The sequence below is a fragment of the Thermoanaerobacter sp. RKWS2 genome (assembly GCF_026240795.1).
GTDB lineage: Bacteria > Bacillota > Thermoanaerobacteria > Thermoanaerobacterales > Thermoanaerobacteraceae > Thermoanaerobacter > Thermoanaerobacter ethanolicus.
The window spans coordinates 1,539,291-1,627,500 of record NZ_CP110888.1; the positions used below are offsets into that span (position 1 = coordinate 1,539,291).

Genomic DNA, 88,210 nt, shown 5'->3' on the forward strand with positions numbered 1-88,210 from the left:
AAAAATAAAATTTTGTTTTTCTACCTGCAACAAAAAATTGCTTTAATTTGAATTTAAATTTTGAATTTGGATAGGAGTATATTTATTTATTGTTGTTCCATCACCTAATTGACCGTAATAATTCCATCCCCAAGCCCAGATGGTTCCATCATTTTTTAAAGCCAACAAATGATTAGCACCTGATGCTATTGCTGTTATGTTTGCTAATTCTGTAACTTGTAGAGGAATATATTTGTTTTTTGTTGTTCCATCACCTAATTGACCATAATTATTAAGTCCCCACGTCCACACTGTACCATCACCTTTTAAGGCTGCTGAATGCCCGTATCCCCCCGTTATTGCCACTACGTTAGTTAATCCATTTACTTGAATAGGAGTATATCTATTTATTGTTGTCCCATCTCCTAATTGACCATTGCCATTTAATCCCCAGGCCCAGACGGTTCTGTCATTTTTTAGCGCCAATGAATGAGCGTCTCCTGCTGCTATTGCTACTACATTAGTGAGTCCTTTAACTTGAACAGGAGTATATCTGCTTGTTGTTGTTCCATCACCTAATTGACCAAAATCATTTCGTCCCCAAGCCCAGATGGTTCCGTCACTTCTTAATGCTAATGAATATTCGTCTCCCGTAGCTATTGCTACTATACCAGTAAGTCCTTTAACTTGCACAGGAATATATCTAGTTGTTGTTGTCCCATCGCCTAATTGACCATAACTATTATATCCCCAGGCCCAAACGGTTCCATCACTTCTTAAGGCTAATGAATGATAATATCCTGCTGATATTGCTATTATATTAGTAAGCCCTTTAACTTGAACAGGTGTTGTTCTATTTATTACCGTGCCATCTCCCAATTGGCCATAACCGTTCCACCCCCAAGCCCAGACAGTCCCGTCATTTTTTAGCGCCAATGAATGACCTTGTCCACCTGCTATTGCTATTACATCGGTTAATCCTTCAATGTGAATAGGAATGTTTTTATTTGTCGTTGTACCATCACCTAGTTGACCATAACCGTTCCATCCCCAAGTCCAGACGGTTCCATCATTTTTTATCGCTAATGAATGATTTCTCCCTACAGCTATTTTTTGTACCATAATTTGCATCTTTTCTTCCCCTGCAGAAGGGACTGCTATATCCATAGAGATATCTGCTGGATTACCATTTGCTACATTTTGCGAATCAGTCGCTACTATGTCATCTTTTGTCCCAAACTGCCCATCTTCTCCTGCACTAGCTAAAATAAATCCTGTTGTTGTTTCTCCATTTACACGTGGTATTGCTTGTATCAGTCCTGCAGTGATAAATACTGCTATTAAGATATATATTATTGCCCTTTTCAAGCTATTTTTCACTTTTATCCCTCCCTAATAGTAAAAGCAGGACAGATTTATTGCTCCATCCTGCCTTTATCAAAAATTACTGAGCTGATACTGCTGCTGTTGCTTGATCAACTGTAACAGCGGGTTGCCCTACTGTAGGCTGTACGCTGTCAGTTGTGTATACGTCATCTGCTGTTCCTAACTGCCCGTCTTTACCAGGTGATGCAATGACATATCCTGTTACATTGCCGTTGCTGTCCTTTATAAGATTGTAGTAGTATGCATAGCCCCATGGATCCTTTATACCTGTGTTGTCCCCTGTCCAGTTAATTCCACCATTCTTTAATATTGTTCCTACATAGTTTGCTGCAGTTGAATCTGGTACCGGATATACTCCATTACCTTGATCTGCTGTGTATGTCTCTATTACTGTTTTCATTGTGCCCAAGTCGCTCATAGCTCTTGCCTGTCTTGCCCTGTCAGTATAGCCTAAAAGCCTTGGCACTAACGCTGCTGCAAGTATTGCTATAATCGCTACTACCACAAGCAGCTCCACTAACGTGAAACCTTTCCTGTTGTGAATACCGTATGCCAATCTGCCAAACAAAGTCTTCTCCGCCGGTTGCACCTCCTCTCTATCCGGTTTTTCTGCCCTCTTGAACAGATTTAACATAGAACCACTCCTTTAATTTATTTTTTTTAGTACGTGCTCTCGCACGCCCATTAAAAAAGGCACGACCTCTAAGGCCGTGCCTCCGCAAGACTATTGTGCTATACTACTTGTTTCTACAACATTTAAGGCTTTTGGTTTCTGTTTTTTGTTTTTCCATTTGCTTTTATCCTCTTTTGGTTTCTGCTGATTCGAACTATCTTGCTGATAATTTCTAGCAATGTTCTTTTCATTTAAAAAATTAACTGAGACCAGTGTACCTTCAGAAAAGTTTGCAGTTAGTGTGCGTACTACTACTTTTTCGTTATTTCCACATGTTGCTGTAGAGGTTATTGAGACAACTGCATAGTTAGATCCAACTTCCAGATACTTTAAGATAACACTTTTAACATAACTATTATTTTCTGCGCTTCCTTCCGCTTCTTTTATTTCAACTATATCACCCGGAGCATGATTGAGTGTTATATATTTGTTCCAGTAAGGTTTTGTCCGCTCTATTCCTGTCAGTGCTGTATAATAAGCTTGTGTTATTTTTTCGATATTTAACATATGAAGTTGTCCGCGTATTATGTTTGAAATAAAAATCATGCTTAAAATTATCATGATAGAAAGTCCTATTACTGTTAACATCAATATATTTCCTTTTTTACTTTGCATAAACCGTCGTCCTCATTTCTATTCCGTTTTTATTTACTGTTACACTTATTAAGGTTCCTGTTCCAGCAGGAGTTTGTGTAAATTTTAATGTGTTTATTCCTGTTATTAAAATTTTGGAATTTCTGCTTATTGTTCCGTTGGTGTAAACATATGTAATTTGTTCACTGTTTGAAGTTATGTCTATTCTGTTATCAGTAACATTTATCGTATCAGCATTATGAACATCTTTTGTGAAAGTCAGCATAAAAACACTTATTTCTTGAGTTGTAGAAAAAATATTACTTTGTTTAGTAAATGAAACAGATGACAATGTAAGTAACTCCAACACTGCAATTATTACAATAATTCCTAATGCGGCAGAGAGCATTACTTCAAGAAGTGTAAATCCTTTTTTACTATTGTGCAAACTGTACATTTTAATTCTCTCCCAATTTATTGTTCGTATGGCGAAAAATATCTTTCAGTTGACAGTGAGGTTTTACCACCCGGAAAAGTTACAGTAACAGTTACTATTTTGCCAGTGTCTGTAACATTTATAACATCTACCTGTCTATAGAACCCTGCAAATCCGGAAACTTCTGCTGCTGACTGCGGCAGTATTGAATTATACGGCTGTGTTTGAATTTGTTCCATTGCTTCCTGGGCTAAATAAAGAGCCCTTATTCTGTCCCTTATATAGGCATTATTTTGAACTGCATGAGGAGCGAAAACAGCTAAAATATATACGATTATGGCTATCAAAACCATACTTATAAGCACAGATAAAAAGGTGGCTCCTTTTTTGTTGTACATCATATATACAAGATCTGCATTAGATTCTACATTTTCTATTCTTGTTGTTAACACTCTTTGAGCAAGGATACTTTTTATTTCTCCAAGTGTTATATTTTTTTCTGATGAAATCATGCTCAAGAGTTCAGCTAGATTTTCTCTTGCTTCTTCTGAAATCCCTAGAATATACTGCTGTACTAAGCTGTTTGCAGTTTTCTGAGAAATTGCGTTATAATATAAAAGTTCTACTAAAAATAATATCTTAACTTCGCTGTTAATTTTGGGGTTTTTAATTATTTTAAGCATTATGTTTTTTTGATATAAGCTTAATTTCATCTTTTATCCCCTCTTTATTCTGCAGTAATTAACTATTCCAGCTTTTCTATCTGCTCAATTCCAAAATCTATTGTTATATTCCTGCCAAATATCTGCAGTTCTACTTTTACCTTTTGTTTTTCCGGGTCAACACCCTTTACTATTCCAATGAATTTTTCGAAAGGCCCTTGAGTTACGATTACAGTTTCGTTTTCATTGAATAAAGGAAAAATATCTTTAATACCCAGCCGTCTTATTTCGGAGCTGCTAATAGGAACAGGTATTCCATCTGTTCCAACAAAATTTTTTACTCCGTGTATTTTTCGAATAGCCTGTTGAATTTCCGGGGTCATAACCATTTTTATAAAAACATAGCCTGGAATCAGCTTCTGTGTTTTTACTTTTTTGCTGCCATTTTTTATGATTGTTTTTTCTTCAGCCGGAACTTCTATTTGGAAGATTACACCTTGATAATTGTTATTATTTTTGACCAACATTTCTATTTTTTCTCTTACTTTTTCTTCATAGTTTTGCAGCGTTTGTATCGCATACCAGAGCGGTTTCTGCATGTGTGTTTTCTCCTTTCGGTTCTATATCTTTTAAAAATAATACAAAAAAATACAGCAGAATTGTTTCTGCTGTGATGTACAATGCCATTTCTGTTTGTCATATCTACTGCATAATTTTTATAAAAGACAAAAAAATTGTACTGCTTATTGAGGTTCTATATTAAAAGTCTTTTTAATTGTTCCCTTAGGGACCACAATATACTGTTCTATTGCCTTCTCTACTATTTCTCCATTAACTCGATCCCGACTTCTTTCTATTTAATGTACATGTTGACAATTCTTTTCTCTAAACTATGCGCACTGGCATCAGTTTAGAGTGCTGGGTTATTTATAGTCCGCCTTTCTAGAGAGTGCCTATTCCCAGCAGGCGGTATTTAAGCACTCCCATAGCCCCTGTCCAGAATGATATTTTTGCTATTTCAAATCACTGTTAAACGTCTTTTTAATTGTTCCTTTGGGAACCACAATGTACTGTTCTACTGGTTTTTCTACTACACCACCGGCAAACAGATCATAGTGTTTTTCTACTTTTCGATATAAATAAGGTTTATCAAGATTGTCTTTTTCAATCAGGTCCCATTCCGAAGCATTAAGTTTATAAACAACAGTCGTAAGTGGGTTTTCAGATTTAACTACTCTAACAAAATAATACAGATTTTGGTCTATATTACCTATCCCTAAGACAAATGGTGAATTTGAAAATGCAAGATTATCTTCTAGGGAAACTATATATCTTTTTTCTGTATAATATCTATTTTTCCCAAACATTTCTTTATCTGTCTGTGCACTAGTCAGCGCGACCATAATAACTATTATCATAAAAGTTGTCATCAGTGCCAGACCCTCTCCGGTTCCTCTTTCATCTTTTATAAGCCTTTTGAAAAAACACATTTTGCTCTCTCCTTTTTTGTTTTTTATAAACCTCTTTATCTAACAAAAAGTGGAAACCAAGATGGAATAAACATGGGAAAGAAAGCCGTGGTATTGCTATATATAATTCTTTCTTCTATTACTCCATAATCCTTTATTTTTTCATTAGAAACATGGAAAATATAATGATATTCTTCAATGTCTTGAGTCTTAATTTGTCCATCAACTTTTGATTTGTACTTTATTGTAATATTCTGTTTTATAACCTCTACAGTATTTTTATTATCATATACCAATTTTGAATTTACAATAGGAGCAATTTCGTATCCCTGTTCTGATGTTTCTTCTTTAACTCGAAAGATATAATAAAGAGTGCCTTCTATAAATCCTTGTCCTATCCAGTATTCGTTACTAAGAGGCAGCAAAGTGAAAGTTTTTGTTTCAGTATTGTTAATATGTTTTGAAATAATTTCGGGGTTTGTATAATCTTCTACTACTGCTAGAGATTTATATGCCGCATCCTTCATTGTGTTAACTATATAGTTAGATATAAACCTCACAGAAAAATAAACAACAATAAGTGAAATAACTATGCCTATAAGGAAAAAATAAACTGAATCGTTAAATATTAATAAATTCCGTTTTTGAATTTTCATCGCAAATGAGCGCAGGGACTCCATCTTCTATAAGATGGAGAGGAATGCGTTCTTCCCTCCTTTTAAACATCAATGTTTTTGCTCTTTAATTAGGTTTAAGTCTTGTTATTTTGCTACTTATAGCGAAAGAGTTGTCTTGTTCTTTTGTGATGATATAATCTTATCAACAATGTCATAATGTATTTGAGGTGCTTCATCTAAAACCTTAAAATTAACGTATCCACCTTTTACAACAGGTCTTAAAACAACTTTTACATCTTGTCCGACTGTATAATCCCTTTCTCCAAAGAAGCTAATTTCATTATCCAGTTTTATCAACTGCCACTTTTCTGTTCTCATTACTTCTACAACTTTTCCTTCTACCAAAAACGCCGGTTCCGGGTTTTTATATCCGAAGGGCTCGTAATTATCGAAATGTTCTATTTCCTGAACAGTAGGTTTGTGTGTTAATATGCCGTCCAGTATTACCGGTTCAAATTCAACCGGATTCTTTATCGTATACATATTGAGCGCCTTTTGGAGTCTTTCATAATCTTTTAGATAAAAATGCACTCCACATGCGCTTTTGTGTCCACCATATGATATATCTATATATTTTGACACAAAATCAAAAGCATCCATCAGATCAAATTTACCGGGAGCTCTGCATGAAGCGACAACAGTATTGTTTTCTTCAACGGTTCCAACAAGGGCAGGTTTGCCGTATTTTTCTGCTGCACGTCCGGCTATCAAGCCTATGACTCCTTTGGGACAGTCCGGGAAAATGTATGTCAAAAATAAGTCCGTTTTATCTGACACTTTCTCCATAAATTGGTCTACAATTTCAAGGCGTTCTCTGTTGATTTGATTAACTGCTTCCACCCCTTCTCCATTCAGCAAAAGATTATAAGCAAGAAGGGGGCTGTCCATTCTTCCGGGTGCATTAAGGCGTGGAATTATGATCCAGCTTAATTCAAAGCCTCCAATTCTCTTCTGATTGATAGATGCTGTTTCTATAATTTTTTGTATTCCGGTAATTGGTCTTTCTCTTATGTATTCTAAGCCTTTGCGTGCTATATACCAGTTGTTTCCGTCCAAAGGGACAATATCGGCAACTGTTGCAAGTCCGGCAAGCTGCAGAAGGTCATCAGTAACAGAGAGATTTTTTGCTCTTAACAGTTCTCTGGCTACCAGAAAAGCTACCCCTGCACCGGAATAGTCCTGATATGAATTGTAAAGCTTGGGATCAAATATTATATCTGCAGGTGGGACTATTTTTTTGGTTCATGGTGGTCTGTTATTATTACTTTCATGCCGAGTTTTTTTGCTTCTTCAACTGCTTCGAAAGCTGTTATGCCGTTGTCTACCGTGATGACTGTATTAAATCCTTTTGCCTTAAGTTCATGAATATGAAAAGGCTTAATGCCGTAACCTTCTTTTCTTTCAGGAAGGCGCACGTAATTTTTTATGCCAATTTTGTCCAGAGCTTTTTTCATTATCACTGCAGATGATATACCGTCTACATCATAGTCGCCAAAAACAGCAACTTTTTCTGCATTTAAAATCTCGTGAACAATTTGTTTAAGAACAGGGAAATTATTTTGTTTTATAGGATATTCTCTTTTCAACTCAAGAGAAGTATTTGGATTGTGAATCCATAACATCTTTCAACCTACTTTCTTTAAAAATTTTTTGAAAAATTTTGGAGTCTTTCTTTAAGTAAAGTATATCTGACAGAAGTATCTATGTTTTTTACTGCAATCCATACAGCTTTTCTTTCACCCAGAATTATAACTTTTTCTTTTGCTCTTGTAACTGCTGTATAAAGAAGATTTCGCTTGAGCATTATGAAGTGTTTCGAGGTCGCTACTAAAATTACTGTGTCATATTCACTGCCCTGGGATTTGTGAATAGTCAGTGCATAAGCAAGCTCTATGTTTTGTATTTCCTCTTCAGCTATGTCAACTATGTTTCCGTCAAAATTTATAACAAGATGTCTGTTATATTCTTTGTCCGTATATGCGTCTTCGATTATTCCATCTTCCCCATTGAATACCATCTTTTCATAGTTATTCTCTGTTTGAATGACTTTATCTCCTACGCGGTATACTGTGTCACCATACTTTATCTCTTTTTTCTCTTTTGCCGGCGGATTTACTGCCTGCTGAATTAAGGAATTCAGGTTCTTTACTCCGAAATCTCCCTTCCTAATTGGTGTAAGAACCTGTACATTTTGTGGTGTTTTGCTGTATGATAGCTCTTCCATGTAAATTTCAACAATGTGTTCAGGGATTAGTGCTTCGTCGTATATAAAGTCTCTTAGATTGAACATAGGCATTGAACCCATGTTTATTTTTTCAGAGTTGTAGATTATTGACGATACAGAACTCTGTCTGTGAATTTCTGTAAGTTTTGCTACAGGGATTGCTCCCGATTCAATTATGTCTCTCAAAACATTTCCTGCTTCAACAGAAGGCAGCTGATCAGCGTCTCCCACAAGTATAAGTTTTGTTTCATTTTTTAGTCCTTTTAACAAAAAATACATCATATCATTGCCTACCATAGATACTTCATCGACAATAACTGCATCAGCATCAAGAGGATTCAGCTCATTAACAGCAAAATAGGTTCTTCCTGTTTTTTCGTTATACTTTGCGTCTAAAAGCCTGTGTATTGTTTTTGCTTCATATCCCGTTGCTTCTGTAAGCCTTTTTGCTGCTTTGCCTGTGGGAGCAGCAAGTTCTACCTTCCAGCCGTTTTGTTTTAAAACCTCCAGCACTGCTTTTATAATTGTCGTTTTTCCTACACCAGGGCCTCCGGTTATTACCAGCACTTTGTTTAAAAGAGCTTCTTTTACCGCATTGAGCTGCTGCTTTGTGTATGAAATATTCGCTTCTGCAGAAACGGTTTTAAGAATTTCCTTTACATTTTTTAGGTTTCTTGCTGGTGGTTCCGCAGTAAGCATTCTTTTCAGCTTTTCTGCTATGAATTTCTCTTTTTGATACGAATCCTGCGTATATATAAAGCCTTTTTCCTCAATAAAGTCTCCTCTGCTGATTAAAGTTGATATGTTCTCATTCAGCATGTTACTGTTAAGACCAAGCAGTTCTGCTGTTTGTTTTATAAGAATTTGTCTCGGAAGACATACATGTCCGTCTCTTTCACTGCTTTTTAGAACATATTTTAAAGCAGCTTGAATCCTTTCAGGTGCTTCTGCATCTATGCCAAGTTTCTGCGCAATTTTATCTGCTTTTATAAAGCCAAAACCATAAATATCATCTGCAATTCTATATGGATTTTCTTTTAAAATTTTTACTGCATTTCTGCCGTACTTTTCATAAATTTTTTTTACTGTTTTAGTGGTAACTCCTGCGGGAAGAAGAAGCAGTTTTAATTCAGTCATATCTCTTTCTTTCATGAACTGGGAGTAGGCTGTTTTTACTGCAGATTCCGGTATTCCTATATCAACAAGTTTGTAAGGATTAATTGTTAGAACATCGAGCGTACTGGTTCCAAATACTGATGTAATCAGTTTTGCTCTTTTTTCGCCAATTCCTTTTAAGTTTTTTAAAAATGCCTCAATATCTGCTGCAGTATAATCTTCTGTGTTTATTAAGTGTGCATCTTTGTTTTCAAGAGACTGGATAACGAATTGTTTTCCATACTTGGGATGTACTTCCCATGTTCCTTTTACATTAACTATTTCTCCTTTTTTGAGTGGGAAAATTCCGACAGCAGTAAAAGTGGTGCCGTTATGTTTTAAATGTGCAACAGTATAATTATCTGCTTCGAATATTATCCTGTCTACTATGCAGCCTTCTTTGTACTCCACAGGAGTCACCACCTTTTGGTAATATTAAACAATCAGCATCTCTCTATAGTAGTTTATTGCTCTCTTAATGTTTTCTGCTTTTTCTCCTTTTGATAAGTTGTACTCATAGAAAGGCGCGGCCTGGAGACCCACTCCCTTCAGGGGGCGGGAGGAAAGGCCGCTAAAGCACCCCTTTTCGGAAATGTACTGCGAACGCCAGGAGACGCACGTGAGCGCCCGGCAGTCTTCCGGCTTCGCGTTTTGCGTGAGCCTCTTGCCGGTACTGAGGTCGTGCAGGCTCAGCCGGCCGCCCCGGTGGCCGCCGACGCAGCACAGACCCCACTCCGGGTGCCTCACCAGAGTGCCGCGCTTGAAGCCCAGGCTGCGCGTGCCGCCGTAAGGCCTCCTCACCCCACCTCTGTCCGGCTCCAGCCGGTGCAACTGTCGCCGGTGGAACCTCAGCGGAACTAGGTAGTAAAGCCCCGCGTGGTCGGGTCTTTCGGCGCCCGAGACAGAAGCGGCCAACACCCAGGCGTCCACGCAGTGGCTGAAGAAGCTCCTCTCCTTCTTGTTGTGGCTTTTCCTCAGTCCGAACTGCTCCCGCAGGGCCTTTGTCTCGTGTCCCTGCCTCAAGACCGGTTCGAAGCCGAGTTCCCTCAGGCGGCGGTAGAAGTACTCTTTGCCTGCTTGGACCGGGGAGAAGTTCTCGTTCCAACGACGCTTCCCCTTCTTCATTTCGGCCTTGACGTCTTCAATAACAATGCAGGAAATCGGCAGTATCTTCAGCAGCTGTTTGATTATCCTCAGCTTGGCCTCCCACCGCGCCTGGTGGAAGGCGGAAGGAACTCGTCTCCCTTTCGGCGGTTGTCGAACCTCTCAGGGCGGCGCCTGGTCTTCCGGTAGCGCCTCGCGCGGCGCATCCGACGCCTCTGTTTCAGAGCTTTTTTAACGTGAGTCACTGCTTCCGACATGATGTTGAGGACGGTGTGTTTTGACCCCACGACGGAAGTGCCCTCAAACCTGCTCCCGGGGTCTTGGCCGAGCACAAGGATTTGGTTGCTGGGTTCTACCTCGTATGTGAGCTGGAGGTAGAAAATGCCCAGCTTGTTCCTTTTAGGCAACGCCTTGCCGCATTTCAGGAGTAGCCGCGCCTCGCAGGATGGCACGGCATCAGGGGCTTTCCTGCCGCGCCTATCACCGGAACACGCATATAACTCCCTTCTTTCCCGCTTCTGCAGGGAACTATTAGTTCAACTCCAGGTCGGAGCCTGGGTGAGATTCCCCTTCGGCAATGCCGGGCAGGCGTAGCACGATTACCGACCGTGCGCGGCATTGAGCGGTTCTGCCGGAGAGGCCGGAGCTAGGGGAGCACCCCGGCGTCCTTGGTAGCCCACCCGGCGTAGGACGGCGAAGACGCCGCCCTTAGCCTAGTCACGGAGTTCCCCTCGGACCCGCCAACCCAAGCCCTACGCCTTCAGGCGTAGGGTCCGTGACACATTTCCTGATACATTTTTAGCATTTCTGCAGGGCTGTCTACATATCCATAACAGCGGCGTCCATTTCTCCATTGAAAATATGGATTATTAAAAGCTGTGCATACATTTCCGTCTTTTTTCAGGCATTTGCTGCATTCTTTAGGAAGCATTTTCATTCCCCTTTCGTCTAATATTTTAAACAAAATTATTGCAAAAGTCAATTGTTTTAAATATTTTCATTTAAAATTTTGTGTACTCCGGATGTTTTTTCATTGTTTGTTCTACCAGATATTCCCATGTTTCTATTTCACTTTTGTTATTTTTCTCAATTGCCTGTGCAAGCCTAAAGACGCTGTTAAAGAAATACCATTTCTGGTCGTCGGTTTGTGCATCACGAATTTTCTTCCACTGCCTGGATGGGCGGGAAGAAGCATATTTGATGGCATCGCTCATTCTGCATCTCCTTCCTGGTCAAAAAATAGATTCAAGATCAGCTTCTATTTGTATCCAGTCCTGGTCTTGAACTATGGGTTCTGTTTTGTCTTCATGCTTTTTAAGCCAGTTTTCCCAGTTCTGCTTTTTCAGCTCTTCAATGTCAAAAACTTCGTCTACGGAAGGTATTCTGTACTGCCCTTTATTTACCTCTTTCTGCATTGCTCTACCTTCATACATCCATTCATATCCCTTTTCGCAAACACAGTGTAAGGGATATTCTGCAAAATAACCAAACGGGGTTTTCTTTTTATAGAAAATAATACCCTGGTCCATGCAGATAAAACATCTGGGCATTTTTGCTTTTACATTCCTGGACAGCTCTTGTACTTTCTTTTCCAGAACTTCTCCAAGTTCTGCAGTATTTTTACTCAAAAGCATCTCCCCTTTTTATAATGCCTCTCAGAAGGCTTAATTTGACCCTGGAATGCTTTTAATTCGAGCAGGAATACTTTTTATCCTGTTAGCACCTTTTGAACGGTTTAAAGGCTTATTATTCCCGTCTGCTAGTCCTGACACTGTGCTGATTAAGGTGTTTATGTTTAAAAGCTTCTCTTCAAGTTTTCTTTCTCTGTACACTTCAAAAAGCTTAATAAAGTGTGCACGCACAACATTAATGTCTTCTGCAAGACATATCTCTCTCCAGCCTATTGCTTCTACAACTTCCTTGGTAATATCACTGAGACTGCTTAAAGCCTCTTCGGGTCTGTATACTCCGTAAAGTTTTACTGCTCTCATTACTTCTCCCCAGGCCTCTACGGCATCCGGGTCGCTGTTTCCTGTAAGTTCAAGAAGTTCCTTTCGAAAATCATAGATGGTTGGCGGGTACTGGCTTTTAGGAATTAAATGCTGAAGCACTGCTAAAGCTGTTTCAAAGGGAATATCTCTTAAAAAAGCACCCCAGACTACTGCCATGTTTTCTAAATTCCGCTGTATTTGTCTGGTATACTGAGGATATGAAGAAGCAATTATTGCTAAAATTCTCATAACTTCATTTGAGGTCATTTTAAAACACTCCTTTTGTTATTGATTTCCTGTAAGTTGAAAAACAAAATTTTGGACATTCAGGTTGACTTTCTGCCCTATTTTTTGGGCATCTCTGCTGGTTATGCTTTTTTTGTTGAACTGTACAAAGTCTTTGTACTGCACCAGATAAATTGCGTTGTGCTTCCAAAAAGCAAAAATCAAAAAAGCTTTTCCTCCTGCTTTTTCAAAATCCTGGAGAAAAGCCTTCTCTTTCTCCGAAAAGTGAGATTCTGTAAGCTGTATTCTATCTGAAGCTGTCTCCTTGCATTCCAGTGCAATGGGAACTCCTTTTACAACACCAAGGAAATCAACCGGAGCACCTTTTTTAGGGAAAACTCTGCCATTGTAGTTGACCCACAAAACGTTTTGTTTTAAGAGAATTCCCTGTCCGGACAATCTCAGCTGCACTGCAAGGTTTTCTATTAACTCTTCTAATGCGCCACCCTTTTGCATTTGGGCTCGCTCCCGTTTCAGTAAACATCATCTTCTTCGTCTCTGCCCCAGAGCTGGAAAATATCCGGAATGTCCGGATTATCTGTACTGCTGTACAAATCATCGTCTTCTTCGTCATCCTCAGGGAACTTCAAAAATCCGTCCTCGTCATATAAGCCGCTGTAGTCAAACAACGGCGATTTAAAATCAACTTCGTCTATGCTTTTACCTTCTAGGTTTGCAAGCGCTTTCCTTGCTGCATATTCCATTGTGTCTTCATAACGTTCTGGCACTAAATAGCGCCAGTCACCTGTTTCTGCAAACTTCTGCATTTTTTCTACAGGGGACATTTCTTTGAGATAGTTTTTCATAACTGTACGCCTGTCCATAAACTGTTCCAGCCCCTTTGTTATGAAATTCTTAAACGAATACACATATGTCCACCAGAACCGTTCAGGATGCTTAAGGACATACGCATAATTATCAATTGCCTGTTTGATCTGCTCTTCACTGTAAACTTCCAGTACTTTCACGGCTTCATTAAGGGCTTGCCGTGTAAGGCTCTCGTGTGGTATAATACCTTTGGAGAGCCAGTACTGGAATATGTTTTGTGCTTTGACTTTTAGTTCGTCTTTGTGCTGTGACTTAGTGCTGCGTCTTGTGGAGGCTTTGCGGCCTCCCTCTTTTTTTGCGTCTTTTGCTGCAGTTCCAGTACGGCTCTCCTCCTCCGATGAAGAAGTATTAGCTTGAGTATTATTTTGACTTTTGAGTAAATTATTTACATCGCCGGGGCTGGACGTCTCTTTTTCTTGGTTTTCCTCGTCAGTAACTAGGAAGATGCGGATCCTGGGTTTGTCCACATCATCTTTCTTGCAGTGATATAGTTCAAACTGTTTGTTTTCATTAGCAGTTTTTGCTCCGTAGGAATTATTACTAGTGGTGGTGCTGTTTGTGTTAGTTTTTTCAAAAGCTGTGTGCGCATTTATGCGCACAGTACCATCTGCGGAATCGTAAGATTCTGCAGATGGTACCATCACGGTGTTTTTCCCCTCCTTTTTCCCCCTATAACCCCCTTTTTTCTCCCCTATACTATCTCTAATACTATAAACACTATCTATAGGAGTAGCTTTATTATTTAAATTAACTAGAGGGTAGGTATTTGTAGTAGTCTCTGTAGTAGTCTCTGTAGTAGTCTCTGTAGTAGTCTCTGTAGTAGTCTCTGTAGTAGTCTCTGTATTTGTCATACGTTCTATCGTATGACCTCCTACGTTAGAACGTAGGACCTCATGCGTTTTATCGTATGACCTCATACGTTCTATCGTATGAGGTATTACGTTATAATGTATGAGGTCATACGTTATATCGTATGAGGAGGTATCTTCTGTTGCAAGAGTTTCGTCTTCGGTCTGTACGTAATCAGATGCTGTATCATAATCATAAGTTATTTTTTCTATTTCTTCTGGTATCGGTTCTAAAAAGAGCACATTGCCTATTTTGGTGCCGTCTGGATTTTCTATTGTCCTGAGTTCAGTTCTTATTAGTTTTTTGTCTCTTAAAAACTTTAAAGCATCTTGAACTTGTCTTTTTGTCAATCCAAACTGGTCAGCAAAGCTCTGCAGGCTTCGCTGCAGCATATCGCCTTTAAATTTCTTTCTTATTCCAATTACTTTGCCAGTAGCTTCGTCCCTTATCTCAATTGGTCTATACCAGTAAACAATCTCGCTTAAGATAATTACGGCGTTTAAGTTAACTTTATTATTGGGATAACGGAGATGTTTATACCATGTTGCAGGAATTATGTTTCCTTGGAAGTTAATTTTACCTATTTTTTCTACTACTGGAGTTATATCCCTCATCTTTTATCTCTCCTTTTTTTAATTTTATTTTTTAAAAGGCATCTTCGTTATCTTCTTCTGAAACAAGCTCTGATATATCGTATTTGTATCCATCCAGCGTATATCCGATTTCATGTAGCTTCTTTGCTATGTAAACTAAATTAACTCTGTACTGCAGGGTTTTATCCCATTTGTATATCGGATTCTGTCTTTCTTGCAAGAAACCTTTCTCAACAAGGTTTTGTACTTTTCGACGAATTGTTTTTTCGGAATCAGTTAGCATAGTTTCATTTTTTAATTCACTTATTTTTTTGCTAATCCATCCGTTTGTTAAAGAAGAATTTTGATTTATTTCATTTAACTTTGTACGTTCTTTTTCTTCCACAATAAATCTGTCAAAATCTTCAACTTTTTCCGACCAACGCAAGAATTGATCTAGAATAATTGCTTCAATTAAATCACCTGTAAGGGCTACAAGTTCTTCTTTTACAATTACACGTTTTAATTCCTGCATATCTTTGACCCCCATAAAAGATTTTTCATTATTTAAAAGTAAGAATTCCCTTAAAAAATAAAAAAAGGCAGCCAGCCGGCTGCAAAAATAAAAATAGGAGGGGAAAATCTTAAAAGGGGGAATGCCTTGTCCGCAGAAGGACGAATACACAGGCCCAAGGGGGAACGAACAGCCCGTGCAGTGCGCCCTCCCTCAATAAAAAAGGGTGTTCACTAGGCGAACACCCTAAGGTAATGTTCTGAAATGATGAGGAAATATTTTAAAAAGTATGTGCATCCCTGCAAGACTTTGATAAAGCATAACAAAAAACAAAAGGCCTGCTGCAAGCTCTATGGTTCTGTCTATTATCGAGCCTGTATTTATTAAATGAAGTCCGAAACGCTTTCGGGCGGGATACAGCAGCTCAATACCTGTATTTGTCATCAAGTCTGCTGCAAGGTGTAGACCATAACCAATTACAGCAGGTATAAGCAGTATTTTGGCTGACAATGCAAGTATTAGTGTAAATGTTATGAAGCCCAGCAGTGAATGAGTGAAGCTTCTGTGTTCGGCAAAGTATCCAAAACTTATGTAAATCGCAAATAAAACTGCTGTAAGCAGCGAAAAGTATTTGTAATGCCACAAAAAATAATCTGCTGCAAAGAGCAGTAGAAAGCCTAACGGTAAGCATGGAACAATGTCTATTCTGTGCCTTATTATACTGTGCTCTTCATCTATATCCGGAATTAATGAGCTTACTCCTGCTACAACGAGGCTTGCAGGCAGTGTTTGTGGATTTGTTATTATTGCTGTTGTTGCTGCAAGGCCAATGGCAAGATGTGTGCGCCCCAACATTTTGGTCGGCTCCTATCATTTATTCTTATTTTACTTTTTGTTTTATCTTTTTGCGCATATGTTCATTTGCAAAGTCTTTACCCTGCAGCCATTCTTCGATTGCTGAAGCAGGTACCAAGATTTTCCCGTTTTTCGCTGTTCTATTATGAGGCATTTTATTTCTTTTAATCCACTCATATACGGTATATCTATTAATTTGGAGAATTTCAGCTATTTCCTTTACGCTATAAGCAATTTTATCCATTTTTTTACTTTCCTCCTTTTGTTGTATATTTGTAGAGAAGTACCGCTTTATTGTAAAAATTTGATCTCTGATAAATTCGCTTTTAAGTCATTTTTGCAGATTGACACGCGATAATCTTTTAGTTGAAAAAGATAAAAGTGTTCATATTCTTTAATCAGTACCGCTTCTCCGCTGTATAATTTAATGCCATCAAAAGTTTTTATGTAAGCTCTTTTTCTCACTCTTATTTCCCTTCCTTCTTTTTTGAAGTTATTTTTCTCTGATTATTTCCTTTTCAACTTCGCTTGTTTGTTTTTCTTCTTCGATTTTATTTTTTAATTCATCTAATAGCGTAAAATATGTATGCGCTTTGTAGTATTTTTTTAAATCTGCTGGTTTTCTCCCGAATTTTTCTGTAAACACAAAGCAATCTTTTTGTTTGTCATATTCATATGCGCTTTTACAGCTTTCAAATATAATTCTTTCGGAGATTTTTCGCCTTTTGACTGTTAAATTAACTTCTATTTGATGCAGTCTATTCATTTGTGCTTCTTCTGACATTTCTCGTATTTTTTCTATTTCTTTGTAACGTTCATCTTTTGAAAGAATATCATAGACTTGATGTAATGGGATGTTGAAGTGAAGTGCTGTTTTTTCTTCTGTGTATGCGCATAAACTGTCTAAGCCACAAATATTAGCAAAAAAATAATCAATAACCTGAAGTTTAAAATCTTTTTCTTCTTTTCTTTTTTCTTTCATCCAGTTCTTTTTGTATTCTTCATGTTCCTTTATGTATTGTTCTTTTTTTGTACTTTTCTTCTCTCTTTTTCAGCAGCACATTCAGGGAATTTTTTTAGTGTTTTATAAACAGCCCTTTCTGTTATTCCAAGTATTTCTGCAATTTCCGGAACTTCTTTTCCTTCAAGTATGTACATTTTATAGATTTCTTCTGCTGTTTTCACTGCAGGCTGCGCAAACTCCATCTTTTTAGAGATGGAAAGTTGCGCTGTTTCCCCCTTTTTTAAAATGGTCTTTAAGGGCAGGTCTTAAGGATTGTTAAAAAAATAACGAAAGTTCATTTTTTAGTCAACAAAAAATTGCCCCTTTCAGGGCATACTTCACCTATTTAGGAGATTTTGCGGTATTCTTCCTGTTGGTTTAAACTTTCTATTAATTTGTCTATGCTAACTTCAGGAAAAGCGTTTTTTATGCCTATTATGAATTTTTTGCTAATTTTCCCTTTTTTCTTAATCCTATATAACTGGCTCCTGCTTATACCTATTTTTTGAGCCAGTTGTTGCTCGTTTAGATTGTATCTATATTTCAATTCGTTCAATATTGAAATCATTTCTCTCACCTAGGCATAAAGTTTACTTGATATTTCATACTTAATTTTACATTATAAAAATATACTTGTCAAGTACATTTATCTACTGTTAAGTTAATTTGCAAACTCTATATTACATTAATCATCCATGCTCAGCAAAGCAACAACCATAGATAAAAAAATAGATTTAAAAATCTATTTTTGCGCTAAAAAGCAAAATTTACTTGTCAAATGTGTTGCATAAATGCAACAAAATTGTTATAATTGGAAATGGAGTTGTTTAACACATTAGAGGTGATGGCTATGGAAAAGAAAAAGCATGTAGGTCAAATAATAAAAAAATTGCGCGAACAAAAAAAGATGTCTCAACGCGAGTTAAGTGCTGCAACAGGATTAAGTAACACAGCGATATCCTATATTGAAAAAGGTATTTATGATATAAAAATGTCTAATTTAGCCAAGATAGCAAGAGCTCTAGGTATAACAGTTGAAGACATTATGAAACAAGTAGAATTAGAAAATGCAGAAGAAGAAAAAGAGCAGAAATTAGAAAAGGGAGACATACAAAATGAATCAACTACAGCTGAACCTTCTGTTGAAGAGATAGAGGACTTTCTTGCAGGTCGAAAAATGCTTATGTTTAAAGGCAAGCCTTTATCTGAAGAATCTTTAAAAAGTGTTTATGCTTTCTTGCAATTTTTAGAAGAAAAATATGGTGACAAAAATAGAGATTAAACTTTTTCTATCTTGTTGCAATTCCTTATAAACAGAAAAGATAAAAAAAGGGGGGCACTAGTGTGAACATAAAAACAATCGCAGAAGAAATCTACAACATGTATCATACCAGGGAACCACGTGAGATAGTAAATTATATGGGTGGTGTTGTAGTTTATACTAACCACCTCGATAATAATATTCTTGGTTTATCAACAGTAACTAATAACAACCTGTGGATAATTGGTGTTAATTCTAAAATACACAACTCTCAGCTTGTTAGATTTGTAATTGCACATGAAATAGGTCATAAAGTGTTACATGGTCTTAGCAGTGATATATTTTTGAAGCGCAATACTCTTTTCAATTTGGGAAAACTAGAAAATCAGGCTGATGAATTTGCTTTAAATTTACTATATTCGGATGAAGATTTAAAGGATATTCTTGAATACGTTGGAAGTGAACTTTTTTGTACAGCCTTTAAGATAAATCATAGTGTTTTTGAAAAGGTTGTTAGGGAACGCTTGCTAAAAAGCGAGATATGATATATTTTAAAACAGGTGTTTACTGTTCAAGGATTAGATTTTTTAATTAATTCTATGAATTTTGGGCTAAGTATAAATTCTCTTTCCTTTTTATTATTAGGTTCATATTCAAACAGTATTTGAAGTGCAGTAACCATTTGTTTTATATCAGGTTCATACTGTGGCATATAAATTAGTTTTTTGTTTTGTTTCATATAACTCCCCTACCCCATTTGTTCTTTGATTTATTATAATCATATTTGGAGTAATGACAAGTTTTTATTAAATGCTAAAAAAAAATAATAAGGAGGGGTTTAAGAATGCGAGCAGCTGTTTATGCACGTGTAAGTAGTGAAGAGCAGGCAGAAAGGGGGACAATAGAAAATCAAGTAGAATTTGCTGTTAAGTATTGTGATCTGCATCAAATAAATATTGTAGAATGGTATAAAGACGATGGAGTTACAGGTATTCTTCCACTGGAAGAACGTCCAGAGGGTAAGAGATTATTAGAAGACGCACGAAACAAAAAATTTGATGTGGTGCTTGTTTACCGACTGGATAGACTTGGCCGTTCTGCAAGGATAATTTTAAATGCTGTACACGAACTAGAACAAAATGGAATAAAAGTCAAAAGTATGACTGAACCATTTGATACAAGTGATCCTAATGGGCGCTTTTTACTGACTGTCTTAGCCGGGGTTGCAGATTTGGAAAGGGAGACAATACTGGAAAGAATGCAGTATGGAGCTAATAGGGCTGCCCGTGCAGGGAAATGGCTTGGTGGAATCGTTCCATACGGATACCGTGTTAACGAAGAAGGATACTTAGAAATAAGTGATAATTTACTACCCGAACTAAACATGAGTGAAGCAGACGTAATTAGGCTTATTTATTATCTTATTGCAGAACAAGGTTATTCCACAATTAAAGTAGCAGATTATTTAAATGCTCTCGGTGTGCCAACAGCTTATGTTAAAGATGGCCGCCAGGTAACTCGTGGAAAAAGAAAAGTCAACACTTCAGGAGTTTGGACCCCAGGAAGAATAAGAAACATGGTTGTAAATACAACCTACAAAGGAATACATTATTACGGGAAACGTACCAAGAAGAATCGCGAACTCATTCCGAGAGAAGTACCTGCCATAGTTTCAGAAGAAATTTGGGAAAAAGCACAGCAGAAATTAAAAGAGAATCAAATAGAGGCACTAAAAAATGCAAAAAGACCGTATCTTTTACGAGGATTAATTAAATGTGGCTTATGTGGACTTACGTATCAAGGACAGTCCTATAAAGGCTCTAAAAATAAATTAAGGGCTTATTATGTCTGTGGAGGGAAGGTCGCATATAGGGGACCTTTACAGGGTAAATGTCCTTCCAAAAACGTACCGGCTGAATGGATTGAAGATATTGTATGGGGAGAATGCGTAAACTTCATAAAAAATCCAGGCGAAGCAATTAAAGAATTGTCCAGAACAATAGAAACAAAAAAAGAGCAAAAAGAAGAACTAAAGTCTGAAAAGCAAATCCTACTTAAGACACTAAAAGAAAAGCAACTTGAAAGGGAAAGCATTTTAGATCTTTACCGCAGGAAAGTTATTACTGCAGATGATGTTGAAAGGCAGTTCCAAAAAATAGAAAATGAAATGAAGGCTTTAGAAAATAGACTAAAAGAAGTAGAAGATCAAATTGCTGCAGAAGAGAATCTATTTAACAGCTTTAATACAGTTGAAGAATTGCTGGAAAATTTGAGATCTAAATTAGAAAGCAATCCTTTTTTTGAAATACGCAGGGAAATTGTTCGGACCCTTGTAAAAGAGATTGTTGTTGATACAAGGTTTGATGAAAAGAATCGTCCATTTGCGGTAATTAAAGTGAAATATAATTTCAGTGATGTTACACGCACGGTCAAGGATTCATAGCTAAAATTAAAATAAATTTACTTGGATAACTAAAGCTACCATTTACACGAGTAATTGTAACCACTTCATCTTCTAACGGCTGCCTTAAAACTTCTATTGCATCTTTTTTAAATTCAGGAATCTCATCTAAAAATAACACTCCATAGTGGGCAAGGGATACTTCCCCAGGCTTAGGATATTTTCCTCCCCCAACTAAAGCAACTGTAGAGATAGTATGATGAGGAGCTCTAAAAGGTCGAGTAGTGATAAGAGGTGTACCTTTTGGAAGCAATCCTGCTATACTGTATATCTTGGTAACTTCTAAAGCCTCTTCAAAACTTAACTGAGGAAGAATAGTAGGAAAACGCCTTGCCAACATAGTTTTACCCGCTCCAGGAGGGCCAATCATTAGCACATTGTGGCCTCCGGCAGCGGCAATCTCAAGTACCCTTTTTGCATTTTCTTGTCCTTTTACTTCAGCAAAATCTACGTCGTATTCTACATTATCAAAAAAACTATTAATATCTAAAGTAAAAGATTCTATTTCCCTATCTCCATTTAAAAATTCAACCACTTCTTTTAAATTTTTCATAGGATATACTTTTATCCCCTCAACAACTGCCGCTTCATAAGCATTTTCATAAGGAACAACAATAGAGGATATACCTTTTTCCTTTGCCCCGATTACCATTGGCAGTATACCATTTACGCCTCTTAGGCTTCCGTCCAAAGAAAGTTCACCTACAAAGGCTATATCTTCCTTTTCCTCTTTTATCTCCTCTGTGCATTTTAAAATTCCTATTGCCAAAGGCAAATCAAAAGCAGTACCTTCTTTTTTAGTATCCGCTGGTGCTAAATTTACAGTAATTTTTTTGAGGGGAAATTCAAAGCCACTGTTTTTGATAGCAGACCTTACTCTGTCTCTTGCTTCCTTAACTTCTGTATCGCCCAAGCCCACAATATCAAAAGAAGGAATTCCTGTAGATAAATCTACCTCCACCTCTACCACATAGGCATTTATCCCTAAGACTGCCATACTTTTTACTTTAGAAAGCATAAAAATCCCCCTTATGGTCTTTCCAGAGAAATCTTCCCCAGTTTTCCCTTGCGAAAATCCTCCAGCAAAATATGAGAAGTTTTTAATGTATCTACTTCTCCACCTGCAATTAAACAACCTCTTTTTCTACCTATTTCTTTTAAAAGTTCAAAATCTTCATCTACTATTTTATCAATTTTATAGCGGGACATCAAATAATTAGGATAATACTTTTTTAAGATTGCTACTAAGTTTAATGCTATTTCTTCTATGTCTAATATTTCATCTTTTATAGCTCCAGTAATTGCTAACATAATTCCTACTTTTTTATCGTCAAATTTTGGCCAGAGTATGCCAGGAGTGTCCAAAAGGTCGAAATAAGGAGTTTTTATCCAATGCAAAGCCCTTGTAACCCCCGGCTTATCGCCAGTCTTTGCCCTTTTACTGCCAATTAATTTATTAATAAAAGTAGATTTACCGACATTTGGAACACCTACAATCATTCCTCTCAGCCTTGGAATCATTCCTTTTTGCTTTTTTTTATCCAAAATATCTTGACAAACTCTCTGAGTTGCTTCATTTATCTCTTTAAGGCCAAATCCTGTAATTGAATTAACTTTTACCGCTTCTATTCCCTTTTCTTTAAAATATTCTATCCATAAATCCGTAATTACATCATCAGCCAAATCAGCTTTATTGAGAAGAATGATCCTTTTTTTATTTTTTACAATATCATCAATATCTGGGTTTCTACTGCTTTTAGGTATTCTCGCATCTACTATTTCGTATACTACATCTACTAACTTAAGGTTAGAAACTATCTCCTTTTTAGATTTTGCCATATGTCCAGGATACCACTGTATCATGTCTAATTCCTCCACATATTTAAAAAAGGGGTTTTAACCCCTTTTTACATTAATTCCTTTATCTTTGTAGCAGCTTTTCCTACTCTCTTTCTCAAATAATACAATTTTGCTCTTCTGACTTTACCTCTCCTTATAACCTCTATCTTTTCAATTCTTGGAGAGTGAAGTGGAAAAGTCCTTTCAACTCCAACGCCATAAGATACACGTCTTACAGTGAAAGTCTCTCTTAAACCTGATCCACTCTTTTTAATTACTATCCCTTCAAAAGGCTGAATTCTTTCCCTATCTCCTTCAATAACCTTATAATGTACCCTTATAGTATCTCCTACATTAAAAGGAGTTAAGTCTTTTCTCATCTGCTGACTTTCAACTGCTTTTATTAAGTCCATTATTTTTCCCTCCTTCCACCTTCTAAATGTCAAATCCTTTTTCTCTTAAAAACTTTTTATCTTCTTCAGTCAAAACAGCCTTTTTAAGCAAATCAGGCCGTTTTAAAAGAGTTATCTCTAAAGACTTTTGCCTTCGCCATTTAGCTATTTCGGCATGATTACCACTTAGTAAAATTTCTGGCACCTTCATACCTCTAAAAACTTCTGGCCTTGTATACTGTGGATATTCCAATAAATTATTAGCAAAGGATTCTTCTATAGCGCTTTGAGGGTGTGAAAGTACTCCTTCAATAAGTCTTGTTACAGCGTCAATGATAGCCATGGCGGCTATCTCTCCGCCTGTCAATATAAAATCTCCTAAAGAAATTTCTTCATCAATAACAGAATAGACTCTTTCATCTATTCCTTCATAGTGTCCACACAAAAGGGCTATTCTTTCTAATTTAGACATCTTAACCGCCATTTCCTGATTAAAAATTTTACCTTTAGGACCAAGGTAATATACAGGGATATTTCCTTGACTTTTTACAAATTCAATTGCATCAAAGAGAGGCTGAGGCATCATCACCATTCCTGGCCCGCCTCCATAAGGATAATCATCTACTCTTTTGTGTTTATCCTTTGAAAAATCTCTTATATTTATCAAATTAACTTTTATTTTTCCTTTTTCAATAGCCCTTTTCAATATACTATAGGATAAAACACTATCAAACATTTCAGGAAATAGGGTTAAAACGTCAAAAATCATCATAGCCCCTCCAGAAGGTGGACCACCATTACTTTATTGTCAACATCAACTTTTTTGACCACTTCTTTTATAGCAGGAATTAGTATTTCCCTCTCCTCAGTTTTTATTACATACACATCATTTGCACCTGTCTTAAGTACCTCTACCAATGTACCCAGAAAACTTCCTTCTTCTGTATACACCTTCATCCCCACTAAATCTTTGATGAAATATTCATTTTCTTCTAACTCCAAAGCATTTTGAGAGTCAACTTTTAAAAAGGCCCCTTTTAATTTTTCTGCATCTCCTCTAGTATCAATTCCTTTTAATTTTACACAAACTCCTTTAGATATAATCTTGACATATTCAATGTCATATTTGTGGGGCCTTTGTTGGTCATCAAAAATCCATACATACTCAAGGTCATAAAACCTTTCGGGAACATTGGTAAGAGGATATACTTTAACTTCGCCCTTAATGCCATGGGCAGAAGTAACTTTTCCTACATTATAATAATCAGCCATACCACCACCTAGATTATCTCAACAATCACACGTTTCTTTTCTTTTAAGGCAGCAGCTTTAACCAATGTGCGAATTGCTTGAGCAATCCTTCCCTGTTTCCCAATTACCTTTCCCATATCTTCGGGAGCAACTTTAAGCTCTATGATAACAGATTGCTGTCCCTCTATTTCATTGACTTCTACAGCATCAGGATTGTCAACTAACGCTTTGGCTATAGTTTTAACCAATTCTCCCATTATTACACCTCCTCACAAGAGAGGATTATTGAGATGCACTATTGCCAATTATACCTTCTTTTTTAAACAGTGACTTTACAGTATCTGAAGGTTGGGCACCAACACTAAGCCACTTTTTAGCCTTTTCAACATCTATTTTTATTTCAGCAGGCTGGGCTATAGGATTGTAATATCCTATCTCATCAATAAACCTTCCATCTCTTGGTGACCTTGAATCTGCTACTACTATCCTGTAAAAAGGTCTTTTCTTAGCCCCAAACCTTTTTAATCTTATTCTGACTGCCACTTTCTCACCTCCTTCAAAAGTTGCCCACCTTCCGATATCATCTAAAGAAAGGCAGCCTCATTTTACCTTTCTTTAGGTCTTTGTCAATATCAGCAAATTTCTTCATCATCTTTTTAGTTTCTTCAAACTGTTTTAAGAGGCTATTTACCTGTTGGATGGTGGTACCGCTGCCTTTGGCTATTCTTTTCTTTCTACTGCCATTTATAATAGAAGGGTTTTGCCTTTCTTCTTTAGTCATAGATTGAATAATGGCTTCTATCCTCTTTAAGTCTTTTTCAGAAATGTCTACATTTTTAAGCATGTTTTTGTTCATTCCAGGGATCATACTGAGAAGTTGGTCTAAAGGCCCCATATTTTTAAGACTCTGCAATTGTTCCAAGAAATCTTCCAATGTAAACTGTTTTGTTAAAAGCTTTTGACCTAACTCTTGTGCCTTTTTCTCATCAATTGCTGCTTGGGCCTTTTCAATTAAAGTCAAAACATCTCCCATTCCCAAAATACGAGAGGCCATTCTATCAGGATAAAAAGGCTCTAAATCTGTCAACTTTTCGCCTGTACCCACATATTTTATGGGTTTTTGTGTAACAGCCTTAATAGAAAGAGCTGCTCCACCCCTCGTATCTCCATCCAATTTTGTCAATATAACTCCTGTTATATCTAACCTTTCATTAAAGGAAGACGCTACATTCACTGCGTCTTGACCTGTCATCGCATCTACTACTAACAAAATTTCATCTGGTTGTACTGCTTTTTTTATATTTACAAGTTCCTCCATTAATTCTTCATCTATGTGAAGCCTACCCGCAGTATCTATGATAATTACGTCAGAGTTATGAGACCTTGCATAATCAATAGAAGCTTTTGCAATATCAACAGGGTTTACTTTGTCCCCCATTGTAAAAACTGGTACATTTACATTAGCTCCCACAACCTGTAACTGCTTTATGGCAGCCGGTCTGACGACGTCACAGGCTACTAGTAGGGGATTTTTTCCCTGCTTCTTTAACAAGTTTGCCAATTTCCCACAAGCAGTAGTCTTTCCAGAACCTTGAAGTCCAACCATCATTATAACTGCAGGAACTTTATTCCCTATATTTAACCGGCTTTGAGTAGACCCCATAAGGGCTATAAGCTCATCATTGACTATCTTTATCACCTGTTGCCCCGGGGTCAGGCTTTCCATCACTTCTTGCCCTAAAGCTTTTTCTGTAACAGAGTTTATAAAGTCTTTTACTACCTTAAAGTTGACATCCGCTTCTAAGAGGGCAACTTTTACTTCCCTCATAGCTTCTTTTATATCTTTTTCTGTGAGTTTTCCTTTTCCTCTTAACTTTTTAAAGATTTCCTGCAGCCTTTCAGATAGGCTTTCAAAAGCCATTAAAATTTACCTCCTACGGATTTAGCTCCTCTATTTCACGAGCTATCTCCTCAATAATTTTTAAAATTTCTGGGTCTCTTTCTCTTTCCCGTATTATTTCAATGCCCTTTTTTATCTTATCCAGTTTATTCATTATTTCTTGATGTCTTTTTACCAATCCTAATTTTTCCTCAAAAAACTCTAACGAGCTTTCTGCTCTTTTTAAGGTATCATAAACCCCTTGCCGCGAGATATCCAAAAGTTCGGAAATTTCTCCAAGAGAATAATCATTTAAATAATACATCTCAAAAATTTCTCTTTGCTTATCTGTAAGCAAAGCACCATAAAAATCATACAAAAGAGTCATAAATAAAAAATCATCATCCACAAAAATCCCACCCGTTAAGGTCCTAACCTTTACATTAAGATTTTATATGAAGGGCTGCTTTTTGTCAAGCTGTGTTTTTTCATTTTTTTACGATTTAATTTACTGAAAAATAGCAGAAACGAAAGATTTTGCATCAAAAGCTTGCAAATCCTCTATTCCTTCCCCAATTCCTATATATCTTATAGGTACATTTAATTCTGATTTTATAGCTACCACAATTCCACCTTTTGCCGTTCCATCTAATTTGGTAAGTACAATACCGGTTATATCAGAAACTTCTTTAAATATTTTCGCCTGTTGAAGAGCATTTTGACCAGTTGTAGCATCTAAAACTAAAAAGGTTTCTACTCTCGCTTCAGGATATTCCCTATCTATAACTTTGCGTATTTTCCTCAATTCCTCCATCAGATTCTTTTTATTATGCAGTCTACCTGCAGTATCACAAATAAGTATATCTATTCCCCTTGCTTTTGAGGCTTGAATGCCATCAAAAATAACAGAAGCTGGATCTGAGCCTTCTTGGTGCTTGATAATTGGACAGTTAACTCTCTCTGCCCATATTTCTAACTGGTCAATAGCTGCAGCTCTAAAAGTATCACCTGCTGCTAGCATAACTTTTTTGCCTTCTTTTTTGTACAAATAAGCTAATTTTCCAATTGTAGTAGTCTTTCCTACTCCATTTACCCCAACGTTCAATATCACCATAGGAGAAGTCAAGGTAAAAGGTTCTACATCCTTTTGCAAAATTTCATAAACTTCTTCAGCTAAAAGTTCTTTTATTTGAGACGCATCATAAATCTTTCTTTCTTTTGCCTTTTGACGTATTCCTTCTATAATCTTAGAAGTAGTACTAATACCTATATCAGCTAAAATTAAAATCTCTTCTAATTCTTCCAAAAGTTCTTCGTCAATTTTTCTACCTATTGTAACAATACTATCTATTTTAGAAGTCAAATTTTCTCTTGTTTTTAAAAGTCCTTCTTTAATCTTTTGAAAAAAACCTTTTTTCAGCAGTTTCGGATTCTTTTTTAGATTTGTCAAAAAAATTAAGCATGTTTTACCAAGCCTCCTATTTTGTCGTCAGTATTTAGTTTAAGGGATAACAATTTGGAAACTCCTTTTTCTTGCATTGTTACACCGTATATCGCATCTGCCACCATCATTGTCCCTTTTCTGTGGCTTACAACTATAAACTGAGTATCTCTTGACAATTCTTTCAGAAACTCAGCAAATCTCTCCACATTTGCATCATCTAATGCTGCATCTATCTCATCCAATATACAAAAAGGAGTAGGTTTTATAATTAGCATTGCAAATAAAAGGGAAATAGCAACTAATGCCTTTTCTCCTCCTGAAAGAAGAGAAAGGGTTTGCAATTTCTTTCCTGGGGGCTGTGCTTTAATTTCTATACCTGTTTCTAAAAGATTGTCTTCATCAGTAAGTATTAACTCTGCATTACCCCCTCCAAAAAGTCGCCTAAACGTCTCCTTAAATTGAATCTGTAGGATTTCAAAACCATCTTTAAATTTTGTTTTGATAATTTTATTTGCTTCTTCGATTACAGAAATCAAAGATTCCTTTGCCTTTATAATATCTTCCATCTGAGATTTTAAAAAATCATACCTTTCCTTTACCTCTTTATATTCTTCAATAGCATCTATATTCACATTACCTAATCCTTTTATAGCCTTTGCCAAATGATCTGCTCTTTGTCTTAATTTTGAAATCTCGCCTTCTTCAGCTTCTTCAAAAGCTCTGTCTAAGGTCAATTCATATTCTTCCCAAAGCCTATTTTTGATATTGTCAATCTCTATCTGGAATCTTTGCATTTCCATTTCTACCTTATGAAATTCTTCATTAATATTAGTAAATTCTTGTTGTAAAATCGAAAATTTTTCTTTACGCTTTTGTAAATCCTCTTCTTCTTGGAAAATATTATCTTCTAAAGAAGAAATATCTTTTTGAATTTTTTTACTTCTTGTTGTAATTTATATATTTCTCCTTGCAACTTTTCCCTATCTAAACTCAAATTGACCTTTAAGCTTTCTATTTCTTTAATATTCTTTTCCTTCTCTACTATATTGTTTTTTTCTCTATCAAATTCTTGCCGTTTATCTTTTAAGTTATGAAGTTCATTCTGGAGCTTTTGTTCGATTTTAGCGATTTCAATCTTCAAAGCAGTGATTTCTTTATCTAAAATTGCTAAATTTTCCTCTCCTTTATTGTTTTTTTCTTTAAAGCCATTGATCAAAGCATCCAATCGTTCTTTTTCTTTTTCTAAGCTTTCTAACTCTTTTAAAAACCGGTCAATTTCTTGTTGATAATTTCTAACATTTTCCTTTAATTCATCAATTTCTAAAGTATAATTTTCTAGTTGATTTAATAAATTTCCTATTTCTTTTTCTAATGAAATCCTCCTTTGCTCATTAGAAGTTATATTGTAGCTAATATCAAAAATTTCTTTGTTCAATAATTCTATTTGCTCCTCTTCATGAATTTTATCATTTATTTTTTGCCCAATTTCTTCCCCCAATATTTCTTGTTGATTTTTTAAACTATCAATATCTTTTTTCAGTTTAGTTATCTCTTCTTTTCTTTTAAAGATGCTTTGAAGTTTAGGTTTTAAACTGCCACCGGTTATTGCACCCCCTGGATTTATAACTTCTCCTTCTAATGTTACAATTTTATAAGCTTGATTATATTTTTTAGATAACCTCACTGCATTTTCAATGGTATCTACTATAATAACACGGCCTAACAAAAAATTAAAAATTTCTTCTAAATTATCGTTATACTTTATTAGCTTAGAAGCAACTCCAATTACGCCTTTCTCAGTCAAAATATTGCTTTCCTGTTGAGAAAGACCCCTCCCACGGATTAAATCAAGAGGCAAAAAAGTAGCTCTTCCTAAATCTTTTTGTTTTAACCTTTCAATTATTTCCGCTACTCCCTCAGAAGATTTTATAACTATATTCTGTATACTTGAGCCTAATGCTACCTCAATTGCTGTGCTATAAGTATTTTCAACCTCTAAAAGTTCCCCCACTACTCCTATTATATTTTCCTTAAAAGAAGGAATATTTTCAGAGAGTTTTAACAAGTTCCGCACAGTTCCACTATAGCCTTCGTAATTTTTATCCATCTCCTCTAAAATAGAAAGTCGTGACCTTTTTCTTTCAATTTCTTCTTTAATAACTTTTAAAGTATCTTCTCTCAAAATCAGCTCATTATCAATTTTTTGTAAAGCTTGCTGTTTAGTAATCCTTTGCTGATTCTTTTTATCCAGTTCTTTTTGTAAAATTTGTAATTCTTCAACAATTTTATTTTTTTCTTTATCCAAAATTTCTATTCGATTTTGAATTTCCTCTATATGCTTTTTTAAATTTTGCTGCCTACTTATTGCCTCTTCCTTTAGAGAATTGTTCAAAGACAATTTTCCTTTCACGTCTGCTATGCTATTTAAAATTTCAATTATATCTTCCTTAGCTTTTTCAACTTCTTCTATCTCATTCTTTTGTTTCTTTTGCAAACTTACATATTCTTCTTGAAATTGTCTTAACTTTTCTTCCAATTCTTCCTTGTTTGCATGTAAAAGGGCTACATTAGACTCTATCCTTTTAAGTTCTTCCTTTAAAACTCTTTCCCGTTTTGCAGCTTTTTCTAACTCCTCTCTGTAAAGCTCTGTGGTTTCTTCCAAATTTCTAAGCTTCTCTATTATTAATTCCCTTTTTCCTGAGACTATCTCTATCTCTCTTAAATTATTGTGATATTCCTCTTTTTTACTGCCCAATTGCTGTTTTAAGTCATGAATTTCTTTTTCTTTATATAACAAATTCTCCTCTTGATTGATTTTATGTATTTTTTACATCTAATTGATTTTTTAAGTTCTCATATTTTCCTTTTAAAGCATCGTACTGATTCATAGACCTCTTTGCTAATTGAATATATAAACTTATATCTGCTTTCCTTTTTTCCTTGTGGAGTTTTAAAAACTCTTCTGCCTTGCTTTTTTGCGTTTCCAAAGTAGTAAGCTGCTTCTCTAATTCTACAACTATATCGTTTAAACGAAGTAGATTATCATTAGCTGCTGTGAGTTTCCTTTCTGCTTCTTCTTTTTTATATCTGTACTTTGAAATACCTATTGCTTCCTCAAAAATTTGTCTTCTATCTTCTGGTCTTGCAGATAGGATCTCGTCTATTCTCCCTTGTCCTATTATTGAATAGCCTTCTTTTCCTACTCCTGTATCTAAAAAAGCTCGTATATGTCCTTAAGACGGCAAGGAGTTTTATTTATAAAAAACTCACTTTCGCCAGATCTAAAAATTTTTCTGGTAATAACTACTTCTGTATAATCAAAAGGAAGATAACCATCGGAATTATCAAGGGTGAGATTTATTTCACAAAAACCTAAAGGTTTTCTATTCTCGCTACCTGCAAAAATTACATCCTCTAACTTAGAACCTCTTAAACTTTTGATACTTTGTTCTCCCAGAACTAATCTAATAGCGTCAGAAATATTACTTTTGCCACTTCCATTTGGACCTACAATTGCTGTTACACCTTTTTCAAAATTAAGAGTTACTTTGTCTGCAAAAGACTTAAAGCCTTGAAGTTCAAGTTTCTTAAGGTACATACCACCACTCCTTATGCACCTTCCATTTTACCACATCTACATTTAAATTTCATCCTTTATTTTTCAGTATTTTTTCAGTATTATACGTGTCAAGGATAGATTGGCAATTTATTTAGCTGACATTTTGCACAGCTCGCTCCGGTAACAGAGCAGGCTAAACTAACGCTCGACTTCGGACTCCGGCGGGGTTCCTGGCCCATTCGGCCTCCTTGCCTCAGGGGCCAGCCTCCGGCGTCCTTGCCTCCGGCCCCGCCTTCGTCTCTCAGTCTCGCTAAGTTTAGCTTCTGCTCTGTCAAGTCACTTCTCTTGTGCAAAATGTCAGCTTTATTAGTCTCACCTACTACAGTTCTCCACGTACTCTTCGTATTTCTTCTACAATCTCCTCTATTTCTTCCTTATAAGAAGAAGGTGCTAATATCTCCCCCATCCTGTTACCGTTTGAAACAATCCATCATAAGCCGTATCATGATAACTTCTTATAAAATGTGGTATCCCCTTTTCTTTTAAAATGCCTTCTAACAGTTTAGCTTCTATTTCATTTTCTAACACTAAAATTTTAACGAAGCCTTCCATCAAAATCACCTCTATATAAAAATAAAACCTGCAAAAAAGCAGGTTTAGATTATCTTGGTTCTACAATAAATTTTATCGCTGTCCTCATTTCGCCGTCTATCTCAATCTCTGAAAAGGCAGGAATCGCAATTAAGTCTATGCCATTTGGCGCCACAAACCCCCTTGCTATTGCAATAGCCTTAACCGCTTGATTTACTGCACCTGCCCCAACCGCCTGAATTTCTGCTGAAGATTTTTCTCTTAAGACGGCTGCTAATGCACCTGCTACAGACTTAGGTTTAGATTTAGCTGATACTTTTAGAACCTCCACTGTAAAATAACCTCCTTCATACATTATTGTGAAAATGAATACATTTGATATATATTATATATTCGATAAAAAACCAATATTTCCTTCTTTTTTATAAAATTTTTTTAAAAATTATTTTTTATAAAATCGGTTATAGAAATACGCATGATCTTTTTATCAGTACAAACAACTATTTTGTCATTAGTCAGACTATTCAATATTTTAAATTCCGTCTTTACGTTGTATTTTTTTCTAAAAACAACTTGTTGAATTTTTTTGCCCTATAATTGTGGAAATCCGCTTTTCATTAGAAAAAATTGTAACCTTTGTGTTCCTTATATTTTTATCCTCAAATACCCTTATGAGAATGTCAAGAATAACACTTGACTCAACTAATTGTCCCATCGCAGGATGAAAAGGACCTGCTACTACATCTTTATTGTAATTAATATTTTCTGTCGTTTGAAGTCCAATCCGAATGACATCAATATTATTCTTAATAAAAATTATATACATTTTCTTTGAAATTTCAACAGCCTCTTGCAAGGTTAGAGGAAAGAATCTTCCTTCTTTATACATTCTTTCAAGATAAGTATTTTTAATCACCAAAGTAGGATAAATCCTCACAAAATCAGGTTTCAACTCCACAATCTTATAAGCGGTATTTAAAGATTTCTCTAAGTTATCTCCAGGTAGTCCTATCATTATTTGCAATCCTAATTTAAAGTCATATTGCCGAATTAGATTCACAGCTTTTACGACATCCTCACTTGTATGACCTCTTCTACTTTTTAAAAGCACTTCTTCATCCATTGACTGTACTCCAAGTTCTATTATTGAAACTTTGTATCTCTTAAGATTTTGTAAAATCTCGGTGTCTATATAATCAGGACGAGTAGACAAACGAATAGCATCTATTTTGCCATTGTCCAAATATTCTTTCGCAATTCCCAAGTAGAGATTTTGCATATCCTGTGGTATTCCCGTAAAACTGCCACCAAAAAAAGATACCTCTATTTCTGCATCCCTTGGAAGAGTTTTTAAATGGGTTTCTATAGTTTGTCTTACATATTCTTCTGTTATCTCCTGCTGTTGGCCTGTTATTGAATTTTGATTGCAAAAAACACACTTAAAAGGACAACCTAAATGGGGTATAAAAAGTGGTATTATATACATCTTTTTTTCATTTTAATATCCCCAATTTAATCAATGCTTCCATAGCCGCAGCTTGCTCAGCTTCTTTTTTACTTTTACCATAACCCTTTCCTAATATTACATCACCAATCCGCACTTGAGTTACAAAAGTTTTATTATGGTCAGGACCCATTTCCTCTATTAGCTCATAGATAATTTTCCCTATTTCCATGCTTTGAACAACTTCTTGCAGTTTTGTTTTATAGTCGCGATAAATAAGCCCTTCCAAAACTTCTTCAATGATATTTTTGAACAATTCTAAAATTACATTGCGAACGACTTCTAATCCTCCATCCAGATATACAGCAGCCAGTATCGCTTCCATAGCATCTGCAAGAATAGAATCTCTTTCTCTTCCTCCAGTCAGTTCTTCTCCTTTGCCAATGCGCAAAAAGTTGCCTAATTCTATTTCTCTTGCACACCTGGCAAGGGAGGGCTCACAAACTATTTCAGCTCTATATTTAGAAAGAGAACCTTCTTCTAAATCTTTTCTATTCTTGTACAAATACTCGCTTATTACAAGGCTTAGGACAGAATCTCCTAAAAACTCCAATCTTTCATTGCTAATCTTGCTATTTTTACCTTCGTGAGCCCATGAACTGTGAGTTAAAGCCTCTATAAGCAAATTTTTATCTTTAAAACTATAGTTTATTCTCTTTTCTAATTCAGACAAATTTTCTCTTTTCACTTCCATACCTCTTTTAAAATTTTTTAAAAAGTAATGTCCCATTATGTCCTCCAAAGCCTAAGGAATTAGAAATCGCATAATTTACTTCTTTTTCTATAGCCTCGTTAGGCACATAATTCAAATCGCACTCTGGATCAGGAGTTTCGTAATTAATAGTAGGAGGTATAATGCCATTTTTTATAGTCAAAACAGTAGCAACAGCTTCAACAGCCCCTGCTGCTCCTAACAAATGGCCTAGCATAGACTTGATAGAGCTTACATAGAGTTTATACGCATGGTCTTTAAAGACTTTCTTTATAGCCATTGTTTCAAATTTGTCGTTATATTCAGTGGAAGTTCCATGAGCATTGATATAATCTATCATGTCAAAACTTACTTTTCCGTCCTTTAAAGCTGCTTCCATTGCACGAGCAGCTCCTTCTCCTTCTGGCGCAGGAGCAGTTATGTGGTAAGCATCATCTGTAGCACCATAACCTATTATCTCTGCATAAATTTTAGCTCCTCTTTTTTGCGCATGTTCTAAAGATTCTAAAATTAAGCTTGCAGACCCTTCTCCCATTACAAAACCATCTCTATTCAAATCAAAAGGACGGGAGGCTTTTTTAGGGTCCTCATTTGTGGACATAGCTTTCATTGCACAAAAGCCTGCAAAAGACATGGGAGTTATAGCTGCTTCAGTACCACCTGTGACTATAAGTTCTGCATCTCCCCTTTGAATAGCTTTAAAAGCTTCTCCTATAGCATTAGTACTGGAAGCACAGGCATTTACTATAGTCTCGTTTATCCCTTTTAGCCCAAAAGTTATTGCAATTTGACCTGCTGCCATATTTGCTATCATCATAGGTATGAAGAAGGGACTTACTTTTCCGGGACCTTTTTCATACATAATTTTCATCTGATTTTCAAAAGTTTCAATTCCTCCTATGCCTGTACCGTAAATAACACCAAACCTGTTTAAATCAACTTTAGAAAGGTCAATTTGTGAATCCTCTAACGCCAACTTCGCGCTGGCAACAGCAAACTGGATGAACCTATCCATTCTTCTTGCTTCTTTTTTATCTATGTATAAAGTGGGTTCAAAATCTTTTACTTCTGCTGCTACCTTAGTAGGAAACTCCGACACGTCAAATTTGGTAACAGTGTCTATTCCAGACTCACCATTTATTAAAGAATTCCAAAATTTTTCTACAGTATTACCTAAAGGTGTAATGACTCCTACTCCTGTTACAACTACTCTGTTCATGAGTTAAAACCTCCAAAATAGAGTAAAATTTTATATTGCATAAAGTCCCGCAACGCGGACCTCAATTATTCAAGATTGCTTAAGTATTCTACTACATCACCTACTGTTTTAATCTTTTCAGCATCTTCATCAGGAATTTCAATATCAAACTCTTCTTCCAGAGCCATTATGAGCTCTACTATGTCCAAAGAGTCTGCTCCTAAATCATCTATAAAAGATGACTCCATCGTTATTTCCTCTGGATCAATGCCGAGTTGTTCGGCTATTATGTCCCTTACTTTTTCAAAAATCATACCTTCTTCACCTCCTCTCAAAAATTATACATTATGATAATATTACATAACCATTCCTCCGTCAACATTTATTACTTGCCCGGTAATGTAATCTGAAGCGGGACTCGCCAAAAAAGCAACTAATTCAGCTACATCCTCCGGTTTTCCAGCTCTTTTCAAAGGAATACTCTTTAACATATTTTCTTTTATTTCATCTTTTAACACACTTGTCATATCCGTTTCAATGAAGCCGGGAGCTACAGCATTTACTGTTATTCCCCGATTTGCTAACTCTTTTGCAACAGATTTAGTAAGTCCTATCACTCCTGCTTTAGAAGCAGCATAGTTAGCTTGACCTGCATTTCCCATTATTCCCACAACTGATGTAATATTTATTATTTTCCCTTTTCTCTTTTTTATCATATACTTTGATGCAAATTTTATTACATTAAATGTACCTTTTAAATTTACATCTATTACTTGGTCCCACTCGCTTTCATCCATCTTCAAAATTAAATTGTCCTTTGTAATTCCCGCATTATTTACTACAACATCTATACTACCAAATTCTTCTACAATTTTATCTATCGCTTTTTCAACCTCATCGTATTTAGAGACGTCACATTTGACAGCCATTGCCTCTACTCCATACTCTTTTGCTTCTTTTACAACCTCTTCAGCACTTTTATCACTTTTCGAATAGTTGACGACAATATTAAATCCATCCTTTGCCAAGCGTAAAGCAATAGCACGTCCTATTCCTCTTGACCCACCTGTTATAAAAGCAGTTTTTCTTTCAGTTTCCATACTTATACCCCCAAAGCAGAGAGAGTCTTTAAAAGGGACTCCTCATCTTCAAAATTATAAGCATTTTTGGTTTTGTCAATCTTTTTAACAAAACCTGTAAGAGTTTTTCCTGGTCCTATCTCAACAAAAGTATCTACACCATCTTCAATCATTCTTTTTACAGATTGTTCCCATAGCACAGGATGACTCACCTGTTTTATGAGCAGGTCCTTCACTTGGTCTTTAGACGCATAATCAGCTGTTACATTTGATACTACTGGAATTTTTAAATCTTTTATTTCTATTTTTTCTAAGTCCCTCTCTAGGAGTTCTCCTGCTTTTTTTAACATGCTGCAGTGGAAAGGTGCGCTGACTGCTAATACTACTGCTCTTTTTGCACCTTTTTCTTTGGCTAGCTCGACAGCTTTTTCCACAGCTTTTACTTCTCCAGATATAACTAATTGTCCAGGACAGTTGTAATTAGCAGGTTCTACTATTCCAACTTGTGATACAGTACGGCAAATCTCTTCTACTACTTCATTTTCAAGTCCCAGTATTGCTGCCATAGTACCCACTCCTTGGGGTACTACTTCCTGCATATACTTTCCTCTGTTTTTCACTAAACGAACCGCATCTTCAAAATCTAAAGCTTCAGCCAATACTAAAGAGGAATACTCTCCTAAGCTCAATCCTGCAGTAACCTCAGCCTTTATTCCTCTCTTTTGCAAAACCTTTGTTAAAGCAACAGAAACCGTTAAAATGGCCGGCTGGGTATTTTCTGTTTTCATAAGTTCTTCTTCTGGTCCCTCAAAACAAAGTTCAGATATGCTAAACCCTAAAGCTTCATCTGCTCTTTCAAAAATTTCTCTTGCCTCTTGGTATTTTTGGTATATTTCTTTGCCCATTCCAGCATATTGGGCACCTTGCCCGGGGTAAATAAAAGCTACTTTCATTTTTTCACCTCATTTTATTCAAATTGTCAATTACTTCCTCCGCTTGTTTCATTATGTCCTCTATTATCTCTTTTACAGGTTTAATATCATTTATAAGTCCTGCAATTTGACCTGCCATCACAGAACCATATTCTACATCACCGTCTACTACCGCTGCTCTTAATTTTCCTTCCCCTAATTTTTCTAATTGTTCCTTAGGAGCACCCATTTGCTCTAACTTTTCAAATTCTCTTGTCAGTTTGTTTTTTAATGACCTGACTGGATGACCTGTGCTTCTTCCTGTAACAACGGCATCTCTGTCTTTTGCCTTTAAAATATATTCTTTGTAACGAGGATGAGCAGTACATTCAGTAGAGCATACAAACCGAGTTCCCATTTGAATACCTGAAGCTCCTAAGCAAAATGCAGCTGCAAAACCACGTCCATCAGCAATTCCTCCTGCAGCGATGACTGGAATTTTAACAGCATCTACTACTTGAGGTACTAATGCCAAAGTCGTTAGTTCTCCAATATGACCTCCCGATTCTGTTCCTTCAGCAATAACAGCATCCACACCAATGTCCTCCATTCTTTTTGCTAATGCTACTGAAGGCACAACAGGAATAACTTTAATACCCCGTTCTTTAAGTCTTTGTATGTACTTACCTGGATTCCCTGCTCCAGTGGTTATGACATCTACTTTTTCTTCTAAAATAACCTCCATAACTTCATCAACAAAAGGAGACAAAAGCATTACATTGACGCCAAAAGGTTTATCAGTAAGTTCTCTTGCCTTCCGTATCTGTTCCCTTACAAAACTAGCTGGTGCATTACCTGCTCCTATTATTCCTAAACCTCCTGCATTTGACACGGCAGCAGCTAGTTCTGCAGTTGCGACCCATGCCATTCCACCCTGAAATATTGGATATTTTATATTGAGCATTTCTACTATTTTAGTTTTAAACATATTTTTCACCCCTTACTTGCTCCATCTTATAACACTTGATGCCCAAGTCAAACCTGCACCAAAAGCGACAGTTAGTATGACATCGCCTTTTTTTATCAGTCCTTTTCTATAGGCTTCATCTAAGGCTATAGCAACAGAGGCAGCAGAGGTATTACCGTATTTATCAAGATTTATATAAACTTTATCATTGCTAAGTTTTAACCTCTTCCTCGCCGCTTCAATTATTCTTGTGTTTGCTTGGTGAGGTATAAGCATATCTATGTCTTCTGGTTTTAAACCACATCTGTTTAAAGCCTCAATAGTAGCACTATCCATTACTTTTACTGCAAACTTAAATACTTCTTGCCCTTCCATAAAAATAGTATGTAAATTCTTTTTTACAGTCTCTTCGCTGGCCGGCATTCTAGAACCACCTGCTGGCATGTACAAGTGTTTCCCGCCAGTGCCATCAGCTCCTAAATAAGAACTCAATATTCCATATCCGCTTTCAACTCTTCCCACAACTACTGCCCCTGCTCCATCTCCAAAGAGAACACAAGTGTTTCTATCCTTCCAGTTTATTATTTTAGACAAAGTTTCTGCTCCAATAACCAATATTTTGTTATACATACCAGTCTCTACAAATTGCTGAGCGATAGCAAGTCCATATATAAAGCCTGAACATCCGACGGAGATATCAAAAGCAGCAGCGTTGGCTGCACCTAAATTAGCTTGAACTATGCAAGCAGTAGATGGGAAATTCATATCAGGTGTAACAGTTGCAACAATGATCATGTCAATTTCTGAAGGGTCAACTTTAGCATCTTCCAAAGCCTTCTTTGCGGCTTTAGTAGCCAAGTCAGAAGTAGCTTGTGAAGAATCTGCAATGCGCCTTTCTTTAATTCCAGTCCTTGTAGTAATCCATTCATCAGAAGTATCCACCATTTTTTCTAAATCAAAATTAGTAAGAACTTTTTCGGGAACATAACTTCCTGTACCTAAAATTCCTGCAGCAATCTTTTCACACACTTAACTCATCTCCCATTGACTCAATTTCTTCTTTTATGTGATTTAAGACATCATTATCTACAAAATTTTTAGCTTGTTTTATCGCATTAAAAATAGCTTTTGCTTTTGAGTTGCCATGGGCTTTTATGACTGGCTTTTTAATTCCTAAAAGAGGGGCTCCTCCGTATTCAGTGTAATCCATTTTTTAGTTATTCTTTTTAATCCACCCATTATCAAAAGAGCACCCAGTTTAGTAAAAATATTTCGGGTCAACTCTTCCTTTAAAAGTTGAGAAATCACAGAAGCAATTCCTTCCATAGACTTTAGTATCGCATTTCCCACAAATCCATCGCAGACTACAACTTCACAGACGCCGTAAGGGATATCTCTTCCTTCCACATTCCCAATAAAATTTAGTTTTGATTTTTTAAGTTCTTCAAAAGCCTTTTTTACTACTTCATTTCCTTTTTCCTCTTCTGCTCCTATATTAAAAAGCCCTACTCTTGGTCTTTCTATCTCAAACATTTTTTGAGCATAGACATGTCCCATGACAGCAAATTGCACCAAATTTTGAGCATCACAATTAGTATTAGAACCTGCATCTAATAACACGGTAGCCCCATTTAAAGTAGGAAGTATTGGAGCCAAAGCTGGTCTGTCAATTCCCTTAATGCGCCCTAAAGTAAGCAATGCTCCTGCCATGAGAGCTCCTGTATTGCCAGCTGACAAAAAAGCATCCACTTCTTCCTTTTTAAGAAGTTCTAAACCTACTATCATTGAAGAATCTTTTTTCTTTCTAACAGCCGTAACAGGTGCTTCATCATTTTCAATAACTTCTGAAGCATAAACAAGCTTAAGCCTTTTCTCCTTTCCTTGGAGGCCGCGTAAAACTTCTTCTTTCCCAATAAGGACAATTTCTATATCTTGAAAATGCTTTAGTGCCTCTAAGCTGCCTTTAATTATCTCCTCTGGAGCATGGTCACCACCCATAGCATCAATTGCTAACCTCAACGGTGTCACTCCTTTTTTTAGAAAATCCTCATCAATGGCCACTAAAATGAACTTTCCTCTGAATACTTCCTTATCCTTAACTTTTATCTTAACCCAAACAAAATATTTGTTTCCTCTTTGACGTATCACTTCGGCTTTCGCGACAAGTCTATCTCCTACTTTAACAGGAAACTTGTACTTTATGTTTGCAACTCCAATTAAAGCAGCAGAGGCATCAATAACAGACATAGCTAAAGACTCAGCCTGAGAATAAATGTATTGCCCTTTCACAATTTTTGTCTTGACAAAAACCATATCCTCTGTAGGCTCAAAAATCGAAATACCCCTTTTACCTAATTCTAAGTCTATTAATTCTCCAACTACTTCAGTGCCTGTAATAGTTCTCACTTTTTGATAATTTTCTTCTGCAACACTTTTTATACGCTCTCTAACTTCAGGGATTCCCAATTCCATCCTGTCAAGTCTTATAGTTTGTACACTTACTCCAAACATTTCTGCTAACTCGTCATCAGTGTAAAAGGGGTTAGTATTTATTTTTTCTTTTAAAAGTCTTTGCCTTTCTACTTTACTCATTCGCACAGCCATATTACCAGCTCCAGATATTAGTTGTTTTTATGACCTACCCAAAATTATAAATTATTTTTTTTGTAAAATCAACTAAAAAAAGTAGTAATAGGTCTTTTCCTATTACTACTTTTTTTAGTCTTATATTAGTCTTACTCTTCTACTTTTATTACCTCTCTATCTTTGTAATAGCCGCAGTTTGGACATACTCTATGAGGTAGTTTAGGCTCATGACATCTTGGACACAAAACGTAAGCCGGTGCAGCTATTTTATAACTATTATTCCTTCTAGTATCTCTTCTCGCCTTTGATGTCCTCCTCTTTGGAACTGGCATCTTAACACCTCCTACATCTATTGCAGTAGTTTAGAAAGGACGGTAAGCCGCGGATCAATATCTTCCCGCTTGCAGCTACAGGTTTGGTGGTTTAAATTAGTACCGCAAACAGGACACAAGCCTTTGCAATCTTCTTTGCACAAAAATTTCATTGGCAACGACAATATCACAAAATGAACTACAAAAGTAGTTAAATCAAAATTTTCATAAAAGCTATCATCTACTTCTTCGTCTACTGACTCCTCTACATATTCCCGTAATTTAAGGTCTAAATTATAAATAAACTCATCCAAACATCTGTCGCAGACGGCATTTATACTACCTGTAATATCAAGTTCTGCCAAAAGCCCTTCTTTTTGCGCGGTAATAGTACCTTTTACATGTAGAGGAGTTACAATTTTGTATTCTTCCCCTTTAAATTCAATGCTCTCTATATCCTCCACATAGTCTATATTTATGCTGCGGCCAAGCTGTCCTTTGATTTTTAATAGATCGACTTTCATTTTTCTTCACACACCTTAAAATAATTGACATCACCTATTATACTAACCCCACAACCCGTTGTCAAGATTATCTACTTTAAACCCCTTACCAATTTTTCAGTATCTTTAGCTATCATATATTCTTCATTTGTAGGAATAACCATAACTTTAACTTTTGAATCTTCTGTAGATATAATTTCCTCTTTTCCTCTCACATTATTTTTCTCTTTGTCCAGTTTAAAGCCTAAAAACTCTAGATCCTTTAAAATAAACTCTCTCATTTCTGGTCCATTCTCTCCAACTCCAGCAGTAAATACAATTACATCAACCCCACCCATAGCAGCTACATAAGAACCTATTGTCTTTTTCACCCTATAAGCGAAAACTTTTAATGCCAACATAGCCCTTTTATGCCCTTCTTTAAAAGCTGCATTTTCTATATCTCTAAAGTCATTACTTATTCCTGAAATTCCGTATACACCTGATTTCTTATTGAGTATATCTATAACCTGTTCTGCAGTCAATCCTTCTTTTTCCATTAAGAAAGTTATAATTGAAGGATCAACATTTCCGGACCTTGTACCCATAGCCAGCCCTTCTAATGGTGTAAATCCCATACTTGTATCTATCGACTTACCGCCTTTAACCGCAGCAATACTAGAACCATTTCCTAAATGGCAAGTAATGATTCTCAACTCTTCAATAGGCCTATTTAATATTTCAGCAGCTCTTAAAGATACATATCTATGAGAAGTCCCATGGAATCCATATCTTCTTATTCTATATTTTTCGTAGTATTCATATGGAATGGGATAAATATACGCATAATCTGGCATTGTTTGATGGAAAGCCGTATCAAAAACTGCTGCCATCGGCACCCCTGGCATTATCTGCTGACAAGCTTTTATCCCCTCAATATTAGCAGGATTGTGCAAAGGCGCAAGGTCAATACATGCTTCTAATTTTTTGATTACCTCATCGTCAATCAATACGGAATCAGTAAAAAACTCTCCCCCGTGCACAACTCTATGTCCTACTGCATCTATTTCTTTCATATCTTTTAATATTCCGATTTCTTTATCTACTAAAGCCTCTAAAACAATTTGTATAGCTTCTTTATGATTTTTCATATCTTTTTGTATTTTTATTTTATCTTTGCCCTCTACTTGATGAGTTAAAAGAGAATCATTGATACCTATCCTTTCCGCCAATCCTTTCGCTAGCACTTTCCCATTATCCATATCTAACAATTGATACTTTAATGACGAGCTTCCACAGTTCATGACTAAAATTTTCATAATCGCTGCCTCCTCAAAGTTATTTTTGCACCCCTTGAGCTTGTACACAAGTTATTGCTATAACATTAACAATATCTTCTACACTACAACCTCTTGACAAGTCATTGATAGGTTTTGCAAGACCTTGAGAAATTGGTCCGATAGCATTAGCTTTAGCAAGTCTTTGCACTAGCTTATATCCAATGTTTCCCGCTTGCAAATCTGGGAAAATAAGCACATTTGCATTTCCTGCTACAGGACTTCCTGGAGCCTTTAACTCTCCTACTTCTTTGACAATCGCAGCATCTAATTGAAGCTCACCATCAATTAGCAAATCAGGTGCCAATTCTTTTGCGATTTTTGTTGCATTTTTCACCTTATCTACTAATTCATGGTTTGCACTTCCTTTAGTAGAAAATGACAGCATGGCGATTCTAGGCTCAATTCCAGCAAGGACTTTTGCAGTATGGGCAGAAGCAATAGCAATTGCTGCTAATTCCTCTTCATTAGGATTAGGATTTATTGCACAATCAGCAAAAATAAATACTCCATCGCTTCCATAAGTACAATTAGGTACTTCCATTATAAAGGCACTGGATACTACTTTGACACCTGCAGCAGTTTTTACAATTTGAAAAGCTGGTCTGAAAACATCAGCAGTAGCGTGAATCGCCCCAGATACCATACCATCAACATCGTCTAATTTGACCATCATGCACCCATAGTACATAGGGTCTTTCATAATTTGATATGCCTGCTCTTCTGTAGCTCCTTTGTTTTTTCTCAAATTATAATATTCTTCAGCATATTTTTGTAAAAGAGGCGACTTTTCAGGGTCTATAATTTCTGCTTTCGAGATATCCAATCCCTTTGCTTTTTCTTTTATCTCTTCTTCCTTCCCTAATAAAACCACATCAGCGATACCTTCTTTAATAACCCTTTCGGCAGCTTTTAAAGTCCGCGCTTCACTTCCCTCAGGAAGCACAATCCTTTTTTTATTAGCTTTAGCCTTTTGTATGATACTATCCATTACTGCCATTTAAAATCTCCCTTCCTTTTTTAATTTTATCACTATAATATTGTATACACGATCTCCCTTTTACATTTTATCATATTTTATGTAAAATAATAAGTATATCTTAAAAATTTTTGGTTAGTTGTATAATTAAATGCAACAGATAAAAAAATAGAAACCATAGTGAAAATCGTGTATGATATAGGTGTCAACTCAACATCATACAAGGAGGATTTTCACTATGGTTCATAATAATGATACCACAAAAAATCGTTCTTTTAAACACTTAAGTAGCTATGAACGAGGAGAGATCTATGCATTACTCAAAGAAGGAAGAAGTATTCGGTATATTGCTAAAAAACTTAATCGATCTCCAAGCACTATAAGCCGTGAAATTAAACGTGGAACTACTACACAACTTAGAAGTGATTTATCTTCTTATACAAGCTATTTTCCTGAAACCGGTCAAGCTATCTACGAAAAAAATCGTTCAAATTGCGGAGCTAAATTTAAAGTAGCTAAAGCAGAAGATTTCTTGAAATATGCTGAAAATAAAATATTAAATGAAAAATGGTCACCAGATGCAGTTGTAGGCTATTGTAAAAAAGACCCAAGCTGGAATAATAAAACCATTGTTTGTACTAAAACACTGTACAACTATATAGATAGAGGATTATTAAAAGTTAAAAACATTGATTTACCTTTAAAACTACGTTTAAAACCAAGGAAGAAACAAAACCGTAAAAATAAACGTATTATGGGTAAAAGTATTGATTTTAGGCCTAAAGAAGTTGAAAGCCGTGAAGTTTTTGGGCATTGGGAAATAGATACGTTAATTGGCAAGAAGTCTAATGACAAGGTGCTTTTAACATTAATAGAGCGTAAGACTCGCCATGAAATAATATTACTATTGGATACAAAAGACAGTAAATCTGTTAAAGATGCACTATCAAAATTAAAAGATATGTTTGGTGACAATTTAAGCAAGGTCTTTAAAACAATAACATCTGATAATGGTACAGAGTTTAGTGATTTAGAAAGTGCTCTTTTAGAATATGGCGTAGAAGTATATTATACACATCCATATTCATCTTGGGAAAGAGGTACAAATGAACGACATAACGGTCTTATACGACGTTTCATCCCTAAAGGTAAAAGTATTAAACATTTATCTATAGATACGATAAAGAGAGTAGAAAACTGGCTTAATAACCTTCCTCGAAAATTGTTAAATTATAAAACACCTAAAGAATGCTTTTATGAAGAGCTGGCAAAAATCTGTTAAGCCCATCCCTTATAAAGTATAGAGCTCGCTCGTGATTTGTCAAGGGGCAGGCTTCGCCTGACTTAAACCCTTGACAAATCACGACCTCCGCTCAATTTGTTAACTAAGATGGGCTTAAGGTTATATATGATTTGTTCCAAATCCTATATCTACATGATTTTCATTAGGTGTTGCATTTAATATTGCAATTTATATCTTAAAAATTTTTTTGAAAGGGCAAGAAGTTATATGGGAATTTTAGGAATTATTGTCGAATATAATCCTTTTCACAATGGCCACCTTTATCATCTGCAAATTTCAAAAAAATTAACTAATTGCGATTATACTATAGCAGTAATGAGTGGAAATTTTGTACAAAGAGGAGAGCCAGCTATTGTAGACAAATGGAAACGAACTCAAATGGCATTAAAAGCCGGTATAGATTTGGTAATCGAGTTACCAGTAGTTTATGCTACCTCTACAGCTGAAAATTTCGCTTATGGAGCGGTGAAACTATTAGATTCTTTAAAAATAGTAGATTGTATTTCCTTTGGGAGTGAAAAAGGCGATTTAAGCGAACTCACAAAAATTGCTGAAATACTTTTAGAAGAGCCAATTTATTATAGAAAAGCATTAAAAGAATATTTAAAAAGCGGCATAACCTTTGCAAAAGCACGGGAATTAGCATTACAAAAAGTTATAAATAATAATGAAATAGAAAAGATTTTACAAACATCCAATAACATATTGGCAATAGAATACCTTAAATCTTTAAAGAAAATAGGTAGTTCTATTACACCTTTTACTATAAAGCGAAAAGGCTCTTTGTATACTTCGTTAGAACTAAAAGGAGAATTTGCCAGTGCCTCTTCTATAAGAAAGCATATTTTTGAAAAGGGACTAGAAGGCTTAGAAAAATATATACCGGACTTTACAAAAGAAATTTTGCAAAGTTCTTTTGAAAAAAACAAGGTCCCATATCTTTAGAGGAATTTTCTAATATTTTAATTTATCTGTTGAGAAATCACATTCCTCTCAATCACATATTTGATGTCTCTGAAGGCTTAGAAAATAAAATTTACAAAGCTTCTTATAAAACTAATAATGTTGAAGAACTTATAAAACTTGTAAAATCAAAGCGATACACAGAAAGCAGAATAAGGCATATACTTATTCATCTATTACTTAATATAGATAAACAAATTTTTAAAGAATTTGATGGCCCTAATTATATAAGGGTTTTGGGTTTTAATGAAAAGGGCAAAGAAATGCTAAGAGAAATAAAGAAAAAATCTCCCCTCCCTATAATTACAAAAGTATCACAATATAAAATCAAACTATCTAATACTAAAATATTTGAAAAAGATTTATTTGCTACTGATGTCTATACTTTAGCTTATAAAAACTCCTCTATCGCCGGTTTAGACTTTATACATCCTTTAATAAAACTTTAAATTCCCCACCATTCATTTTTAAAGGACTTTCTAAATAATATAGTAATGATACCAAAACAAGGTGGGGATAAATCTTGAAAAACACCTTTTTAAATATTTTTATTTCTTTTTTAATTTTAATGGTACTATCTTTAATACTTTTCCCTAAAGAAGCATTAGAAGCCGCCAAAGGCGGTATAAACCTTTGGCTTTTTACTATTACTCCTTCTCTACTTCCTTTTTTCATAGGTTCAGAGCTTCTTTTACAATTAGGAGTAGTACATTTTTTAGGCACTTTTTTAGAGCCTATAATGAGGCCCTTATTTAACGTGCCGGGAAGTGGCTCTTTTGCGATGGCAATCGGATACACTTCCGGTTATCCCGTGGGGGCTCAAGTGATATCAAGACTTTGGGAAGAAAATTTATGCACAACAGAAGAAGCAGAAAAGCTCATGTCCTTTTGCAATAATTCAGGCCCCCTTTTTATGTTAGGAGCCGTCGCAATTGGCATGTTCGGTAGTCCAAAAGCCGGATACATAATCATGGCTTCTAATTACTTAGCAGCTATAACCACTGGACTTCTCTTTCGTTTCTACAAGAAAAATTCTTATAAAAAGCCCCCTTCAACAAAAAACCTTTTAAATGCTGCCATCAAAAAAATGTATTATACAAGAGAGCAGAACAAAAAAAGCTTAAGTACTATCCTGTCAGAAGCTGTTTCCAAATCAACAAATACTATTATCATGATAGGAGGTTATGTTATACTTTTTTCAGTGGTAATAGAATTTTTAAAACTGTATAAAATTTTGGATTTTCTTTCTTACTTCATATCTCCTATATTCTTATTATTAGGTTTTGACAAAAGTCTAATACCTGCTTTTTTAAGTGGCCTCTTAGAAATAACAGTAGGTTCAAACTTAATAAGCCAAGTTTCTGCACCTTTAGAACAAAAAGTAGTATTAGTAAGCGCTATAATAGCATGGGGCGGAATATCGATACATGGACAAGTGTTAGGAGTAATAGCAAAAACAAAAATAAAATATCTTCCTTATTTCATTGCAAAAACAATCCAATTTTTTCTTGCCGCTTTATACTCCTATTGGTTACTCTCTGTAATAAAAATTCAAGAAGAAAATGCAATTTCCCACGTTTTCAACCTATATACTTACAAAAATTCCTGGGACATATTTCAATTTTCTTCAATAATTTTTATAATTGTCACTTTGACTATCCTATTTTTTGCAATAGCCATAAAACAATATCTACAACAACATTAATTACTTGTTGCCTTTTAATTCTTCTCTATTTCTTTTAATAGTTTCTAATATTTCAGACACTTGTGACTCAATTTTAGCAAGTAATTCATCAGCATATTCTCTACTTCCTAACCTTATTTCCTTTGCATTAGCTTGGGCAGTAGAAATTATTTCTGCTGCCGTCTTTTCCGCCTTTTTAACTATCTCACTTTCACTCACCATTTCCTTAATCTTTTGTTCAGCTTCTTTTATTATCATTTCTGCTTCCTGTTGTGCCTCTAAAAGAATTCTTTGCCTTTCTTGTTTGATCCATTCCGCCCTTTTAAATTCATCTGGCAATTTTATTCGGATTTGTCTTATTAAGTCCAAAACTTCTTCTTTGTTTATCAAAACTTTGTTAGAAAGAGGAATAGAAGAACTGTTTTCTATAATGTCTTCTAATTCTTCTAAAAGATTAAGAACTTCTAAACCATCAAAATTTGACAAAAATAAACCCCCCTTTAATTATCTTGAAAATTTTTCCATTAATTTTTGAGCCACAATATCCGGCACAAACTCAGAAAGACAACCGCCAAACTGAGCAATTTCTTTTACCACACTGGAACTTAGATATCCATACTTTGCATTAGTCATTAAAAAAATAGTTTCAACAGAAGGGTTTAATTTTTTATTGATTAGCGCCATTTGGAACTCATATTCAAAATCAGATACCATTCTTAAGCCTTTTATTATAGCATTAGCATTGACTTTCTTAGCATAATCTACCAATAAACCATCAAAATAATCAATCTCTACATTAGAAATATCATAAGTTACCGCTTTTAAAAGCTCTACCCTTTCTTCCACCGAAAATAAGGGCTTTTTCGAGGGATTTAAAAGCACAGCTACAATCAGCTTATCAAACAGATTTGCTCCTCTTTCTATAATATCAATGTGTCCATAGGTAACTGGATCAAAACTCCCTGGATAAATTGCAGTTTTCATATTTCCTCCTTATAAAATGATAATATTGTCTCCCCATATTTATTTTCTCTTATCTTTACTAAATTTCCATACCTTTCTCTTACTTTATCATTTTTATGGTGTTCTGCTATGATAATGCCATCTTCCTTTAAAACTTTAGCCTCTCCAAGCTTTATAAGAGTTTTGTCAACAAGGTTTTGATAATAAGGGGGATCTAAAAATATTATATCAAACTTTGTATTATTTTTGTCTAACATTTCGATAACTTTTAAAACATCTCGATGAAGTATTTTAGCAAAAGGTACTAAATTTAATTCAGTTACATTCTCCCTTATGCATTTTATGCTTTTTAAACTTTTATCTACAAAATAGCAAAACTGTGCCCCTCTGCTTAATGCCTCGATGCCTATATTTCCTGTACCCGCAAATAAATCCAAAAAATACTTCCTTCTATTTTGTTCATCAATATATTAAACAGGGATTCTTTAACTCTATCGGCAGTTGGACGCACTTCATTGCCTTCTAAAGATTTTACCTTTCTTCCCTTTAACTTACCTGCTATCACTCTCAAAGACATTACCCCCACTTCAACAATTATTTTAGCATATTTTTTAAAAATATCGCAAAAAATATGTATAAAATTTTTTCAAAATGGCAAATAATATTTATGGGAACAGAAATTTCCCCAAAATTCTTCCTTCAATTTCTCCTCTCCCAGTCCAGGTAGGCAACTACCTGGATTAAAATTTTAAAAGGGCAATCACAAGGACTGCCCTTTTTTATTATAAATTATTTTATTTCCAAGTTCCTTTGCTGGCCATCTGACTTTCTGCCATTTGTATCATTTTCCTTACCATATGGCCACCTACAGCACCGCAATCTCTTGATGTGAGGTTGCCCCAGTAACCATCAGCTGGAGGAGTTATCCCTAATTCATTAGCTATCTCATACTTCCATTGGCTCATAACCTGTTTTGCTTCTCTTACCACAAGAGGATTCTTAGTTTCTGATCCTACAGCCATTTTAATCACCTCCTAAATCATGTTCCATTATTAATTTAACCCGCTATTTAGGTTATATACCTGTAAACTATTGCTATATATACCTTTTTAATATAAAAAAAGGATATCCCAAAGGGATATCCTTTTTTTATATTAATAATATGATTTATTTCCAAGTTCCTTTGCTAGCCATTTGGCTTTCTGCCATTTGTATCATCTTCCTTACCATGTGGCCACCTACAGCACCGCAATCGCGAGATGTGAGGTTGCCCCAGTAGCCATCAGCTGGAGGAGTTATTCCTAATTCTCTTGCTATTTCATATTTCCATTGGCTCATAACCTGTTTTGCCTCTTTTACCACAAGAGGATTTTTGGTTTCTGATCCTGCTGCCATTTCAATCACCTCCCTCTATTATCTTTTATTTTCTCTTAATATCTTAGTTTTTCTTTAATTTTCTCATCACAACAAGAGCATCTCATGGCTTATATTATCATTTCTTACTTATCTAACCATTAAATAGGTAAGTTTAATAAACCTCATATCCTATTTCCATATTATGGCGGGATAACTCCACTTATCTCATGGGGTTTACCCTCCCATGTCTCACTGGATCTCCGTCCTTAATTCCTTCGTTCTACCTGCCATGAGGTGGATGTCATTTCTGCTCCATTGCAGGGTCTTTGCCCGTATGGTGATTATTTTTTATGACAATTCCCGCTCTTGTTGTCAATATACCATCTTGACTAGTTGTTTTTGTTTTATTCCTTACTTTACCTTTTATGTCACGTCGTTCACACTTTCGTTTTCCCTAAAAATTAATTCTTCTTAAGGGTCAGCTTTTTAGATGTGAGCAAGTTAAAGCTGAAGAGAAGATGATTAACCCTTAATTGATTTGATAGTATGTTGGCACTTTTTATGCAGCTTCCTGTAATAGTGGCCTCTTTATGTCCTTTATCATCTTGATTGGGTCATATTTTACTCCTTTCTTTAATATGACATAAAATATCCTTATCAGTTTGTTGCACAATACTATTAGTGATTGCTTCTTTTTTAACGGGTTTTGCGCTCTGGTAGTGTAATATTTGTGAAGTTCACGAAACTCTTCGTTTTTTGCAACCAAGGCCATTACTGCAGTAAATAGTACTCTCCTCAATCGTTTCCTCCCCCTTTTACTTATTGTCGTTTCTCCTTTATACTTACCAGAGCTATTTCCTACTAGGTTTAATCCTCCTAGTTTTTGTATCTGTTTTGGATGTTCATATTTTTCAATATCTCCTACTTCTGCAATAAAACCTGCTACTGTATTTACTCCTATCCCTTTGATTTCTAGTAGTTCTTTAACCCCTGGTATCTCAACCATTAATTCTTCTATCTTCTTCTCTATTTCTTCAATTTGTTTTTTGAGAAATTCGTATTGTTCAATGAGAGTCTTTATCTCGTATTCCGCCATCTTTATGCCCTGCTTCTTCCCTATGCTCTCCTTAGCAGTTTCTATCAGCTTTATAGCCCTTTTTTCTCCTACCCCTCTTTGTACTTCTTTCTTCCATATCGATATTATTTCTTCAGCACTCTTTTTTGCTATCTTCTCAGGCGTTGGAAATTCTCTTAATGTGATAAGTGCTGCTTTCCCTTCCCAGTCTGAAAATACGGTGTTAAACTCCGGAAAGTATATGTCCATCCATCTTGTTATTTGATTTTTTGTCATCCCTATTTGTTTGTTCAACCTGTCTTTTATGTCCATCGCTACCCTTAATTCTGCATATACTCCTTCAGGTATTGTCGGCTCTACATATCTCCCGTCTTTTACTAGCATTGCTATTGTTTTTGGGTCTTTTTTATCGCTTTTTGTGGGAGAATTGTCATCTAATTCTTTGCTCCTCTTTACATGAAATGGATTAACCAATACTACCTTTATGTTATTGTCTTTAAGGTATTGGGCAAAACATAGCCAATATTGCCCTGTCGGTTCTATCCCTACTATTAGTTTGTTTTTCTTATGTCTCTCCATCAAGTCTTTTGCCCATCTAAAAAATTTTGTCATACCTTCTCTATTGTTTTCAAATCTTAGGTATTTCCCATATTCTACTCCTCTGTAGTCAAATGCTCTGGCATAATGGCTTTCTTTTGCTATGTCTACTCCCGCAATTAATGTGTCTTCTGTTACTTGCAAAATCTTTTCATTTTGTGTATACTTCATTTTAGGTACCTCCTGTTTATTTTGATAATTCGAGGTAAGTTCTAGAACTTACACTCTGTATTTTATCAGGAGGTACTTATTTTTTCAAAGTTCATTCTTCCTTATTTTTTATTCATTACAGGAATGCTCCATTTGTGTTTGTATTATTAATTTAACCAAATTGCTTTTTTATAAACTATAAATTTGTTTTCAAAAATGTATAAAAGTGATTGAAATGGCAAATAATAAAAATTTATTTTTCCTCAAAAAACACTCCTGCCGCATCAGGCCCTGCATGGGTACCTATTCCGCAGCCAGCTCTTGACCTTAAAAACTTAGTTATTCCTAACTCACTTCTTAAGGCGGCTTCTATTTCATTTAAAAATTCTTCTTTATCTGTATGAATTAATCCCACTTCTCTATCTGTAAAATCTACTCCTGTATTTTTCATATAATCAATCATCCAGCGAATAACCTTTTTTTGACCTCTAACCTTATCTACTATTTTTAATTCCCCGTCATCATTCATTAAAATAGGCTTTATATTTAAAATATTTCCTATAAAAGCCTGTGATTTAGGTAGACGTCCTCCTCTGTACAGATAGTCTAAAGAATCAAAAGCCATTATATACCTAATTTTAGGAATTAAATCATACACCTTTTCAACAATTTCCTCCTTAGAAGCCCCTGCAACTGCCATTTTAGCAGCTTGAAGAACTAACATACCATTTCCTAATGTAAAATGTCTTGAATCAATAACTTCAATCCGTTTTGTGTCTACCATATCCTTGGCAATCACAGCAGATTGATAAGTGCCGCTAAATTTAGAAGTCAAAATGATGGCAATGATGTAGTCATAGCTCTTTAATAAATCCTTAAAAACCTCCATGAATTCTACTGGTGAAACTTGAGTAGTTGTAGGCATTTTCCCTTCTCTTAAAAGCCTATAAAATTCTTCTTTTGTTATATCTACACCATCTTTATAACTTACACCATCAATACTGATAGTCAGAGGAACTACAAATATTCCATAAGTTTTTACTAAATCCTCAGGTATGTCAGACAAGCTATCTGTGACAATCGCTATCTTTTCCATACTACTATTCTCCTTCTCTAATTTAATATTATTCCTTCTAATTTTTGATAAAATTGATTAAGTAAAATACTTTTTAGCTTTGGATGGTTTTCAAGTTTAGGATCTTTTTCCAGTAACTCTTCTACATCTTTTTGCACTGTCTTTAAAATATCTATGTCTTCAAAAATGTTAGCAATTTTAAATTCAGGAAGACCATGCTGTCTTAATCCTAAAAATTCACCTGGTCCTCTTATTTCTAAATCTTTTTCTGCAATTTTAAATCCATCAGAAGTTTGAGCTAAAACTCCCAGTCTTTTTTTAGCTATGTCAGAATTAGAATAACTAATCAAAATACAATAAGACTGAAATTCTGACCTGCCAACTCTACCTCTAAGTTGATGAAGCTGTGCAAGTCCAAACCTTTCTGCATTTTCTACAATCATCACTGTTGCATTAGGTACATTTACTCCCACCTCTATTACTGTAGTAGAAACTAAAATATCGATTTTGCCATTTACAAACTCTTCCATAACCTTCTCTTTATCGCTGTCAGTCATTTTACCGTGTAAAAGTCCTACTTTAGCTTCCTTAAAAGCATCTTCATAAATTTCTCTATATACTATTTCGGCAGACATCGCATTTATTTTATCCGATTCTTCAATTAGTGGACAAACTACATAAACTTGCCTTCCCTTTTTTACTTCCTTCATTGCAAACTCGTAGGCTTTTTTCTCACAGAAGAAGAAATAACGTAGGTTTTAACTTTTTTCTTCCAGGAGGTAATTGGTCAATTATTGATATATCTAAATCTCCATAAAGAATGAGAGCCAATGTACGAGGAATTGGTGTAGCTGTCATAACCAAAACATCGGGATTTTCACCTTTTTGTGTCAAAAGCGCCCTTTGTCTCACACCAAATCGGTGTTGCTCATCAGTTATACAAAATCCTAAATTGTTAAAAATAACATTATCCTCTATTAGTGCATGTGTCCCTACTACAATATCATAATCTCCATTTTTAATTTTTTCTAGTACTTCTTTTTTATTAGAAGGTGAAATGCTGCCAGATAAAAGCCCAATTTTTATATCAGTATTTCTAAAAAGCTCTTTTAATGTATGATAATGCTGTTTTGCCAATATCTCCGTTGGAGCCATCATTGCCACTTGATAGCCATTCTTGACAGCAATGTACATGCTGCAAGCTGCAACAACTGTTTTACCAGAGCCCACATCTCCCTGCACTAAGCGATTCATCACTTTGTGAGAATTCATATCTGCAATTATTTCTTTTAAAACTTTTATCTGCGCTGAAGTCAATTTAAAGGGTAATCCCATGAGAAAAGGCTTTAACTCTACTCTTTCAAATTTTATCCCCTTTTTCCCTTTAACAGACCTTTTCATTAAAAATAAGGCCATTTGCAGCAAAAAAGTTCTTGATATTTAAATCTGTATTTTGCTTGTTCTAAATATGCCTCATTTTGGGGGAAATTTATATTAATTAGTGCGTTCTTTATATCCATTAATCCTTTTTCAGATAAAAATTCTTCATCAAAAAACTCTTCCACTTCCTGTACATAATCATGAAGCGCATTAAACACTATCTTCCTGATAGCATTTTGCGTCAACCCTTCTGTAAGCCCATAAATAGGAACTATCCTTCCAGTGTTTAATTTAAAATCTTCACTTTTTTCTAAAACAGGATTTTCTACTATTAACTGCCCATATTTAAATTGCAATTTGCCGTTTATTATATATTCTTCACCAATTTTAAAATTATTCTTTATATAGGGTTGATTATACCAAACTAATTCTACTGCACCTGTTCCATCTTTTACAGGCACTTTAGTTATGATAACTTTTGAAGTCTTTATTTCTCGGGGACTACCTGCAATATAACCTCTAAAAGTTTGTTTTTCCCCAACTTTTAGGTCCTCAATCTTTAAAATATCGCTTCTATTCTCATAATCTTTGGGAAAATAGAATAATAAGTCCTCTACTGTGTTTATTCCCAATTTTTTAAGAAGTTTTGCCCTTTTAGGTCCAACTCCTTTTACGTACTGAATATCCAGATTTAAAGGCATTTCATTTCACCTTTACTCTATTGATATAACATAATAGTAAAGCGGCTGACCTCCAAAATAAATTTCCACATCTGCCTCTACGGAAAGAGAATTTTTCAATTCCTCCGCTTTTTCTTTTGTAATTTCTTCCCCATAATATATGCTAACTAATGAAGAATCCTCATCTAAAGCTTTATAAATCAATTCTTGTGCTACTTTATTATAATCTTTTCCTACTGATTCCAGACTGTCATTTATAAAACCTAACACATCTCCTTTTTTGATTTCAAAACCGTTTATTTGCGTGTCTCTTATTGAATAAGTCACTTCAATTGTCTTTATATTACTTAATATTTCTTTTATTCTAGTTACATTTTCCTCTAAACTTTTTTCAGTATCAATATTTACAATGGCAGTTATAGCTTCATTAAAATTATTTGTTGGGATTATTTCTACTTTCTTATTTGATAAGGCTTTTGCTTGTTCGCAAGCCATTATTATATTTTTATTATTAGGAAAAACTAAAATATTTTCCGCATTTATCTTTTTTATACCCTCTAGAATGTAATTTGTACTAGGATTCATCGTTTGTCCACCATTTATAATAACATCACAACCCAGCTCTGAAAAAAGATTTTTAATTCCTTCTCCATTAGCTACAACTAAAACTCCGTATTTTTTCTCAGGCTTTCGCTCTTCACTTACCAAACTTTCATGTTGTATTTTCATATTGTCAATTTTTACTTTTATAAGTTCACCTATTTTAAGTCCTTCTTCTAATACTAATCCGGGATTGTTGGTATGCACATGGACTTTTAAAATGTCATCATCTGAAACTAACACCAAACTATTTCCAAATTTGCCAAATTTCTCTTTTAAAATAGCTTCTGCATAAGTCTTTTTTGTTTTGACTAATATTTCTGTACAATATAAAAATCTTAAATCCTCCACAACTTGCTTATTTGTTACTATCCCTTCTAAAACTTCTGTCGGCTCAATTTTGTTTCCTTTATACCCTTCAAACATCCCTTTTAATACATACACAAATCCCATTCCACCAGAATCAACTACTCCAGCCTCTTTTAAAACTGGTAAGAGATTGGGGGTGTTTTCTAAGGACTTTTCTGCAGCTTCAATAATCTTCGGGAAGAATTCTTCAAAATTTTCAACTTGTTTACATATTTTTTCAGCCTCTTCTGCAGTTTCCCTACATACTGTGAGAATAGTACCTTCTACAGGTCTCATAACTGCTTTATAAGCTACCTCTACACCAGCTTTCAAGCCTTCTGCAAAATCACAAGGAGTTATCTTTTTTGTATCTCCAAGTCGTTTAGAAAAGCCTCTAAAAATCTGGGACAAAATAACTCCAGAATTACCTTTTGCCCCCATCAAGGTGCCTTTAGAAATAGCATCTAAAACGTCTTTTATCGTATCTTGTGATTTTTCTAACTCTTTAGCAGCGTATTGCATTGTATACGCCATATTAGAGCCAGTGTCACCATCCGGAACAGGAAAAACATTAAGTTTATCAACTTCTCCTTTATTGTTAAAAAGATAATTAGAGCTTGCAATCATCATGTTCTTTAAAGTTTTTCCATCTAAGTACTTCAACATAACTTCCTCCTCAATTATCAACTTTAATTCCCTGAACATTTATTATTACATTTTCCACTTTTACTCCTACAAATTTCTCTACAGCATATTTCACTTTTTCAATAGCATTCGCTGAAACAGTTTTTATATTTACACCGTATAGGACAACTATATAAACTTCCAGTGCTACACCATCTTCTGTAGCTAAAACTTTGACTCCTCTCCCTGAATTTTCTGTTTTAAATATTTCTATTAATCCATTTGCTCCTCTCCTCCCCAAGCCTACTATCCCATAACACTCCGCTACCGCTCTACTGGTTATAGCAGCAATTGCATCATTTGAGATATTTATTACTCCATATTTGTTTTTTATTTGAATCATTAATATCCCTCCAAATCAATCTTAATTTATATTTTACCTGAATATTTCAATAACATCAACTAGCCTGCAATGTCACCGGAGAAGCTTAAACAAAATGTCTGCTATATTACTCACCTATTAAAATTTTACACCTGCTTTATTGTAAAGGTATTTACATTTACAAAAGATGATGATAAAATAATATCGTTGTGTTAATTTCTCTATTGTGTAGGTAATTATTTTTTGATAAAATATTATTGTCTTTCAAAGGAGGTGCAACTATGCTTAAGTGCGATATTTGTGGAAAAGGGCCTTTAGCAGGCTATCAATATAGCCACTCCCACAGAAAATCTATAAGAAAGTGGAAACCTAACATAAAAAAAGTAAGAGCTATAGTAGATGGTACTCCTGTTAGACTCCATGTATGTACAAAATGCTTAAAAGCAGGAAAAGTGCAAAGAGCATTATAAAGAAAGACGTGCATTTTTGCACGCTTTTTTATTTTTTCACTTAAAATATATGTTTACATAATAACCGGCTATTACAAGAAAAATTCCTAAAAAAATCATCCACAACCAGGCAGGAATATACATAACAAATATCAATACACCCAAAGCCATCAATATATATCCCAGCGAATAATTCAATTGCCTATTTAATCGCTTCAGCTTATAAAAAAATTTATCCATAAAAACACCCCTTCCCTCTTTAGTTACTATATACTATTCATTGGAAGGGGATTTTGAAACTATTCTCTTGGCTTTATCACTAATAAAAGTCCTTCTTCTATTTCTATAGTGGCTTTATCCTCTGTAAAAACATTACTTATACCGTAAGGCATCTCTAAATCCATACTTTGCCCTGAAAGACCATAAAACAAGCCTTTAGTGTATATTCCCTTTACTTCCTTTGAATAAGGCAGTAAAGATAAAAGTTCTCCTTTTTTACCCTCAACCTCTATAAATTTATTAATCAAATATATTTCATTCATTTCATTTACAATTTTACCCTTAATATTGCGATTTAGTAGATAGAGTAAAAGTGAAAGATTTGCATAAGAATGGTCAAGCCTTTCACCAATTACTCCTATAAAAGTGATTTCTTTTGCACCTAATTCTATCGCTTTTAACATTGCCAGTTGCGTATCTGTCTCATCCTTCATAGGAGGAAACTTTTCTATTCTTACCCCTTCATTCTCATAAAACTCTAAAATTTCTTCTTTTATTGAATCAAAATCTCCTATTATAAGGTCTGGTTTTATCTTCATTTGGTAAGCATGATTCGCTCCACCATCTGCACATATTACCATATCTACATCCTTTAATAGCTTTTCATAAAAATTATAATCTTTTATATCTCCATTAGAAATAATTAAAACTTTCATTTTTCTATTGCCTCTCTAAATTCTTTTATAGTTTGGGCAGGATTTGAAGAATCAAAAATTGCAGAACCAGCTACAATTATGTCAGCTCCTGCTCTAACAACTTCTTTCACATTATGAATATTTATTCCCCCATCTACTTCAATCTTAAAATCTAGCTTCAAAGTTTCTCTAAGTTTATTTAACTCCTCAATTTTCTTAAGCATTGAGTCTATAAACTTTTGTCCTCCAAAGCCGGGGTTTACTGTCATAATCAACACCATATCAACATCTTGCAATATATATTTTAAAGTCTCTAAGGAGGTAGCTGGATTTAAAGAAACCCCAGCTTTTTTGCCGTAGCCTTTTATTTTTTGTATTGTCCTATGTAAGTGTATACAAGCCTCTTGGTGGACAGTTATAATATCCGCTCCTGAATTTGCAAACTCCTCTATGTACAAATCCGGATTTTCAATCATCAAATGGACATCAAAAGGAAGAGAAAAAAATTTTCTAAGAGACTTTACAACTACTGGTCCAATGGTGATATTTGGAACAAAATGGCCATCCATTACATCAATATGTAAAAGGTCAGCATCTTTTTCTATTTTTTTTACATCTTCTAATAAATTCGCAAAATTTGCAGATAATATTGAAGGAGCTATTTTCAATTTTTAGTACCTCCTCTTCTCTTTTTCCTTTAATTCTTTTAGCAGAGAAAGATAACTCAAATATCTGTTTTTATCTATTAATCCCTCTTCCACAGCCTTTATAACATTACAATCTGGCTCATTTACATGAAGACAAGAAGAAAACTTGCATCCCTTTTGAAGCTCTAAAAATTCTTTAAAATAATACCGTAAGTCTTCCTTAGCAATATCCAACGTTAAAGCAGTAAAACCTGGCGTATCTAAAACATACCCTCCAAAATCAAGAGATAAAAGTTCTACACTTCTTGTAGTGTGTCTGCCTCTTAAAAGCTTTTCACTGACTTCCCCTGTCTTTAATTTTATATTTGACTGAATAGAATTAATCAAAGAGGATTTCCCAACTCCAGAAGGGCCTGCAAAAAATGAAACATTGTCCTTTAAATAAGATTTTAATTCCTCAATTCCTTCTTTTGTAACTGTAGAAGTAGCCACTGCTTTATATCCTATTTTCTGATAAATAGTCACCAAATCAAAAGCCTCTCTATCCTCTTTTAAATCCACCTTATTGATACAAATTACAGGTTCAATATCATTGCTCTCTGCTAAAACAATCATTTTATCTAGCAAAACTCGATTAAGCTCTGGCCTGACAATAGCAAATACTATTATCGCTTGGTCTACATTAGCTACTGGAGGCCTTGTAAGTTCATTTTTTCGTGGTAAAATGTTTAGAATATACCCCTCACTATCGTTTATCATTTGAATTTCTACAATGTCACCTACTAAGGGAGTAATATTATCTTTTCTAAACTTTCCACGAGCACGGCATTCTACAATGCCGTGCTCTGTAGCTACGTAATAAAATCCAGCTATCCCTCGTACAATTCTTCCTTCAATCCTTGTCAATTAAAATCTCGCCTCCACTGTACTATATACCTGTCCATCTATATCCACCTCAAGCGTAGCTTTACCTTTATATGCCGTAACAGGCACTGTAAGTGGACTGTCTTGATAAGTGTGCTCGGCAGAATATACTAGATTCTTTTGTCCGTTTTGTATTACATACACATCCACTTTCATAGTACCCGGTTTGTCAGGCAATTTAATAATAACATTTTTAGTTTGTTGTTGTAAAGAATCTTGAGGCATCTTGCTAACAATTAAATCTATCGGACTTCCCTTTTGAACCTCACTATTTGGAGGAACACTTTGCTCTAACACAATGTTTTCTGGTACATCAGTTGTCTCTTTATAAATGACTTTACCTAATTTTAAACCAGCATTTTCTAAGGCAGTTGTCGCTTCCTCCAATGTCATATTAACTACGTTAGGCATTATTGCAGGCTGTGGACCTTTGCTAACATACAGATCAATCACTGTGTTATATTCTACCTGTACTCCCTGTCTTGGATTTTGGTCAAAAACATACTCTTTAGGAAACTGGTCATTATATTGTTCTATAATATTTGCTTTGAGGCCCATATTCTCAAGAATATTTTTAGCCTCTAAATAATCTTTATTTATCACATTAGGCACCACAACAACTTGCTTACCTTTACTAATCACCACATAGACCGTACTTCCAGCTTTTACTACGCTCCCTTGTGGAGGGTCTTGAGATAAAATAGTATTTTCAGGTTTATCGCTATACCGCTCTTCACTTATCTCCATTTTTAAATTATGGTCTGACAAAATTTTACTTGCCTGATTTAATGACGAACCCACCACATTTGGAACTACCACATCGCTTACTTTGAAAAAGTTATTGAGGACATACATCGTACCATAAGCTAAAGAAGCCAGTAGCAAGAGAATTAATAAAACAGTTGCTATTCTTTTTATGACATTTCTCCTTTTCTTTTCTTTTTCCTTCCTTTGTGCCGCTCTCTTTAACTCCTCTACATCTTTAGAAGGAATCACTCGTGTTTTTGTGATTTCTTCTTCTTTGAAATTTAGTTCTTTAGGGTTTCGCAAAAAAGTGTCTAAGTCCTTAAGAAAATCTGCTGCAGTTTGATACCTTAGATTTACATCCTTTTGAGTAGCTTTTAAAACTATTTGATCTAATTCTTTCGGCACTTTGTCATTTAGCTTTGAAGGGGGGATTATATCTTCTTGAATGTGTTTTAAAGCAACAGAAATAGGACTATCGCCCTCAAAAGGCACTTTTCCCGTTAACATTTCATAAAGGACGATTCCTAAAGAGTAAATATCCGTCCTTTCATCTACTATTCCACCCCTTGCCTGTTCAGGCGAAAAATAATAAGCAGTCCCTACTACATCTCCAGTGTAAGTTATAGTAGAACCATTAGCAGCTCGTGCAATTCCAAAATCAGTAACTTTCACCACATCGTCATCAGTAACAAGAATATTTTGAGGTTTTATATCTCTGTGAATAATGCGATTCCTATGGGCATGGTCCAATGCCTTGCAAACTTGTCGTGCTATTTCTATCGCTCTACCTACCTCTAATGGCCCACCATTTTCACTTATAAGCTTTTTTAAAGTACGTCCCTTTACATATTCCATCACAATGTAGTAAATATCCCCTTCTTGCCCAACATCGTATATACTCACTATATTAGGGTGAGAAAGACTTGCCGCTGCCTGAGATTCTCTTCTAAATTTTTTTACAAAATCCTCATCTGCTGCAAATTCAGGCCTCAAAATCTTGATTGCCACTATTCTGTTAAGGAGATGACACTTTGCTTTGTAAACTTTAGCCATTCCGCCTTCGCCAATTTTCTCTAATATTTCATAGCGGTTACCTAATATACGTCCAATCATGATGTCACCTCCTTAACAGCAATAAGAGTTATGTTATCATATCCACCGTTAGCCTTTGCAAGATTTACCAAATTAACACAAGAGGTATTTATATCTTCATTCTTAGTAAATTCATCTAAAATTTGTTGGTCTGTCACCAAATTAGTAAGCCCATCTGTGCATAAAAGCAAAATATCTTCTGGCATAACAGTGTCATGAAATATATCTACTTTTACATCCTCATCAACTCCCAAAGCCCTGGTTATTATATTTTTTTGAGGATGAACTCGGGCTTCTTCATGAGTTATTTTACCCATTTTTACAAGTTCTTCTACAAATGAATGGTCTTCTGTAATTTGTTTTATGTGGTTATCTCTTATTAAATAAGCCCTACTGTCTCCAATATGTCCTATAAAAAAATGATTTTTTTCAAAAAATAACAAAGTAAGGGTAGTACCCATCCCAGTTAATTCACATTCTGAATAGGCTTGAGAATAAACAACTTTATTAGCATATTTAATTGATTTCTCTATAAAACCTTCTATAGAGAAAATTTCTTTATCATGTAGTTTAAAATAATTCTTTTTAAAATAATCAACAATGGCTTCAATTGCAGACTTACTTGCAACTTCACCCCCATTATGGCCTCCCATTCCATCTGCTACAATAAACAGTGGCAAATCTTTTTCCTCTGAGGCATAATAATAATCTTCATTTTTTTCTCTCACATTGCCAATATCAGTTAGGGCAGCTACAATCATAAAAACCCTACCTTTCCTTTAAATACTTTCTCCTCAGCTGTCCACAGGCAGCTTCAATATCGCTTCCCAATTCCCTTCTCACCGTACATGATATCCCTGCATCTTCAATAATTTTTTTAAACATCATAACTTTTTCATTGTTTGCCTTTTTAAAGCCTATTTCTTTTACATAATTAATAGGTATCAAATTGACATGGCACAACATCCCTTTTAATAAATCAACCAATTGATACGCATGTTCTTTTTTATCATTTACTCCTTCAATTAAAGAATACTCAAAAGTTATCCTGCGCCTTGTTTTTTCTACATAATACTTACAAGCTTTCATCAATTCCTCTAATGGATAAGCCTTATTTATTGGCATTAGTTGAGTTCTCAATTCATCATTAGGAGCATGTAATGAAATAGATAAATTAACCTGTAGTTTTTCATCTGCAAATTGATAAATTTTAGGAACTATTCCACAAGTAGATATAGTTATATGCCTGCCGCCTATTCCTAAACCGTGGGGGTTATTCACTATTTTTATAAATTTCATCACTTCATCATAATTGTCAAAAGGTTCCCCACTTCCCATCAAAACAATATTAGAAATCTTGCCATAGTCGCCGTCTATAGCAATAACTTGGTCTACCATCTCTGAAGCTTTCAAATCTCTAACTTTACCTCCAATAGCAGAAGCACAAAAGCTACATCTCATATTGCACCCTACTTGAGTAGAAACACAAGCAGTATTTCCAAACCTGTATTTTATAGCAACTCCTTCAATAATATTGTTGTCTTCCAGCAAAAAAAGGTATTTCACCGTATCATCTACTTCAGAAACCCTTCTCGCTTCAATTTTCAGTTGTGAAATATATGCAATTTCTTTTAATTTTGAGCGCAAATTCTTAGAGATATCTGTCATTTCGTCAAAATCTGTAATTTTTTTGTCGTAAATCCACTTGTAAATCTGCTTAGCTCTATATCTACTCTCTCCAATATTTACAAAAAATTCTTCCATTTCTTCCAAGGTCATATCCTTTAAATTGTACAACTTAAAATACCTCCACTATTTTATTCTTTTCAACTTACTTATAAAAAAGCCATCAATTTCATGTTCTAAAGGTGTAGTTTGTACATATCCTAAAGAATCAGTTTCAATGCTTAATCCACTTGGCATCTCAGCTTTTATATCAACCAATTTAAAATCAGGGTGTTCTTTTAAAAATTTCATTATTACATTTTGATTTTCTTCCTTTCCTATAGTGCAGGTACTATACACCAAAAATCCACCTTTTTTTACATATTTTGAACTGGAGTCTAATATTTTATATTGAGCTTCAATTAATTCTGAAATTTCTTTTCTCGTATAATTCTTTAACTTAATATCGGGTTTTTTTCTGATTATACCGATACCTGTACAAGGAACATCTGCTAAGACTTTATCAACCTTTTCCAAATACTTTTCATTGACAAAAGTAGAGTCAAAGACTTCAGTTTTTACGTTTGTAATTCCTAATCTTTTACAATTTTCTTTTATCAACTCTAATCTATGAGGATGCAAATCAAAAGCGATAACTTCACCACTATTTTTCATCAATTGTGCTATATGAGTCGTTTTACCACCAGGAGCAGCACACACATCTAATACTGTGTCTCCTTCTTTAGGATTTAAAGTTTTAGAAACCAACATAGAAGCCTCATCCTGAATGTAAATAAGCCCTTCTTTGTACAATTGATGCCTTTCAGGGTTTTTAATATCTATATACAGTGCTTCTTCTAGATAATAACCTTTTTTATAAACAATAGCGTCAGAATCTAATAGCCTTTTCAAATCTTCAATATCAATCTTTAGAGTATTAACCCTGTAGCAAATTTCAGGCCTTTCATTTAAACTTTTTAAAAGCGCCTCTGCCTTCTCTTCATCATAATTATTTAGTAATCTTTCCACAATCCAATCAGGATAAGAATATGTTACCTTCAAATATTGCTTTAAATCCCTCTCTTTATCAGGGAAAATTACTTTTTCTTTTTCTCTCTCATAGTTTCTTAAAACTGCATTTATAAAATTTGCTCTCTTTATCCCTAATACTTTTTTAGCTATATTAACTGTCTCATTTATAGCTGCATAAGAAGGAACTTTGTCCATGTACAAAAGCTGGTATAATCCCATTTCAAGAAAAATCATGGTTTTTAAATCCGGAGCCTTCTTTACAAAAAAAGAAAGTATAAAATCTAATGTGTACTTTCTTTCAATAACACCAAATACCAACTCTTTAGTAAAACCTCTATCTATTTCTTTTAATTCTTGACTTCTTAAATGCTTATTAAAGGAAATATTCGCATAAGCTTCTTTTGACAACACTTCTTGAAGTATTTTATACGCTATTTCTCTTGGTTTCATTTATTGTATTTTTCTCCTTTACTCTCTGCTATTTCTTATAATAATCAATCTTAAAAGCTGCATAATAGAAACTAATGCTGCAGCTACATAAGTCAAAGCAGCAGCTTGTAAAACCTTCCGAGCGGGTTCAATATCTTCTCTTGTAAAAAGCGCATTTGATTGAAGAAGCGCTATTGCTCTATTGCTTGCATCAAATTCTACAGGCAAAGTAATAACCTGAAAAAGCACTGCTGCACTAAAAAGAAGTATACCTATATTTATCAAATGTAATCCAGGAGCACCCATGAAAAATCCCAAAATTACTAAAGGCCAAGCTAAATTAGCCCCTAAATTAGCTACAGGAACAAGACTGTTTCTTACAGTCAAAGGCACATAGCCTTTTGCGTGTTGTATCGCATGCCCTGCTTCATGGGCAGCTACTCCTATTGCAGCTATAGATTCACTCCCATAAACAGATTCAGAAAGTCTTAAAACTTTTGCTCTTGGATCATAATGGTCAGTCAAATTGCCCGGTATCCTTTCAATTCTAACATCATAAAGCCCCATACTATCCAATATCTTTCTCGCTACTTCCTCTGCGGTATATCCATATCTATTTCTGACGTGAGCATACTTGCTAAAAGTGCTCTGCACCTTAGCTTGTGCATACATAGCAAATATTAAAGCAGGTATTAAAAGTATTATTGTAGTATCCCAAAACATATTATTCACCCTCCCTCTATTATCTTTTATTTTCTCTTAATATCTTAGTTTTTCTTTAATTTTCTCATCACAACAAGAGCATCTCATGGCTTATATTATCATTTCTTACTTATCTAACCATTAAATAGGTAAGTTTAATAAACCTCATATCCTATTTCCATATTATGGCGGGATAACTCCACTTATCTCATGGGGTTTACCCTCCCATGTCTCACTGGATCTCCGTCCTTAATTCCTTCGTTCTACCTGCCATGAGGTGGATGTCATTTCTGCTCCATTGCAGGGTCTTTGCCCGTATGGTGATTATTTTTTATGACAATTCCCGCTCTTGTTGTCAATATACCATCTTGACTAGTTGTTTTTGTTTTATTCCTTACTTTACCTTTTATGTCACGTCGTTCACACTTTCGTTTTCCCTAAAAATTAATTCTTCTTAAGGGTCAGCTTTTTAGATGTGAGCAAGTTAAAGCTGAAGAGAAGATGATTAACCCTTAATTGATTTGATAGTATGTTGGCACTTTTTATGCAGCTTCCTGTAATAGTGGCCTCTTTATGTCCTTTATCATCTTGATTGGGTCATATTTTACTCCTTTCTTTAATATGACATAAAATATCCTTATCAGTTTGTTGCACAATACTATTAGTGATTGCTTCTTTTTTAACGGGTTTTGCGCTCTGGTAGTGTAATATTTGTGAAGTTCACGAAACTCTTCGTTTTTTGCAACCAAGGCCATTACTGCAGTAAATAGTACTCTCCTCAATCGTTTCCTCCCCCTTTTACTTATTGTCGTTTCTCCTTTATACTTACCAGAGCTATTTCCTACTAGGTTTAATCCTCCTAGTTTTTGTATCTGTTTTGGATGTTCATATTTTTCAATATCTCCTACTTCTGCAATAAAACCTGCTACTGTATTTACTCCTATCCCTTTGATTTCTAGTAGTTCTTTAACCCCTGGTATCTCAACCATTAATTCTTCTATCTTCTTCTCTATTTCTTCAATTTGTTTTTTGAGAAATTCGTATTGTTCAATGAGAGTCTTTATCTCGTATTCCGCCATCTTTATGCCCTGCTTCTTCCCTATGCTCTCCTTAGCAGTTTCTATCAGCTTTATAGCCCTTTTTTCTCCTACCCCTCTTTGTACTTCTTTCTTCCATATCGATATTATTTCTTCAGCACTCTTTTTTGCTATCTTCTCAGGCGTTGGAAATTCTCTTAATGTGATAAGTGCTGCTTTCCCTTCCCAGTCTGAAAATACGGTGTTAAACTTCGGAAAGTATATGTCCATCCATCTTGTTATTTGATTTTTTGTCATCCCTATTTGTTTGTTCAACCTGTCTTTTATGTCCATCGCTACCCTTAATTCTGCATATACTCCTTCAGGTATTGTCGGCTCTACATATCTCCCGTCTTTTACTAGCATTGCTATTGTTTTTGGGTCTTTTTTATCGCTTTTTGTGGGAGAATTGTCATCTAATTCTTTGCTCCTCTTTACATGAAATGGATTAACCAATACTACCTTTATGTTATTGTCTTTAAGGTATTGGGCAAAACATAGCCAATATTGCCCTGTCGGTTCTATCCCTACTATTAGTTTGTTTTTCTTATGTCTCTCCATCAAGTCTTTTGCCCATCTAAAAAATTTTGTCATACCTTCTCTATTGTTTTCAAATCTTAGGTATTTCCCATATTCTACTCCTCTGTAGTCAAATGCTCTGGCATAATGGCTTTCTTTTGCTATGTCTACTCCCGCAATTAATGTGTCTTCTGTTACTTGCAAAATCTTTTCATTTTGTGTATACTTCATTTTAGGTACCTCCTGTTTATTTTGATAATTCGAGGTAAGTTCTAGAACTTACACTCTGTATTTTATCAGGAGGTACTTATTTTTCAAAGTTCATTCTTCCTTATTTTTTATTCATTACAGGAATGCTCCATTTAACAATTTTTTTATAGTCTCTTCAATTTTTTGCACATCTACCCGAGTGTTAAAGCAAGGACCATTAGGTCTCTCATTTATTATACCATAAACAGGGATTTGCTTCACGTCTTGCATGCCACTTGTCAAATCTCTTTCACAAGCAATTGCTATTATTACCTTTGGCTTTGTGTCCTTTACTACTTTTCTTGCAAGAGTACCTCCTGTAGCAACTGCCACATTTACACCATATTTTTCTTTAAAGTTTACCAAATCATTGATTTGGCACTTTCCACATCGTCTACAATTATCTATATCATAAGTCACTTTAAATTTACATCCGCTGTATTGTATGCAATGAGGTGCCAATATCAATATGTCTTGTGGAGCATATCTCTTTATATTTTTATTAAACAAAAAATTCTTTATTTCAATGTAAGACTGCTCTACCTTTTCAATCTTTAAATCCAAAACTCTTGCTACAAATACCACTAAGGGATAAAAAAGGTCTAAAAAATTTGCTATGAAAGAGCTTAAAAATTTGTTAGATTTTTTACTGACCACCACATAAAAAGTTGCTCCAATAACAGCTACAATTAAAGCCATCAAAAAGAGAACAAAAATCATTAACGTCATAAGTAGATATTTATAAAGTTCAATTCTACCTCTATTTATTACGTATAAAATTCCCAAAACAATTAAAGTCAAAACCAAAAAGGTAACTGCCAATATCCCCAAAAAAACTCTTTTTTCCCCTTCAAAAGTAATTCTCCTTTTTAAATTATCTAAAGATTGTCCCTTCAGGTATATTGTGACCTATTAAATATTCCCTAATACCCATTTTTTTAGAACCTTCTTGTTGAATTTCTACTATCTTTAGGGCATCTTTACCGCATTTCACGATTAAGTCCCCTTTTGACTTTAAAACTGTTCCATTTTCTTCATTCCCATTGTATTCAACTATTTCGCCTTTCCAAATTTTTAGCATTTTATCCCCATAAAAAGTATAACAACCAGGCCAAGGCTTCATTCCCCTTATCAAATTTCGTATTTCTTCTGCCGTTTTATTCCAATCTATATGTCCCATTTCTTTAGTAAGTATTGGTGAATAAGAAGCCTCCTCTTCCCGCTGTTTCACAGGAATCAAAGTACCTTTTTCTAACGCCTTTAAGGTTTCTATCAAAACCTCTGCTCCTAATCGAGAAAGCTTATCATGAAGTGTTTCCGCATCATCTTTATCTAAAATAGGAATAGATTTTTTGATAAGCATATCTCCTGTATCCAATCCCTTATCCATAAGCATTGTAGTAATACCCGTTTCTTTTTCACCATTGATTATAGCCCAATTAATCGGAGCAGCTCCTCTGTATTTTGGCAAAAGAGAAGCATGGACATTTATGCAGCCGTATTTGGGCAGTGTCAAAACCTCTTCAGGCAAAATCTTTCCATAAGCTGCAACAACTATGACATCGGGATTTATCTCTTTTAATCTGTTTAAAAACTCTGGATTGTTTTTATTTTCTCCGGCTGTAAAATTTCTACTCCTTTTTGCAATGCCACTTCTTTGACAGGGGAAAAACTAAGTTTCATTCCTCTTCCTTTCTGTTTATCTGGCTGCGTAACCACTGCAGCCACATCATACCCTTCTTCAAAAAGTTTTTGCAAAGAGGGGACGGCAAAGTCAGGCGTCCCCATAAAGACAATTTTCAACAAGTCATACCTCCTTGACATTTTCTTTTTCTTCTTCATCTAAAAATCTTATAGCCTTATCTATAAACAGAACCCCGTTTAAATGATCTATTTCATGGCATAAAGCTCTTGCCAGTAAATCCTCTCCTTCAATTTCTCTCTCTTTACCTTCTCTATCCAAATATTTTACTTTTACTTTTTTAGGCCTTTTAACTTCTCCTACTACTCCAGGAATACTTAAACAGCCTTCGGCCCCTACCTGTTCTCCTTCTTCATACACAATCTCAGGGTTTATAAGCTCTAAAAGTCCTTCCCCCACATCTATGACAACTAACCTTCTCAAAACTCCTATTTGATTAGCAGCTAATCCAACTCCATCATTGAGATACATAGTTTGTGCCATATCCTCTAATATAGTGAGAATATGAGGATTTATCTCTGTAACAGGTTTTGCTTTTTTCCTTAAGACCTCATCTCCATTTTTTCTAATATACCTTATTGCCAAAATAAATACCTCCTTAAATTTACATGATATTCAAAGGGTCAATGTCTACAGCTATCCTTATGTCCTTAGGATATTTCATCTTTTGAATTTCTTCTGCTATCTCTGTCAAGATATTTCTATCTTCACTTTTTAAAATGACCTGCCATCTATATCGGTTGTTTATTTTACTTATAGGAGCTGGAGCAGGTCCTAGTATTTTATTATAACTCTTATTTTGAAGTTTGTTAATAAGCTTTTGACAAGTTAAATAAGTGTTTGCAGCAGTGTTTTTAACTTCTTCTTCCTCTTCTCCTGATATCACTATATTCATTAGATGTGAAAAGGGAGGATATCTAAAAATTTCTCTGTATTTTATCTCTTCGTTGTAAAACTTCACATAATTTTGCTGTTTTGCGGTAACTATACTGTAGTGGTCATCTTCATAGGTCTGTATTACTACTCTTCCAGGCTTTTCACCTCTTCCTGCCCTTCCAGCTACCTGAGTAAGCAGCTGAAAAGTCCTCTCACTGGACCTAAAATCAGGAAGATTTAAAGTTATATCTGCAAGTATTACTCCCACCAACGTAACATTTGGAATGTCAAAGCCTTTAGATATCATTTGCGTACCGATTAGAATGTCTGCCTTACCATTTCTAAAGTCATAAAAAATTTTCTCATGAGACCCTTTTTTTCTTGTGGTATCTACATCCATCCTCAAAACTCTTGCATTAGGAAAAAACTTTTTTATGTCGTTTTCTACCCTTTCGGTCCCTATGCCTAAATACCTAATCCTTTTACTTCCACATTTAGGGCATGTTTCTTTCATAGTCTCCTCATAACCACAATAATGGCAAACCAATTTTTTATCTTCAAAATGATAAGTTAAAGAAATATCACAATTAGGACATTTAGGCACATAACCGCAATCTCTGCAGGAAACAAATGAAGAGTATCCTCTTCTGTTTAAAAAAAGAATAGTTTGCTCTTTCCTTTTAAGATTTTCTTTTATATAGGAAAATAATTTACGACTGAATATTGAAGTATTTCCGCTTGCCAATTCCTCACTCATATTGACAACTTCTATCTGCGGCATAGAAACATTAATCCTTTTTGTAAGTCTTATAAGTTTATATTCTCCTTTATTAGCTTTATAATAGGTCTCTAAAGAAGGAGTAGCACTGGCCATAACCAGAACTGCTTTTTCTATTTCACACCGCTTTTCTGCCACTTCTTTAGCATTATATTTAGGTCTTAAGTCTGATTGTTTGTAGGTAGTCTCATGCTCCTCGTCAATTATAATAAGGCCAAGATTATTAAAAGGGGCAAAAACTGCATTTCTCACACCAACTACTACGTCCACTAAACCATTTTTTACTTTTCGCCATTCATCAAAACGCTCTCCCGGTGAAAGGCCACTGTGAATTACAGCCACTCTATTGCCAAATCGACTCACAAACCTTTCAATAGTCTGAGGCGTCAATGAGATTTCTGGTACTAAAACTATAGCGCTTTTGCCTATTTTTATAGCTTCATCTATTAATTGAAGATAAACTTCAGTTTTGCCACTTCCTGTTACACCAAAAAGCAAATATTTATCAAAAGTGCCTGTCAAGATAGAACTTTTAACCTCTTCTACAGCTTTTTGTTGTTCTTCTGTCAATAATAGAGGCTTGGTTTTTTCAATATCTTTTACACTAAATCTCAATACTTCTTCCTCATAAATTTCTATATACCCTTTATTTTGTAAACTTCTTATAACTCCATAGTCTATATTGAGCACCTTGACAAGCTCAGAAAGCCTAATAGGACTTCTATTTTTTAAATATTGTAAAATCTCATATTGCTTAGGGGCTCTTTTAGAAAGTTGGAAAGGTATCTCATCAATATTTATTTTCACAACCTTTACTTTCTTTTCCCCTTGCTTTATCCCTACAGGCATTATAGTCTGGAGAGCTTCAGAAAAATAACATTTATAATATTCCTTCATCCACTTAGCCAGTTCAATCATTTTTTCATCAAATATGCTGTAGCTGTCTAAAATTCTATGGATATCCTTTATTTTATCCACTGAATAAGACGCCTTGTCAGTAGTACTTATTACATAACCCTCTATAAACCTATTATTAAAAGGAACAGATATCCTCATACCAACTTTTATATCCATTCCTTCAGGAATACGATAAGTGTATACCCTGTCAGTATTAGAAGATTTAATGTCTACAACGACCTCGGCAAACATGGCAACCTCCGCCTGTTAAATATTTACCAAATAAAAAAAGCCGAAAGGCCTTACAATAATTTAGCTATTTCATCTAATATCACATGAGAAGCTTCTATCTTTGTCATCAAAGGATACTCCTTTACGTTTAAATCTCTGTCTATGACTTTTATTATATTAGTGTCTACTTCAAAACCTGCTCCTTCTTGAGATACATCATTTGCAACTATTAAATCCATATTTTTCTCCTTTAACTTTCTTTTTGCATATTCTACTAAATTAGTAGTTTCAGCAGCAAAGCCTATCAAAATCTTGTTTCCTTTTTTCTGTCCTACTTCATACATTATGTCTGGATTTTTAACCAACTCAATAGTTAATTTCTCATCATCTTTTTTTATCTTTTCTTTTTTCATCTCTTTAGGTCTGTAGTCAGAAACAGCTGCAGCCCCTATGACAATGTCTACTTCATTAAGGTGCATCATGACAGCATTGTACATATCTACCGCTGTTTCTACAGGAATAAAAGTCACGTCTTTAGGTACCTCTATATAAGTAGGGCCAGAAACTAAAATCACTTGTGCCCCTCTTTCTACTAAAGCTTTTGCAATCTCATAGCCCATTTTACCCGAAGAGCGATTTGTAATGTATCTTACAGGGTCAAGAGGCTCTCGAGTAGGCCCTGCTGTTACTAATACCTTTTTCCCTTCAAAGTCTCTTTTTTCTCATTGTCCAATAACTCTAAAATAGCTTTTTCAATCTCCTCTACATCAGCCAATCTTCCTGCGCCATAAGTCCCACAAGCAAGCCTTCCGGCAGCTGGCTCCACAAATAAAAAGCCATATTCTTTTAAAATTTTAATATTCTTTTGAGTTACAGGATTGGTATACATGTTTGTATTCATGGCGGGAGCAATTAATACAGGACTCTTTGTAGCAAGAATAGTAGTAGTTAACATATCGTCTGCAATGCCATGAGCAATCTTAGCAATAACATTTGCGGTTGCAGGAACTATTGCAAATACATCAGCTTTTTTTGCTAAAGAAATATGCTCAATTTCCCAATATTTCCTGTCTGTAAACATGTCAACAACTACTTTATTGTTAGTTAAAGCCTCAAAAGTGAGAGGACTTATAAAATTTGTAGCTTCCTTTGTCATTATGACATCCACATTTATGTCTTTTTTTACTAGTCGAGATGTAAGGTCTGCAGCTTTATAAGCTGCTATACCTCCTGTAACCCCTAATATTACATTTTTTTTGCTTGTATTCATTTCAACACCCTCTATTTTATTCCATATTTTTGCGGTCTTTCATAAGTAATAAGTCCTTTATTTACTTCTTCTGTAGCAATTGTTACAGGTTTATCAGAATCTATGTCTACTAATTTAGTGTCACCAGCAATAAGCTGTCTTGCCCTTTTTGCAATTAAAGAACACAAAGTATATTTGCTATCCACTTTTTCCATTAAATCTACAATTGATGGATATAAAATCATACCAACTCCTCCTTGATTTCTAAGTACAAATCCTTATTTCTATCAACTCTGCATTTCTCTGCAATAATTATAGCTCTAATTTTTTCAACCGCTTCTTCTACACTATCATTTATAACTACATAATTGTACCTGGAAACATAGTTTAATTCCTCATAAGCACTTTTAAATCTTTTTATTATCTCCTCTTCTGTCTCTGTCCCCCGTTTTTTAATCCTATTTTTTAATTCTTCCATTGAAGGAGGCAATATGAAAATAAACACTCCTTCTGGAAACTTCTCTTTTATTTTTAAAGCTCCTTGAATATCTATCTCTAAAACTACATCATTTCCTTCTTCTAAATTTTTTAACACGAAATCCTTTGGTGTACCGTAGTAGTGGCCATATACCTTTGCCCATTCTAAAAAAGAATCATTTTCTATCATTTTCTCAAATTCCTCTTCCGATTTAAAAAAATAGTTTTTCCCTTCTATTTCCCCGCTTCTTGGCTGACGGGTGGTGGCAGATATACTCAATTTTAAATTTTTCTCTTTTTCCATCAAGGCTTTGCATATTGTTCCTTTTCCTGCCCCTGAAGGCCCAGAAAGCACAATAAGTAACCCTTTTTCTTTTTCGACAACACAAATTCCCCCTACTCTTCCTCTTCTTCTTCGTCTTCTTCTAAAGTGTCCTCTAATATCTCTTTATTTGAATTGAGACGATTAGCTACGGTCTCTGGTTGAACAGCAGAAAGTATTATGTGGTCACTATCAGTTATTATAACTGCTCTTGTTCTTCTACCATATGTAGCATCAATAAGCATACCTCTATTTTTTGCCTCTTGAATTATTCTTTTTATAGGTGCTGATTCTGGACTGACTATTGCCACCAATCTATTTGCCGAAATTATATTGCCAAAACCAATATTTATTAATTTAATCGACATACTTTTTCCTCCCTACTCAATATTTTGAACTTGTTCTCTAATTTTTTCAATCTCATTTTTCAAGTCAATGACTTTACTAGAAATTCTATAGTCTATTGACTTTGAAGCAATCGTATTAGCTTCACGATTCATCTCCTGAACTATAAAATCTAATTTTTTACCTACAGACCCTTCTTCTTCTAAAGAATCTTTAAATTGAATAATATGGCTTTTAAGCCTTGTTATTTCTTCAGCAATACATGACTTGTCAGCAATAATTGCTATTTCCATTGCCATCCTATTAGGGTCTATATCTACCCCCAATTCTTTTATACGCTGTTCCAATCTTTTTCTATAATCTTCTACCATTACAAAACTCAAATCTTCAATCTCTTTTACTATATCTGAAATTTTGTCTATCCTATTAACTACATCATCGTATAATTTTATACCTTCTTTGTTTCTCATGTCAATGAGGTTATTAATAGCTTCACTCAATGGCAGTTTTAATACCTCCCATATTTCTTCCAAATCCAGATCATCATTCTTTACTTTGATAACCTCCGGCAAATACACCAAATCACTTACCTTTATAAATCCTTCTAATTCAAATTTAGACTTTACATCAGTAAAAACTCTAAGATATTCTGACAAAAGATTCTCATCAATTTCTATAACATTAATACTTCTTTCATACACTTCAAAGCCAATATTTAATTCTATTCTCCCTCTCACAACATGCTGCGAAACAAATTCTCTTACTTTTTCTTCAAGTCCACTTAAAAGCTTATTCATTCTGCAATTTATGTCTAAAAATCTGTGGTTTAAAGATTTAATTTCCACAGTTATATAATAGCCTTTTTCCTTAATCTCACCTCTTCCATAACCGGTCATGCTTTTTATCATCATATCACCTTTTTCTTATTATAGTCAAATTCTCTCTGTATTAAACTAAAGCTCTATCTCGCCTCTAAAGACTTCTTCCACACTTCCTGATAAATAAATACTATTGTCCTCCAGCCATTCTACTAAAAGTTTTCCAGCTTTAAAATGGACATTGACATTTCGCTCCGTCTTACCTAAAACTGCTGAAGCTACTGCAGACGCACAGGCACCACTTCCACAAGCAAGAGTAAGCCCCACACCTCTTTCCCAAGTCCTTACAGAAATATTTTCTTTATCTTCTACTTTTACAAAATCTACATTTGTGCCTTGAGGGAAAAGGGAAGATTTTTCAATTTTAGGACCTAATTCTTTAATCATATTTTCATCTAAGGATTCTACAAAAACAATAGTATGAGGCACTCCTACCCTTAGAGAAGTTAATTTATAAACTTTCCCATCTATTTTTACTGGCTCATTTATAAATTTTTGCTTGTCACTTTTTATAGGTATTTTGCTAGCTTCAAAAATGGGATTGCCCATATAAACCTTTACACTTTCTACTTTCCCATTTTCTACAAAAACTTCTGGCATAATCACTCCCGCTAAGGTTTCCACTGCCATTTTCTCTTTTTTTACTATCCCTCTTTCATAAACATATTTTGCAAAACATCTAGAACCATTACCGCACATTTCTGCTTCGCTACCATCTGCATTAAAAATCCTCATCCTAATATCCGCAATTCCTGAAGGCTCAACAACTAAAAGACCATCCGCCCCTATACCAAAATGCCTATCACAAAGTTTAATAGCTAATTCACTATAATCTACATTTTCTAGAGCCTCAATTACTATAAAGTCATTTCCCAATCCATGCATTTTAGTAAATTTCACCTATATCACTCCATTTTCTAATCTTCAAGGATATTATAACACAAAAAAGGCTAATTTGGTTAGATATTTTAAGAAAATGTGAGGAAAACAATCATAAAACGATCATAAGGCCAATAGCAGCCAAAACTCCCATAATTCCGCCAAAATAAAAAGGTGCAGTTACTCCCAATGTATCCCAAAGTACTCCTGCTATAAAAGAAGCCGGTAAAAGGCCAATGCCTGTAAAAGTAGCATGAAGCCCTATAACTGTACCTTTTAAATGAGGTGGAGAAATTTCCGCTACTAAAGCTTTTTCAACACCCTCAGTCAAAGCGATGTACAAACCATAAACAGAAAATAATATCCACATAGCACTTTTAAAGCCAAAAACAGCAAATCCTAAATACACTATTCCATAAAAGAAATAACCCATAATGAGAAGCTTTTTTCTCCCTATCTTATCAGATAATCTTCCCATTGGATATGAAAATATCATGTAAACAATATTATACACCAAGTACAAAAGTATAACATCCGAATCACTAAAGCCCACACTTTTTGCTCTCAAAAGTAAAAACTGATTAGAAGAATTACCTAAGGCAAAAATTAAAATAACTATTAAAAACATTTGAAGACGTCTATCAAGACTTTTCCAAGAAAATGAAAGTTTTTTTGAAAGTTCATGTTTTACTGTGCTTTCCTTAGCAAAAAACAGCACAATAACTCCTAAAAAAGCTGGTATTAGAGAATACATAAAAACTGCTTTATAATCTCCTTTATAAGAAGTCAAAAAATAATACGCTAAAGCAATTCCAATCGTTGCGCCTAAAGTATCCAATGCTCTATGAAGTCCATATGCTCTCCCAATGTTTTCTTTATCTACAGCTTCAGCAATCAAAGCATCTCTTGGAGCTGTTCGTATTCCTTTTCCAAACCTGTCAGCAGTTCTACCCCAAAAAACCCATCCCCATGAAGTAGCAAAATACAAAAACATTTTTCCTATAGTAGAAAAAGAATATCCAGCTATAGCTAAAGGTTTTCTTTTACCTACTTTATCAGATATGTACCCTGAAAAAACCTTAAGTATACTAGCTAGACTTTCCGCAAACCCTTCAATAATCCCTACTATTGCCGGGCTTGCCCCAAGTCGAGAAGTGAGAAAAAGTGGAATCAAAGGATATACCATTTCAGTAGATATATCTGTAAGAAGACTTGTCAACCCCAAAATAATTACATTTAACAATTAAAATGCCTCCCTTCACTCTTTATTATTTTCATAAACCAATGAAGCAAAATATTCAAAGTCTCGACTGGCTTTTTCTAATAATTCCTTAACCTCTTTTTTCATTTCACACTCAAACACATCTCTTTGGGCTACTTTTTCAAACCACTTATATAACTTATTCAACTCATCTTCATTTTCCTCTAATTCTGCAAAAGTAAAATTTTTTCTTGCTATCTCTTTTTCAATCTCTTTAAAAAACTCTTCACATTGTTCCTTTATTTCACTATATTCTTCCCTCCTTTGATGATTAAATTGTTCTATCACATCCTTCTCTATTTCTTCATCAAGGGCCACTACTTCAAAGGCTTTAAAATCTCCTCCAAAGCCTTTAATTTCATCCTTTAACTTTTCTATTTCTTTTACAAGCCTTTCCATGTAAGGCACAATACATACAGACTGTTGTAAATACAAAGCGCCAATTTTTTTATTCTTCTCCATATAGTAACTCTAGCTGTAGAAGAATCACTTGGGACCTTATACACAAAAAGTAACCACTTCAACTTTCCACCTGGTTACCCAAACTGTACAAAACTGGACAGTTCAGATAGCTGGGGTATTTATAGTCCGCCCTTCAGACTTTCCCTGCCCCAGCAGGCGGTATTTGGGAAAACCATAGCCCCTGCCCCAAGAAGCAGGAACTCGCGCCTTACGGGTCTCTCCACTTGCCCTGAATTAGTAATTCCTTCAGGGTAGAGAAGTCTCTTGGCACTTTCTCAGGGGAGAGTGGCGTTACCACCGCTACCTTGAGAACTTGCCAGAAATTATAGGTACTAAAACTTGTTCCATCCAGAGGTTTTAGTACCTTTCCTGACTCACTCTCAAGGCTTTGTATAAATTTTATTACTTTGTTTATTTCTCTTAAATGTTTTTTCTTTAAATGCTTGTTTCTAACTGTTTTCTTTACATGCTCTTTTAATTCTTCTAATTCATCTACAGTCAATGCGTTGAGAAACTTTATATAATTATCTGGTATCTTTTCTTGCAGTCCCAACCCTCTTCTTGCTATTACATAGGCTGCTGCTATATCTTTCGTTATCATGTATTGCGGTGCATATTTTAACATTCCTATTATTGATGTGTAAGAAGGGTCTACCTCTATTACTTCTATCCCTTCTCTTTTTGCTAGTGTTTTTATTTTTGAAAGAAGTGATTTGTAGCTAAAGTTATGTCTTATCCTTCTTGATTTTCTCCCTGAAAAATCTCCTCTTTTACCTTTTTCTTTTATTTCTAATTCTTCAATTATTATTGCTTTTCCTTTCTCTTTTGCTATTTTTACTATCTCATGAGCATATTGCCATCTGAAATATTCTCTTTTGTCCTTACTGCCACTTGCAAGCTCTGGCATTGGTATACTGCCATAGCTTATTAGATTACCTTTTTCATCTGTCTCTGCCCATGATATGTTGTCTGGATATGCATTTAAATCTATTCCTATGACTCCTTTTCCTTTTGTTATTTTTATTTTTGGATATTCTTCTTCAATAGCAAAATAGGCGTATATACTGCCGTTTTTAAGTTTTAATTCTACAGAGTAGGGTATGTTTGATTGGGCAATTTCCTGTAGAAGTTCTCCTCTGCTCTTATTCTTTTTGTAGCCTGCTTCTATTCTGGCGTATAAGTATTTTCTTTCCCCTACATTTATCCTTAAGAAAGTGCCATTTTCTTTTATTTCTATTCTTGTGTTGAGATTTCCTTTTTTGCTTTTATCTCCTCTTGAATAGAGATTCCCTTTTCTTCTTTCTTGCCACTTTGTTTTTAGCTTTTGATATTCTTTCCCATTTATATGGCGCTTTTGAAGTTTTCCAAACAAGTCTCTTCCTCCAAAAATGACTTTCTTTGGATTTTCGCCTAATTCTCTAGCAGATTCTAATGTGCTTCTTGCTTTCATTATTGCATCATCTACATACCTTGAGTTTAAATTGAAAGTTTTCGGAAGGTCCCTTTTTAATGTTTTTCTATCATAACCTTCTAGAAGCCTTTTATATGCAAATCTCATGCAGGACGACCATCTTCTCATTAAGTCTAATACTATTTGTTTGTCTTGTTGATTTAAAAAAATGAGTTTAGCCTGTATTACTATCATGCTCTTTGCTCCTTTGTCCATAAATTCTTGCTGCAAATGAGGACTATTGCTATTAAGTCTTCTGCCAACTCTTTATTTGCGTATTCTTCATTTTCTTTATCATTTAAAATTGTTAGTTCTACCCCAAAGCTTTCCATGAAAAATTTGAGATATTCAAAGCCAAATCTTGCAAGTCTATCAGGATATTCTATTACAACTTTTTCAACCTCTCCTCTTTTTATCTTGTTCAAAAGCTTTAACAATCCTCTCCTGTTTTCATTTACTCCACTTGCTATTTCGGATATAACTTCATACTGCCATCCTTGAGAATTAGCATACTCTTCAAGCCTTCTAATTTGATTCTTAAGATATTCTTCTTGTTTCTTTGTGGACACTCTTGCATACAAAACTACTTTGGGTTTTGGTTTTTCTTCCAGCATGCCTAATAACTTCTCTATATCTTCTTTTTTGTACCTTCTTCTTCCTTTTGGTGTTCTAACTGGGGTTATTAATCCTTCTTTTTCCCAGTTTATTAATGTAATTCTGCTTATATCATATAGCTCTTTAACTTTTTTATAGTTAATAACATTTGTCATCACCTAATTGAAATTACATCATTTTTTACTATTAATTTCAACTGTTTTGACCTCCTCTATCTTTCTTTCTCTTGCTTTTCAATTTTCTACTTATGGCAATTAAACTTTAATTCCTATTTTTACATCTTGTTTTATTGTAACAAATGTTACAACTAAAATCAACACAATCAATTTTTCACTATTAAACCCTTCGATTTCATGGTATACTTTTTATATACAATAAAATCTGGAGGTTATAACTATGGCTTTGGACGGTATAACTTTACATGCAATAACAAAAGAATTAAAAGAAGAAATTATTGGTGGAAGAATTGATAAAATATATCAACCTGTAAAAGAAGAATTAATCTTTATAATACGAAATAAAGGTAAAAACTATAAACTGCTATTGTCTGCTAATGCAAATTATCCAAGAATATATCTTACAGAAGAAAATAAAGAAAATCCTGCTGAGCCTCCAATGTTTTGCATGCTTTTGAGAAAATTTCTTCAAAGCGGCAGGATAATAGATATAAAACAAGTAGAATTTGACAGAATAGTAAAAATCGATATAGAAACAAAAGATGAATTAGAAAATCAAACAATTAAAACTCTAATTATTGAAATAATGGGAAAACACAGCAATATCATATTAATTGACAAAGCTACTCAAACGATAATAGATAGCATAAAAAGAGTATATTCCGATATGAGTAAAGTAAGAGAAGTACTACCTGGGAGGCAATATGTCTGCCCACCACTGCAAGAAAAGTTAAATATAAATAATCTTTCGTTACCTTCTTTTAAAGAAGCTGTTAACAACTACAAATCAAAAAAATTGAAAAAGCCTTAATAGATATTCTACAAGGATTTAGCCCCACTTTAGCAAGAGAAGTTGCTTTTAGATGTAATGTATCTGACAGATTTGTAGAATCAATAGAAGATGAGCAAATTGAAAATCTATATCAAAACATAAAAAATATATGAAGATGTTTTAAGCTTAAATTTAAAACCTTGCATTGCTTTTCAGGAAAATGAAGTAATTGACTTTTCTTGTATTGATTTATCTCAATATATTACAAAAACTTTTTTCCCTACAGTGAACCAAGCTGCTTGTAAATTTTTCAGTGAAAAAGCAAATATAGTAAATTTGCAAGCAAGGTCCTCGGATTTAAGAAAAATCATCAACAACAATTTAGAAAAACTTTATAACAAATTAGATAAACTTCAACAAGAATTAAACGAAGCAAAAAATGCTGACACTTTTAGACTTTACGGCGAACTTATAACAGCAAATATGCACCTTCTAAAAAAAGGAATGGAAAGCTTCAAAACCATGAACTATTACACTGGCGAAGAAATTGAAATACCCATTGACAAAAAATATTCCCCTTCAGAAAATGCCCAAAGATACTTTAAAAAATACAGCAAGTTAAAAAATGCCAATAAAATAATAGAAAAACAAATATCCGATACTCTTGAGGAAATAACTTATTTAGAAGGTCAACTAGTGAACTTGGAAAATTGTACATTACCATCAGAAATAGAGGAAATAAAAAATGAACTGTCTGAACAAGGGTATATACATAAGCAGCAAAAGAAAAAAATATCACGGCAAACTCTTTCTCAACCATTGCATGTAGTATCTTCAGACGGTTTCGACATATATATAGGGAAAAACAACACTCAAAACGATTATCTAACGTTAAAATTCGCAAATCCTAACGATATATGGCTTCACACAAAAGACATACCAGGGTCCCACGTCATAATAAAGACAAATAACAAATCTGTGCCTGAAACAACTCTTATTGAAGCTGCAAAATTAGCCGCCAAATATAGCAAAGCGAAAAATTCTTCAAATGTACCTGTTGATTATACCTTAAAAAAATACGTAAAAAAACCTTCTGGCGCAAAACCAGGTTTTGTAATATATACAAACCAAAAGACCCTTTATGTAAATCCAGAGTAAGATGCTTTTTAGGCATCTTACTTCTTATTTTAAAGGCACACTAAATATAGGAATATATTTTCTTCTATTTTCTTGTATAACGCTCTCATACAAAAAAATTGTATCTACTAAAATAGCCTCTTTCTCTTGTTTTTCAAAAAGATTATTTACTTCTTCTATGTCAATGCTTAAACGTATGTCTCTGGCAATAGTAATGTGGGAAGTAAATTTTCTTTCATCTTTTGCAAATCCTATTTTATATAATTCTTTATCTATATTGTGATGCAATTTATTTAGAAATTCACTTTCTTCTGTTCCTATCCACAAAACTCTCATCTCCTTATCACCTTTAAAAAATCCTACTTCTGAAAGTCGTATGTAAAAAGGGCTGATGCCTTTTACTGCAACTTTTGCCGCTTCTTCTATTTTAGAAATAGCCTCTACTTCTATTTCTCCTAAGAATTTTAATGTGATGTGGAAATTATCTTTATAAGTCCATCTCCCTTTTACAGTATAATTTTTCAATGTTTCCTGAAATCTCACTATCTGCTCTATAGCTTTTTCGCCTATATCAATTCCAATAAAAGCTCTCATAATTATCCTCCTTGTTCACTTATTATTGTTATTATTTTCCTGGTAATAATTGTTTCTATTAATAAACTCCTCTTTTAAAATTCCCATTACATATTCATTTATGTACTTACCGTGCTTATATACTACTTCTCTCAATAGCCCTTCTTTTTTAAAACCACATTTTTCATAACTCTTTATTGCCCTTTCATTAAAATCATAAACCCTTAACTCTACTCGATGTAAATTTAATTCATTAAAAATAAAATCCAGTAGTAAATTTAAAGCTTCCGTACCATAGCCTTTATTTCTGTGTTTTTCTTCCCCAATCATTATTGCAATCTCACAGTTTCTATTTTTCCAGTCGACATTATTATATGAAACATTTCCTATATATTCACCTGTGCTCCTAAGTATTATAGCGAATTCTCCATTTTCTTTTGGATCTTTTTTTGTTTTCCACCTTTCTGCAACAGTTTCTACTGTAACAGGATATGGTATACCCGGCATCGTTAAATTTCTACTATCATCACTATTCCGAAACTCTACAAATTTTTCAAAATATTTGCTCTCAAATGGAACAAGTTCAATTCTATTACTTTTTAACATGACCAAAACCCTCCAAAGAAATTTTTAATTTATTATAGCACAAAAATCAGAAGAAAAGTGATCCTTTTTAAAAAGTTCAGTGTGCTTTTCACTAAGTTTATTTAACATTTCATAGGCTTGCATAACTGGTGTTAGTATATTATTGTAGACACTTTTGGATTAATTATTGCGATAACAATGACATTTTCGCTGGCTATTGACAAATTGCTTTTTAGCCTATTGACAAAAGTTTATGTTGATGTTATTATCTAATTAAATTGCTGAAGTGAATAATAAAATAAAAACTCTTATCGAGAGCAGGTGGAGGGACTGGCCCGATGAAACCCGGCAACCGGTGGCCGAAAGTTTTAAACATGCGGCTGCACGGTGCTAATTCCTGCAGAACGTTGAGTTCTGGCAGATAAGAGGATTTAAAAACCTCTTCGTACTGTCAGAAGAGGATTTTTTATTTTTATTTTGGGAAAGGAGGCTTTTCTTTGATCTATATTAGAAATCTTACAAAAGTTTATCATTCAGCTTCAGGAAATGTTAGGGCTTTGGAAGACGTCAACCTCAACATAGAAAAAGGCGATATTTTTGGAATTATAGGTCTGAGCGGTGCTGGAAAGAGTACTCTCCTGCGCTGCATAAATATGCTCGAAAAGCCAACTTCCGGTTCAATTGAGATAGATGGTGTTGAAATGACTCGGCTTTCTCCCTCTGAATTAAAAGAAATGCGAAAAAAAATAGGCATGATATTCCAGCATTTTAATCTGTTATCATCCAGAACTGTCAGAGGCAATGTGGCTTTTCCTTTGGAGATTGCCGGGCTGGACAAAAGGACAATCGATAAAAAAGTAGAAAATCTTTTAGAGCTCGTGGGGCTTTCCGACAAGGCCGACAACTATCCTTCTCAGCTTTCAGGCGGTCAAAAACAGCGGGTAGGCATAGCACGAGCCCTGGCTAATGATCCGAAAGTTCTTCTTTGTGACGAACCTACTTCAGCGCTGGATCCAGAAACAACTCTTTCTATTTTAAATCTTTTAAAAGATATAAATAGGGAGCTGGGAATCACCATAGTTCTCATAACTCATGAAATGAATGTCATTAAACAAATTTGCAATAAAGTAGCAGTTATTGAAAAAAGTCGTGTGGTAGAACAGGGACCTCTTATTGAAGTATTTAAAAAACCTCAAACAGAAACCGCACGAAATTTTTTAAAATCTGTAACTTTATCAGAAATACCTAAGGAATTAAAAGATAGGATTGAAAACTTGTCCCACGAACACTTGGAAGGCAAAATTATTAAAATTGCCTTTTTCGGCGAAATTACAACAGAACCTGTCATATCAAGCATTATAAGAAAATTTGATGTTGACACCAATATTCTCTATGGAAACATTGACCACATCCAGGGTATGCCCTACGGTACTCTTATAGTTGAGCTAAGAGGCAAAAACGGTGAAACAGACGCTGCTTTAAAATATCTAAAAGATTTGGGACTCGACGTGGAGGTGATTGAAAATGTCTGAAACTATAAACTTATTGCTGGTCGGAACGTGGCAAACTATATACATGGTAGTGGTATCAACGCTCATAGCAACAATTTTTGGTGTACCACTTGGTGTGCTGTTAATGGTAACTGACAAAGATCAGATACTGCATAACGAACCTTTAAACAAAATACTAGGTACTATTGTAAATATTTTCCGTTCTGTACCCTTTGTAATACTTTTAATTGTACTTATACCTTTCACCCGGTTGCTTGTAGGAAAAGCTATAGGAACCACTGCTGCTATTGTTCCACTTTCTGTAGCAGCTATCCCTTTTATGGGAAGGCTTACCGAAACAGCATTGAGAGAGGTAGACCGCGGTGTCATTGAAGCAGCCCAGTCTATGGGAGCTTCGCCTTTTCAAATTATAACTAAGGTGTTAATCCCTGAGGCTCTACCTTCCATAGCAGCAGGGGTTACTATAACTACTATAAATTTAGTAGGATATTCTGCAATGGCAGGTGTTATAGGAGGTGGTGGGCTAGGAGATTTAGCAGTAAGATATGGATATCAGCGATTTATGCTCGACATTATGCTTTATACCGTAGCAATTTTGGTAGCTATGGTACAACTAATTCAATTTCTAGGAGATATATTAGTAAAACATCTGTCAAGGAACCGGTAAATTATATTTAAAAAGGAGGAAATTAAAGTGAAAAAAATTTTAACCGTAGTTTTACTATTTAGTCTTATAACACTTTTTATCTCAGGATGTGGAGCAAAACAAACATCCCAATCCCAAACACAGGACACATCAAAGATAACCATCAAAGTAGGAGCTACTCCAGTGCCCCACGCCCAAATTTTAAACGTCGTAAAACCTATACTTGCGAAAGAGGGAATTAATTTAGAAATTGTAGAGTTTACAGATTATGTGCAACCTAATCTAAAACTTGCTGAAAAAGAATTAGATGCTAATTACTTTCAGCATATTCCTTATCTTGAAGACTTTTCAAAGGAACATAATCTCAATTTAACATACATTGCTAAAGTTCATATCGAACCTATGGGAATATACTCACAAAAAATTAAAAATCTCAGTGAATTAAAAGAAGGTGCTACTATTGCCATACCAAATGATGCTACCAATGGCGGAAGAGCTTTGCTACTGCTGCAATCAGCTGGAATAATAAAATTAAAACCAGATGCAGGTATTAAAGCAACAGTAAATGACATTGTCGAAAATCCTAAAAAAATTAAGATTTCCGAGTTGGAAGCAGCTACTCTGCCAAGAGTATTATCAGATGTAGACGCAGCAGTAATAAATACCAACTATGCGTTGGAAGCTGGACTTGTACCCACTAAGGATGCTCTCTTTATCGAATCAGCAAATTCCCCTTATGTCAATGTACTGGTAGTTCGCAAAGGTGATGAATCAAGGCCTGAACTTAAGAAGTTAGCCGAAGCCTTAAATTCTCCAGAAGTTAAAAAATTTATCGAGGACAATTATAAAGGTGCCGTAGTACCTGCTTTCTAAACAGGAGGCGATCTTATTGTCACAATCTCATAAAATTATTGGGGTTATCGCTGGTACTCCAGTAGATACTCAAATGGGAGTTGATTTTGTGAAAAAAACGGGATTGAAGCATTGGGAATTTCCACGGCTTCAACCCCGGATGAACAAAACATCCTCCAATTTTTAAAACCTGATGTCCTCACACAAAAAGTAATCTCTATCATCGGGGATTTTAAAAAAGAAAACATAAAGAAGATAATGATTTACTGCAATTCTCTTTCAGCTGCAATAGACCTTGAACTCGTAAAACAAAAATACCCAGATACTAATATTGTAACACCTCTTCAAGTATACCATAGTGTAGCTTCAAAGTACAATCGGCTGGTAATTTGGGCTGCTAATAGTCAATCCTTAGAGGCCATAGAAAAGATATTTTATGAAAATAACCCGTTAGTTCAAATTATCGGAATAACTATGCTTCCTATAATAAGGGCAATTGAAAATTTTGAAATTCCAGAAGTTATCATCGAGAAATTTAGTCTCGCTGATTTAGTACCTAAAAATTTTAATGCAGATGGTATAGTACTAGGTTGCACCCACTTACCTTATTTGAAAGAAAAGCTTGCAGAAAAATTAAATATGCATATTATTGACCCTGCAGAAGAAATGCTACTTGAACTCCTTTAGTTAAACTAATTGCAGTTACTAATTCCACCACATAAAAAACAAAAACTAGAAAAGAGGTAGTCCATTTTAAAAACAGACTACCTCTTTTTAAATATGTATAAAATTTTACCGGCAGCGACCTACTCTCCCGCGAAAGCAGTACCATCGGCGCTGGAGGGCTTAACTTCCGTGTTCGGAATGGGAACGGGTGTTTCCCCTCCGCTATCGCCACCGGAAATCTAGACCCTCAAAACTGCACAAAGCCTTCTCGGTCAAGTCCTCGACTGATTAGTACCGGTCAGCTAAGAGTGTTTCCACTCTTACACCCCCGGCCTATCTACCTCGTGGTCTTCGAGGTGTCTTACCCCGGCACTCAACTCTACTCACTAGTGGAAAGACTATTCTTTATCCTCTCTTTTAGCCATCTACGCCCTTGTCCTGACTTTTTTAAATGTTTCTCCCTTATTAACGCATCTTTTTTATCTCTATATGCTTCATAGTATACTAATCTCCATTTTCCTTCTCTTGTACTCTTTACTTCTTTTCGTTGATGCGCTAAATACCTTTCCTTTATATTAGACGTATAGCCTATATATATCTTTCCTTTTTCATTTGTCAGGACATACACATAATACATCTTGCCTTCCTCCAGTAAGTATAGTTGAGTGCCGGGTGGGAAACCTAATCTTGAGGCGGGCTTCACGCTTAGATGCTTTCAGCGTTTATCCCCTCCGAACTTGGCTACCCAGCTGTGCACCTGGCGGTGCAACTGGTACACCATCGGTTCGTCCACCCCGGTCCTCTCGTACTAGGGGCAGTGCCTCTCAAGTTTCCTTCGCCCGCGACGGATAGGGACCGAACTGTCTCACGACGTTCTGAACCCAGCTCGCGTACCGCTTTAATGGGCGAACAGCCCAACCCTTGGGACCTACTTCAGCCCCAGGATGCGATGAGCCGACATCGAGGTGCCAAACCTCCCCGTCGATGTGGACTCTTGGGGGAGATCAGCCTGTTATCCCCGGGGTAGCTTTTATCCGTTGAGCGACGGCGTTCCCACTCACTGCCGCCGGATCACTAAGCCCGACTTTCGTCCCTGCTCGAGATGTCTCTCTCGCAGTCAGGCTACCTTCTGCCTTTGCACTCTCTCGCGCGATTCCCGTCCGCGCTGAGGTAACCTTTGGGCGCCTCCGTTACCCTTTAGGAGGCGACCGCCCCAGTCAAACTGCCCACCTGCCATTGTCCCTACGCCGGTTCCACGGCTATAGGT

The 88,210-nt window shown here is 35.0% G+C and carries 86 protein-coding genes, 2 rRNA genes, 16 pseudogenes and 1 riboswitch (1 of these 105 running past the window's edge); of the genes and pseudogenes, 13 read left to right on the top strand and 91 right to left on the bottom strand.

Annotated elements, in window-relative coordinates:
* Positions 1-42 precede the first annotated feature (42 nt).
* From OEI98_RS08135 to OEI98_RS08250, 25 genes are all read right to left on the bottom strand, one after another.
* Positions 43-1,359, bottom strand: coding sequence for an RCC1 domain-containing protein (locus tag OEI98_RS08135; protein ID WP_266037018.1), 1,317 nt, complete (start codon positions 1,357-1,359; stop codon positions 43-45).
* Positions 1,360-1,423: 64 nt separating this feature from the next.
* Positions 1,424-1,999, bottom strand: coding sequence for a prepilin-type N-terminal cleavage/methylation domain-containing protein (locus OEI98_RS08140; protein WP_266037020.1), 576 nt, complete (start codon positions 1,997-1,999; stop codon positions 1,424-1,426).
* A gap of 90 nt (positions 2,000-2,089) precedes the next feature.
* Positions 2,090-2,653 (bottom strand): hypothetical protein, encoded by a 564-nt coding sequence (locus OEI98_RS08145; protein ID WP_266037022.1) that lies wholly within the window; start codon positions 2,651-2,653, stop codon positions 2,090-2,092.
* Positions 2,643-3,068, bottom strand: coding sequence for a prepilin-type N-terminal cleavage/methylation domain-containing protein (locus OEI98_RS08150; protein ID WP_266037024.1), 426 nt, complete (start codon positions 3,066-3,068; stop codon positions 2,643-2,645). The genes OEI98_RS08145 and OEI98_RS08150 overlap by 11 nt, the downstream gene beginning before the upstream one ends.
* 17 nt (positions 3,069-3,085) lie before the next feature.
* The gene (locus OEI98_RS08155; protein ID WP_266037026.1) at positions 3,086-3,760 is read right to left on the bottom strand and encodes a type IV pilus modification PilV family protein; all 675 of its coding nucleotides are present in this window, start codon (positions 3,758-3,760) and stop codon (positions 3,086-3,088) included.
* A 32-nt stretch (positions 3,761-3,792) separates the two neighbouring features.
* Positions 3,793-4,308: a transcription termination/antitermination protein NusG gene (gene nusG / locus OEI98_RS08160; protein ID WP_074592038.1), complete on the bottom strand. Its 516-nt coding sequence runs from the start codon at positions 4,306-4,308 to the stop codon at positions 3,793-3,795.
* Between the two features lie 414 nt (positions 4,309-4,722).
* A complete protein-coding gene (locus OEI98_RS08165; RefSeq protein ID WP_074592042.1) occupies positions 4,723-5,199 on the bottom strand; it encodes a hypothetical protein in 477 nt (158 codons plus the stop codon).
* Between the two features lie 35 nt (positions 5,200-5,234).
* Entirely contained in the window at positions 5,235-5,705 is a 471-nt protein-coding gene (locus tag OEI98_RS08170) for a hypothetical protein (RefSeq protein ID WP_266037031.1), read from the bottom strand.
* A 246-nt stretch (positions 5,706-5,951) separates the two neighbouring features.
* A complete protein-coding gene (locus OEI98_RS08175) occupies positions 5,952-6,911 on the bottom strand; it encodes a DHHA1 domain-containing protein (RefSeq protein ID WP_266037033.1) in 960 nt (319 codons plus the stop codon).
* A 173-nt stretch (positions 6,912-7,084) separates the two neighbouring features.
* On the bottom strand, positions 7,085-7,477 hold the full coding sequence (locus OEI98_RS08180; RefSeq protein WP_266037035.1) for a DHH family phosphoesterase: 393 nt from the start codon (positions 7,475-7,477) through the stop codon (positions 7,085-7,087).
* Positions 7,478-7,494: 17 nt separating this feature from the next.
* Positions 7,495-9,645, bottom strand: a complete 2,151-nt coding sequence (locus OEI98_RS08185; RefSeq protein ID WP_266037037.1) for an ATP-dependent RecD-like DNA helicase — start codon at positions 9,643-9,645, stop codon at positions 7,495-7,497.
* 24 nt (positions 9,646-9,669) lie between these two features.
* Positions 9,670-10,359: a hypothetical protein gene (locus OEI98_RS08190; protein WP_266037040.1), complete on the bottom strand. Its 690-nt coding sequence runs from the start codon at positions 10,357-10,359 to the stop codon at positions 9,670-9,672.
* A 68-nt stretch (positions 10,360-10,427) separates the two neighbouring features.
* Complete coding sequence (locus OEI98_RS15305) at positions 10,428-10,790, bottom strand: RRXRR domain-containing protein (RefSeq protein WP_416237336.1); 363 nt, start codon at positions 10,788-10,790, stop codon at positions 10,428-10,430.
* 308 nt (positions 10,791-11,098) lie between these two features.
* Positions 11,099-11,302 (bottom strand): hypothetical protein, encoded by a 204-nt coding sequence (locus tag OEI98_RS08195; RefSeq protein WP_266037042.1) that lies wholly within the window; start codon positions 11,300-11,302, stop codon positions 11,099-11,101.
* Between the two features lie 37 nt (positions 11,303-11,339).
* Positions 11,340-11,552: a hypothetical protein gene (locus tag OEI98_RS08200; protein WP_266037044.1), complete on the bottom strand. Its 213-nt coding sequence runs from the start codon at positions 11,550-11,552 to the stop codon at positions 11,340-11,342.
* Between the two features lie 18 nt (positions 11,553-11,570).
* Positions 11,571-11,966 carry a hypothetical protein gene (locus OEI98_RS08205; protein WP_266037046.1) on the bottom strand — a complete coding sequence of 132 codons (396 nt, stop codon included), beginning with the start codon at positions 11,964-11,966 and terminating at the stop codon, positions 11,571-11,573.
* Positions 11,967-12,002: 36 nt separating this feature from the next.
* On the bottom strand, positions 12,003-12,596 hold the full coding sequence (locus tag OEI98_RS08210) for a replicative helicase loader/inhibitor (RefSeq protein ID WP_074592054.1): 594 nt from the start codon (positions 12,594-12,596) through the stop codon (positions 12,003-12,005).
* 18 nt (positions 12,597-12,614) lie between these two features.
* Positions 12,615-13,070 carry a Holliday junction resolvase RecU gene (locus OEI98_RS08215; protein WP_074592056.1) on the bottom strand — a complete coding sequence of 152 codons (456 nt, stop codon included), beginning with the start codon at positions 13,068-13,070 and terminating at the stop codon, positions 12,615-12,617.
* 17 nt (positions 13,071-13,087) lie between these two features.
* Positions 13,088-14,905, bottom strand: coding sequence for a hypothetical protein (locus OEI98_RS08220; protein WP_266037050.1), 1,818 nt, complete (start codon positions 14,903-14,905; stop codon positions 13,088-13,090).
* 31 nt (positions 14,906-14,936) lie between these two features.
* Positions 14,937-15,413: a hypothetical protein gene (locus OEI98_RS08225; protein WP_266037052.1), complete on the bottom strand. Its 477-nt coding sequence runs from the start codon at positions 15,411-15,413 to the stop codon at positions 14,937-14,939.
* Positions 15,414-15,623: 210 nt separating this feature from the next.
* Positions 15,624-16,232 (bottom strand): metal-dependent hydrolase, encoded by a 609-nt coding sequence (locus OEI98_RS08230; protein WP_266037054.1) that lies wholly within the window; start codon positions 16,230-16,232, stop codon positions 15,624-15,626.
* A 25-nt stretch (positions 16,233-16,257) separates the two neighbouring features.
* Positions 16,258-16,476 (bottom strand): helix-turn-helix domain-containing protein, encoded by a 219-nt coding sequence (locus OEI98_RS08235; protein WP_074592061.1) that lies wholly within the window; start codon positions 16,474-16,476, stop codon positions 16,258-16,260.
* Positions 16,477-16,725: 249 nt separating this feature from the next.
* A complete protein-coding gene (locus tag OEI98_RS08240) occupies positions 16,726-17,214 on the bottom strand; it encodes a hypothetical protein (protein ID WP_266037057.1) in 489 nt (162 codons plus the stop codon).
* A gap of 29 nt (positions 17,215-17,243) precedes the next feature.
* Positions 17,244-17,417 (bottom strand): helix-turn-helix transcriptional regulator, encoded by a 174-nt coding sequence (locus OEI98_RS08245; protein WP_266037059.1) that lies wholly within the window; start codon positions 17,415-17,417, stop codon positions 17,244-17,246.
* A 164-nt stretch (positions 17,418-17,581) separates the two neighbouring features.
* Entirely contained in the window at positions 17,582-17,803 is a 222-nt protein-coding gene (locus OEI98_RS08250) for a helix-turn-helix domain-containing protein (RefSeq protein WP_266037061.1), read from the bottom strand.
* A 249-nt stretch (positions 17,804-18,052) separates the two neighbouring features.
* Between OEI98_RS08250 and OEI98_RS08255 the strand changes: the two genes are divergently transcribed.
* Both OEI98_RS08255 and OEI98_RS08260 read left to right on the top strand, forming a co-directional pair.
* Positions 18,053-18,517 (top strand): helix-turn-helix domain-containing protein, encoded by a 465-nt coding sequence (locus OEI98_RS08255; protein ID WP_266037063.1) that lies wholly within the window; start codon positions 18,053-18,055, stop codon positions 18,515-18,517.
* A gap of 62 nt (positions 18,518-18,579) precedes the next feature.
* Positions 18,580-19,041: an ImmA/IrrE family metallo-endopeptidase gene (locus OEI98_RS08260; RefSeq protein WP_266037065.1), complete on the top strand. Its 462-nt coding sequence runs from the start codon at positions 18,580-18,582 to the stop codon at positions 19,039-19,041.
* 26 nt (positions 19,042-19,067) lie between these two features.
* On the opposite strand, the gene OEI98_RS08265 is transcribed toward OEI98_RS08260, so the two are convergent.
* Positions 19,068-19,208: a hypothetical protein gene (locus tag OEI98_RS08265; protein WP_266037067.1), complete on the bottom strand. Its 141-nt coding sequence runs from the start codon at positions 19,206-19,208 to the stop codon at positions 19,068-19,070.
* 132 nt (positions 19,209-19,340) lie between these two features.
* Here OEI98_RS08265 and OEI98_RS08270 point away from each other — a divergent pair, with 132 nt between their 5' ends.
* Complete coding sequence (locus tag OEI98_RS08270; protein WP_266037069.1) at positions 19,341-20,939, top strand: recombinase family protein; 1,599 nt, start codon at positions 19,341-19,343, stop codon at positions 20,937-20,939.
* On the opposite strand, the pseudogene OEI98_RS08275 reads toward OEI98_RS08270, so the two are convergent.
* From OEI98_RS08275 to pta, 27 genes and pseudogenes are all read right to left on the bottom strand, one after another.
* Positions 20,929-21,975 (bottom strand): annotated as a pseudogene (locus OEI98_RS08275) (YifB family Mg chelatase-like AAA ATPase); the annotation flags it as partial. The gene OEI98_RS08270 and the pseudogene OEI98_RS08275 sit on opposite strands and share 11 nt — an antisense overlap.
* Before the next feature lie 11 nt (positions 21,976-21,986).
* Positions 21,987-22,820: a ribosome biogenesis GTPase YlqF gene (gene ylqF / locus OEI98_RS08280; RefSeq protein ID WP_003869185.1), complete on the bottom strand. Its 834-nt coding sequence runs from the start codon at positions 22,818-22,820 to the stop codon at positions 21,987-21,989.
* Positions 22,821-22,864: 44 nt separating this feature from the next.
* A complete protein-coding gene (gene rplS / locus OEI98_RS08285) occupies positions 22,865-23,209 on the bottom strand; it encodes a 50S ribosomal protein L19 (protein ID WP_003866683.1) in 345 nt (114 codons plus the stop codon).
* A 22-nt stretch (positions 23,210-23,231) separates the two neighbouring features.
* Positions 23,232-23,957, bottom strand: coding sequence for a tRNA (guanosine(37)-N1)-methyltransferase TrmD (trmD, locus tag OEI98_RS08290; RefSeq protein ID WP_003869186.1), 726 nt, complete (start codon positions 23,955-23,957; stop codon positions 23,232-23,234).
* A complete protein-coding gene (gene rimM, locus OEI98_RS08295; protein ID WP_003866681.1) occupies positions 23,957-24,460 on the bottom strand; it encodes a ribosome maturation factor RimM in 504 nt (167 codons plus the stop codon). Before rimM ends, trmD begins: the two co-directional genes overlap by 1 nt.
* 8 nt (positions 24,461-24,468) lie before the next feature.
* Entirely contained in the window at positions 24,469-24,696 is a 228-nt protein-coding gene (locus OEI98_RS08300; RefSeq protein ID WP_003866680.1) for a KH domain-containing protein, read from the bottom strand.
* 25 nt (positions 24,697-24,721) lie between these two features.
* Positions 24,722-24,982: a 30S ribosomal protein S16 gene (gene rpsP, locus OEI98_RS08305; RefSeq protein ID WP_003866679.1), complete on the bottom strand. Its 261-nt coding sequence runs from the start codon at positions 24,980-24,982 to the stop codon at positions 24,722-24,724.
* 37 nt (positions 24,983-25,019) lie between these two features.
* Positions 25,020-26,360, bottom strand: coding sequence for a signal recognition particle protein (ffh, locus tag OEI98_RS08310; protein ID WP_003869187.1), 1,341 nt, complete (start codon positions 26,358-26,360; stop codon positions 25,020-25,022).
* Between the two features lie 13 nt (positions 26,361-26,373).
* Positions 26,374-26,727, bottom strand: a complete 354-nt coding sequence (locus OEI98_RS08315; protein ID WP_004396175.1) for a putative DNA-binding protein — start codon at positions 26,725-26,727, stop codon at positions 26,374-26,376.
* 99 nt (positions 26,728-26,826) lie between these two features.
* A pseudogene (ftsY, locus tag OEI98_RS08320) lies at positions 26,827-27,781 on the bottom strand (signal recognition particle-docking protein FtsY).
* Positions 27,774-31,360: pseudogene (gene smc / locus OEI98_RS15310) on the bottom strand (chromosome segregation protein SMC). Before smc ends, ftsY begins: the two co-directional pseudogenes overlap by 8 nt.
* A 340-nt stretch (positions 31,361-31,700) precedes the next feature.
* Positions 31,701-31,933, bottom strand: a pseudogene (locus OEI98_RS08345) (hypothetical protein).
* 49 nt (positions 31,934-31,982) lie between these two features.
* Entirely contained in the window at positions 31,983-32,243 is a 261-nt protein-coding gene (locus tag OEI98_RS08350) for a stage V sporulation protein S (RefSeq protein ID WP_003869192.1), read from the bottom strand.
* A 104-nt stretch (positions 32,244-32,347) separates the two neighbouring features.
* Positions 32,348-33,398, bottom strand: a pseudogene (locus OEI98_RS08355) (elongator complex protein 3).
* Positions 33,399-33,405: 7 nt separating this feature from the next.
* Complete coding sequence (rnc, locus tag OEI98_RS08360) at positions 33,406-34,146, bottom strand: ribonuclease III (RefSeq protein WP_003869194.1); 741 nt, start codon at positions 34,144-34,146, stop codon at positions 33,406-33,408.
* A complete protein-coding gene (gene fabF / locus OEI98_RS08365) occupies positions 34,118-35,347 on the bottom strand; it encodes a beta-ketoacyl-ACP synthase II (protein WP_004396170.1) in 1,230 nt (409 codons plus the stop codon). Before fabF ends, rnc begins: the two co-directional genes overlap by 29 nt.
* A gap of 65 nt (positions 35,348-35,412) precedes the next feature.
* Positions 35,413-35,640: an acyl carrier protein gene (acpP, locus tag OEI98_RS08370; protein ID WP_003866668.1), complete on the bottom strand. Its 228-nt coding sequence runs from the start codon at positions 35,638-35,640 to the stop codon at positions 35,413-35,415.
* 42 nt (positions 35,641-35,682) lie between these two features.
* The gene (gene fabG / locus OEI98_RS08375) at positions 35,683-36,426 is read right to left on the bottom strand and encodes a 3-oxoacyl-[acyl-carrier-protein] reductase (protein ID WP_003869196.1); all 744 of its coding nucleotides are present in this window, start codon (positions 36,424-36,426) and stop codon (positions 35,683-35,685) included.
* Between the two features lie 2 nt (positions 36,427-36,428).
* Positions 36,429-37,358 carry an ACP S-malonyltransferase gene (gene fabD, locus OEI98_RS08380; RefSeq protein WP_004396169.1) on the bottom strand — a complete coding sequence of 310 codons (930 nt, stop codon included), beginning with the start codon at positions 37,356-37,358 and terminating at the stop codon, positions 36,429-36,431.
* A gap of 4 nt (positions 37,359-37,362) precedes the next feature.
* On the bottom strand, positions 37,363-38,304 hold the full coding sequence (fabK, locus tag OEI98_RS08385) for an enoyl-[acyl-carrier-protein] reductase FabK (RefSeq protein WP_019907703.1): 942 nt from the start codon (positions 38,302-38,304) through the stop codon (positions 37,363-37,365).
* Positions 38,305-38,316: 12 nt separating this feature from the next.
* On the bottom strand, positions 38,317-39,312 hold the full coding sequence (locus tag OEI98_RS08390) for a beta-ketoacyl-ACP synthase III (RefSeq protein ID WP_004396168.1): 996 nt from the start codon (positions 39,310-39,312) through the stop codon (positions 38,317-38,319).
* Positions 39,305-40,302 (bottom strand): annotated as a pseudogene (gene plsX / locus OEI98_RS08395) (phosphate acyltransferase PlsX). The gene OEI98_RS08390 and the pseudogene plsX overlap by 8 nt, the downstream one beginning before the upstream one ends.
* Positions 40,286-40,887: pseudogene (gene fapR / locus OEI98_RS08400) on the bottom strand (transcription factor FapR). The pseudogenes plsX and fapR overlap by 17 nt, the downstream one beginning before the upstream one ends.
* A 131-nt stretch (positions 40,888-41,018) precedes the next feature.
* Positions 41,019-41,201: a 50S ribosomal protein L32 gene (gene rpmF / locus OEI98_RS08405; RefSeq protein ID WP_003868236.1), complete on the bottom strand. Its 183-nt coding sequence runs from the start codon at positions 41,199-41,201 to the stop codon at positions 41,019-41,021.
* Positions 41,202-41,218: 17 nt separating this feature from the next.
* On the bottom strand, positions 41,219-41,704 hold the full coding sequence (locus tag OEI98_RS08410; RefSeq protein WP_003868235.1) for a YceD family protein: 486 nt from the start codon (positions 41,702-41,704) through the stop codon (positions 41,219-41,221).
* A 71-nt stretch (positions 41,705-41,775) separates the two neighbouring features.
* Entirely contained in the window at positions 41,776-42,981 is a 1,206-nt protein-coding gene (locus OEI98_RS08415; protein WP_266037131.1) for an acetate kinase, read from the bottom strand.
* 19 nt (positions 42,982-43,000) lie between these two features.
* Positions 43,001-43,999 carry a phosphate acetyltransferase gene (pta, locus tag OEI98_RS08420; protein ID WP_004396166.1) on the bottom strand — a complete coding sequence of 333 codons (999 nt, stop codon included), beginning with the start codon at positions 43,997-43,999 and terminating at the stop codon, positions 43,001-43,003.
* Between the two features lie 217 nt (positions 44,000-44,216).
* Here pta and OEI98_RS08425 point away from each other — a divergent pair, with 217 nt between their 5' ends.
* From OEI98_RS08425 to ylbJ, 3 genes and pseudogenes are all read left to right on the top strand, one after another.
* The gene (locus OEI98_RS08425) at positions 44,217-45,260 is read left to right on the top strand and encodes an IS30 family transposase (RefSeq protein WP_266037134.1); all 1,044 of its coding nucleotides are present in this window, start codon (positions 44,217-44,219) and stop codon (positions 45,258-45,260) included.
* Positions 45,261-45,488: 228 nt separating this feature from the next.
* Positions 45,489-46,693: pseudogene (locus tag OEI98_RS08430) on the top strand (nucleotidyltransferase).
* A gap of 74 nt (positions 46,694-46,767) precedes the next feature.
* Positions 46,768-47,949, top strand: a complete 1,182-nt coding sequence (gene ylbJ / locus OEI98_RS08435; protein ID WP_004396164.1) for a sporulation integral membrane protein YlbJ — start codon at positions 46,768-46,770, stop codon at positions 47,947-47,949.
* Here the strand turns inward: ylbJ and OEI98_RS08440 are convergent, their stop codons facing one another.
* From OEI98_RS08440 to OEI98_RS08485, 10 genes and pseudogenes are all read right to left on the bottom strand, one after another.
* Complete coding sequence (locus OEI98_RS08440; RefSeq protein WP_003868230.1) at positions 47,950-48,414, bottom strand: ATPase; 465 nt, start codon at positions 48,412-48,414, stop codon at positions 47,950-47,952.
* Between the two features lie 18 nt (positions 48,415-48,432).
* Positions 48,433-48,912 (bottom strand): pantetheine-phosphate adenylyltransferase, encoded by a 480-nt coding sequence (gene coaD / locus OEI98_RS08445; protein WP_004396163.1) that lies wholly within the window; start codon positions 48,910-48,912, stop codon positions 48,433-48,435.
* Positions 48,909-49,462, bottom strand: a pseudogene (rsmD, locus tag OEI98_RS08450) (16S rRNA (guanine(966)-N(2))-methyltransferase RsmD). Before rsmD ends, coaD begins: the two are co-directional and overlap by 4 nt.
* 223 nt (positions 49,463-49,685) lie before the next feature.
* Complete coding sequence (locus OEI98_RS08455; protein WP_003869209.1) at positions 49,686-49,913, bottom strand: alpha/beta-type small acid-soluble spore protein; 228 nt, start codon at positions 49,911-49,913, stop codon at positions 49,686-49,688.
* A gap of 145 nt (positions 49,914-50,058) precedes the next feature.
* Positions 50,059-50,286: an alpha/beta-type small acid-soluble spore protein gene (locus tag OEI98_RS08460; RefSeq protein ID WP_003869210.1), complete on the bottom strand. Its 228-nt coding sequence runs from the start codon at positions 50,284-50,286 to the stop codon at positions 50,059-50,061.
* A gap of 520 nt (positions 50,287-50,806) precedes the next feature.
* Complete coding sequence (locus OEI98_RS08465; RefSeq protein WP_266037143.1) at positions 50,807-52,090, bottom strand: IS110 family transposase; 1,284 nt, start codon at positions 52,088-52,090, stop codon at positions 50,807-50,809.
* Between the two features lie 232 nt (positions 52,091-52,322).
* Positions 52,323-53,165 (bottom strand): DegV family protein, encoded by an 843-nt coding sequence (locus OEI98_RS08470; protein WP_004396161.1) that lies wholly within the window; start codon positions 53,163-53,165, stop codon positions 52,323-52,325.
* A 17-nt stretch (positions 53,166-53,182) separates the two neighbouring features.
* Positions 53,183-55,225, bottom strand: a pseudogene (recG, locus tag OEI98_RS08475) (ATP-dependent DNA helicase RecG).
* A gap of 12 nt (positions 55,226-55,237) precedes the next feature.
* Positions 55,238-56,818 (bottom strand): DAK2 domain-containing protein, encoded by a 1,581-nt coding sequence (locus tag OEI98_RS08480; protein WP_266037146.1) that lies wholly within the window; start codon positions 56,816-56,818, stop codon positions 55,238-55,240.
* 10 nt (positions 56,819-56,828) lie between these two features.
* On the bottom strand, positions 56,829-57,179 hold the full coding sequence (locus OEI98_RS08485; protein ID WP_266037148.1) for an Asp23/Gls24 family envelope stress response protein: 351 nt from the start codon (positions 57,177-57,179) through the stop codon (positions 56,829-56,831).
* A gap of 260 nt (positions 57,180-57,439) precedes the next feature.
* On the opposite strand from OEI98_RS08485, the gene rpmB reads away from it, so the two are divergent.
* Positions 57,440-57,628, top strand: coding sequence for a 50S ribosomal protein L28 (gene rpmB, locus OEI98_RS08490; RefSeq protein WP_003868220.1), 189 nt, complete (start codon positions 57,440-57,442; stop codon positions 57,626-57,628).
* A gap of 36 nt (positions 57,629-57,664) precedes the next feature.
* Here the strand turns inward: rpmB and OEI98_RS08495 are convergent, their stop codons facing one another.
* The 24 genes and pseudogenes from OEI98_RS08495 to OEI98_RS08610 all read right to left on the bottom strand — a co-directional run bounded on the left by OEI98_RS08495 (position 57,665) and on the right by OEI98_RS08610 (position 80,180).
* On the bottom strand, positions 57,665-57,847 hold the full coding sequence (locus OEI98_RS08495; RefSeq protein ID WP_003869214.1) for a hypothetical protein: 183 nt from the start codon (positions 57,845-57,847) through the stop codon (positions 57,665-57,667).
* A gap of 59 nt (positions 57,848-57,906) precedes the next feature.
* A complete protein-coding gene (locus OEI98_RS08500; protein WP_004396158.1) occupies positions 57,907-58,542 on the bottom strand; it encodes a thiamine diphosphokinase in 636 nt (211 codons plus the stop codon).
* A complete protein-coding gene (rpe, locus tag OEI98_RS08505; protein WP_004396157.1) occupies positions 58,539-59,189 on the bottom strand; it encodes a ribulose-phosphate 3-epimerase in 651 nt (216 codons plus the stop codon). Before rpe ends, OEI98_RS08500 begins: the two co-directional genes overlap by 4 nt.
* Before the next feature lie 3 nt (positions 59,190-59,192).
* On the bottom strand, positions 59,193-60,074 hold the full coding sequence (gene rsgA / locus OEI98_RS08510) for a ribosome small subunit-dependent GTPase A (protein ID WP_004396156.1): 882 nt from the start codon (positions 60,072-60,074) through the stop codon (positions 59,193-59,195).
* Positions 60,075-61,952: a Stk1 family PASTA domain-containing Ser/Thr kinase gene (gene pknB, locus OEI98_RS08515; protein ID WP_004396155.1), complete on the bottom strand. Its 1,878-nt coding sequence runs from the start codon at positions 61,950-61,952 to the stop codon at positions 60,075-60,077. It abuts the gene before it with no gap.
* Positions 61,949-62,692 (bottom strand): Stp1/IreP family PP2C-type Ser/Thr phosphatase, encoded by a 744-nt coding sequence (locus OEI98_RS08520; RefSeq protein WP_004396154.1) that lies wholly within the window; start codon positions 62,690-62,692, stop codon positions 61,949-61,951. Before OEI98_RS08520 ends, pknB begins: the two co-directional genes overlap by 4 nt.
* Positions 62,693-62,699: 7 nt before the next feature.
* Positions 62,700-63,728, bottom strand: coding sequence for a 23S rRNA (adenine(2503)-C(2))-methyltransferase RlmN (rlmN, locus tag OEI98_RS08525; protein ID WP_004396152.1), 1,029 nt, complete (start codon positions 63,726-63,728; stop codon positions 62,700-62,702).
* A gap of 15 nt (positions 63,729-63,743) precedes the next feature.
* Positions 63,744-65,078 carry a 16S rRNA (cytosine(967)-C(5))-methyltransferase RsmB gene (gene rsmB / locus OEI98_RS08530; RefSeq protein ID WP_266037159.1) on the bottom strand — a complete coding sequence of 445 codons (1,335 nt, stop codon included), beginning with the start codon at positions 65,076-65,078 and terminating at the stop codon, positions 63,744-63,746.
* Between the two features lie 18 nt (positions 65,079-65,096).
* Positions 65,097-65,780 (bottom strand): zinc metallopeptidase, encoded by a 684-nt coding sequence (locus tag OEI98_RS08535; RefSeq protein WP_004396151.1) that lies wholly within the window; start codon positions 65,778-65,780, stop codon positions 65,097-65,099.
* Between the two features lie 521 nt (positions 65,781-66,301).
* The gene (locus OEI98_RS08540) at positions 66,302-67,585 is read right to left on the bottom strand and encodes an IS110 family transposase (protein ID WP_266037162.1); all 1,284 of its coding nucleotides are present in this window, start codon (positions 67,583-67,585) and stop codon (positions 66,302-66,304) included.
* Between the two features lie 114 nt (positions 67,586-67,699).
* Complete coding sequence (locus tag OEI98_RS08545) at positions 67,700-68,464, bottom strand: DUF116 domain-containing protein (protein ID WP_323053813.1); 765 nt, start codon at positions 68,462-68,464, stop codon at positions 67,700-67,702.
* Between the two features lie 13 nt (positions 68,465-68,477).
* Positions 68,478-69,406: pseudogene (gene fmt / locus OEI98_RS08550) on the bottom strand (methionyl-tRNA formyltransferase).
* A gap of 4 nt (positions 69,407-69,410) precedes the next feature.
* A complete protein-coding gene (def, locus tag OEI98_RS08555) occupies positions 69,411-69,890 on the bottom strand; it encodes a peptide deformylase (protein ID WP_003869225.1) in 480 nt (159 codons plus the stop codon).
* Between the two features lie 19 nt (positions 69,891-69,909).
* Positions 69,910-72,108 carry a primosomal protein N' gene (gene priA, locus OEI98_RS08560; protein ID WP_266037168.1) on the bottom strand — a complete coding sequence of 733 codons (2,199 nt, stop codon included), beginning with the start codon at positions 72,106-72,108 and terminating at the stop codon, positions 69,910-69,912.
* A gap of 50 nt (positions 72,109-72,158) precedes the next feature.
* Positions 72,159-73,357, bottom strand: a pseudogene (gene coaBC, locus OEI98_RS08565) (bifunctional phosphopantothenoylcysteine decarboxylase/phosphopantothenate--cysteine ligase CoaBC).
* Positions 73,358-73,368: 11 nt separating this feature from the next.
* Positions 73,369-73,581: a DNA-directed RNA polymerase subunit omega gene (gene rpoZ / locus OEI98_RS08570; protein WP_003869228.1), complete on the bottom strand. Its 213-nt coding sequence runs from the start codon at positions 73,579-73,581 to the stop codon at positions 73,369-73,371.
* A complete protein-coding gene (gmk, locus tag OEI98_RS08575; RefSeq protein WP_006570361.1) occupies positions 73,578-74,204 on the bottom strand; it encodes a guanylate kinase in 627 nt (208 codons plus the stop codon). Before gmk ends, rpoZ begins: the two co-directional genes overlap by 4 nt.
* A 5-nt stretch (positions 74,205-74,209) precedes the next feature.
* Positions 74,210-74,503, bottom strand: a complete 294-nt coding sequence (gene remA, locus OEI98_RS08580) for an extracellular matrix/biofilm regulator RemA (RefSeq protein WP_003869230.1) — start codon at positions 74,501-74,503, stop codon at positions 74,210-74,212.
* 12 nt (positions 74,504-74,515) lie between these two features.
* Complete coding sequence (locus OEI98_RS08585; protein ID WP_003869231.1) at positions 74,516-75,388, bottom strand: YicC/YloC family endoribonuclease; 873 nt, start codon at positions 75,386-75,388, stop codon at positions 74,516-74,518.
* A 45-nt stretch (positions 75,389-75,433) separates the two neighbouring features.
* Positions 75,434-76,258, bottom strand: a complete 825-nt coding sequence (dapF, locus tag OEI98_RS08590) for a diaminopimelate epimerase (protein WP_003869232.1) — start codon at positions 76,256-76,258, stop codon at positions 75,434-75,436.
* 91 nt (positions 76,259-76,349) lie between these two features.
* Entirely contained in the window at positions 76,350-77,480 is a 1,131-nt protein-coding gene (locus OEI98_RS08595) for an MFS transporter (protein ID WP_003871558.1), read from the bottom strand.
* A gap of 15 nt (positions 77,481-77,495) precedes the next feature.
* Positions 77,496-78,022 (bottom strand): annotated as a pseudogene (locus OEI98_RS08600) (Chromate resistance protein ChrB).
* Positions 78,023-78,168: 146 nt separating this feature from the next.
* Entirely contained in the window at positions 78,169-79,605 is a 1,437-nt protein-coding gene (locus OEI98_RS08605; protein WP_266037179.1) for an IS200/IS605 family accessory protein TnpB-related protein, read from the bottom strand.
* Positions 79,586-80,180 (bottom strand): annotated as a pseudogene (locus tag OEI98_RS08610) (IS607 family transposase). The gene OEI98_RS08605 and the pseudogene OEI98_RS08610 overlap by 20 nt, the downstream one beginning before the upstream one ends.
* 241 nt (positions 80,181-80,421) lie before the next feature.
* Here OEI98_RS08610 and OEI98_RS15080 point away from each other — a divergent pair.
* Together OEI98_RS15080 and OEI98_RS15315 are read left to right on the top strand one after the other, a co-directional pair.
* Positions 80,422-81,762, top strand: a pseudogene (locus OEI98_RS15080) (Rqc2 family fibronectin-binding protein); the annotation flags it as partial.
* 30 nt (positions 81,763-81,792) lie between these two features.
* Entirely contained in the window at positions 81,793-82,131 is a 339-nt protein-coding gene (locus OEI98_RS15315) for an NFACT RNA binding domain-containing protein (protein WP_231368345.1), read from the top strand.
* A 24-nt stretch (positions 82,132-82,155) separates the two neighbouring features.
* Here OEI98_RS15315 and thpR read toward each other — a convergent pair whose 3' ends face one another.
* Complete coding sequence (gene thpR / locus OEI98_RS08625; RefSeq protein ID WP_003869560.1) at positions 82,156-82,704, bottom strand: RNA 2',3'-cyclic phosphodiesterase; 549 nt, start codon at positions 82,702-82,704, stop codon at positions 82,156-82,158.
* A gap of 15 nt (positions 82,705-82,719) precedes the next feature.
* A complete protein-coding gene (locus OEI98_RS08630) occupies positions 82,720-83,289 on the bottom strand; it encodes a GNAT family N-acetyltransferase (RefSeq protein WP_003869561.1) in 570 nt (189 codons plus the stop codon).
* Between the two features lie 284 nt (positions 83,290-83,573).
* Positions 83,574-83,696: riboswitch (SAM riboswitch) on the top strand.
* A gap of 69 nt (positions 83,697-83,765) precedes the next feature.
* Between OEI98_RS08630 and OEI98_RS08635 the strand changes: the two genes are divergently transcribed.
* The 4 genes and pseudogenes from OEI98_RS08635 to OEI98_RS08650 all read left to right on the top strand — a co-directional run bounded on the left by OEI98_RS08635 (position 83,766) and on the right by OEI98_RS08650 (position 86,964).
* Positions 83,766-84,800: a methionine ABC transporter ATP-binding protein gene (locus OEI98_RS08635; protein WP_003869562.1), complete on the top strand. Its 1,035-nt coding sequence runs from the start codon at positions 83,766-83,768 to the stop codon at positions 84,798-84,800.
* Positions 84,793-85,446 (top strand): methionine ABC transporter permease, encoded by a 654-nt coding sequence (locus OEI98_RS08640; RefSeq protein WP_003869563.1) that lies wholly within the window; start codon positions 84,793-84,795, stop codon positions 85,444-85,446. The genes OEI98_RS08635 and OEI98_RS08640 overlap by 8 nt, the downstream gene beginning before the upstream one ends.
* Positions 85,447-85,473: 27 nt before the next feature.
* Positions 85,474-86,298, top strand: coding sequence for a MetQ/NlpA family ABC transporter substrate-binding protein (locus OEI98_RS08645; RefSeq protein WP_003869564.1), 825 nt, complete (start codon positions 85,474-85,476; stop codon positions 86,296-86,298).
* A gap of 16 nt (positions 86,299-86,314) precedes the next feature.
* Positions 86,315-86,964: pseudogene (locus OEI98_RS08650) on the top strand (Asp/Glu racemase).
* 106 nt (positions 86,965-87,070) lie between these two features.
* On the opposite strand, the gene rrf reads toward OEI98_RS08650, so the two are convergent.
* Both rrf and OEI98_RS08660 read right to left on the bottom strand, forming a co-directional pair.
* A 5S ribosomal RNA gene (gene rrf / locus OEI98_RS08655) occupies positions 87,071-87,179 on the bottom strand.
* A 32-nt stretch (positions 87,180-87,211) separates the two neighbouring features.
* Positions 87,212-88,210 (bottom strand): 23S ribosomal RNA (locus OEI98_RS08660); it runs 2,315 nt beyond the window's last position.

What these genes read in the sequence shown, in the direction of transcription:
- OEI98_RS08140 (WP_266037020.1), bottom strand. Translation starts at nt 1,999, where the DNA reads ATGTTAAATCTGTTCAAGAGGGCAGAAAAACCGGATAGAGAGGAGGTG.
- OEI98_RS08145 (WP_266037022.1), bottom strand. Translation starts at nt 2,653, where the DNA reads ATGCAAAGTAAAAAAGGAAATATATTGATGTTAACAGTAATAGGACTT.
- OEI98_RS08150 (WP_266037024.1), bottom strand. Translation starts at nt 3,068, where the DNA reads ATGTACAGTTTGCACAATAGTAAAAAAGGATTTACACTTCTTGAAGTA.
- OEI98_RS08155 (WP_266037026.1), bottom strand. Translation starts at nt 3,760, where the DNA reads ATGAAATTAAGCTTATATCAAAAAAACATAATGCTTAAAATAATTAAA.
- nusG (WP_074592038.1), bottom strand. Translation starts at nt 4,308, where the DNA reads ATGCAGAAACCGCTCTGGTATGCGATACAAACGCTGCAAAACTATGAA.
- OEI98_RS08165 (WP_074592042.1), bottom strand. Translation starts at nt 5,199, where the DNA reads ATGTGTTTTTTCAAAAGGCTTATAAAAGATGAAAGAGGAACCGGAGAG.
- OEI98_RS08170 (WP_266037031.1), bottom strand. Translation starts at nt 5,705, where the DNA reads ATGAAGGATGCGGCATATAAATCTCTAGCAGTAGTAGAAGATTATACA.
- OEI98_RS08180 (WP_266037035.1), bottom strand. Translation starts at nt 7,477, where the DNA reads ATGTTATGGATTCACAATCCAAATACTTCTCTTGAGTTGAAAAGAGAA.
- OEI98_RS08190 (WP_266037040.1), bottom strand. Translation starts at nt 10,359, where the DNA reads ATGAAGAAGGGGAAGCGTCGTTGGAACGAGAACTTCTCCCCGGTCCAA.
- OEI98_RS08200 (WP_266037044.1), bottom strand. Translation starts at nt 11,552, where the DNA reads ATGAGCGATGCCATCAAATATGCTTCTTCCCGCCCATCCAGGCAGTGG.
- OEI98_RS08210 (WP_074592054.1), bottom strand. Translation starts at nt 12,596, where the DNA reads ATGACCTCAAATGAAGTTATGAGAATTTTAGCAATAATTGCTTCTTCA.
- OEI98_RS08215 (WP_074592056.1), bottom strand. Translation starts at nt 13,070, where the DNA reads ATGCAAAAGGGTGGCGCATTAGAAGAGTTAATAGAAAACCTTGCAGTG.
- OEI98_RS08220 (WP_266037050.1), bottom strand. Translation starts at nt 14,905, where the DNA reads ATGAGGGATATAACTCCAGTAGTAGAAAAAATAGGTAAAATTAACTTC.
- OEI98_RS08225 (WP_266037052.1), bottom strand. Translation starts at nt 15,413, where the DNA reads ATGGGGGTCAAAGATATGCAGGAATTAAAACGTGTAATTGTAAAAGAA.
- OEI98_RS08230 (WP_266037054.1), bottom strand. Translation starts at nt 16,232, where the DNA reads ATGTTGGGGCGCACACATCTTGCCATTGGCCTTGCAGCAACAACAGCA.
- OEI98_RS08235 (WP_074592061.1), bottom strand. Translation starts at nt 16,476, where the DNA reads ATGGATAAAATTGCTTATAGCGTAAAGGAAATAGCTGAAATTCTCCAA.
- OEI98_RS08240 (WP_266037057.1), bottom strand. Translation starts at nt 17,214, where the DNA reads ATGAAAGAAAAAAGAAAAGAAGAAAAAGATTTTAAACTTCAGGTTATT.
- OEI98_RS08250 (WP_266037061.1), bottom strand. Translation starts at nt 17,803, where the DNA reads ATGATTTCAATATTGAACGAATTGAAATATAGATACAATCTAAACGAG.
- OEI98_RS08255 (WP_266037063.1), top strand. Translation starts at nt 18,053, where the DNA reads ATGGAGTTGTTTAACACATTAGAGGTGATGGCTATGGAAAAGAAAAAG.
- OEI98_RS08265 (WP_266037067.1), bottom strand. Translation starts at nt 19,208, where the DNA reads ATGCCACAGTATGAACCTGATATAAAACAAATGGTTACTGCACTTCAA.
- OEI98_RS08270 (WP_266037069.1), top strand. Translation starts at nt 19,341, where the DNA reads ATGCGAGCAGCTGTTTATGCACGTGTAAGTAGTGAAGAGCAGGCAGAA.
- ylqF (WP_003869185.1), bottom strand. Translation starts at nt 22,820, where the DNA reads ATGATACAGTGGTATCCTGGACATATGGCAAAATCTAAAAAGGAGATA.
- rplS (WP_003866683.1), bottom strand. Translation starts at nt 23,209, where the DNA reads ATGGACTTAATAAAAGCAGTTGAAAGTCAGCAGATGAGAAAAGACTTA.
- trmD (WP_003869186.1), bottom strand. Translation starts at nt 23,957, where the DNA reads ATGATTTTTGACGTTTTAACCCTATTTCCTGAAATGTTTGATAGTGTT.
- rimM (WP_003866681.1), bottom strand. Translation starts at nt 24,460, where the DNA reads ATGGCTGATTATTATAATGTAGGAAAAGTTACTTCTGCCCATGGCATT.
- OEI98_RS08300 (WP_003866680.1), bottom strand. Translation starts at nt 24,696, where the DNA reads ATGGGAGAATTGGTTAAAACTATAGCCAAAGCGTTAGTTGACAATCCT.
- ffh (WP_003869187.1), bottom strand. Translation starts at nt 26,360, where the DNA reads ATGGCTTTTGAAAGCCTATCTGAAAGGCTGCAGGAAATCTTTAAAAAG.
- rnc (WP_003869194.1), bottom strand. Translation starts at nt 34,146, where the DNA reads ATGGGACATTACTTTTTAAAAAATTTTAAAAGAGGTATGGAAGTGAAA.
- fabF (WP_004396170.1), bottom strand. Translation starts at nt 35,347, where the DNA reads ATGAACAGAGTAGTTGTAACAGGAGTAGGAGTCATTACACCTTTAGGT.
- acpP (WP_003866668.1), bottom strand. Translation starts at nt 35,640, where the DNA reads ATGATTTTTGAAAAAGTAAGGGACATAATAGCCGAACAACTCGGCATT.
- fabG (WP_003869196.1), bottom strand. Translation starts at nt 36,426, where the DNA reads ATGGAAACTGAAAGAAAAACTGCTTTTATAACAGGTGGGTCAAGAGGA.
- fabD (WP_004396169.1), bottom strand. Translation starts at nt 37,358, where the DNA reads ATGAAAGTAGCTTTTATTTACCCCGGGCAAGGTGCCCAATATGCTGGA.
- fabK (WP_019907703.1), bottom strand. Translation starts at nt 38,304, where the DNA reads ATGTTTAAAACTAAAATAGTAGAAATGCTCAATATAAAATATCCAATA.
- rpmF (WP_003868236.1), bottom strand. Translation starts at nt 41,201, where the DNA reads ATGCCAGTTCCAAAGAGGAGGACATCAAAGGCGAGAAGAGATACTAGA.
- OEI98_RS08410 (WP_003868235.1), bottom strand. Translation starts at nt 41,704, where the DNA reads ATGAAAGTCGATCTATTAAAAATCAAAGGACAGCTTGGCCGCAGCATA.
- OEI98_RS08415 (WP_266037131.1), bottom strand. Translation starts at nt 42,981, where the DNA reads ATGAAAATTTTAGTCATGAACTGTGGAAGCTCGTCATTAAAGTATCAA.
- pta (WP_004396166.1), bottom strand. Translation starts at nt 43,999, where the DNA reads ATGGCAGTAATGGATAGTATCATACAAAAGGCTAAAGCTAATAAAAAA.
- OEI98_RS08425 (WP_266037134.1), top strand. Translation starts at nt 44,217, where the DNA reads ATGGTTCATAATAATGATACCACAAAAAATCGTTCTTTTAAACACTTA.
- coaD (WP_004396163.1), bottom strand. Translation starts at nt 48,912, where the DNA reads ATGAAAACTGCAATTTATCCAGGGAGTTTTGATCCAGTTACCTATGGA.
- OEI98_RS08455 (WP_003869209.1), bottom strand. Translation starts at nt 49,913, where the DNA reads ATGGCTGTAGGATCAGAAACTAAGAATCCTCTTGTGGTAAGAGAAGCA.
- OEI98_RS08460 (WP_003869210.1), bottom strand. Translation starts at nt 50,286, where the DNA reads ATGGCAGCAGGATCAGAAACCAAAAATCCTCTTGTGGTAAAAGAGGCA.
- OEI98_RS08465 (WP_266037143.1), bottom strand. Translation starts at nt 52,090, where the DNA reads ATGAAGTATACACAAAATGAAAAGATTTTGCAAGTAACAGAAGACACA.
- OEI98_RS08470 (WP_004396161.1), bottom strand. Translation starts at nt 53,165, where the DNA reads ATGGAAAAGATAGCGATTGTCACAGATAGCTTGTCTGACATACCTGAG.
- OEI98_RS08480 (WP_266037146.1), bottom strand. Translation starts at nt 56,818, where the DNA reads ATGTTGAAGTACTTAGATGGAAAAACTTTAAAGAACATGATGATTGCA.
- OEI98_RS08485 (WP_266037148.1), bottom strand. Translation starts at nt 57,179, where the DNA reads ATGATTCAAATAAAAAACAAATATGGAGTAATAAATATCTCAAATGAT.
- rpmB (WP_003868220.1), top strand. Translation starts at nt 57,440, where the DNA reads ATGCTTAAGTGCGATATTTGTGGAAAAGGGCCTTTAGCAGGCTATCAA.
- OEI98_RS08495 (WP_003869214.1), bottom strand. Translation starts at nt 57,847, where the DNA reads ATGGATAAATTTTTTTATAAGCTGAAGCGATTAAATAGGCAATTGAAT.
- OEI98_RS08500 (WP_004396158.1), bottom strand. Translation starts at nt 58,542, where the DNA reads ATGAAAGTTTTAATTATTTCTAATGGAGATATAAAAGATTATAATTTT.
- pknB (WP_004396155.1), bottom strand. Translation starts at nt 61,952, where the DNA reads ATGATTGGACGTATATTAGGTAACCGCTATGAAATATTAGAGAAAATT.
- OEI98_RS08520 (WP_004396154.1), bottom strand. Translation starts at nt 62,692, where the DNA reads ATGATTGTAGCTGCCCTAACTGATATTGGCAATGTGAGAGAAAAAAAT.
- rsmB (WP_266037159.1), bottom strand. Translation starts at nt 65,078, where the DNA reads ATGAAACCAAGAGAAATAGCGTATAAAATACTTCAAGAAGTGTTGTCA.
- OEI98_RS08535 (WP_004396151.1), bottom strand. Translation starts at nt 65,780, where the DNA reads ATGTTTTGGGATACTACAATAATACTTTTAATACCTGCTTTAATATTT.
- OEI98_RS08540 (WP_266037162.1), bottom strand. Translation starts at nt 67,585, where the DNA reads ATGAAGTATACACAAAATGAAAAGATTTTGCAAGTAACAGAAGACACA.
- priA (WP_266037168.1), bottom strand. Translation starts at nt 72,108, where the DNA reads ATGTTTGCCGAGGTCGTTGTAGACATTAAATCTTCTAATACTGACAGG.
- rpoZ (WP_003869228.1), bottom strand. Translation starts at nt 73,581, where the DNA reads ATGATTTTATATCCATCAATTGTAGATTTAATGGAAAAAGTGGATAGC.
- remA (WP_003869230.1), bottom strand. Translation starts at nt 74,503, where the DNA reads ATGTCGATTAAATTAATAAATATTGGTTTTGGCAATATAATTTCGGCA.
- OEI98_RS08585 (WP_003869231.1), bottom strand. Translation starts at nt 75,388, where the DNA reads ATGATAAAAAGCATGACCGGTTATGGAAGAGGTGAGATTAAGGAAAAA.
- OEI98_RS08605 (WP_266037179.1), bottom strand. Translation starts at nt 79,605, where the DNA reads ATGATAGTAATACAGGCTAAACTCATTTTTTTAAATCAACAAGACAAA.
- thpR (WP_003869560.1), bottom strand. Translation starts at nt 82,704, where the DNA reads ATGAGAGCTTTTATTGGAATTGATATAGGCGAAAAAGCTATAGAGCAG.
- OEI98_RS08630 (WP_003869561.1), bottom strand. Translation starts at nt 83,289, where the DNA reads ATGTTAAAAAGTAATAGAATTGAACTTGTTCCATTTGAGAGCAAATAT.
- OEI98_RS08640 (WP_003869563.1), top strand. Translation starts at nt 84,793, where the DNA reads ATGTCTGAAACTATAAACTTATTGCTGGTCGGAACGTGGCAAACTATA.